The 115,343-nt window shown below is 66.5% G+C and carries 100 protein-coding genes and 1 pseudogene (1 of these 101 cut by a window edge); 44 read left to right on the forward strand and 57 right to left on the reverse strand.

Annotated features, from left to right (window positions below):
* Positions 1–63 precede the first annotated feature (63 nt).
* Entirely contained in the window at positions 64–786 is a 723-nt protein-coding gene (locus AC4ELS_RS18290) for a GntR family transcriptional regulator (RefSeq protein ID WP_171512261.1), read from the reverse strand.
* Positions 787–974: 188 nt separating this feature from the next.
* Here AC4ELS_RS18290 and AC4ELS_RS18295 point away from each other — a divergent pair, with 188 nt between their 5' ends.
* The 5 genes from AC4ELS_RS18295 to AC4ELS_RS18315 are packed head-to-tail and all read left to right on the forward strand — an operon-like array spanning position 975 to position 6,333.
* Positions 975–1,961, forward strand: coding sequence for a cyclase family protein (locus AC4ELS_RS18295; protein ID WP_448401069.1), 987 nt, complete (start codon positions 975–977; stop codon positions 1,959–1,961).
* Between the two features lie 46 nt (positions 1,962–2,007).
* Positions 2,008–3,831 carry a flavin-containing monooxygenase gene (locus AC4ELS_RS18300; protein ID WP_448401067.1) on the forward strand — a complete coding sequence of 608 codons (1,824 nt, stop codon included), beginning with the start codon at positions 2,008–2,010 and terminating at the stop codon, positions 3,829–3,831.
* A gap of 27 nt (positions 3,832–3,858) precedes the next feature.
* Entirely contained in the window at positions 3,859–5,061 is a 1,203-nt protein-coding gene (locus tag AC4ELS_RS18305) for a thiolase C-terminal domain-containing protein (RefSeq protein ID WP_448401065.1), read from the forward strand.
* On the forward strand, positions 5,061–5,528 hold the full coding sequence (locus tag AC4ELS_RS18310) for an OB-fold domain-containing protein (protein ID WP_171512264.1): 468 nt from the start codon (positions 5,061–5,063) through the stop codon (positions 5,526–5,528). Before AC4ELS_RS18305 ends, AC4ELS_RS18310 begins: the two co-directional genes overlap by 1 nt.
* Positions 5,515–6,333, forward strand: coding sequence for a mycofactocin-coupled SDR family oxidoreductase (locus AC4ELS_RS18315; protein ID WP_171512265.1), 819 nt, complete (start codon positions 5,515–5,517; stop codon positions 6,331–6,333). The genes AC4ELS_RS18310 and AC4ELS_RS18315 overlap by 14 nt, the downstream gene beginning before the upstream one ends.
* Before the next feature lie 26 nt (positions 6,334–6,359).
* Here AC4ELS_RS18315 and AC4ELS_RS18320 read toward each other — a convergent pair whose 3' ends face one another.
* From AC4ELS_RS18320 to AC4ELS_RS18330, 3 genes are all read right to left on the reverse strand, one after another.
* Positions 6,360–7,106 carry a GntR family transcriptional regulator gene (locus AC4ELS_RS18320; protein ID WP_418009094.1) on the reverse strand — a complete coding sequence of 249 codons (747 nt, stop codon included), beginning with the start codon at positions 7,104–7,106 and terminating at the stop codon, positions 6,360–6,362.
* Between the two features lie 66 nt (positions 7,107–7,172).
* On the reverse strand, positions 7,173–8,378 hold the full coding sequence (locus tag AC4ELS_RS18325; protein WP_418009095.1) for a CaiB/BaiF CoA transferase family protein: 1,206 nt from the start codon (positions 8,376–8,378) through the stop codon (positions 7,173–7,175).
* A 46-nt stretch (positions 8,379–8,424) separates the two neighbouring features.
* A complete protein-coding gene (locus AC4ELS_RS18330) occupies positions 8,425–9,897 on the reverse strand; it encodes an aldehyde dehydrogenase family protein (protein WP_418009096.1) in 1,473 nt (490 codons plus the stop codon).
* 295 nt (positions 9,898–10,192) lie between these two features.
* On the opposite strand from AC4ELS_RS18330, the gene AC4ELS_RS18335 reads away from it, so the two are divergent.
* Genes AC4ELS_RS18335 through AC4ELS_RS18345 form a run of 3 tightly spaced genes read left to right on the forward strand, consistent with a single transcriptional unit; the run spans position 10,193 to position 13,509 of the window.
* The gene (locus tag AC4ELS_RS18335; RefSeq protein WP_448448075.1) at positions 10,193–11,335 is read left to right on the forward strand and encodes an acyl-CoA dehydrogenase family protein; all 1,143 of its coding nucleotides are present in this window, start codon (positions 10,193–10,195) and stop codon (positions 11,333–11,335) included.
* 2 nt (positions 11,336–11,337) lie between these two features.
* A complete protein-coding gene (locus tag AC4ELS_RS18340) occupies positions 11,338–12,330 on the forward strand; it encodes an acyl-CoA dehydrogenase family protein (protein WP_418025741.1) in 993 nt (330 codons plus the stop codon).
* Between the two features lie 33 nt (positions 12,331–12,363).
* Complete coding sequence (locus AC4ELS_RS18345) at positions 12,364–13,509, forward strand: acyl-CoA dehydrogenase family protein (RefSeq protein ID WP_448448073.1); 1,146 nt, start codon at positions 12,364–12,366, stop codon at positions 13,507–13,509.
* Between the two features lie 31 nt (positions 13,510–13,540).
* Here AC4ELS_RS18345 and AC4ELS_RS18350 read toward each other — a convergent pair whose 3' ends face one another.
* From AC4ELS_RS18350 to fadD4, 10 genes are all read right to left on the reverse strand, one after another.
* Positions 13,541–15,055 (reverse strand): class I adenylate-forming enzyme family protein, encoded by a 1,515-nt coding sequence (locus tag AC4ELS_RS18350; RefSeq protein WP_418009100.1) that lies wholly within the window; start codon positions 15,053–15,055, stop codon positions 13,541–13,543.
* Positions 15,056–15,059: 4 nt separating this feature from the next.
* Entirely contained in the window at positions 15,060–15,368 is a 309-nt protein-coding gene (locus AC4ELS_RS18355) for a hypothetical protein (protein WP_418009101.1), read from the reverse strand.
* 60 nt (positions 15,369–15,428) lie between these two features.
* Entirely contained in the window at positions 15,429–16,301 is an 873-nt protein-coding gene (locus AC4ELS_RS18360) for an enoyl-CoA hydratase (protein WP_418009102.1), read from the reverse strand.
* A 306-nt stretch (positions 16,302–16,607) separates the two neighbouring features.
* Complete coding sequence (locus tag AC4ELS_RS18365; RefSeq protein WP_499048536.1) at positions 16,608–18,071, reverse strand: aminotransferase class I/II-fold pyridoxal phosphate-dependent enzyme; 1,464 nt, start codon at positions 18,069–18,071, stop codon at positions 16,608–16,610.
* On the reverse strand, positions 18,037–19,203 hold the full coding sequence (locus AC4ELS_RS18370) for an MFS transporter (RefSeq protein ID WP_499048539.1): 1,167 nt from the start codon (positions 19,201–19,203) through the stop codon (positions 18,037–18,039). The genes AC4ELS_RS18365 and AC4ELS_RS18370 overlap by 35 nt, the downstream gene beginning before the upstream one ends.
* Positions 19,200–20,477, reverse strand: coding sequence for an amidohydrolase family protein (locus AC4ELS_RS18375; RefSeq protein ID WP_499048542.1), 1,278 nt, complete (start codon positions 20,475–20,477; stop codon positions 19,200–19,202). The genes AC4ELS_RS18370 and AC4ELS_RS18375 overlap by 4 nt, the downstream gene beginning before the upstream one ends.
* A complete protein-coding gene (locus AC4ELS_RS18380) occupies positions 20,471–21,583 on the reverse strand; it encodes a CoA transferase (RefSeq protein WP_499048543.1) in 1,113 nt (370 codons plus the stop codon). The genes AC4ELS_RS18375 and AC4ELS_RS18380 overlap by 7 nt, the downstream gene beginning before the upstream one ends.
* The gene (locus tag AC4ELS_RS18385; protein WP_499048852.1) at positions 21,583–22,485 is read right to left on the reverse strand and encodes a hotdog family protein; all 903 of its coding nucleotides are present in this window, start codon (positions 22,483–22,485) and stop codon (positions 21,583–21,585) included. Before AC4ELS_RS18385 ends, AC4ELS_RS18380 begins: the two co-directional genes overlap by 1 nt.
* A 136-nt stretch (positions 22,486–22,621) precedes the next feature.
* Positions 22,622–23,521, reverse strand: coding sequence for an enoyl-CoA hydratase/isomerase family protein (locus tag AC4ELS_RS18390; protein WP_498885023.1), 900 nt, complete (start codon positions 23,519–23,521; stop codon positions 22,622–22,624).
* Complete coding sequence (fadD4, locus tag AC4ELS_RS18395) at positions 23,521–25,071, reverse strand: fatty-acid--CoA ligase FadD4 (RefSeq protein ID WP_499048546.1); 1,551 nt, start codon at positions 25,069–25,071, stop codon at positions 23,521–23,523. Before fadD4 ends, AC4ELS_RS18390 begins: the two co-directional genes overlap by 1 nt.
* Before the next feature lie 225 nt (positions 25,072–25,296).
* Between fadD4 and AC4ELS_RS18400 the strand changes: the two genes are divergently transcribed.
* The gene (locus AC4ELS_RS18400) at positions 25,297–27,948 is read left to right on the forward strand and encodes an ATP-binding protein (protein ID WP_498884536.1); all 2,652 of its coding nucleotides are present in this window, start codon (positions 25,297–25,299) and stop codon (positions 27,946–27,948) included.
* A 46-nt stretch (positions 27,949–27,994) separates the two neighbouring features.
* Here the strand turns inward: AC4ELS_RS18400 and AC4ELS_RS18405 are convergent, their stop codons facing one another.
* The gene (locus AC4ELS_RS18405; RefSeq protein WP_448448056.1) at positions 27,995–28,564 is read right to left on the reverse strand and encodes a TetR/AcrR family transcriptional regulator; all 570 of its coding nucleotides are present in this window, start codon (positions 28,562–28,564) and stop codon (positions 27,995–27,997) included.
* Positions 28,565–28,640: 76 nt separating this feature from the next.
* Between AC4ELS_RS18405 and AC4ELS_RS18410 the strand changes: the two genes are divergently transcribed.
* Positions 28,641–31,673: an MMPL/RND family transporter gene (locus AC4ELS_RS18410; RefSeq protein ID WP_499048549.1), complete on the forward strand. Its 3,033-nt coding sequence runs from the start codon at positions 28,641–28,643 to the stop codon at positions 31,671–31,673.
* Positions 31,674–31,759: 86 nt separating this feature from the next.
* Here the strand turns inward: AC4ELS_RS18410 and AC4ELS_RS18415 are convergent, their stop codons facing one another.
* From AC4ELS_RS18415 to AC4ELS_RS18425, 3 genes are all read right to left on the reverse strand, one after another.
* The gene (locus tag AC4ELS_RS18415) at positions 31,760–33,589 is read right to left on the reverse strand and encodes a phosphoenolpyruvate carboxykinase (GTP) (RefSeq protein WP_064879804.1); all 1,830 of its coding nucleotides are present in this window, start codon (positions 33,587–33,589) and stop codon (positions 31,760–31,762) included.
* Positions 33,590–33,745: 156 nt separating this feature from the next.
* A complete protein-coding gene (locus AC4ELS_RS18420; protein ID WP_498884540.1) occupies positions 33,746–35,275 on the reverse strand; it encodes a hypothetical protein in 1,530 nt (509 codons plus the stop codon).
* On the reverse strand, positions 35,272–36,168 hold the full coding sequence (locus tag AC4ELS_RS18425) for a P-loop NTPase family protein (protein WP_498884542.1): 897 nt from the start codon (positions 36,166–36,168) through the stop codon (positions 35,272–35,274). The genes AC4ELS_RS18420 and AC4ELS_RS18425 overlap by 4 nt, the downstream gene beginning before the upstream one ends.
* Before the next feature lie 230 nt (positions 36,169–36,398).
* Between AC4ELS_RS18425 and trmB the strand changes: the two genes are divergently transcribed.
* The 3 genes from trmB to mmpL3 all read left to right on the forward strand — a co-directional run bounded on the left by trmB (position 36,399) and on the right by mmpL3 (position 41,011).
* On the forward strand, positions 36,399–37,196 hold the full coding sequence (trmB, locus tag AC4ELS_RS18430; protein ID WP_498885025.1) for a tRNA (guanosine(46)-N7)-methyltransferase TrmB: 798 nt from the start codon (positions 36,399–36,401) through the stop codon (positions 37,194–37,196).
* Positions 37,193–37,909 (forward strand): NYN domain-containing protein, encoded by a 717-nt coding sequence (locus AC4ELS_RS18435; RefSeq protein WP_064879806.1) that lies wholly within the window; start codon positions 37,193–37,195, stop codon positions 37,907–37,909. The genes trmB and AC4ELS_RS18435 overlap by 4 nt, the downstream gene beginning before the upstream one ends.
* Before the next feature lie 78 nt (positions 37,910–37,987).
* A complete protein-coding gene (mmpL3, locus tag AC4ELS_RS18440) occupies positions 37,988–41,011 on the forward strand; it encodes a trehalose monomycolate exporter MmpL3 (protein ID WP_448448047.1) in 3,024 nt (1,007 codons plus the stop codon).
* Between the two features lie 72 nt (positions 41,012–41,083).
* On the opposite strand, the gene AC4ELS_RS18445 is transcribed toward mmpL3, so the two are convergent.
* The gene (locus AC4ELS_RS18445) at positions 41,084–42,220 is read right to left on the reverse strand and encodes an AI-2E family transporter (protein ID WP_064881115.1); all 1,137 of its coding nucleotides are present in this window, start codon (positions 42,218–42,220) and stop codon (positions 41,084–41,086) included.
* A gap of 72 nt (positions 42,221–42,292) precedes the next feature.
* On the opposite strand from AC4ELS_RS18445, the gene AC4ELS_RS18450 reads away from it, so the two are divergent.
* From AC4ELS_RS18450 to AC4ELS_RS18460, 3 genes are read left to right on the forward strand one after another with little or no spacing between them, the layout of a single operon-like run.
* A complete protein-coding gene (locus tag AC4ELS_RS18450) occupies positions 42,293–43,480 on the forward strand; it encodes a lysylphosphatidylglycerol synthase transmembrane domain-containing protein (RefSeq protein ID WP_499048552.1) in 1,188 nt (395 codons plus the stop codon).
* A gap of 8 nt (positions 43,481–43,488) precedes the next feature.
* On the forward strand, positions 43,489–44,688 hold the full coding sequence (locus tag AC4ELS_RS18455) for a M23 family metallopeptidase (protein WP_064881119.1): 1,200 nt from the start codon (positions 43,489–43,491) through the stop codon (positions 44,686–44,688).
* On the forward strand, positions 44,675–45,040 hold the full coding sequence (locus AC4ELS_RS18460) for a DUF3054 domain-containing protein (protein ID WP_448448042.1): 366 nt from the start codon (positions 44,675–44,677) through the stop codon (positions 45,038–45,040). Before AC4ELS_RS18455 ends, AC4ELS_RS18460 begins: the two co-directional genes overlap by 14 nt.
* Here AC4ELS_RS18460 and AC4ELS_RS18465 read toward each other — a convergent pair.
* The 4 genes from AC4ELS_RS18465 to AC4ELS_RS18480 form a co-directional block, all read right to left on the reverse strand.
* A complete protein-coding gene (locus AC4ELS_RS18465) occupies positions 45,028–46,374 on the reverse strand; it encodes a HAMP domain-containing sensor histidine kinase (RefSeq protein WP_463791531.1) in 1,347 nt (448 codons plus the stop codon). The two genes, AC4ELS_RS18460 and AC4ELS_RS18465, sit on opposite strands and share 13 nt — an antisense overlap.
* Before the next feature lie 55 nt (positions 46,375–46,429).
* A complete protein-coding gene (locus AC4ELS_RS18470; protein WP_167769574.1) occupies positions 46,430–47,098 on the reverse strand; it encodes a response regulator transcription factor in 669 nt (222 codons plus the stop codon).
* Between the two features lie 76 nt (positions 47,099–47,174).
* A complete protein-coding gene (locus tag AC4ELS_RS18475; RefSeq protein WP_019346133.1) occupies positions 47,175–47,558 on the reverse strand; it encodes a heme-binding protein in 384 nt (127 codons plus the stop codon).
* A gap of 168 nt (positions 47,559–47,726) precedes the next feature.
* Positions 47,727–48,284, reverse strand: coding sequence for a hemophore (locus AC4ELS_RS18480; protein WP_064881125.1), 558 nt, complete (start codon positions 48,282–48,284; stop codon positions 47,727–47,729).
* Between the two features lie 269 nt (positions 48,285–48,553).
* On the opposite strand from AC4ELS_RS18480, the gene AC4ELS_RS18485 reads away from it, so the two are divergent.
* Together AC4ELS_RS18485 and AC4ELS_RS18490 are read left to right on the forward strand one after the other, a co-directional pair.
* On the forward strand, positions 48,554–51,412 hold the full coding sequence (locus tag AC4ELS_RS18485; protein ID WP_499048556.1) for an MMPL family transporter: 2,859 nt from the start codon (positions 48,554–48,556) through the stop codon (positions 51,410–51,412).
* Between the two features lie 461 nt (positions 51,413–51,873).
* Positions 51,874–52,320 (forward strand): annotated as a pseudogene (locus tag AC4ELS_RS18490) (hypothetical protein); the annotation flags it as partial.
* 42 nt (positions 52,321–52,362) lie between these two features.
* On the opposite strand, the gene AC4ELS_RS18495 reads toward AC4ELS_RS18490, so the two are convergent.
* Entirely contained in the window at positions 52,363–53,052 is a 690-nt protein-coding gene (locus tag AC4ELS_RS18495) for a hypothetical protein (protein ID WP_499048559.1), read from the reverse strand.
* Positions 53,049–53,666 carry a hypothetical protein gene (locus AC4ELS_RS18500; protein WP_055121009.1) on the reverse strand — a complete coding sequence of 206 codons (618 nt, stop codon included), beginning with the start codon at positions 53,664–53,666 and terminating at the stop codon, positions 53,049–53,051. The genes AC4ELS_RS18495 and AC4ELS_RS18500 overlap by 4 nt, the downstream gene beginning before the upstream one ends.
* A 65-nt stretch (positions 53,667–53,731) precedes the next feature.
* Between AC4ELS_RS18500 and AC4ELS_RS18505 the strand changes: the two genes are divergently transcribed.
* Complete coding sequence (locus AC4ELS_RS18505; protein WP_499048563.1) at positions 53,732–55,720, forward strand: M13 family metallopeptidase; 1,989 nt, start codon at positions 53,732–53,734, stop codon at positions 55,718–55,720.
* Positions 55,721–55,803: 83 nt separating this feature from the next.
* Here the strand turns inward: AC4ELS_RS18505 and AC4ELS_RS18510 are convergent, their stop codons facing one another.
* The gene (locus tag AC4ELS_RS18510) at positions 55,804–56,823 is read right to left on the reverse strand and encodes a L,D-transpeptidase (RefSeq protein WP_064960786.1); all 1,020 of its coding nucleotides are present in this window, start codon (positions 56,821–56,823) and stop codon (positions 55,804–55,806) included.
* Positions 56,824–56,965: 142 nt separating this feature from the next.
* The gene (locus AC4ELS_RS18515; protein ID WP_064881137.1) at positions 56,966–58,213 is read right to left on the reverse strand and encodes an MFS transporter; all 1,248 of its coding nucleotides are present in this window, start codon (positions 58,211–58,213) and stop codon (positions 56,966–56,968) included.
* 64 nt (positions 58,214–58,277) lie between these two features.
* On the opposite strand from AC4ELS_RS18515, the gene AC4ELS_RS18520 reads away from it, so the two are divergent.
* Both AC4ELS_RS18520 and AC4ELS_RS18525 read left to right on the forward strand, forming a co-directional pair.
* On the forward strand, positions 58,278–58,667 hold the full coding sequence (locus AC4ELS_RS18520) for a PPOX class F420-dependent oxidoreductase (protein ID WP_064960788.1): 390 nt from the start codon (positions 58,278–58,280) through the stop codon (positions 58,665–58,667).
* A 43-nt stretch (positions 58,668–58,710) separates the two neighbouring features.
* Positions 58,711–59,010, forward strand: coding sequence for an MTH1187 family thiamine-binding protein (locus AC4ELS_RS18525; protein ID WP_055119508.1), 300 nt, complete (start codon positions 58,711–58,713; stop codon positions 59,008–59,010).
* On the opposite strand, the gene AC4ELS_RS18530 is transcribed toward AC4ELS_RS18525, so the two are convergent.
* Together AC4ELS_RS18530 and ricR are read right to left on the reverse strand one after the other, a co-directional pair.
* A complete protein-coding gene (locus AC4ELS_RS18530) occupies positions 59,007–59,234 on the reverse strand; it encodes a hypothetical protein (RefSeq protein ID WP_064881142.1) in 228 nt (75 codons plus the stop codon). The two genes, AC4ELS_RS18525 and AC4ELS_RS18530, sit on opposite strands and share 4 nt — an antisense overlap.
* 2 nt (positions 59,235–59,236) lie before the next feature.
* Positions 59,237–59,542, reverse strand: a complete 306-nt coding sequence (ricR, locus tag AC4ELS_RS18535) for a copper-sensing transcriptional repressor RicR (RefSeq protein WP_064881149.1) — start codon at positions 59,540–59,542, stop codon at positions 59,237–59,239.
* A gap of 99 nt (positions 59,543–59,641) precedes the next feature.
* Between ricR and AC4ELS_RS18540 the strand changes: the two genes are divergently transcribed.
* The 3 genes from AC4ELS_RS18540 to AC4ELS_RS18550 all read left to right on the forward strand — a co-directional run bounded on the left by AC4ELS_RS18540 (position 59,642) and on the right by AC4ELS_RS18550 (position 63,258).
* Positions 59,642–60,106: a hypothetical protein gene (locus AC4ELS_RS18540; protein WP_463807010.1), complete on the forward strand. Its 465-nt coding sequence runs from the start codon at positions 59,642–59,644 to the stop codon at positions 60,104–60,106.
* A gap of 65 nt (positions 60,107–60,171) precedes the next feature.
* Complete coding sequence (ilvD, locus tag AC4ELS_RS18545; RefSeq protein WP_064881144.1) at positions 60,172–61,875, forward strand: dihydroxy-acid dehydratase; 1,704 nt, start codon at positions 60,172–60,174, stop codon at positions 61,873–61,875.
* A 216-nt stretch (positions 61,876–62,091) separates the two neighbouring features.
* The gene (locus AC4ELS_RS18550; protein ID WP_448448024.1) at positions 62,092–63,258 is read left to right on the forward strand and encodes an ankyrin repeat domain-containing protein; all 1,167 of its coding nucleotides are present in this window, start codon (positions 62,092–62,094) and stop codon (positions 63,256–63,258) included.
* Here AC4ELS_RS18550 and AC4ELS_RS18555 read toward each other — a convergent pair.
* The gene (locus tag AC4ELS_RS18555) at positions 63,230–65,836 is read right to left on the reverse strand and encodes a LuxR C-terminal-related transcriptional regulator (protein ID WP_448448022.1); all 2,607 of its coding nucleotides are present in this window, start codon (positions 65,834–65,836) and stop codon (positions 63,230–63,232) included. The genes AC4ELS_RS18550 and AC4ELS_RS18555 overlap by 29 nt on opposite strands.
* 177 nt (positions 65,837–66,013) lie before the next feature.
* Positions 66,014–66,454, reverse strand: a complete 441-nt coding sequence (locus AC4ELS_RS18560; RefSeq protein ID WP_064880480.1) for an SPW repeat protein — start codon at positions 66,452–66,454, stop codon at positions 66,014–66,016.
* A 146-nt stretch (positions 66,455–66,600) separates the two neighbouring features.
* Here AC4ELS_RS18560 and AC4ELS_RS18565 point away from each other — a divergent pair, with 146 nt between their 5' ends.
* Both AC4ELS_RS18565 and AC4ELS_RS18570 read left to right on the forward strand, forming a co-directional pair.
* Positions 66,601–68,055, forward strand: a complete 1,455-nt coding sequence (locus tag AC4ELS_RS18565; protein WP_448448020.1) for a hypothetical protein — start codon at positions 66,601–66,603, stop codon at positions 68,053–68,055.
* Between the two features lie 99 nt (positions 68,056–68,154).
* The gene (locus tag AC4ELS_RS18570) at positions 68,155–69,135 is read left to right on the forward strand and encodes an NAD(P)H-dependent flavin oxidoreductase (RefSeq protein ID WP_448448018.1); all 981 of its coding nucleotides are present in this window, start codon (positions 68,155–68,157) and stop codon (positions 69,133–69,135) included.
* Positions 69,136–69,225: 90 nt separating this feature from the next.
* Here the strand turns inward: AC4ELS_RS18570 and AC4ELS_RS18575 are convergent, their stop codons facing one another.
* Entirely contained in the window at positions 69,226–69,942 is a 717-nt protein-coding gene (locus AC4ELS_RS18575) for a TetR/AcrR family transcriptional regulator (protein ID WP_110917047.1), read from the reverse strand.
* A 90-nt stretch (positions 69,943–70,032) separates the two neighbouring features.
* Between AC4ELS_RS18575 and AC4ELS_RS18580 the strand changes: the two genes are divergently transcribed.
* Together AC4ELS_RS18580 and AC4ELS_RS18585 are read left to right on the forward strand one after the other, a co-directional pair.
* Entirely contained in the window at positions 70,033–71,118 is a 1,086-nt protein-coding gene (locus AC4ELS_RS18580) for an oxygenase MpaB family protein (RefSeq protein ID WP_499048567.1), read from the forward strand.
* 1 nt (position 71,119) lies between these two features.
* Positions 71,120–72,811 (forward strand): aldehyde dehydrogenase family protein, encoded by a 1,692-nt coding sequence (locus tag AC4ELS_RS18585; RefSeq protein WP_448449185.1) that lies wholly within the window; start codon positions 71,120–71,122, stop codon positions 72,809–72,811.
* An 8-nt stretch (positions 72,812–72,819) separates the two neighbouring features.
* Here the strand turns inward: AC4ELS_RS18585 and AC4ELS_RS18590 are convergent, their stop codons facing one another.
* The gene (locus tag AC4ELS_RS18590) at positions 72,820–73,407 is read right to left on the reverse strand and encodes a TetR/AcrR family transcriptional regulator (RefSeq protein ID WP_064880471.1); all 588 of its coding nucleotides are present in this window, start codon (positions 73,405–73,407) and stop codon (positions 72,820–72,822) included.
* Between the two features lie 140 nt (positions 73,408–73,547).
* On the opposite strand from AC4ELS_RS18590, the gene AC4ELS_RS18595 reads away from it, so the two are divergent.
* Genes AC4ELS_RS18595 through AC4ELS_RS18605 form a run of 3 tightly spaced genes read left to right on the forward strand, consistent with a single transcriptional unit; the run spans position 73,548 to position 77,465 of the window.
* The gene (locus AC4ELS_RS18595) at positions 73,548–74,270 is read left to right on the forward strand and encodes an SAM-dependent methyltransferase (RefSeq protein ID WP_499048570.1); all 723 of its coding nucleotides are present in this window, start codon (positions 73,548–73,550) and stop codon (positions 74,268–74,270) included.
* A complete protein-coding gene (locus AC4ELS_RS18600; protein ID WP_254358843.1) occupies positions 74,182–74,562 on the forward strand; it encodes an MmpS family transport accessory protein in 381 nt (126 codons plus the stop codon). The genes AC4ELS_RS18595 and AC4ELS_RS18600 overlap by 89 nt, the downstream gene beginning before the upstream one ends.
* Entirely contained in the window at positions 74,559–77,465 is a 2,907-nt protein-coding gene (locus AC4ELS_RS18605) for an MMPL/RND family transporter (protein WP_463791549.1), read from the forward strand. Before AC4ELS_RS18600 ends, AC4ELS_RS18605 begins: the two co-directional genes overlap by 4 nt.
* A gap of 74 nt (positions 77,466–77,539) precedes the next feature.
* Here AC4ELS_RS18605 and AC4ELS_RS18610 read toward each other — a convergent pair whose 3' ends face one another.
* The 7 genes from AC4ELS_RS18610 to AC4ELS_RS18640 all read right to left on the reverse strand — a co-directional run bounded on the left by AC4ELS_RS18610 (position 77,540) and on the right by AC4ELS_RS18640 (position 85,707).
* Positions 77,540–78,196, reverse strand: coding sequence for an O-methyltransferase (locus tag AC4ELS_RS18610; RefSeq protein ID WP_448444200.1), 657 nt, complete (start codon positions 78,194–78,196; stop codon positions 77,540–77,542).
* A gap of 16 nt (positions 78,197–78,212) precedes the next feature.
* Positions 78,213–79,448 carry a glycosyltransferase gene (locus AC4ELS_RS18615; RefSeq protein ID WP_448444203.1) on the reverse strand — a complete coding sequence of 412 codons (1,236 nt, stop codon included), beginning with the start codon at positions 79,446–79,448 and terminating at the stop codon, positions 78,213–78,215.
* A gap of 2 nt (positions 79,449–79,450) precedes the next feature.
* Positions 79,451–82,528, reverse strand: coding sequence for an ATP-binding protein (locus AC4ELS_RS18620; RefSeq protein WP_499048573.1), 3,078 nt, complete (start codon positions 82,526–82,528; stop codon positions 79,451–79,453).
* A 130-nt stretch (positions 82,529–82,658) separates the two neighbouring features.
* Positions 82,659–83,129: a TIGR04338 family metallohydrolase gene (locus AC4ELS_RS18625; protein WP_064957625.1), complete on the reverse strand. Its 471-nt coding sequence runs from the start codon at positions 83,127–83,129 to the stop codon at positions 82,659–82,661.
* Positions 83,126–83,869 (reverse strand): DUF2786 domain-containing protein, encoded by a 744-nt coding sequence (locus AC4ELS_RS18630; RefSeq protein ID WP_064881328.1) that lies wholly within the window; start codon positions 83,867–83,869, stop codon positions 83,126–83,128. Before AC4ELS_RS18630 ends, AC4ELS_RS18625 begins: the two co-directional genes overlap by 4 nt.
* A 9-nt stretch (positions 83,870–83,878) precedes the next feature.
* Positions 83,879–84,871 (reverse strand): hypothetical protein, encoded by a 993-nt coding sequence (locus AC4ELS_RS18635; protein ID WP_499048576.1) that lies wholly within the window; start codon positions 84,869–84,871, stop codon positions 83,879–83,881.
* Positions 84,868–85,707: an alpha/beta hydrolase gene (locus AC4ELS_RS18640; RefSeq protein WP_064957622.1), complete on the reverse strand. Its 840-nt coding sequence runs from the start codon at positions 85,705–85,707 to the stop codon at positions 84,868–84,870. The genes AC4ELS_RS18635 and AC4ELS_RS18640 overlap by 4 nt, the downstream gene beginning before the upstream one ends.
* 44 nt (positions 85,708–85,751) lie before the next feature.
* Between AC4ELS_RS18640 and AC4ELS_RS18645 the strand changes: the two genes are divergently transcribed.
* Entirely contained in the window at positions 85,752–86,777 is a 1,026-nt protein-coding gene (locus AC4ELS_RS18645) for a sigma-70 family RNA polymerase sigma factor (RefSeq protein ID WP_448444211.1), read from the forward strand.
* Positions 86,778–86,792: 15 nt separating this feature from the next.
* Here the strand turns inward: AC4ELS_RS18645 and AC4ELS_RS18650 are convergent, their stop codons facing one another.
* Both AC4ELS_RS18650 and AC4ELS_RS18655 read right to left on the reverse strand, forming a co-directional pair.
* Entirely contained in the window at positions 86,793–87,701 is a 909-nt protein-coding gene (locus AC4ELS_RS18650; protein WP_448444213.1) for a type IV toxin-antitoxin system AbiEi family antitoxin, read from the reverse strand.
* Between the two features lie 165 nt (positions 87,702–87,866).
* Positions 87,867–88,358 (reverse strand): VOC family protein, encoded by a 492-nt coding sequence (locus AC4ELS_RS18655; RefSeq protein WP_463791560.1) that lies wholly within the window; start codon positions 88,356–88,358, stop codon positions 87,867–87,869.
* A 174-nt stretch (positions 88,359–88,532) separates the two neighbouring features.
* On the opposite strand from AC4ELS_RS18655, the gene AC4ELS_RS18660 reads away from it, so the two are divergent.
* Positions 88,533–89,657, forward strand: coding sequence for an NDMA-dependent alcohol dehydrogenase (locus tag AC4ELS_RS18660; protein ID WP_499048581.1), 1,125 nt, complete (start codon positions 88,533–88,535; stop codon positions 89,655–89,657).
* Positions 89,658–89,796: 139 nt separating this feature from the next.
* Here the strand turns inward: AC4ELS_RS18660 and AC4ELS_RS18665 are convergent, their stop codons facing one another.
* The 3 genes from AC4ELS_RS18665 to AC4ELS_RS18675 all read right to left on the reverse strand — a co-directional run bounded on the left by AC4ELS_RS18665 (position 89,797) and on the right by AC4ELS_RS18675 (position 93,079).
* The gene (locus AC4ELS_RS18665; RefSeq protein WP_448444216.1) at positions 89,797–91,644 is read right to left on the reverse strand and encodes a PQQ-binding-like beta-propeller repeat protein; all 1,848 of its coding nucleotides are present in this window, start codon (positions 91,642–91,644) and stop codon (positions 89,797–89,799) included.
* Between the two features lie 166 nt (positions 91,645–91,810).
* Positions 91,811–92,224 (reverse strand): YkvA family protein, encoded by a 414-nt coding sequence (locus AC4ELS_RS18670; RefSeq protein WP_499048584.1) that lies wholly within the window; start codon positions 92,222–92,224, stop codon positions 91,811–91,813.
* Positions 92,225–92,302: 78 nt separating this feature from the next.
* Complete coding sequence (locus tag AC4ELS_RS18675) at positions 92,303–93,079, reverse strand: SDR family NAD(P)-dependent oxidoreductase (protein WP_055119465.1); 777 nt, start codon at positions 93,077–93,079, stop codon at positions 92,303–92,305.
* A 72-nt stretch (positions 93,080–93,151) separates the two neighbouring features.
* Here AC4ELS_RS18675 and AC4ELS_RS18680 point away from each other — a divergent pair, with 72 nt between their 5' ends.
* From AC4ELS_RS18680 to AC4ELS_RS18710, 7 genes are all read left to right on the forward strand, one after another.
* Positions 93,152–93,862: a pirin family protein gene (locus AC4ELS_RS18680; protein ID WP_448444221.1), complete on the forward strand. Its 711-nt coding sequence runs from the start codon at positions 93,152–93,154 to the stop codon at positions 93,860–93,862.
* Positions 93,840–95,096: a PQQ-dependent sugar dehydrogenase gene (locus AC4ELS_RS18685; protein ID WP_499048587.1), complete on the forward strand. Its 1,257-nt coding sequence runs from the start codon at positions 93,840–93,842 to the stop codon at positions 95,094–95,096. Before AC4ELS_RS18680 ends, AC4ELS_RS18685 begins: the two co-directional genes overlap by 23 nt.
* 27 nt (positions 95,097–95,123) lie before the next feature.
* Positions 95,124–95,558 carry a helix-turn-helix transcriptional regulator gene (locus tag AC4ELS_RS18690; protein WP_064881309.1) on the forward strand — a complete coding sequence of 145 codons (435 nt, stop codon included), beginning with the start codon at positions 95,124–95,126 and terminating at the stop codon, positions 95,556–95,558.
* A 5-nt stretch (positions 95,559–95,563) separates the two neighbouring features.
* Positions 95,564–95,974, forward strand: coding sequence for a VOC family protein (locus AC4ELS_RS18695; protein WP_448444225.1), 411 nt, complete (start codon positions 95,564–95,566; stop codon positions 95,972–95,974).
* 3 nt (positions 95,975–95,977) lie between these two features.
* Positions 95,978–98,353, forward strand: a complete 2,376-nt coding sequence (locus AC4ELS_RS18700) for an ATP-binding cassette domain-containing protein (RefSeq protein WP_448444227.1) — start codon at positions 95,978–95,980, stop codon at positions 98,351–98,353.
* A gap of 305 nt (positions 98,354–98,658) precedes the next feature.
* On the forward strand, positions 98,659–99,390 hold the full coding sequence (locus AC4ELS_RS18705) for a TMEM165/GDT1 family protein (protein WP_448444229.1): 732 nt from the start codon (positions 98,659–98,661) through the stop codon (positions 99,388–99,390).
* 63 nt (positions 99,391–99,453) lie between these two features.
* Positions 99,454–100,533 carry a phosphodiester glycosidase family protein gene (locus AC4ELS_RS18710; protein ID WP_064881303.1) on the forward strand — a complete coding sequence of 360 codons (1,080 nt, stop codon included), beginning with the start codon at positions 99,454–99,456 and terminating at the stop codon, positions 100,531–100,533.
* 4 nt (positions 100,534–100,537) lie between these two features.
* Here the strand turns inward: AC4ELS_RS18710 and AC4ELS_RS18715 are convergent, their stop codons facing one another.
* The 3 genes from AC4ELS_RS18715 to AC4ELS_RS18725 all read right to left on the reverse strand — a co-directional run bounded on the left by AC4ELS_RS18715 (position 100,538) and on the right by AC4ELS_RS18725 (position 101,982).
* Entirely contained in the window at positions 100,538–101,062 is a 525-nt protein-coding gene (locus AC4ELS_RS18715; RefSeq protein WP_448444769.1) for a LuxR family transcriptional regulator, read from the reverse strand.
* 216 nt (positions 101,063–101,278) lie between these two features.
* A complete protein-coding gene (locus AC4ELS_RS18720; protein WP_448444232.1) occupies positions 101,279–101,557 on the reverse strand; it encodes a barstar family protein in 279 nt (92 codons plus the stop codon).
* On the reverse strand, positions 101,554–101,982 hold the full coding sequence (locus tag AC4ELS_RS18725) for a guanyl-specific ribonuclease (RefSeq protein WP_448444234.1): 429 nt from the start codon (positions 101,980–101,982) through the stop codon (positions 101,554–101,556). The genes AC4ELS_RS18720 and AC4ELS_RS18725 overlap by 4 nt, the downstream gene beginning before the upstream one ends.
* Before the next feature lie 83 nt (positions 101,983–102,065).
* On the opposite strand from AC4ELS_RS18725, the gene AC4ELS_RS18730 reads away from it, so the two are divergent.
* The gene (locus tag AC4ELS_RS18730) at positions 102,066–104,216 is read left to right on the forward strand and encodes an acyltransferase family protein (protein WP_498884573.1); all 2,151 of its coding nucleotides are present in this window, start codon (positions 102,066–102,068) and stop codon (positions 104,214–104,216) included.
* Positions 104,217–104,219: 3 nt separating this feature from the next.
* Here AC4ELS_RS18730 and AC4ELS_RS18735 read toward each other — a convergent pair whose 3' ends face one another.
* Genes AC4ELS_RS18735 through AC4ELS_RS18745 form a run of 3 tightly spaced genes read right to left on the reverse strand, consistent with a single transcriptional unit; the run spans position 104,220 to position 106,884 of the window.
* Positions 104,220–105,767, reverse strand: a complete 1,548-nt coding sequence (locus AC4ELS_RS18735; protein WP_498884575.1) for a carotenoid oxygenase family protein — start codon at positions 105,765–105,767, stop codon at positions 104,220–104,222.
* A 17-nt stretch (positions 105,768–105,784) separates the two neighbouring features.
* Positions 105,785–106,432: a TetR/AcrR family transcriptional regulator gene (locus AC4ELS_RS18740; protein WP_448444238.1), complete on the reverse strand. Its 648-nt coding sequence runs from the start codon at positions 106,430–106,432 to the stop codon at positions 105,785–105,787.
* Positions 106,429–106,884 carry a MarR family winged helix-turn-helix transcriptional regulator gene (locus AC4ELS_RS18745; protein ID WP_064881290.1) on the reverse strand — a complete coding sequence of 152 codons (456 nt, stop codon included), beginning with the start codon at positions 106,882–106,884 and terminating at the stop codon, positions 106,429–106,431. Before AC4ELS_RS18745 ends, AC4ELS_RS18740 begins: the two co-directional genes overlap by 4 nt.
* Positions 106,885–106,945: 61 nt before the next feature.
* Here AC4ELS_RS18745 and AC4ELS_RS18750 point away from each other — a divergent pair, with 61 nt between their 5' ends.
* A complete protein-coding gene (locus AC4ELS_RS18750; RefSeq protein ID WP_448444241.1) occupies positions 106,946–107,272 on the forward strand; it encodes an antibiotic biosynthesis monooxygenase family protein in 327 nt (108 codons plus the stop codon).
* 3 nt (positions 107,273–107,275) lie between these two features.
* On the opposite strand, the gene AC4ELS_RS18755 is transcribed toward AC4ELS_RS18750, so the two are convergent.
* Positions 107,276–109,423: an AAA family ATPase gene (locus AC4ELS_RS18755; protein ID WP_498884577.1), complete on the reverse strand. Its 2,148-nt coding sequence runs from the start codon at positions 109,421–109,423 to the stop codon at positions 107,276–107,278.
* Positions 109,424–109,771: 348 nt separating this feature from the next.
* Positions 109,772–110,578 (reverse strand): fructosamine kinase family protein, encoded by an 807-nt coding sequence (locus tag AC4ELS_RS18760; RefSeq protein WP_498884579.1) that lies wholly within the window; start codon positions 110,576–110,578, stop codon positions 109,772–109,774.
* A 150-nt stretch (positions 110,579–110,728) separates the two neighbouring features.
* Here AC4ELS_RS18760 and AC4ELS_RS18765 point away from each other — a divergent pair, with 150 nt between their 5' ends.
* A complete protein-coding gene (locus AC4ELS_RS18765) occupies positions 110,729–111,781 on the forward strand; it encodes a PQQ-binding-like beta-propeller repeat protein (RefSeq protein WP_498884581.1) in 1,053 nt (350 codons plus the stop codon).
* Positions 111,782–111,829: 48 nt separating this feature from the next.
* A complete protein-coding gene (locus AC4ELS_RS18770) occupies positions 111,830–112,567 on the forward strand; it encodes a hypothetical protein (protein WP_110777075.1) in 738 nt (245 codons plus the stop codon).
* Here the strand turns inward: AC4ELS_RS18770 and AC4ELS_RS18775 are convergent.
* The 4 genes in view from AC4ELS_RS18775 to AC4ELS_RS18790 are tightly spaced (at most 16 nt apart) and all read right to left on the reverse strand, a layout consistent with a single transcriptional unit that may run on beyond the window.
* Positions 112,530–113,216 (reverse strand): YoaK family protein, encoded by a 687-nt coding sequence (locus AC4ELS_RS18775; protein WP_064881280.1) that lies wholly within the window; start codon positions 113,214–113,216, stop codon positions 112,530–112,532. The genes AC4ELS_RS18770 and AC4ELS_RS18775 overlap by 38 nt on opposite strands.
* Before the next feature lie 16 nt (positions 113,217–113,232).
* The gene (locus AC4ELS_RS18780) at positions 113,233–114,129 is read right to left on the reverse strand and encodes a mammalian cell entry protein (protein WP_498884583.1); all 897 of its coding nucleotides are present in this window, start codon (positions 114,127–114,129) and stop codon (positions 113,233–113,235) included.
* Complete coding sequence (locus AC4ELS_RS18785; RefSeq protein WP_064881336.1) at positions 114,096–114,656, reverse strand: Rv1363c family protein; 561 nt, start codon at positions 114,654–114,656, stop codon at positions 114,096–114,098. Before AC4ELS_RS18785 ends, AC4ELS_RS18780 begins: the two co-directional genes overlap by 34 nt.
* A protein-coding gene (locus AC4ELS_RS18790) for an RDD family protein (RefSeq protein WP_448444253.1) crosses the window boundary here: on the reverse strand, positions 114,653–115,343 show its 3' portion. Its footprint extends 287 nt past the window's final position; only the last 691 of its 978 coding nucleotides appear in the window; its start codon lies off the right edge, out of view — the gene reads right to left on this strand; its stop codon occupies positions 114,653–114,655. Before AC4ELS_RS18790 ends, AC4ELS_RS18785 begins: the two co-directional genes overlap by 4 nt.

A 115,343-nucleotide genomic window follows, 5' to 3' on the forward strand; every position in this document is an offset into this window, starting at 1 on the left:
GAAATGCCGAGGCTACCGGACCCGATGAACCGCCGTCAACGATTCCGGCGCGAAACGAGCCGGTCAGCCGAAATAGCGGGTGAAGCGCAGCGTGCGCTGAATGTGCCGGCGGGCTTCCTCTTCGGCGACAGCAGGCTTGCGCTCCACCACGGCCTCGAAGATGTCGCGATGCTGCGCCTGCGCATCGTCGAGGAACTTCTTGTACGTCTTGTCCGGATTCGCGGCCGCCAGGTTCTTGGCGGCGACATCCCGCACCAGCGGCAGGTACAGCATGGCCGAACTCGTCCGGATCAGTGACGCGAAGGACTGCACCTTGGCGTTACCCGACGCCAAGGCGAACAACTCGTGGAACTCGGCGTGCGCACGGTTGCGACGCACCGGGTCGTAAGGATCGGATGAGCCGGCCATTTCGTCGAGCAGGTGCCGGGCCCGCTGTTCATCCTGCGCCGTCAAACCCTTGCGGGCGGCCAATCTGGCCGCAAGACCATCGATGACCTCGCGCAACTCATACATCTCGCGCAGGTCGTCCGGACCGATCTCGACCACCTCTACCGTGCGGTTGCCATCCGAACTGTGGACCAGGCCTTCGCTGTCCAGCACCCGCAACGCCTCGCGCAGCGGTGTGCGGCTCACGCCCAGCTGCGCCGCCAGGGCGACCTGGGGAAGTGGCGTGCCGGCCGGCAACGTGCCGTCGACGATGCTCTCCCGGAGACGATTGACCACTTCGTCGACCAGCCGTGGCGTCCTTCTGAGCAATTCCATGCGAGTTGATGGATCGGCGGTCATCATTCCTCCTGACGGGCGCCGGTCCCGCGGTCGGCGAGAGCGTTGGCGCTGGTGACACCAGTGTAAAACAGCGAATCAGCACATAGCCTTGTTGTTTGGGATCCTGGATGCAATACTGCCGTAAGCCACCGGCACGGATCGCCATCGAGCGATCGCCGTCCCTTCACGATCGAGAAGATTGAGTCACAGTGGACAGTTTGAGCGAGTTTCATCGAGTCGCCGCCGAGGTACGGAACTGGGGTCGCTGGGGTAACGCCGACGAGCTCGGCACCCTCAACTTCATCGACGATGACAAGGTGCAGCAGGCTGCGACGCTGGTGAAGAAGGGCAAGGTCTTTCCGCTCGGTATCGAGTTCGGTACCTCGAGTCCGCAGGGCAGCCTGGATTTCCGCAGCAAGCCGATGCATCTGATGACCGTTGACGGCGGCGACGAGACCGAGTGGGCCAAATACGGCAGCCGGTGGCCCGCCAACGGGACAGCGCAACAGATCAGCGGGTTTTTCGAAGCCAGCCCGTTCCGGTTCAACGACGACATGATCATCATGCCGCTGCAGGCCTCGACGCAGTGGGATGCGTTGTCGCACGTGTATTACGACGGCCGGCTCTACAACGGCTTCCCGGCCTCCTCGGTCACCAGCGCCGGTGCCTTCCACTGCTCGATCGACAAGGTCGACGTGAAGGGGATAACGACGCGCGGTGTGTTGATCGACATGGTCAAGCACCGCGGGGTCGACTTTCTCGAACCCGGAAACGACATCACCCCCGAAGAACTCGACGCCGCCGCCGCCGCACAGGGCATGACCGTGCAGCGCGGGGACGTCGTCGCGGTCCGCACCGGCTGGATCGCCAAGTTTCGACAGACCGGTAACCCGTTGGAGCCGTCCTCCGGGCTCTCCTGGACGGTCGCGTCCTGGCTGCACGATCACGACATCGCCGCCGTGGCCGCCGACAACGTCCAGGTCGAAAGCTTGGAGTCCGGCGTGGAGGGCATGTTCAACCCGCTGCACCTGCTGACGCTGCGGGATATGGGCATGATGCTCGGCGAGTTCTGGTTCCTCGACGATCTGGCGGCCGACTGCGCCGCCGACGGCGTTTACGAGTTCCAATTGGTCGCGCCGCCACTACGAGTGACCGGCGCAGTCGGCTCACCCGTCAATCCCATCGCCCTCAAGTAGCGGCGATTCTGACCCCCGTAACGAATTCGCAGGAGGCAATCCCGTAATGGCTGATGCCGAGCAGTTGGCACGAAAGTACGCCGAGGAACGCAACAAACGGATCCGGGCCCGCGGCTCGCGGCAGTACGTCCCCATCGATATCGGCTCCGACATCGAGGCAGACCCCTTCGCGAAAACCCTGCCGAGAGAGCCGATCAAGAAGGAAACCGAGGTTGCGATCATCGGCGGCGGCTTCGCCGGCCTGCTGACGGCAGTTCACCTGATGAAAGCCGGTGTCGAGGACGTCACGGTCATCGACAAGGCGGCAGACTACGGCGGCACCTGGTATTGGAACCGGTATCCGGGCATCGCCTGCGACACCGACTCGTACCTCTACCTGCCGCTGCTCGAAGAAACCGGCTATGTGCCGACCATGCGGTACTCCCCCGGCGACGAGATCTTCGACTACGCCAAGGCAATCGCCAAGCAGTACGACCTCTACCAGAGTGCGGTATTCCAGGCCCGCGTCACCGGCGCAGCCTGGGACGACACCGCGTTGCGCTGGACGGTGACCACCGACCGTGGCGACGAGATCCGCTCTCGCTATGTCGTTCTGGCGACCGGCGGCATCCTGCACCGGCCGAAACTTCCGGGCATTCCAGGACTCGAAACATTCCGGGGTGACTGGTTCCACTCGAGTCGATGGGATTTCGATGTCACCGGCGGTGACTCACGTGGCAACCTGGACAAGCTCAAGGACAAGCGGGTTGCGATCATCGGCACCGGACCGACCGCACTGCAAGCCTTTCCGCACGTGGCCAGGAGCGCCAAAGAAACCTACATGGTGCAGCGCACGCCGACGATCGTGTTGCCGCGCAACAACGCCCCCACCGACGAGGAGTGGTTGACCAGCCAGGAACCGGGTTGGCAGGAGAAGCGTTGGGCCAATTTCGAAGCCCAGATGCTGGGCGTACCGGTTGAAGAGAAGATCGTCGACGACGAATGGACCAAAGTCTGGGGTATACCGGCGCTGCAGCTCCCAGAGGACGGCTCCGAACCCGACATGGACGCCTATCTGCGCACGGTCGAGGAGTATGACATCGAGCAGATGGAGCGGGCCCGGGCCCGGGTCGACGAGGTGGTGCAGGACCGTGCCCTGGCCGAAGCGTTGAAGCCTTGGTACGCAACGCATTGCAAGCGACCGGGTTTCAATGACGAGTACCTGCAGTCTTTCAACCGACCGAACGTCCATCTCCTGGACACCGATGGCAGAGGACCCGACGCGATCACCGAGAAGGGGATCGTCATCGACGGCATCGAGCACGAAGTCGACGTGATCATCTATGCCACTGGTTTCGAAGCCGCGGTGACGCCGGACCGATCGGGCGGCTTCGATGTGGTTGGGTGCAGCGGTCGGACCTTGGCCGAAGCCTGGCAGGACCGGGTCCGGACGGTACACGGCATCCAAACCCACGGATTCCCGAACATGTTCGTGGTCGGCGGACTCCGTCAGACCGCGGTCACGGTGAACAACACCTATGCGTTTACCTATCAGGCCCGACACATCGCCGACAGCATCGCGCAGCTGCGCTCCGACGGTGTGGTGAAATTCGACATCTCTGAGGCCGCGGTCCAGCAATGGTGCGACGCCATGGACGAGAAGGTGGGTCTGGTTTTCAACGCGGAGGCGGTCCAGGCTTGTACGCCCGGCTACTTCAACAATGAGGGCGACTTCGATGCCACCACCAATAATTTCGTGAACGGCCGGCCGATCTGGGTGGATGCCTATGGCGGCGGCACCTTCGAGTACCAGCAGCTTCTCACCAGGTGGCGGGAATCCAAGGAGTACGAGGGCAATGCCACCATCGTGCGTGCCGATGAATTGGACTGAAGCCAGGCAGGTTCGAGCGAGCCCTTGGTGAACAACATCGACTACAGCCACCGGGACCGGTGCGCGATCACCGGCATCGGCGCCACCGAGTTCTCGGCGCGGTCGGGCCGCAGCGTGGCCGCGCTGGCCGCCGAAGCCAGTCTTGCCGCGATAGCTGACGCCGGCCTGACTCCGGCAGATATCGATGGCGTCGTCCGTTCGGACTACGACACGGTGCACCACAGCGATATCGGCCACTGGCTGGGGTTGAGCCGGCTGACGTTCTGGGGTGTGACCGGTACCGGTGGCGCGTCCCCGTGCGGCATGGTGGGGCAGGCGGTGGCCGCGATCATGTCTGGTCAGGCGCACAATGTGCTGGTCTACCGCGCACTGAATGGCCGTTCCGGCCTACGTTTCGGCAAGGGCACTGCGATGCAACAGGCCGAGGGTGCCCGTCGGGTCGGTGGCGGTGGCACGCTCGATGAGTTCTTCCTGCCGTATGGCCTGATGGCACCGGGGCAGCTCTATGCCCTATATGCGCGTCGTCACATGCTCGAATACGGATCGACCACCGACGACCTCGCCGATATCGCAATGACGGTGCGGCGCCGCGCGAACGCGAACCCACGCGCGATGATGGCCGGCCGCACCATGTCTGTTGCCGACTACTACCAGTCGCGGATGATCGCCGACCCGCTCCGGTTGTTCGACTTCTGTCTGGAATCCGACGGCGCATGCGCGGTGGTGCTCACCGCGGCCGAGCGGGCCGCCGATTCGCCCCAACCCACAGTACTGGTGCGTGCGGTATCCCAGGGAACGGTGCCGGACATGCAGGGCGGCAAGGTGTTTCCCGCACTGATGCGCCCCGACCTGCTGACCAACCCGTCGCGGTCGGTGGGCCAGGAGCTCTACCGGCGCGCCGGGCTAGGCCCGGCCGATATCGATGTCGCCCAACTCTACGACTGCTTCACCATCACGGTGCTGCTACAGCTCGAGGACTACGGCTTCTGCGCGACGGGCGAAGGCGGTGCGTTTGCGTCCAGCGGTGCCATCGATCTGGCCGGCAGCCTTCCGATCAACACCGCGGGTGGGAATCTGTCGGAGGCCTACATCCACGGCATGAACCACATCCTGGAAGGAGTGCGGCAGATGCGCGGTCAGTCGACATCGCAGGTGCCAGATGCGCAGACCTGTCTGGTCAGCTCGGGGGCACCGACGATGACCAGCGCGATGATCCTGAGGGCCGGTTGATGTCCACCTCTGCCTCGCGTCCGCTTCCCGTCGTCGACGACGAGGAGACCGCGGGATTCTGGCAGGCGGCCACCGAACATCGGCTTGTGGTCCGCACCTGCAACACCTGCGGCGTCAAGATTCACCTGCCGAAGTCCTACTGCCATGAGTGCGGGTCCTGGGATGTCGGCTGGCGCGAGGTGCGGCCGACAGGATCGGTCTATTCCTGGACCGTCCTTCAGCACACGATCCATGAGGCATTCCCCGCACCGAGCACGATCGTGCTGGTCGCCCTGGACGAGGATCCTTCGGTCCGATTCATCGGCCAGATACCCGGTGCCGCAGAGCTATCCGAAGGCATGCCGATGCGCGTGCGGTTCGAGGACATCGAACCGGGCGTGACTCTCCCCCAGTGGGAGCCTGATCCGGATCTGACGCGAACATCGCCATCACCACACGAAAGCGAGGAAGTTGATGGGCAAGCTTGAGGGCAAGGTCGCCCTGATCACCGGGGCCGCGCGCGGACAGGGTCGCGCACACGCAGTTCGGCTGGCCGAGGAGGGCGCCGACATCATCGGTGTCGACGTCTGCGGGCAGATTCCTACCGTGACCTACCCGATGGCCACGGCTGCAGATCTCGCCGAGACGGTCGACCTGGTGAAGCAGCTCGGGCGAAGGATGGAGTCGTTCGTGGTCGATGTCCGCGATGCAGCCGCGCTGAAGTCCGCAGTGGCCGAAGGGGTTAGCATGCTCGGTCGGCTGGACATCGTGCTGGCCAATGCGGGCATCATGTTCCAGGGGCTGGGCGAGGGCCGCGACGACGAGGCGTTCCGCGATGCCATCGACGTCATGCTGGTCGGCGTGTGGAACACGATCCAGGCCGCATTGCCGACTCTTCAGCGCCAAGGCGACGGCGGGTCGATCGTCATCACCAGTTCGGTGAACGGGCTCAAAGGTATGGTCGCGGGAACCAATGGCGGCAACTTCGGGTACGCGGCCGCCAAGCACGGCGTCGTCGGGCTGATGCGGATGTACGCCAACTACCTCGCACCGCAACGCATCCGGGTCAACACCGTGCACCCCACGGGGGTCGACACCCCGATGCTGGCCGGTTTCCACGAGTCCGCCGCGGCGGCCGACCCCGCGCTTTCGGCCGGTCTGGGCAATCCGATGCCGGTCCCATTGATCGAAGCGCGCGACGTCAGCAACGCGATTGCCTGGCTGGTCTCCGATGACGCCCGCTACGTCACCGGCATCACCCTGCCGGTGGACGCGGGGATGGTCAACAAGTAATCCAAACCCTTGCTGTGCAAGGTTTTTCACGCACCGCCACGACCGGCCGCCGCCTCGATCAGGTCGGAGTGCAGTACGGTGCGGATGTGCTGGCAGGCCGCCATCTCGGCGAGGTCGCCGTTGCCGCTGCGTACCGCGTCGAGGATCGCCCGGTGCTGCTTGCCCGCCGTGGTCAGGGCGTCGACCAGCCGGGCGTCCGTTGGCGACAGCTCGCCGAGGTAGGCGTGCAATGAGACGCTGGTCATCTTGATGACGTCCAACTGCTGACGGAGCCGGCTGTTGCCGCATGATTCGGCGATGCGGACGTGGAAGGCCATATGAGCCGAGAACCACCGCCCCGAGTCGAATGGCTGCATGGCCGCGTCCATTTCGTCCAAGAGGGCTTCAAGCTCCCCGGCGGTTTCGTCGGCCAGACCGTGGGTGGCCAGCAATCGGGCGGCCAGGCCGTCGAGAACCTCGCGGACCTCGTAGAGCCCGCGTAGCTCGTCGGCCCGGCTGGTGAATTGGGCGACTTCGATGGTGCGGTTGCCATTCGAAACCCGGACCAGCCCCTCCTGCTCGAGAATCCGAAAGGCCTCGCGAAGGGGAGTGCGACTGACCTGAAGCCGCTCCGACCACTCGGTCTGCAGCAAGACCGTCCCCGGCGCGATCGAGTGGTCGAGGATCATCTCGCGCAGCGTTGCGGTGATTCCGTCCACCAGTCGGCCGCCGGTGGCGCGGGATTTCGGCATCGGTTTGCTACTGCGAGCTTTGGGGCGCACGTCGGACGGCACGTATCCAGGATACGTGCCGTCCCGAAATACCGTCAACCTGGAGTCGACGCGCCGTCGGGTTCCAATTTACAGAACCGTGCCCGCCACTTTGTGCGCGATGATCTCGTCCTGCCCGAGTCCCAACTCGAGCAGGATGTCGTCGGTATCGGCGCCGTGTTCCGGTGCGGGCCGCAGCGGGTAACGCGTTTCACCGAACTGCCAGGGCGAGGCGGCGACCATCATCTCGCGGCCGTCGATGTCGAGACCGGCCAGATACCGATTCGCCAGCACTTGCGGATCGCGGCTCACCTCGTAGACGGTTTGCACAATCGACCATGGGCCGCCCAGGTCAGCCAGCCGCTCGGCAACTTCCACGAGGTCGAATTGGGCGAAGGCTTCGTCGAGCTCGGCGATGCATTCCCGGTTGTGGACCGCCCGCGATGCCGCGTCGGCGAACCGTGGGTCGGCCACCAGGCCGGGCACGCCTAGACACTCGCAGAGCTGTCCGAAATATCGATCCGACTGGAACAGCGAGAGCTTGACGAATCGGCCATCTCGGGTGCGATAGGCCAGCGATGCCGGGTTGACGTTCTCCTCGCGCAGCGTCTTGCGAATCGGGCGGCCGTGTTGGGCAGAGGCGATGATCGCCGGCGAGTTGCCCCACACTGCTACCCCGAGCAGCGATACGTCGACCACGGGCGGCTCACCGCTGCGCTCTCGATGGAACAGCCCCGCCGCGATGGCTCCGGCCACGGCCGTCGAACCGGGTAGGTCACCCATCGCCGGCGGCGGGGGGGTCGGCTCCGCTGCTCCCGCCGGGGTCAGGTTGTCCGCCGCGCCACCGCGCGCCCAGAACGTCGTCCCGTCGAAGCCCGGCATATTCCGATCCGCACCGGCCGGGCCGTAACCACTCCCTCGGACATAGACGACGTTCGGATTCATCGCCCGGACATCGTCAACCTCAAGCCCGAGCCGACGACGGCTGTCCGGCAGCAGGTTGGTCAGGAAGACATCGGCGGTGGCGATGAGCCGGCCGAGCAAGTGATATCCCTCGGCGGTGCTCACATCGATGCCGAGGCTTCGCTTGCCGCGGTTGGTCTGCTGCATGAGCGGCTCGAACGGGGTATTGCCCACGCTCATGCCGGCGATGACGAAGTTGCGCTGCGGGTCCGGCCGCTCGGGATGCTCGATCTTGACCACGTCCGCACCCCAGTCGGCCAGAATTGCTCCGGCCGCCGGCACGAACAGATAGGAGGCCAGTTCGACCACGCGAACACCCTCGAACACCTTCATGTATTGGTCTGTCTCTCTGTGCGGTTCGTTGACCCGGCCGGCGGCGTCATGACTTCGGCGTCGGGTAGCCGATGATCCGGGTGTCGAGGAACTCCTCGAAACCGGCCATGCCCCACTCCCGGCCCAGACCGCTCTGCTTCATCCCGCCGAACGGGGTGTCACGTGCGAACCAGGTCGCTCCATTGACATCCATGGTCCCGGTGCGAACACGCTTCGCTACCGAAAGGGCGCGCTCATCGGTCGCCGAATAGACCGCGCCAGACAGCCCGAACAACGAATTGTTGGCGATCGCCACGGCCTCTTCCTCGGTGTCGTAGGGGATCACCGCGAGTACCGGTCCGAACGTTTCCTCTTGGGCGATCGTGGAATCCGGGTCCACATCGGCGATCACCGTCGCCTCGACGAAGTACCCGGTCTCGGCCGACTCAGGCACACCACCGCCGGCCACGATGCGGCCGCCTTCGGCACGGGCCTTCTCGATGTGCTGCAGCACCCGTTGCTGGTTCGCCCGGCTGATCTGCGGGCCCATGTGCGTGTCGGGGTTACGGGGATCGCCCCAAATGACCTGCGCGGCAACCTCCGCCGCGAGTTCGAGGGCCGGCTCGTACTTCGCGCGGGGCAGCAGCAGGCGGGTCAGATTCGTGCAGCCCTGCCCCGAATGCCGGGCCATCCGGGGCACATTAAACCGGACCACCGTTTCGATGTCGGCATCGTCGAGCGCGATGGTGGCCGATTTACCGCCGAGTTCCAGGGCGACCTTCTTCACCCGCTCGGCGGCGGTGGCCATGATTCGCTTCCCGACCGCCGTCGAGCCGGTGAAACTGATCATCTCGACGCACGGATGCGCGACGAGCGCCTCGCTCACGTCGGCTTCCGAGCTGGTGATGACGTTGACGACACCGGGCGGAATGTCGGTTTCCTCGACCACCAGCTTGCCGACGAAGTTGGCGGTCCACGGGGTCAACGGGGACGGCTTGATGATCGCGGTGTTGCCCGCAGCCAGGGCCGGCCCAAGTTTGTAGATGAGCTGCTGAATCGGATAGTTGTACGGCGTGATCAGCGCCGTAACCCCCCAGGGTTCCTTGATCAGCAACCGCTCGTTCGGTGACAGCATCGCCGGATGCGGCGGCAGGTTGCGTTCGAACGCATAGCTTTCGGCCAGCTCCATCCAGTCGGTGATCTCATCCACCGGATCGTTCAGCTGGAAGTAATCGGTCATGAAGATCGGGCAGCCAACCTCGGCGACGAGGATCTCACGCAGTTCTTCGAGGTGGCGCTGCATCGCTTCACGAAGTTGCCCCAAACACCGCGATCGGAAAGCATGATCCTTGGACCACGTGGTGTCTTCGAAGGCACACTGGGCCGCGCCGGCCGCGGCGTCCACATCCTCGATACCGGCGTCCGGGGTCTGCCCGATCTCAGTTTCGTTGTAGGGGTCTACGTTCGCGAAAGTCTTACCCGACCGCGCGCCCACGAGGCGCCCGTCGATCAGGAGCTGAGGAACGAACTCTTCCGCCATGCATGCCTCCTACGTGACGGCCTTCGCGGGCCGCATCTATGTTTGTATCCAGGATTCTCAAACCATATCGGGCGTCGCGGGCCCAAGTCAACGGCGGGCGATCCCACACTCTCCGCCCCACCTCAGAGCCGCGCCGACAAGGATGGGCTACCACGTCGGCCGCGAAGCAGTTGACATCTCGAGTATTTTAGGAATCCTGGATACACACCTGATCCACCCCTTCCGGGGCAATTGCGCATCGGGTTCACAGGCGCTGTCCGCCTGACCGCCTTCAGGCGAACTACGGAGGGATGGAATGGATCTGACACCGATGCCGGCCGTCGAGGCGTTTCGCGCCGAGGTGCGCGCCTGGCTGTCCGACAACAAACCGGCGCTGCCGCTGCCCTCCGGTGACTCAAGCGCCGGGATGCCTGCCCATGTGGCCTGGGAGAAGAAGCTGTTCGACGCCGGTCTGGCTGTCGTCGGCTGGCCGCAGCGATTTGGCGGCCGCGATCTCGACCTGTGGCACTGGCTGGCCTTCGAGGAGGAGTACTACCGGGCCGGCCTGCCACAGCGGGTCGGGCAGAACGGCATCTTCCTGCTGGGGCCGTCCGTCCTGGAGTTCGGTACCCACGATCAGCAGGAGCGGATCCTGCGACGGATGGCAGCCGTTGAGGACATCTGGTGCCAGGGTTGGTCCGAGCCCGAGTCCGGCAGTGACCTCGCATCGCTGCGCGCGAGGGCTGTGCGGGACGAAAAGTCGGGTGGATGGCGGCTTTCCGGGCAAAAATGCTGGACGACGCGGGCGGCGTTCAGCACACACATGTTCGGCATCTTCCGTACCGGCGAGCCCGGCGAGCGTCACCGAGGCCTCACCTACTTCCTGATCGATCTGGACCAACCCGGGGTGTTGGTCCAGCCGGTGGCCAAGTTTGACGGCGAGAACGGATTCGCCGACGTCTACTTCGACGGCGCTTTCGTCCACGATTCCGATGTGCTCGGCGGCGTGGGTAACGGATGGAACGTCGCAATGGCGACCACCGGGTCCGAGCGCAGTCTGTCGCTGCGCAGCCCGGGGCGATTCCTGGCGACTGCAGACCGTTTGGTCGACAGCCTCTGTGCCGCACCGGACCTGCGCGACGACGCCCGATACCGCAGTGCGGTGACGGAGGCGTGGATGGGTGCTCAGGCCTACAAGCTGGCCACTGACTGGACGGTCACCCGGATACTCGACGGCGACCCGATCGGGGCCGAAGCCAGCCTCAGCAAGGTGTTCTGGTCGGAGCTCGACATCGAGTTGCACCAGGTGGCGCGCACTTTGCGAGGCGCCGATGCCGACCTCGAGGACGAGTGGATGAGCGGCTTCGAGTTCGCCCTGTCGGGTCCGATCTACGCGGGGACCAACCAGATTCAGCGCAACATCATCGCTGAACGACTGCTCGGACTGCCGAGGAAATAGCCATGCACTTTGCGTTCACCGCCGATCAGATCGAGCTACGTGACGGCCTTCGTGACCTTCTGGTCCAGGTATGCCCGCCTGCAGTGGTCCGCGCGGCCTGGTCCCCCAGCCCCGAACCCATCCGGCTGTTGTGGAAGCAACTCGGAGCAGTTGGGCTGCTCGGATTGCTCGCACCCGAAACGGCCGGCGGCATGGGAGCTTCGGAGATCGAACTGGTATTGCTGCTCGAAGAATGCGGACGGTTCGCCGTTCCGGGCCCGGTCGGCGAACACATCGCCGCGGCCGTGCCCGCATTGGCAATCGCCGGAGCGCCCGAAGCGGCCCGGGCCATCACCGGCGAAGCCATCACCACCGTCCGGGAAGCCGCCTCCGATCGGGTGCGCTGGATCAGCACCGCGGATCTGCTCGTTCATCCGGACCGGGGCGGCCTCCGGTTGACTGCGCGCACAGACCTGGATGTCGAGCGTCAGCTGTCCTCGGTCGATCGGTCGGTCCCGTCGGCCCGTGTGATACCGCGTCGGACCCGGGATCTCCCCGGGGCCGACGCCGGGCTTTTCCGGCGCCGCGCCACCTTGGCCGCGGCCGCGCAGCTTATCGGCCTGGCCGACCGGATGATCGCGATGGCCAGCGACTACGTCAAGGTAAGAACCCAGTTCGGGGTTCCGGTGGGCTCCCAACAGTCGGTGAAGCATCTGCTGGCCACCGCACTGGTCAGCCTCGAGCATGCCCGGCCGGTGGTCTACCGCGCCGGCTGGGTGCTCGCCGCCGGCGGTGCCGACCCCGGCCCGGCGATCAGCTTCGCCAAGCTCTATGCCACTCGGGCAGCAGATCTCGCGGCCCGAACCGCCCTGCAGTGCCACGGGGCGATCGGTTACACGTGGGAACACGACCTGCACATGTGGATCAAGCGGGTATGGACCTTAGGCACCGCATGGGGAACCCCGGCCGCACACGAGGACATCGTCGCCTCGGCAGTACTCGACGCTCGCTACTGAACACTTCGCCCCACCACAGATTGGGTCATTCCTATGCGAAACACGCTCTACGGTCCCGACCACGCACAGCTGCGAACCGCCGTCCGCGCCTTCCTGCAGCGCGAGGCCATCCCGAATGTAGCCAAGTGGGAGCAGCAACACCGGGTGGACACCGAGTTCTACCGTAAGGCAGGCGAACTCGGACTCCTTGGCCTGCAGATCCCCGAGTCCTACGGCGGTGGCGGCCAGACCAGCTTCACCTACAACCTCGTGGTGGCCGAAGAATTGATCGGCGCCCACCTGTCGCTGTCGCCGGTACGGGTGCACATCGACGTCGTCGTCCCCTACTTCCTCAGCTACGCCACCACCGCCCAAAAGGATCGCTGGCTACGCAGACTGGGAACCGGTGAGAGCATGGCGTCCATCGCGATGTCGGAACCGGAAACAGGTTCGGACATCGGTGGCATCAAGACGACCGCTCGGCGCGACGGTGACAACTTCGTCATCAACGGCGCGAAAACCTTCATCACCGGTGGGATCAACGCCGATCTGGTCATCGTCGTTGCGCGGACGTCGCGTCCGGATGATCGCCGGGGCGGCCTGTCGCTCTTCGTGGTGCAGGACGGTACCGCCGGCTTTGTCAAGACCCGCAACCTCGACAAGCTCGGGATGCAATACGCCGACACCGCGGAGCTGAGTTTCACCGACGTCGTCGTCGGGGCCGACGACATGTTGGGCGAGGAAGGACGCGCATTCGAATACCTGACCAGCAACCTGGCTCAGGAGCGGATCAGCGTGGCCGCGGGTTCGGTGGCGATGGCAAAAACCGCATTGGCCGACACCATCGAGTATGTCCGCCAACGGCAGGTATTCGGTCGCCAACTGTCGCAGTTCCAGAACACCAAGTTTGTGCTGGCCGGCGTGTCCGCCGAGATCGAGGCCGCCGACTCGATGCTGCAGCGCGCGGTGGCAGAACTGGACGCCGCGCAACTGTCCGGCGCGGATGCCGCCCGGGTGAAGCTGTTCAGTTCGGAGATGCAGGCCCGGGCGGTGGACAGCTGCCTGCAGTTGTTCGGCGGTTACGGTTATATGCTCGAATACCCGATTGCGAAGATGTACGCCGATGCGCGGGTGAGCCGAATCTACGGCGGCTCAAGTGAAATCATGAAGACCATCATCGCCAAGTCATTGGAACTCTGAGGACACGCGGTTCACTTCCCACAGTGCCAACTCATAGGTCGGTTCGAGCGGAGAGGTGTTCGCGCAAGGTCCGGCGCATGAGCTTGCCATTGTCGTTGTACGGCAATGCCTCGACGACATCCACCGTCGATGGTGCCTTGCTGGAGCGCAGCCGGGACCGCACCCAATCCTGCAGGGCGGCCAGATCGGGTGTGCGGCCCGGTGCGGCGACCACGGCCGCGGCGATCTGCTCACCCCAGTCGTCATCGGGCAGTCCGACCACCCCGGCGTCGAGGACGTCGGGGTGGCTGATCAGCGCATCCTCCACTTCACCGGGCGAGATGTTCTCTCCACCGCGCACGATCACATCGTCGAGGCGGCCTTCGATGAACACATAGCCGTCATCATCGATACGCGCGGCGTCCTTGGTTCGGAACCACCCCTCGTCGTTCGGCCCCGCGTCGACTCCGGCGTACCGGCCCGAAACCTGTTCACCACGAACCCACAGCTCGCCCAGCTCCCCGGCGCCGACGATCTGCCCGGCCTCGTCGCGGACCGACAGTTCGACGGTCGGCAGAGCACGTCCGACCGAACCCAGCCGGGCCCGCACCTGCGGATCTTCCGACGAGGACGCGGCGCGATGATCGTCTGGACCGAGAACGGTGATAGTTGAGCTGGTTTCGGTGAGTCCATAGCCATTGACAAACCCGACATCCGGCAGACGCCGCATCGCATCTTCGAGAACCGGTAACGGCATGCGGCCGCCGCCGTAGGACAGATGCCGCAGGCTGGAGAAGCCGCCGGCCGGGTCGTCAGCCAGCACGGTGAGGATCCGGGCGAGCATAGTGGGCACCACGGAAGCGTGGGTAACGCCATGCTGGCGAACCGCTCTGATCCACCCAGCCGGATCGAACGCGTCCAGCTGCACCATCCGCCGCCCGCTGTACAACGTGCTCAGCAGGTTCGCAATACCACCCACGTGGTACGGCGGGAGGCTGACCAGCTGGGTGTCGCCCGGCTCGGCGGCCATCAGTTCGACCGTGCCGAAGATATAGGCGGACAGGTTCATATGTTCCAGCACAGCAACTTTCGGAGCACCCGAGGTGCCGCTGGTGAACAACTGGACGGCGGGCCGCTGCGGCACTGCACCGGTGATGGCGACCGGTTCATTCGCCTCGACGCTCTCCAGAAACTTCTCCCGGCCAACGATCGTCACGCCGGTCTCACCGGCCAGCGGGGACAACCGCGCAAGCATGGTGTCATCGGCGATAACCACCGCCGAACCGAGTCGGCGCACGGCGGTTACCAGTTGATCGTCGGTCCAGCGGTAGTTGAGCGGCGCGAAGGGCTTGTCGGCGAGTGCGGCGCCGAAAAGCGCGATCGGGAAGAGTCGGGAATTCACCCCGATCATCACGACATTGTCCTGGCGATGACGGTTCAGCTGCTCAGCGGCGCGGCGGGACCGATCCCACAGCTGGTCATAGGTGAGGGCGCCATAGGTGTCGCTGAGCGCGATCCGGTCGCCGCCGGCTTCTGCCGCCATCTCGGCGATCATGGCAATGTTCATGGCACTAGTCCGATGCGGGCAGAGCCTTGGCGGCCTTGATGGACAGCGGGATGTCGCCGAGGAACAGGGCGGCCCCGCCGCCCTTGGTGCACAGCAGCTCAAGACTCGAATCTGCATCGACGTATCGCTTGCCCAGCACGGTCCCGCCGTCATGGCCGGCCGTCACGGCCGGCCCGGATTCCACCTCGGCATCGATCGGCAGCAGCGGATGCCCACCACAGGTGAGGTCGACCGGATCCGCCGGTGCCCGAACAACGATCACCTGCGTCTCGTCAACTGCGCTACGCAGCCGCGCGCCGACTGTCAGTTGCACTGCATCCACCTCCGAAATGCTGAAAGTTGTAAGGGACAAGTGTGATTGAGAGGTCGTCCGCTAACGGCCCGTGACCACATCGCGCATGCTGCGGGCATCATGGCCGGCAAGCGACCCCAGACCGAGTTCGGCATTGTGCGCGTGTGCCAGGTGATGGAGGCCAAACACCGCATCCATCCCGTCGCGGACACCCATCAGGTCCTCGCACTGATTGACCGCCCGCTTGGTCAACGCGAGGCCCATAGCGGGCATCTTCGCGATCCGTTTCGCCATGTCCAGGACCGTCGGTTCCAGATCAGCGCGGGGCACCACGCGATTCACCATGCCCAGACGTTGGGCCTCTGATGCATCGATGCGTTCCCCGAGAAACAGGAACTCCTTGGCGAACCGGGGACCCAATTGCCAAGGATGCGCAAAGTATTCGACTCCGGGTATCCCCATGCGGACGGTCGGATCGGCGAAGAAGGCGTCGTCGGCGGCCACGATGAGGTCGCACGACCACGCTAGCATCAGGGCACCGGCGACACAGGCACCCTGGACCATCGCGATCGTCGGCTTGGGAATCTCCCGCCAGCGCCGGCACATGCCGAGATACACCTCGGACTCACGGGCGTACCGGCTCGCCGCGCCGGCCTTGTCCGTGTGGTCCCACCACAGCGACGCCCGCCGCTGGTAAGACTGGTCGATGTCGCGATCAGGCGTACCGATGTCGTGCCCGGCGGAGAAGTGTTTTCCGTTGCCGGCCAACACGATCACCTTGATTGCATCGTCATCGGCAGCACGGTAGAAGGCGTCATCGAGCGCGTATGTCATCGCACTGTGCTGGGCATTGCGATACTCGGGCCGGTTCATCCGGACCACCGCAACGGATTGCTCGACAACCTCGTACTGCACCACGCTCGCCGGCGAGGCGGAAGTGTTCGATTCGTTCATCGGCCGGCCGGGGTGAGATGGCCGCAGAGCGCACTGGTCGCCCCGTCCCTCTTGCTTTGCCAAGAACGCAAGTCTCGCTCCCTTTCGGTCGTGACCATTAATGTATCCAGGATACTATCCTACTCGGGGCCCCCGCCGCGGGGGTGCGTAGTGATTGGTTCGGCCAGCCGCCGAACTCGCATGACATGAGGATCACCTTGCGACCGGCATCGTGACGCCGGCGCTGAGCATTTGGGTCCCAGCCATCGGAAGCCGTCGTGCTCCTGGGTGTGCGTTCTTCGGACTGGTCGCCGACCTTCGGATCGCCTACGCGACGACGCGAACCCTGCGCAGCGAAGGATCGGCGGGGTCCGGCACGTTCATCCCTGCCGCCAAACCGGTACGCAGGTAATCCAGCACTGCCTCGTTGATCCGTTCACCGGGAACCACTGCCGGAATGCCCGGCGGGTACGGGGTGATCTGTTCGGCGGAGATCCGGCCGGCCGCCTGCTCCACCGGAACATCCTCGACCCGGCCGAAGAACGCATCGCGGGGCGACGCCACGGTCTCCAGCTCCAACTCCGTCGGCGACGGCAGATCGACCCGCGGCGGCGGGTCGAAATCGTAAGCGGCCTTGCGCCACAGCTTCAACGCCTCGACCAACCGGCCCGCGGCATCCGGGCCGTCGGCCAACGACATGGTGGCCAGGACCCTGCGATGGTCGGTCATCCCCAGGTCGAGTTCACAGCGCTCGCGCAACCAGTCTGCCGCCTGGTAGCCCGACGTACCGGTCCCCGCCACATCGATCAGCACCTGCAACCGGTCCAGATCGTGTGAGGCCTGCTTGCCCAGCAGCTCCTTGTCGAGCACCTCGACGTCGTCGATCTCCTCGATCTCGCGCCGGGTCCGTTCAGCCAGTTCCAGTGCGGCGCCCATCAACTCGTGGCCGTGCTCGACCATCTGCCGACGCCAGCCGTCAATCGCGCTGTACACCAGTACGTTCGGACTCGTCGTCATGAGGAGATCCGCACATGCCGATAACCGGTTCTGGTCCACGAGGTCGCCCTGCAGATGAAACACCGAGCCCTGCTCGAAACCGGCGCCCATCTTGTGCACGCTGACCACGCACACGTCCGCACCCGCGTTCATCGCCCACGTCGGCAGATCCTCGTGGAAGGGCAGATGCGCGCCCCACGCCTCATCGACGATCAGCGGCTTGCCCCGGCGGTGACAAACCTGTGCGATGCCCTCGATGTCGGCGCAGGTGCCGTACGGGCTGGGGCTGACGATCAACGCGGCGGCCGCATCCGGGTGCCGCTGCCAGGCCTCCTCGACCTGTTGCGGTGACGGCGGATGAGACAGGTGGCGTTCTGCGTCCCATTGCGGGGTGATCCAGCGGGGCACCAGACCCGAGAAGATCAGGCCGGCCACCACCGACTTATGGCTGTCCCGGCTGAGCAGGAGACTGCCGTCGCACCCCGCCACCGCCATCATCGCGGCCTTGACCGACAGCGAACTGCCGCACGTCGAGAACCAGGCCGCCCGCGCTCCCACCGCCTCGGCCATCAGTTCCTCCGCCCGCTTCAGATAGCCATTGCTCATCCGTCGGTCATCGAGACCGCCGCTGGCCAACACATCGCTGAAGAACGGCTCTCGACCCAGTACCCGCAGCACCCGCCGATCGACACCGCGCCCCTGACGATGCCCCGGCGGCGAGAACCCGTACCGGTTGGAAATGTGGTACTCGTGCAGCGCGTCAAGCAGCGGCGCCGCGGCCTGATTGCCCATCATGGCGGGTGAGTACCCACATCAGCCCAACCACCACACACGCAGCCGTCATCACCGCGAATGCCGTCGGGAACGAGAACGAGGTGGCCAGCGCACCGACAGCCAGAGACCCGAGACCCGTACCGGTGTCGAATCCGACATTCCAGGCCACGCTGACCGCACCGCGCGCGTGCTCACCGGTCGCGGCGAACGCCTGCACCAGAGTGAGGTTCTGCAGCGCCCCGTAAGCGATCCCGAGCAGCACACAGCCGACGATCACCCCGACCGCGCCGCCGATCGAGCCGACCCCGATGCCGATCGCGATCACGGCAAGGCCGATCGCGCCGATTCCCAGCATCGGGGCGATGAATCGTGCCGGGCCATGACGATCGGCGACACCCCCGATCCACCACCGGGCCAGCGCGGCCGTTCCGGTCATCCCGAGCAGCGCCGCGAATGCGGTGGTGGCGCCACCCAGTTGCGGGGCGAAGGTCAGGATTCCCCCGCCGGCCGCGGTGATCACCACGAGTGCGGCAATCGGCCCGACGAGCCCGCCGACACCGTGCAGCCGATCGGAGTGCGCCTCGTGGGACAGGATCGGTGCCGGGCGGGCGAAAGCCAGCGGCAGCCCCAGCAGCGGGGCGGCGGCCAGCACGAACACCAGCTGATAGCTCATATGCTCGGCCAGCCACGGCGCCAGCGGAATCAGCACGAACTGCGGTGCCGCGATGGCCAACCCGTACGCGCCGATCGCCCGGCCGCGGCGCTCCTGCGGGATCAGCGCCGCGATACCGCTGACACCACAGACCGTCAGGACACCGAAACCCAGTCCACGCAACGCCGCCAGCACCAACACCTGCCACAGGGAAGTGGCCAGCGGATGCAGCAGTGCCGGCGCTCCCAGCAGTACCAGCCCGAGCGACAGCGTGAGCGCCCATCCCGCGCGCCGCAACAACCGCCCGACCAACAACTGTGCGATGACGGTGCACAGCATGAGCAGGCCATTGACCACACCGGCCCCGAGGTTGTCCGCGCCGATCCGGACCGCCCACATCGGGGCCACCGGCAGCAGCAGGGAGAAGCCGGCGAATCCCATTGCGGCACAGGCCAACAATGCGGGCATGCCTGGTACCCGCCACACACTGTCGCGGGTCACCGGCGGAACACCACCGCACCGGCGATGATGGTGGCGGCCACCAGATCGCCGTCGAGCGTGTCCACCACCCGCTGCGGCGAGGCCGCCAGCAGGCACAGGTCGCCAGGCTCGCCTGGGGCGATGCTGCGCGGCCGGGCCGGATTCCCGGCGCCGCCCAGGAACAGCGTCAACGCGCGACGCCCCGAGATCCGTTCGACCGGGTTCAGCACCACACCGTGCGGGGTGCGGCGGTGCACCGCGGCACGCATGGCCGCCCACGGGTCCGGGGCGCCGAACGGCGCATCGGTGGACAGCGCCACCGACACCCCGGCGGCCAGCAGGGTCGCCAGCCGCCACAGTTGACCATGTTCGGCGCCAGGCACATCCGCGTAATACTGGTCGCCCCGCTCGGCGACGAAATTGGGTTGGGTCACCACCGTGAGCCCGAGGGAGACGAGGTCGTCGATACAGTCCTCGGGCACCATCGCGGCATGCTCGATCCGGTCGGCCGGGTGACTGCCCGCGGCGCGTAGCGCGGCGATGGTGACGACGAGTTGGGCCGCCGTCACGCAATGCACCGCCACCGGTTGACCGCCACGGTGCCGCTCGGAAATCCAGGCCGTCAGCTCGTCGAGGTCGAGTCCGTCATCGTGCAGGATTCGCTTGCCCGGTGCCAGGTAGTGCACGCGCTGACGCATCCCGATGGGGCGGTCTGCCGGCTGAAGGTCCGGGGTCGCATCGGTGACGCCGGTGACGCCATAACCGGCCAGGCGGGCGCTGAACTCCGCGATCTGGGTGGGACGCCGTTGCAATGCATCCGCCCAGGTCGGGTCCGCGCTGCGCAGCCGCCCATCGGGATGATCGCCCAATCCCAGGGCCGCGAGGCCGGGCGAATTCACCGTCCACATCACCCCGCTGCGATGCTGCACCCGTACCGGTGTGCCCGGCATCAACCGGTCCAGCACGTGTCGGTCCAACGGGCCGGCCACCGCCTCGTGATAGCCGACGGCCCGGATCCAGCCGTCGCTGCCCACCACTGCGGCCGTCAACGCCTGCGCCAGTGCGGCCTCGTCGACCACCTCGGCTGGGCCGACCCGGATCGAATCCTGTTCGGCTGCAGCAGAATGCACGTGCAGATGGTGATCGTGCAGCCCTGGGATCACGGCACCCGATGCCGCGTCGAGTACCTCTTCACCGGGCTCGGGCGACAGCGACTCCGCGACCTGCTCGATGGTCTCGCCGACCCGGATGTCGACCACTGCTCCGTCCAGCAGCGTTGCGTGACGAATCAGCATGGGGCCACCGTCCGTTCCGCCACCAACCGGCGCACCGCCTCGTTGTCGACTCCGAGTTCGGGGCCTGCCGCACCTGGAGTGGGACGGACCGCCTGCACCCGGGTGGCGTCATCGTCCGAAGAACGGTATCCGGCAGCCACCGCCGCCATCGAGAACTCGATCAGCTCACCGCCACCGCGTGCCCGCGACTGAACCACCGTAGCAGCGGCGTGCAGTCCGGTGAGAGGGTCGGCGATGGCGTCACCGCTGAACATCGGTGCACCGTCTCGATATTCGACCAGACCACCGGATACCGCAGCATCATCGCCGAACGCCACCCAGTCGGCCCTGTCCTCATCGGTACCGTGACCGGTGATACGCAGCCAGATACGTCCCGGCCTGTCCGAGACCACGTCGGGCCCCAGGCCGCGACGGGCCAGCGCGGCCGGTCGCGAGGCCTCGATCACCACATCGGCCGCGTCGATCAGTGCGGCCAGCTCACTGGGATCGTCGAAATCAGTGGCGTACGAAAGTTTTCCACCGTTCATCCAGTCGAAGAATTCCGGCTCCCCCGCGCGGGTGCCGTCCGGCCGGCTCCAGCTTTCGACCTTGACCACGGTGGCCCCGGCCCGGACGAGCAGCTGACCGCACAGCGGCCCGGCCCACATCGACGACAGATCGGCCACCAGCACCCCGGCCAGCGACGCGGGCCCGGCCGAGCCGAGCGGGCGCACCACCGGGGGCGCCGGCCGGGCTTCACCCAGTACGCCGACCGGCAATCCGAGCAGGCGAGCGCGTTCGGCGACCGTCGCGGCGCTGGTTTCCGCCACCCATCTCCGGATCGCCGGCCAGGCATCGGTGGCTACCGAATCAGCCTGCAGCAGTGCGGGGATCATGGCGATGTCGTCGGGGCGCGAGAGGGTCAGGGCGCACCATCCGTCGCGAGCAGCCAACAGGCGCGTCGCCCCACCCGCCGAGATCTGTCCCCGGGGCGCGATGTCCAACAGTGCGGCGCGTCCGGTCAGCAGCTCGGTGGCATCGAGCGTGACACCGGTGTGTGCCGTGAAACCGTCGGCGACCTCCTGGGCCTGCCTCAGCAGGGCCCTCGGAATCGCCAACTCCGCCATCAGAACTGCAACGCGCTGAACCGCCAGTCCAGCACCTGGCGATCGGGGTCGTCGGGTCCGCCGGCCGCGTACACCAGCGAGCGCAACCGCAGCACCCCGGCATCGGCCAACTCCACGTGCAGCTCACTGAACAGGGTGTCGCCCTCGTGCACCGGACCGGTGTGGTCACAGGACTCCCAGCCCAGCACGGTCACCAGGTTGGGCAACAACCGGTTGGCCTGGGCCAGCGCGAGCCCGATGGTGTGTCCGCCGTACACCAGGCGCTGACCGCCCGCCCGCCAGTCGTGATGGGTGGCAGCAATATTCAAGGTCAGCCGGGCCAGTTCCGGCGCGCTACTGACCACATCTGCGGTGCTGTGCAGCACCGCGCCGGACAGGCCCGGATCGAAATGCGGCCCGGGTACCCGGGCGCGGAATGCCTCGGCATCCCAGCCTGCCGTGGGGTTCGGCGCGGTGGTAGCGGCCCCGATCGCCGATAGATCGTCGGCGTGTCCGGTATCGACGTCATCGCCGGACAGCGGCAACATCGCACAGCGGTAGAAGTCGAGAACCTTGCGGTCCAACTGGTCGACGGTCGTCATCCGCAGGGCGGCCAGGCCGGTGGCCGCACGACCCGGCTTCATCGAATTCTGTTTGAGACCAACCACTTCGGTGCGGGTGTACAGGCTGTCACCGATCACCGGGCAGCGGTGGAACGCCAGGCCGCGGTAGAACAGGTTCGCCTTGACCCGCTGCGTCACCAGCGTGCTCTGGCCGATCGCCACATCGCAGACCAACCCGGGGTGCGCCAGCGGCCCCGGTTCGCCGGTCACCGCGGTGGCGAGGTCGGCATCGAGCGCCAGCCGCAAGCGGTCGCCGAGGATCGCCTGGTGCGTCGCTGCCGCACCGGCGGTCAGCGTCATCGACGGTGCGGTGTCGAATACCTGGCCAACCACCAGGTCATCGAAGTACGGACCACCCTGTTTCACATCTGGCACTATGCCATTCACCGACGGTGATCCTGCGTCTAGGGCGCGGAAGTGCGAGAAGGGACCGCCCTCACCGCGGAGTCACCGTTTCGGGCCGCACCTCATCGACCAAGCCCCACGTCTGGGCCGTCGCGGCATCGATGGTGTGCCCGGAGAGCACCAGATATGCGGTGCGCCACCGGCCGATGCGCCGCGTAATGCTCACCGTGCCGCCCGCGCCCGGAATCAGCCCCAGAGCCAGTTCCGGCAGGCCTATCACGGCGTCCGGGTGGCAGCGGACCCACCCGCAGAAAGAAGCCATCTCCAGACCGCTGCCCAGCACCTGACCGTGCACCTCGGCGCGGCAGCGCCGCCTCAGCCTTTCGGTGAGTTCATCGAGCACCAGGGCCGGGCTGTGCCGGGTACGGGCCAGGTGGGCGCTCGCCGGGTCGTCGAACGAGCCGAACTCGGCCAGATCGCCTCCGCTGCAGAAGGATCGGCCATTTCCCCCGAGGACCACCTCGTCGACCGACGGATCCAGCCGGGCCACCTCGAGGGCCTCCAGCAGGGCGCCCCGGGCGTCAGTGGAGAACGCGTTGTGCCGCTGGGGCCGGTTGAAGCGGACGTGCAGGGTGTTCCCGTCGCGGTGGGCCTGCACCGGGTCGGGCAGTAGCGGCGCGGTGGCCGGTCCACGATCGGCCAGCCACCGGGCGAACTCTCCTCCGGACTGCAGCGTTGAGTAGGCCAGCGATTCGGTGATCACCCCGGCTCGGGTCTGCCCGCCCGGATCGAACGAACGCAGCACGTCGTCACACACCGCGGCGGCCTGCGGCCACGTCCGGCAGCGCTCAGTGAGTTCGTCCAGAGCCCGTTGAACCGACTCCACGGTGACCGCTCGCCGGTCAGTGCTGGGGCGTTCGGTCAACGTGAACGTCACGGCATCGGTCGGGGTGTCGACCCCGACCCGGATTCCCGCGGGCAGCTCGTGGATCACGAGTACTTGTTTATCAGCCCCTGCTTGTACAGCTTGCCGGTATCGGTGCGGGGCAGCTCGGCCTCGAACGAGATGGTCCGCGGGCACTTGTAATGCGTCAGCTTGTCACGCAACCAGGCGAGCAACTCCTCGGCGAATTCCGGGGTGGCATCGGCCGGGTCCACGGTCTGCACCACGCCCTTGACGCTCTGCCCCATCTCGTCGTCCGGGATGCCGAAGACCGCGGCATCCATCACCTTGGGGTGGACGACGAGCATGTTCTCGGCTTCCTGCGGGTAGATGTTCACCCCACCCGAGATGAGCATGTGGTGGCGCCGGTCCGTCAGGTACAGGTAGCCGTCCTCATCGACATATCCGATGTCGCCCACGGTCTTCCAGCCATGAGAATCCCGCGAGGACGCGGTCTTCTCGGCGTCGTTGAGGTACTCGAAATCGGCACCGCCCTCGAAGAAGATCTCACCGGCCTGACCGGGTGGCAGCTCCTTGCCGTCCTCGTCGAGGATGTGCACCAGACCGTTCATCGGCTTACCGACCGAACCCGGGTGCGTCAGCCAGTCCTCGGCGAAGATCACCGTCGCACCGATGGCCTCGGACGAGGCGTAGTACTCGTCGACGATCGGACCCCACCAGTCGATCATCTGCTTCTTGATCTCGACCGGACACGGCGCGGCGGCGTGCATCACGCGCCTCAGACTCGACAGGTCGTACGAATTACGCACATCCTCAGGCAGTTTCAGCATGCGGGTGAACATCACCGGCACAAACTGTCCCTGGGTGACCTTGTGCTTCTGGATCGCCTCCAGGCAACCTTCGGCGTCGAACTTCTCGAGCACCACCGTGGTGATGCCGGCGGCCTGGGTCTGCATCGACCACACCGACGGCGCCGTGTGGTACAGCGGCGCGGGACTGAGATAGACCGAGTCCGGCTGCATCCAGAATCCGACGAGCGCCGACATCATGCCCGGGGTTTCCGACGGCGGCACATGCGGCAGGTCGCGCTTGATGCCCTTGGGCCGGCCCGTCGTGCCCGACGAGTACTGCAGCAGATCGCCGTCCAACTCGTCGTCGATCGGGGTGGCGGGCAGATCGGCGACGGCCTCGGGGTAGCGCTTCCAACCGTCGAGCTCGCCGGAGGCGCTGGTCGCCGACGATTCGGCTCCGTCGGCGATCAGCAGGGTGCCCGGCAAGCCGTTGGGCAGCTCCTTCTCCAGACCGCTCAGGACGTCCTTGAGGACAGCGGAGCCGACGATGGCCTTGGCTCCACTGTTGTCGATGATGTAGGCCGCCTCGGCGGCGGTCAGATGCGTGTTGATCGGCACGTAGTACAGCCCGCTGCGGCGCGCCGCCCACATCACCGCGTGCATGTGCTCGTTGTTCTCCATGAGAATCGCGACCACATCGCCCTCTTGCAGACCCTGCTGCCGGAAGTAGTGGGCCAGCCGATTCGCGCGGGCTTCGAGCTCACCGAAGGTGACGACGGTTCCCGTCGGGTGGAGGATGATCGCCGGCTTTTCGGGGTTGGCCTCGGCATGCTCGCGGATCTGCATGATGGCACTGTAACGGGCGCCACTTGACAGGTGTCAATTAGGGCGGGGTTACACCCACCGCGCAGGCCGTGAGCAGGTCTTTGACTGCAGAAGCACTCAGTCCGCCCGCACCGCTAATCACGGCCCTGGTCGGGTGCGGCGGACCTACGATGTCAGAACGCCCAGCGGATCGAGCGTGGGGAGCGCCGATGCGATTCACCGAATGGCGCTGAGGACGGCCCAGACATGGCGTCGGGAGTCCTCACGTTTCTGTTCACCGATATCGAGGGATCCACTCGACGGTGGGAGGCCGACCGTGACGCCATGCGGGCGGCGCTCGAGGTCCACGATGAGGTGCTGCATCGGACGATAACCGAGCATGAAGGACAGGCGTTCAAACACACCGGCGACGGGGTGTGTGCTGTCTTCACCTCACCAGCGGGCGCCGTCGAGGCCGCGGTGGCCGCGCAGCGGGAGTTGGGATTGCCGGTCCGAATGGGTATCGCCACCGGAGAAGCTCAATTGCGCGGCGACGACTACTTCGGCCCGGTGCTCAACCGAGCGGCCCGCATCATGGCCGCCGGCCACGGCGGACAGATCCTGCTCGACGGAGTGACATCCGGCATGTTGAGCGACGTAAACCTCATCTCGGTTGGCACCCGCACGCTGCGCGACATCACCAAACCTGTTGAGCTGTTCCAGGTTCGGGCAGATGGCCTACGCACCGAGTTCCCACCGTTGAATGCGATCGATGCCCAGCCGGGCAATCTGCGGACGCCGAGCACGAGCCTCATCGGCCGTGCGGCCGAACTCGACGAGTTGGACACGACCCTGAAAGCACACCGCGTGGTGACGTTGACCGGTGTCGGCGGTGTCGGCAAGACCCGACTCGCACTGGAATTGGCTTCACGATCCGCAGACAGGTACCCGGATGGGGTGTTCGTCATCGAACTTGCCGCAGTCGGTGATCCGGCGGCCGTCCCTGATGAGGTCGCAGCCGTGCTCGGCATCACCCAACAGGCAGGATTGAGCGTCTCCGACAGTGTCGCTGTGGCGTTGGAAGGCCGATCCCGGCTGCTGGTGCTCGACAACTGCGAACACGTCCTGGATGCCACAGCGGATCTGGTCGAACGGATCTTCGCCCATTCCGACACCGTCGGAATCCTGGCCACCAGCCGGGAAGGGCTACGACTCAACGACGAACAGCTCTGGCCGGTACCGTCGTTGGATATCCGGGCGGGCAGCAATTCGGCCGCCGCCGCATTGTTCATCGATCGGGCGCAGGCGGTATCGCCGTACGCCACGTTCACCGCACCGGCGGAGGCCGCCGCAGTAGTCGAGATCTGCCGCAAGCTCGACGGGATTCCGTTGGCGATCGAGCTTGCAGCGTCCCGCACCGGGTCGATGACAGCTGCCGAGGTGCGGGACCGCCTCGATGATCGCTTCCGATTGCTCATCGGAGCACGCCGCGGGTTGGAGCGCCACCAGACGCTGCGCCACGCTGTGCAATGGTCCTATGACCTCCTGCAAAGCGATGAAAAGGCCCTACTGGCAAGGTGTTCAGTGTTCGCCGGCGGATTCGATCTGGCGGGAGCGTGCGCGGTATCGGGTTCCGGCGACGAACTCATCACCTTGGATCTCCTCGATGCCTTGGTCCGCAAGTCGCTGCTGGTGGCCGACCGGGCATCCGCGCGAACCCGCTATTCGATGCTGGAGACGATCCGCCAGTTCGCCGAGGAACAACTCGTCGGCTCAGGCGACGGCGAAACTGTCCGCGCCGCGCACGCGCGCTACTTCGCAAACCTGGAGCCCGAAGTGCTTGCCTTGTGGGACAGCCCGCGTCAGCGGGAGTCCTACGCATGGTTCTCCGGCGAACTACCGAACCTGCGTGCAGCATTCCGATGGGTGGCCGATCACGGCGACCTCGATACCGCCGCCACGATCGCGGTGACGTCGATCTTCCTCGGGTACTTCCTCGAGCAGTGGGAGCCCATCGCCTGGGCCGAGGAGATGATCCCACTCGCAAGAGCCGCACGACATCCGCGGCTGGCGCAGTTGTACGTGGGGGCTGCGAACTGTGCGGCATTGGGCCGACTCAACGACTTCGACGAATACGCCGACGCAGCCCGGGCGGCGATCGACAGCGGAGAGTTCGACGACGTGGGTGACGCGTTCTCGTGTGTGGTAGCCGCCGGGTACAGCACGACGGGTCGGCCCGAGCGGGCAGTTGAGTGGTGCCGGACCAGCATTGCGCGGCGTCCGGACGGCCACACCGCCAGCGAGGCGGTGATGGTGGTGTCGCTGGCCGTCTGCGGCGCCGCGGCCGAAGCAATGGCGGTGTCGGAGAACCTGCTCGCGGCCGCCGCGGCCGCCGACAATCCCAGCCTGGCGGGCGCGGCGCTGCTCGGATACGGCTGGGCCCGGCGGGAGTCCGATCCCACTGCGGCGTACGAAGCCCTTCGCCGGGCACTGGTGATCGCCGACGAAAGCGGTGACCGGCAGCAGACTTCCATCATCGCGGGACTTCTGGCGGGGCTCGCAGCCGACCGCGGCGAGCTTGCCGAGGCGTTTGGTTACATCGCCCAAACCGTGCGGCACTACTACGATTCCGGAACCACGGAGCTCATGCGAGTCACGCTTGGGTTGCTCGCGGCGCTGCTTGTTCGACTGGGCATTCACGAGCCGGCGACTACCATCATGGGGTTCACCACGGCTGCAATCGGATACCCGAGTTTTCCCGAGATCAGCGGCGCGATCGCCCATCTGCGCGACGTGCTCGGCGAGGAGCGCTACCAATCGCTGGCGATGACCGGTGCCACCATGACCACCACCGAGATCGCCGATTATGCATTCGAACAGATTGACCTGGCCCGAACGACCCTCGCCGACCAGACATGAAAGCCCCGGAATCAGCCCGTTTTGGGCACCTGCGCGTCTGCTCGCGCTAGAGAATCCGGCGCAACAACAGCGTCAGGCTGGTGTTCGCGTCGTCGAGGGGTTGCAGCGACCTGGCGCTGCGGCACTGGATGATGGCACCTTCGAGGGAGCTGACGATGAAGCTGCCGAGTGAGACGGCGGTCGCAGCGTCCACGCCCTTGGACTCGATCGAAGCAGCGATCACTCTGGCCCAGTCAGCAAACACCGTTGCCGAAGCTTCGCGCACCGCCAGGGCGTCCGGCCCTGCCTGGGCGGCCGCCACGATCGGACATCCGCCGGTGAAATCACTGTCGATCAGGTTGTGCTTCCAGCCTTCGATGAAGGCGCCGATCACGTCCTCAGCGGGCAGGGCCTGCGTCAACTCCTCGATCCTGGCGGTGATGATCCGCCCGGCCTCCAGCGTCGCCTGTTCCATCAGTTCCGTTTTTCCCGCTGGAAAGTGCTGGTAGATCGAGCCTCGGGCGGTATTACTGCGCTCCAGGAGATCGCTGAGGCCCGTCCCGTGAACGCCGTACTCACGCATCAACTCGATCGCGCTCAGAATGAGACGTTCCCGCGGGCCTGCCACCGCCGCCACCCCTCTCCATCACCGAATAGACCAGTCGGTCCATCCTAGTTGACCCCGCGTAGACCGATTGGTCTACGATGCCGAAATGCACAATCTGGCGATCTTCGGCAAACTCGCCCGAGTCTGCGCGAAGTATGCATGGGTGGTCCTCGGGGCGTGGCTGGCCCTGGCCGGCGTGCTCAATCTGGCCATCCCCCAGCTCGAGCGCACGGTGGCCGAGCACTCTGCGCCGTTCACCCCTGAGAGTCCGACCACCGAAACCCTCCGGCAGATGTCGCGCGACTTCGACGTCCCCGACACCACTGCCGTCGGCAGCATCGTGGTGTCCAGCGACCGGGTCCTCGGCACCGCCGACACCGACTACTACCGCGACCTGGTATCGCGACTGGTGGCCGACAAGGACGACGTCGCCTACGTGCTCGACACCTACGGCACCCGCGGACTGGAGGACCTCGGCCTGAGCCCCGACGGGAAGGCCATCCACCTGATCGTGGCAACCACCGGGGACGTCGGCTCGACCCGCGCGCACCGTTCCACCGAGAACGTCCGTGCCGTGGTCGAAGAACTTCCTCGCCCGGCCGGGCTCGACGTACATTTCACGGGCGCCGCACCGACGCTGTCGGATCTGTTCTCCGCCATCGACACCTCGCTGGCCATCATCACCGTGGTATCGGTCGTGCTGATCACGCTGCTACTGCTCGCCGTCTACCGGTCGCTCCTGACCGCGCTGATTCCCCTTCTCACCGTGGGCATTTCGCTGGCCGTGGCGCGGCCGGCCATATCGTGGCTGGGCGGACACGAACTGATGACGGTTTCGAACTTCACCATCGCGCTGGTCACCGCGATGGTGCTGGGCGCGGCCACGGACTACGGCATCTTCCTGCTGGCCAACTACCACGAGGGCCGACGACGAGGGCTGGGTGTCGACGACGCGGTGGCCCGCTCCGGTGCGCATACCGCAGGTATCGTCATTGCCTCCGCCCTGACCATTGCCGGGGCCGGAATGGCCATGATTTTCACCAAGATCGGGATGTTCCGCACCGCCGGGCCGCCCATCGCGCTCGCGATCGCGATAGCGGCGGCGGTCAGTCTGACGCTGACCCCCGCGGTCATGGCACTGTGGGGCCGGCGCGGTTATGCCGAACCCCGACCCCTCGATGAACGACGCTGGCGCAAGCGCGGTGCGGCCATCATCCGCCGGGCCCCGGCCCTCGTCGCCGCATCGTTGGCGTTCCTGCTCGCCACCAGTTCAGTGCTGTTCACGTTCGAACCGAACATCGACGAGAACGCCATGCAGTTGCGCGCCACCGACAGCAAGCGAGGCTACGAGGCCGTCTACCGCCATTGGGGCGTCAACGAGGCAGCCCCGGAATTCGTCACCGTCCGGGCTGACCACGACATGCGCAACACCAATGACCTGGCCGCGCTGGACCTGATCGCCATGTCCATCGGCAACCTTCCCCAGGTCGCCTACGTCCGCTCGATCACCCGGCCCGAGGGAAAACCCTTGCCCGAGACGGCCATCGGGTCTCAAACCGCGCAAGTCGGCGCCGGTCTGGCGGACGCCCACAATCGCGTCGAACAGGCCATACCGCAGCTGAAACGCCTGGCCTCAGGGGTCACCCAGCTGCACGACGGCTCCGCCGGCGCCGCCGAAAGGCTGCCCGAACTCGCCAAGGGCGCCCACGATCTCGTCACGCTCACCCGGAACCTGCTCGGCACCCTGGAATCCGCGAACCGGGTGGTAGACACCGTCTCTGACGGATCGCTCGATGTGTCCGCGGTCGTGCGCACCATGTCCGGCGCCACCGACGCACTGGAAGGTGCGGTGAACGAGATCGATGCCACCCGTGACAAATTGACCGTTCCCACGGCAGCCGTACACGCGGTGTTCGACCCACTCACGGCAGCCGACCCCGGCCCCGACTGCGCAGCGGACTGCATGCGCGCACGGCAGGCATTCGCCGACCTCAATGCGGCCACCGGCGGGAAGGCGCAGCTCGCGATCACCGGATTGACGCTCGCCGCCCCGCTGGTCCCCGAGCGCCCGGTGAGCACCGCGCTGGAAACGCTGCCCGACCTTCGCGCGGGTATCAAAGGCCTGCGGACCATGCTCGACCAGCTGGGCACCCGCACGCCCGAGCAGACGCGGGGCGATCTCAACCGGCTGATGTCCGGAATCAACGAACTGTCAACCGGTCTGGGCCAACTCACCACCGGGCTGGGCCAGGTCAAGTCCGGCACTGACACCATGATGGCGCTGACCACCGAACTCAGTGCGGGGCTCAACCGCGCGTCGGACTTCCTTCATCGGATGTCCGCCGACACGAGCACCGGCGCGGGCCGGGGTTTCTACCTGCCCGAGGAGGGCCGCGCGGACCGACGGTTCACCGCAGGTGAACGAATGCTCATCTCCCCCGACGGCCGCAGCGCCCGCATGATGGTGGTCTGGTCGGTCAACCCGTACGGCGCCGAGGCCATGGGCGCGGTGCCGGATGTCATCGCAGCGGCGAACAATGCCGCAACGGGAACCGTGCTGGAGCACGCCCAGATCAATTCGACCGGCCTGGCTTCGCTGTCCCAACGCCACCTCGACCAAACCTGGCGTGATTTCGCACTTTTCGGTGTCGTCGCAGTGGCAGCCGTGCTGTTGGTACTGATCGTGATGCTGCGCAGCCTGGTGGCGCCCGTGTTGATGATCGCCGCGGTCGTGCTGTCCTTCGGCGCTGCGGCGGGGATGTCGACCCTGATCTGGCAACACCTGATCGGCATCAGCCTGGACTGGTCGGTGTTCCCGGTGGCGTTCATGGCCCTGGTCGCCGTCGGCGCCGACTACAGCATGTTGTTCGCCGCCCGGATCCGCGAGGAATCCCACAGCGGAGTGACCAGCGGCATCATCCGAGGATTCGGCAGCACCGGCAGCGTGATCACCACCGCCGGAGTGGTTTTCGCGATCACGATGTTCGCCCTGACCAGCGGGACGGTGCTCAACCTGGTGCAGATCGGATCCACCATCGGCATCGGCCTGCTACTCGACATCACCGTGGTGCGGACCTACCTGGTTCCGGCCGCGATGAGCCTGCTGGGAGAGCGCATGTGGTGGCCGGCCCGCGCGTGACCCCCGCCTAGACAGCCGAAAGGCCAGTTATCGCACGCTTTTTCGCAACTTGCGTGCAATAACTGGCCAGTCGGTTCTGGAAAGGGTTAGGCCTCTTCGCTCAGGCGGTGCTTGAGAGCGTCGAACTCGTCCTTGATGCCGGTGGGCAGCTTCTCGCCGACGAACTCGAACCACTCTTCGATCAGCGGGAGCTCGGCCTTCCACTCCTCGGCGTTGACGGCCAGGGCCTCGTCCACGTCGGCGGGATCCACGTCGAGCCCGGACAGGTCCAGGTCCGCCGCGGTCGGCACGATGCCGATCGGCGTGCTCTTGCCGTCGGCCTTGTGCTCGATGCGCTCGACGGCCCACTTCAGCACGCGGCTGTTCTCACCGAAGCCCGGCCACAAGAAGCGGCCGTCGTCGCCACGGCGGAACCAGTTCACGAAGAAGACCGCGGGCATCTTGGACTCGTCGGCGTTCTTGCCGATGTTGATCCAGTGCTGGAAGTAGTCACCGACGTTGTAGCCCAGGAACGGCAGCATGGCCATCGGGTCGCGGCGCACGGTACCGACCTTGCCCTCTGCGGCGGCGGTCTGCTCGGAACCCAGAGTGGCTCCGATGAACACGCCGTGCTGCCAGTCGCGGGCCTGGGTCACCAGCGGGACCGTGGTCTTGCGACGCCCACCGAACAGGATGGCCGAGATCGGCACACCCTGCGGGTCGTCCCACTCCGGCGCCAGCGTCGGGCACTGGGAGATCGGGGTGCAGTAGCGCGAGTTCGGGTGCGCCGCTTTGGTTTCCGCCTCGCGCAGGTTCCAGTCCTGGCCCTTCCAGTCGATCAGGTGGTCGGGCTCGCCCTCCAGGCCTTCCCACCACACGTCGTTGTCGTCGGTCTTGGCGACGTTGGTGAAGACGGTGTTGCCCGCGGCAATCGTCTTCATCGCGTTCGGGTTCGAATCCCAGTTGGTGCCGGGCGCGACGCCGAAGAAACCGAACTCCGGGTTGACGGCGTAGAGGCGGCCGTCCTTGCCGAACCGCATCCAGGCGATGTCATCACCGACGGTCTCGGCACGCCAGCCGGGAATGGTGGGCTGCAGCATCGCGAGGTTGGTCTTGCCACAAGCCGACGGGAACGCCGCGGCGATGAAGTAGGCCTTGTTCTCCGGGGAGATCAGCTTGACGATCAGCATGTGCTCGGCGAGCCAGCCCTCGTCATGCGCCATGGCCGAGGCGATGCGCAGCGAGTAGCACTTCTTGCCCAGCAGCGCGTTACCGCCGTAACCCGAGCCGAAGCTCATGATCTCGCGGGTCTCCGGGAAGTGGGTGATGTACTTCGTGTCGTTGCACGGCCACGGCACATCCTTCTGACCGGGCTCCAGCGGTGCACCGATCGAATGCAGCGCCTTGACGAAGAAGCCGTCGTCACCGATCTTGTCGAGCGCGGCCTGGCCCATGCGGGTCATGGTGCGCATCGAGACCACGACGTACTCGGAGTCGGTGATCTCCACGCCGAGCTTGGGATCCTCGGCGTCGAGCGGACCCATGCAGAACGGCACCACATACATGGTGCGGCCGCGCATCGAACCGCGGTAGAGGTCGGCCAGGATCCCGCGCATCTCGGTGGGATCCATCCAGTTGTTGGTGGGGCCGGCATCGATCTCGCGCTCGGAGCAGATGAAGGTGCGTGATTCGACGCGGGCGACGTCGGACGGATCGGAGAGCGCCAGGTACGAGTTCGGCTGCTTCTCTTCGTTCAGCTTCTGGAAAGTGCCCGCCTCGACCAGGTGGGCCGCCAGACGGTCGTACTCCTCGGCGGACCCGTCGGCGAAAACCACCCGGTCAGGCTGAGTCAACTCTGCGACCTCCTGAACCCAGGCCAGCAGTCCCTGATGTTTCGTCGGTGCGGTGTCCAGACCCGGAATGGTCGCTGAGGTCATCAAATTCTCCTGCGTAGGTTTGTGTAACCCAACCCGCGTCACGACGCGATCACGGCTACCCCTTGGGTAGAGGTTAACGCGGGTGACATACCCACGGTGAACCAGTGGTATGTCCGATCACTCACAGGAACGATTCAGATCAACGTTATCAGCTGGTTACTCGTCAGTAGCATCGCTGTTGCCGTACAAATCGGCCCGGACCGCGTCCAGCGCGCGCTGTAGTGGCGGGATCCGCCGGTCCCGCTGAGCCGCCGCCCGCGCGGTGGCGATGGCATGTTCCCGCAGTTCGGCGTCCATCGCGGCGGTCTTCTCCGCCGCCGCGGCGCTGTCGGCTTCCTCCCGGGCCGCCTGCTCGGTGGTAAGTGCGGATTCCGCAGCGAGCACCCGCGTGGCGACGAGTTGTTCCACCGCCGAACGCAGCGTCGTGGTGATCTCGCCGACCCAACGATCCAGCACCGCCCGGTCGTGCAACAGCGCGCGGGTGCCGACCACCCAGACCGCCAGGAGCAGCCCCACCACCGCGCCGACCACGAGTCCGGCCACTGCCAGCCGCGGCGCCGCACCGACCAGCAGCCGACTGACCGCCACCGCGACGCCCAGTCCGAACCCCGCCCCCAGAACCAGCATCAGCCGGGTCTCGGGTGTGCGGGATTTCAGCGGTGGCGGCGGCAGGTGGGGCACCGCCGGCTGAGCCGGCAATCCAGTCACCGCCGGCTGAGCCGGCAATCCAGTCACCCCCGGCCGAGCCGGCAGCTCGGGCAGGGCCAGCTCCAGTTCTGTCGCGACGCCGCGTAGGTGTGCGGTGATGCCCTCGTCAACCTCGCCGACAACCTCGCCGGCGCGCTGACGGGCGTACTCCTCGAACGTCGCGATCCGGCGACGGCTGATGCCTGCGACATCCTCCTGCAGTTCGGTGCGAACCGAATTGCAGCGATTACGGGCGAAGTAGCCGAGTTGAACCCGGGCCTGCTGCATCTGACTGCGCAGCGCGATGCTGCGTTCGGTGCGGGTCAGCCTCCGGGCCCGGGCCACCTCTGCGCGACGCTCCCGCAGCACATCCACCCGCGCCTGGCGGTCCGCCCCCGACCCGTCGGCCTCGTAGCGGCCGATCACTGCTTCCAGACGAGTTTCCCAGGCGCGCAACCTGTTCCGGCGAGCCATATCGGGATCGACCAACCGGCCGGACAGCAGGTCGACGAGTTCGTCGAGTTGCGGTTCGCCGAGATCGGGTGCCGCCGAAACCCCCACCCAGGGCATGCGCTCGTAGCGCTCGTCGCGTCCACTCAGGATCGCCGCGTCGGCGTCGCGTACGTCGCGCCAGTCGCGGTAGGCATCGATCTTGGACACCACGCCGACCACCAGGTCGGTGTAGCGCGACGCCAAATCAACCAGGGCACAGTCGGATTCGGTGATCGGAGCGGCCGCCGAAACCACGAAGACCACGGCCGCCGGCGCCTCACCGGCGACCAGTTCGGTGGATTCCACGAAAGTGGTCTGCGGCATCCGCTCCCGCAACGCCGCCATCACGCTGGTCGATCCGGCCAACCACGGACCGGCCACCAGCACCGCGTCGCGGGTCTCCACCCCCGGCGAGTTCAGGCCGGGATCGATCGCCGCCACCACGGCGTCAGCCGCCGCCACCGCATCCGCCACGGCCTCGTCCCGGGCCGTACCCACGTCGGTCATCGTTCCTTACCCGCCGCACCCAACAGTCTCAGTGACCCTCGCACAATGTCGTCGCCACAACTACGGTGCAGGGCATTCACCGGACCGTCACGGTAGCGCCGCCAGTGCCGGGCCCGGCACAGGTGGGCGTCACGGTCGGCGCCGGGATCCACCGTCAGCCCATCGGCCTGCACCACGTCCACGGCTGCGGCCATCAGCGCGATCACCGTCTCGTCGGCGGCCAGGAAGCGGCCCACGGCCGGACCGCCGACCGCGCGCAGCTCAGCCAGCGCCCACCGCACCCGTTGGTACCGGACCGAGGCGGCTGCAGTATCGATGTCCGCGACCACCCGGTCGACCTCACTGAGCCGCCGCAACAACTCCGGCAAGCTCTCGGCGGTTGCGCCGCGCCTCAGCGCCAGCGTGGTGTGCGCGATCCCGAACCGGTCGAGACGGTTCAGCAGCTCGGCGCGCACCGGCCCGTCCACCCGGTGCGGAACAGAGACGAAGGCGTCCACCGACGTCAGGTCCGCGGGTTCGGCAGCCAGCAGTCGGAGTGCGTCTACCAGCGGCTCCGGTAGGACCGACCGGCTCAGCAGCGCGATCATCGGCGTCACCGACACTCCGGCCAACTCCTGCAGACGTCTGGACCGGTGACGGGCGGTCGCGATCGGACCGCCGGGTCCGGACCCGGCCAGGTCGGCCTTGTTGAGGACGACGAGCGTCGGGCGTCCCGCCCGGTTCAACGCTGCGAGCAGGGCCTCATCCTCGGGTTTGAGCACCTCCGCGATGACGACGACCGTGACGTCGCCGCTTTCGGCGATCTCCAGACCTGCGCCGGCAAGCGCGTCCTCCACTGTGCTCACGCCGACGCCTCGACGTCCCCGCACACCCACCGTCAGGGGAGCCGTCACCCGCGCAACGATCTCCGCCAACCGCGCATCGCCGTCACGGTCGGCAAAGCGTGTGAGCTCGTCTGCGAAAATCTGGCGGCCTTCCCTACGCGGTGACGGGCGCAACCCCGGTGCCTCACGAAAAATCGTGACATGACCCGGACGGACTCGCGAACGGATGTTTGAGCCCTGGCAGCTGGAGGCAACTGTTGGGTATCAATCTCTACCACGATGCGGGCACACCGCCCCCGATAAGAGACCATGGACGGATGCACCCGTCCAGGTCCGACGTCGGTGGGCCGGCGTCGGCAGATGAGGCGGCCGACGTGCCGCCTGCCCAGCCGCACCGTTTTCCCCGGGTGACCAGCTTCCGCACCCGGCGGTCGACGCTGTCGCCCGCCCAGCAACAAACCTGGGAGCGGCTGTGGCCTGAGCTCGGCATCCAGGCCCGTGACGAGGACTCGCAACCGGTCGTCGACCTCGACACCAGGGCCTGGTTCGGCCGCTCGGCCCCGCTGATCCTGGAGATCGGCTCCGGCACCGGTACCTCCACTCTGGCCATGGCCCAGGCCGAGCCCGATTTCGATGTCGTCGCGGTCGAGGTCTACCGCAAGGGCCTGGCCCAACTGCTGAGCGCTATCGACCGCACCAACCAGACGTCGGCCCCCGTCACCAATATCCGCCTGGTCCGGGGGGACGGCGTCGACGTGCTCGAGCACATGTTCACCAGCGGGACCCTGACCGCGGTCCGGGTGTACTTCCCGGATCCCTGGCCCAAGGCCCGCCACCACAAGCGCCGCCTGCTGCAGCCGGCCACGGTGGCGCTGATCGCCGACCGGTTGCGTCCCGGCGGAATCCTTCATGCGGCCACCGATCACGCGGGATATGCCGAGCACATCGCCGAGGTCGGCGACGCCGAGCCCCGGTTGCGCCGGGTCGAGGCGGGCGCGGCCCTGCCCGTCTCGGTCGAGCGTCCGGTCACCAAGTACGAGCGCAAGGCATTGGCCGGTCCCGACGTCACCGAGCTGGTGTGGGAGAAACTGCCATGAGTGTGACCGAAGACATGCACGACGACACCGCGCAGGTAGAGGCCCGATCGAGCGCAGGCTCCGACACGCCGGACGGCACGCCCGCACGCCGCGTGTTGCTGGTGTGGGATGCGCCGAATCTCGACATGGGGCTGGGCGCGATTCTGGGTGGCCGCCCGACGGCCGCGCATCGTCCCCGCTTCGACGCGTTGGGGCGCTGGTTGCTCGCGTACGCCTCTGATCTGGTCGCCGAAAGCGGCGATGACGGAGATGTCTCGCTGGAACCCGAAGCCACTGTCTTCACCAACATCGCGCCAGGTAGCGCCGATGTGGTGCGCCCATGGGTGGAAGCGTTGCGTAACGTGGGTTTCGCCGTCTTCGCAAAACCGAAGATCGACGACGACAGCGACGTCGACAGCGACATGCTCGACCACATCGCCCTGCGTCGCAGCGAGGGATTGGCAGCAGTTCTGGTTGCCTCGGCTGACGGACAGGCGTTCCGGCATCCACTCGAAGAAATAGCCCGTGAGGGCACCCCGGTGCAGGTGCTCGGATTTCGCGAACATGCGAGCTGGGCGTTAGCGTCGGATACCTTGGAGTTTGTCGACCTGGAGGACATTCCTGGTGTGTTCCGGGAACCGTTGCCACGGATCGGCCTGGACTCGCTGCCCGAGCAGGGAGCATGGCTGCAGCCGTTCCGGCCGCTGTCCTCGCTACTGACCGCACGGGTATGACAACTGAAGACCTTCGTCGAAGCCATGCGCGGGTCACCACAAGTTTTGAAGCGAAATGTTAAAGCGTTAGGAGCCTAAGTGTTCGCCTGGTGGGGTCGAACGGTGTACCAGTTCAGGTACATCGTCATCGGTGTCATGGTGGCGCTGTGCCTAGGTGGCGGCGTCTACGGCGCCAGTCTCGGAGAGCACGTCACCCAGAGTGGTTTCTACGACGAGGGCAGCCAGTCGGTCCAGGCGTCGCTGTTGGGCGACGAGGTCTACGGCCGCGATCGAACCAGCCACGTTGTCGCGATCCTGACGCCGCCGGATGACAAAAAGGTCACCGACAAGGCGTGGCAGAAGACGGTCACGGAAGAACTCGACAAAGTCGTCGCCGACCACCCGGACCAGGTCCAGGGTTGGGTCGGCTGGCTGAAGGCGCCTGACGTCGCCTCGCTCGCCGCGATGAAGACCGAGGACGGACGTCACACCTTCATCAGCGTCCCCCTCAAGGGCGACGACGACGACGCGATCCTGAAGAACTACCAGGCCGTCGAACCCGATCTGCAACAGGTCAACGGCGGCGACATCAAACTCGCCGGCCTCAACCCGCTGGCCAGCGAACTGACCGGCACCATCGGCACCGACCAGAAACGGGCCGAGCTCGCGATCGTGCCCTTGGTGGCAGTCGTGCTGTTCTTCGTCTTCGGCGGTGCGGTTGCCGCCGCCCTCCCCGCGATCATCGGTGGCCTGACCATCGGCGGTGCGCTGGGCATTCTGCGGTTCACCGCCGAATTCGGACCGGTGCACTTCTTCGCCCAGCCCGTCGTGACGATGATGGGCTTCGGTATCGCCATCGACTACGGCCTGTTCATCGTGAGCCGGTTCCGAGAGGAACTCGCCGAGGGTTATGACACCGAGGCCGCAGTACGCAGATCGGTGATGACCTCCGGCCGAACCGTGGCGTTCTCCGCGGTGATCATCGTGGCATCCTCGCTGCCACTGCTGCTGATCCCGCTCGGATTCCTGAAGTCGATCACGTACGCGATCATCGCCTCGGTCATGTTGGCGGCATTCCTGTCGATCACGGTGCTGCCGGCCGTCCTGGCCATCCTCGGACCCCGCGTCGACGCCCTGGGTGTCACCACGCTGCTGAAGATCCCGTTCCTGGCCAACTGGCCGTTCTCCCGCCGGATCATCGACTGGTTCGCCGAGAAGACCCAGAAGACCAAGACCCGCGAAGAAGTCGAACAAGGGTTCTGGGGCCGACTGGTCAACATCGTGATGAAACGGCCCATCGCCTTCGCCACCCCGATCTTGGTCGTGATGACCCTGCTGGTCCTTCCGATCGGCTCGCTCACGCTCGCGGGTATCAGCGAGAAGTACCTGCCGCCGGACAACGCGGTGCGCCAGTCGCAGGAGCAGTTCGACAAGCTCTTCCCCGGGTTCCGCACCGAACAGATCACCCTGGTGATGCAGCGCCAGGACGGTGAGCCGATCACCGACGCCCAGATCGCCGACATGCGGGCCAAGGCGATGACCGTCTCGGGCTTCACCGATCCGGACAACAATCCGGACGCGATGTGGAAGGAACGCGCGGCCACCGACAGCGGTTCGAAGGACAAGTCGGTCCGGGTGATCCAGAACGGCCTGGTCAACCGTGGCGACGCGGCGACGAACATTTCGGACCTGCGGGCCCTGCAGCCCCCACACGGCATCGACGTGTTCGTCGGTGGCACCCCCGCCCTGGAACAGGACTCGATCCACAGTCTGTTCTCCAGATTGCCGCTGATGGTGACGATCCTGGTCATCACCACCACGGTGCTGATGTTCCTGGCGTTCGGATCGATCGTGCTACCGGTCAAGGCCGCGTTGATGAGTGCCCTGACGCTCGGTTCGACGATGGGCATCCTGACCTGGATGTTCGTCGACGGCCACGGGTCAGGGATATTGAACTACACGCCACAGCCACTGATGGCACCGATGATCGGTCTGATCATCGCGGTGATCTGGGGTCTGTCCACCGACTACGAGGTGTTCCTGGTCTCCCGCATGGTGGAGGCCCGAGAACGCGGCATGTCGACCGCCGAGGCCATCCGCATCGGTACCGCGACCACCGGTCGCCTCATCACCGGTGCCGCCCTGGTGCTGGCGGTGGTGGCCGGTGCGTTCGCCTTCTCCGACCTGGTGATGATGAAGTACCTGGCGTTCGGTCTGCTCATCGCACTTCTGTTGGACGCCACGGTCATCCGTATGTTCCTGGTGCCGGCCATCATGAAGCTGCTCGGCGACGATTGCTGGTGGGCTCCGCACTGGATGAAACGCATCCAGGAGAAGCTCGGCCTCGGTGAGACCGAACTGCCCGACGAGCGCAAGCGCCCGATGGCGCAGGACTCCGGCGAGGACCCCCGCGCACTGGCCGGTGCCGGTGCCCTGCCGGCACCACCGCGGCCCCACGATCCGACGCACCCGGCGGCCGAACCGATGCGCCCGCTGATGCCTCGGACCAACGCCCCCTCGGCTGCGGGCACCGCCCGTATCACCCCGCCGCAGCGGCAACCCGAGCAGCAGCCACCGCAGCCCAGCCAGGAGCCGTCCACCACCCGGTTCGCCATGGCCCGTAACGCCGTGCGCAACGCGGTGAACACGGCCGTCAACACGGTCAACACCGCGACCGGCAACACCAACGCCAACACAGAGCGCACCCCGCAGCCTCCGGCGGGACGGCCTGCCGGAGGTCCGGCGGGACCTCCGCAGCGCGAAGATCGCGAGATCGAGTCGTGGCTGGGTGCATTGCGTGGCGGCCCGGCCAAGGGTGGTCCGTCCAACGGCACCCCGCCGCCTCCCCCACCACCGGCGCCAGGGCCGCCACCGCGACCGTCGGCTGATGCCACCCGCGCGATGCCGCAACAGCAGCACCGTCCGCCTGCCGGTGGTGAGGCTGCGCCGACGACGGCGTTCAACGCGCAGCGTCCGGGACCGGCTCCCGGCCCGAATCCGGCGCCGCGCCAACGTGATCAGGATCCGTCGACCCAGAAGTTCAACCCACACGACGACGAACCTCCGCGTCGCGGCGGCGGGATGAGTGCGCAGGATCTGTTGCGCCGTGAAGGCCGCCTGTAAGAGCTCGCTGATCGAACGTCGGCCTGTGTTCGTCGATTCACCCGAATCTCGACCACAGGCCGACGTTCGGCGCTAATCCCCCGGGTCGTCCGGCGGCGGCACCGCAACCACCGTCCCTTCGGCTTCCTCCTGCCTGGCCTGCTCGGCGTCGGGGTCGTCGGCCAGCAGCACCCGCGTCGCGCTGTTGATGAACGCCACCGTGGGCACCGCGAGCAGGGCACCGACAATGCCGGCCAGGACACCGCCGCCCGCGATGGCCAACACCACCGCCAGCGGGTGGATCGACACCGCACGGCCCATCACCAGCGGTTGCAGCACATGTCCCTCCAGCTGCTGCACCGCGATGATCAGCCCGAGCGTGATCAGGGCGTAGACAAACCCCTTGGCCAGCAGTGCCACCACCACCGCCAGGAATCCGGCGACCACCGCACCGACCAGCGGGATGAACGCGCCCATGAAAACCAGCGAGGCCAGGGGCAGCGCCAATGGGATACCCATGATCGCCAGGCCGGTGCCGATGCCGACCGCATCGACGAGGGCCACCAGGAACGTGGCTCGCATGTAGCCGCCCAGCGAGTGAAAACCGGCCCGCCCGGCGTCCTGAACCCGTTCACGCACATGGCCCGGGAACACCTTGGTGACGAACGCGAAGATGCTGCGCCCGCCCTGCAGCAGGAAAATCAGCGTGAACAACACCAACAGCGCGCCGGTGAGCAGCTCGGTGAGAGTGCCCGCGGTGGACAACGCCCCGGTGGTGAGTTTCTCCTGGTTGCGTTGCAGCGCCTCGATCGCGGTGTTGCCGGCCTGGTCGATCTGCTCCTTGCTCAGCTGCAGCGGACCGTTGATCAGCCAGTTGCGCAGCCCGTCGATGCTTCGGGTCACCTGTTCGACGAGTTGCGGTGCGCCCTCGATGAATTGGGAGATGACGAAGCTCAGGATGCCGCCCACCACCGCGAAACTCGCGAGCAACACCAGGGCGACGGCAGCACCGCGCGGGGCTCCCCGGCGGTCCATGAAGTCGACCGCGGGCAGCAGCAACGCCGCGACCATGGTGGCCAGTGCCACCGGCACCACGATCACCTCTAGGTGTTTGATCAGCCACAGCAGCGCCACGACGGCCGCCAGGATGACCAACAGACGCCATGACCACGCCGCGACCTTCCGGACGAACGGCGTAACGGCCTCATCAGCAACAGGGTCCAGTGCCATGTCGGTAGCGTAATGCGGCGCGCCGCCGTAACCGGTGAGGTCGTCGCGACCAGCGCGGTTACCCTGTAGGGCGTGTCACAGGACGCGCCGGCCGACACAGCCCGGGACCGGGCCGGCTCCACGCGCGGCAAGTACTGGTGGGTGCGCTGGGTGGTCATCGCACTCGCGGTGACGGTGCTCGCCGTCGAAGTGACCCTGGTCTGGGACCAACTGGCGAAGGCCTGGCGCAGCCTGCTCACCGCAAACGGGTGGTGGGTGCTGGCGGCAGTGGGCGCCGCGATGGCCTCGATGCACAGCTTCGCCCAGATCCAGCGGACGTTGCTGCGCTCGGCCGGGGTGCCCGTCAGGCAATGGCGCTCGGAGGCCGCGTTCTACGCCGGCAACGCGCTGTCCACCACCATGCCCGGCGGCCCGGTGCTCTCCGCGACGTTCGTCTATCGCCAACAACGCATCTGGGGCGCCTCACCGCTGGTGGCCTCGTGGCAGCTGGTGATGTCGGGGGTGCTGCAGATCGTCGGTCTGGCGCTGCTGGGCCTCGGTGGGGCGCTCATGCTGGGTGCCAGCAAAAACCCCCTGTCACTGATCTTTTCACTCGGCGCGTTTCTGGCGATCATCCTGCTGGCCCAGGCGGTGGCGACCAGACCGGAATTGATCGACGGCATCGGCGCCAAGGTGTTGTCGTGGGTGAACTCGTTGCGCGGCAAGCCGGCCAACACCGGGCTGGCCAAGTGGCGCGAAATCCTGCAGCAACTCGAGTCGGTCAGTCTGGGCCGGCGGGATCTCGCGGTGGCGTTCAGTTGGTCGATGTTCAACTGGGTCGCCGACGTGGCCTGCCTGGCTTTCGCGTGCTACGCCGCAGGCGGTCATCCGTCGCTGGCCGGGGTCACCGTCGCCTACGCCGCGGCCCGGGCCGTGGGGTCCATCCCGTTGATGCCGGGCGGCCTGCTGGTGGTGGAGGCCGTTCTGGTGCCGGGTCTGGTCTCCTCCGGAATGACGCTGGCCTCGGCCATCTCGGCGATGCTCATCTACCGCCTGGTCAGCTGGATCTTCATCTCCACGATCGGCTGGGTGGTGTTCTTCTTCATGTTCCGCACGGAGAAGGACATCGATCCGGACGCCGGCGGGCCGGCAATGCGGCCAAGCGCCGGCGGGCCGGCAATGCGGCCAAGCGCCGGCGGGCCGGCAATCCAGTCAGACGCCGGCGGGCCACCGATACAGCCACAGGATCCCGACTGCCCAAAACCCGAATCCGAGCGCTAGGAGACGTCATGCGAATCCGGTATCCGATCGCGGTGCTCGTGCTGACCCTCGCCGGGTGCTCGTCGGCGGAGACTCCGCAGTCGGAGTCGCCCACGACCACCACTCCGCCGCCGGTGGTCACCCCGGTGGTGGGATCGGTTCTGGCCGAACCGGTCCCGGTGGCGGCCACCGATGGCCGTACCCACCTGGCCTACGAGTTGATGCTGACCAACACCTCGCCGGGCGTCGTCACCCTCAATTCACTGAGCACCGCGACCGGCGACCGCAAGCTGCTGACCCTGTCCGGCGACAGCCTCAAGTACTGGACCAGGGCCGTGGGTAACTCCGCTGTCGGAACCAATGTGCTCGGCCCCGGGCAGAGTGCCTACGTGTGGCTGGACGTGATCGCCGACGATCCGACGCAGGTGCCCACCGAGCTCACCCACGAACTCGGGATCACCGTGGCCAAACCGATGCCGCCACTTGTCCCGCCCACCCTGACCGAATCCGTGGCGCCCGTGTCGGTGCAGACCCGCAAGCCGGTGTCCATCTCCCCGCCGCTGACCGGCGACAACTGGGTCGACGCCAACAGTTGCTGCGATATGACACCGCACCGCATGGCGCTCAACCCGATCAACGGAAAAGTCTGGGCGGCTGAGCGATTCGCGATCGACTACGTGCAACTCGGCGCCGACGGCCGGATCTTCGCCGGGGATCGGGCGAAGGTGGCGAGCTACCCGTATTTCGGCTCGGAGATCCACGCGGTCGCCGACGGGCCGGTGGTGGCGGTGCTCGACGGCCTCAACGAGCAGGTTCCCGGTGTCACGCCGAAGGGTCTGACCCTGCAGCAGTACGGCGGCAACCACATCGTGCAGGACATCGGTGACGGCAACTACGCCTTCTACGCGCATCTGCAGCCGAACAGCCTCAAGGTCAAGCCCGGTGACAAACTCAGCACCGGGCAGGTCATCGGCGCCCTGGGCAACTCCGGCAACTCCGATGCGCCGCATCTGCACTTCCATGTGATGGACGGGCCGGATCCGTTGGCGTCCAATGGCTTACCATTTACCTTCAAATCGTTCCGGCTGGATTCCCGGCTCACCTCGCTGAGCGCCGCCGACGCACTCTTCGACGGGAAGCCCGCCGCACGGCAACCGGGCTTCGCCGAGCGCGACCAAACCGACGTCAGCCCACTGGTACTGGATGTGATGACCTATGCGACGAGCTAGCGGCACGGCCTTCCTGGTCGACCTCATCTGTGTGGTGGTGTTCTGCACCATCGGCCGGCGTAGCCACGCCGAGGGCCTCACGGTGGCCGGTGTGGCCGAGACCGCGTGGCCGTTTCTGACCGGCACCGTGGTGGGTTGGTTGCTCTCCCGCGGCTGGCAGCGGCCGACGTCGTTGGCGCCCACCGGGATCGTGGTGTGGATCAGCACGGTGGTGGTCGGCATGGTGCTGCGCAAACTGACCTCCGCCGGCGTGGCCGTCAGCTTCATCATCGTCGCGTCCCTGACGACCGCGCTGCTGCTGTTGGGCTGGCGCGCGGTGGCGGCCGGGCTGCGGCGCCGTCAATCCGCCTGAGCCGCGTTCCCAGTCGATGAGCCCGACATGGCCACGGTCAACCTGGCCCGCAGACCACCGAGAGGTCCGTCGGACAACGTGATCTCGCCGCCGTGCAACTGAGCCTGCTGGGCCACCAGCGCCAGTCCCAGCCCGGAGCCGCCTGCCATCGCGGTGCTGCCCCGCCGGAACCTGCCCAGCACGGTCTGGTGCTCCTCGACCGGTAGCCCGCGCCCGTTGTCGTCGACCGTGATGACCAGGAACTCGCTGTCGCGGTGCGCGGTCAGCACGATCCGGGTGGCCTCGCCGTGGACAACCGCATTGCGCACCAGGTTGTCCACCGCGATGCGCAGCCCGCCGGGCCAGCCCATCACCAGGCCGATGTCGTCGGCGACGTGGACGTCGATCCGGACATGCTCGCTGCCCCGGGCGTTCTCCCTGACCACCCGGTCGAGCAGATCGGCGATGTCGATCAGTTCGCGGTCCTCGGCCTGGGCCAGTTGGCCCGAGGCGAGCTGACCCAGTGCGGTGATGATCGCCTCGACCCGGCGTTGTGCCCTGGAAAGATCGGCGACCACCTCGTCACGCTCGGACTCTGGCAGGTTGTGGATTCGCAGGGTGTCGAGGTCTGCACGCATCGCGGTCAGGGGGGTGCGTAGCTCGTGTGCGGCGTTGGCGGCGAAATCCTGCGCAGCCTGAAGCGAATTGGTGGTGGCGCGCTGCGCGGCAGCGAGCCGGGTGAGCATGCCCGCCATGGCCTCCGACAGGTCCTCGGCCTCCCGTACGCCGCGCACCTTCGGCATCGTGTCGGTGCCGCTGTCCAGTTTCGAGGTGTGCTCGGTGAGCTTGCGCAGCGGTCGGATGGCCGGACCCGCCAACAGCCAGCCCAACCCACCTGCCACCAGGACCGTGGCCACACCGAACGCGCTGTACAGCGGAATCCTGTTGGGGCTCAACAAGATACTGTCGGCACGGATACCGATGGACATCAACACTCCGCCGTGCTGGTCCACGTGGACGGTGCGCACCCGGTAATCGACGCCGTTGACCTCGACGGTCTCGGTTCCCGGCGGCAGCTCGGGCAACTGGAAGCCCCGCTGGAACACCACCTGCCCCGTTGAACGCGACCGGCCGGTGGTCAACACGCCACGCGTCGGATCCTGGAGGTGCTCGGGGTTGATGCTGGCGTCGACGATCGAATCGAGCCTGCGGTCCAACTGCGCAGAGTCATTGTTGGCCAACACCACTGACGTCAGGATGGTGAACACCGCGACGACCGCCGCGGCGGCCAGCGCCGAGGCCACCGCGACCCTGGTGCGCAGCGACGCGGAACGGATGAAGCCGAAGATCCGCACCTACTGCTGGTTCCTCACGGCATCTGGTTCCCCCACCGAATCGATCACCTGGCCCTCAGGCATCTTCCCGCAGCACGTACCCGATCCCCCGGACGGTATGGATCACCCGGGGCACATCGGGGCGCTCGAGCTTGCGCCGCAGATACGAGATGAACACGTCGGCCACGTTGGTATCCACGTCGAAGTCGTATCCCCAGACCAGCTCGAGGAGTCGCTGCCGGGACAGGACCACGCCGGTGTTCTCCGCCAACACGGCCAGCAGATCGAACTCCCGCTTGGTCAGGTCGACACGATCGCCGCCGACGAACACCAACCGCCGCGCGGTGTCGATGGTCAACGCCCCGACGGTCATGGTGTCCGACGGACGGTCGGTGTGGCTCGCCCGACGCAACAACGCGTTGAGACGTGCCACGAGTTCACCGAGGTCGAACGGTTTCGTCAGGTAGTCGTCCGCACCGGCTTCCAGTCCCGCGATGCGGTCGTTGACCGTGTCACGCGCCGACAACACGCAGATGGGGATCTCGTTACCCAGTGCCCGCAGGGCGGTGACCACGGCGACGCCGTCGAGTTCCGGCATCTGGACGTCGAGAACGAGCGCGTCGTGCGACTCGTTCGACAACAGGCGCAGTGCCTCCTTGCCGGACGCCGCGACCCGGACGTCGAACCCCGAATGCCGCAATCCGCGGGCAACCGAAGTGCGCACATCCGGGTCGTCGTCGACCATCAGCACCGTGCGGTTCACGCTCTCGGGTGTCACGTGTCCTTCGCCGCTGGCGGGGGTAGCTTCCACCCGCACTCGGTTACGGGATGGAGGGAGCCGGAGCTTCGCCGCAGCGGTTCTTCAGGTCTACCAGCGGCTGGCGGATACCGGTCAGCTCGGCCTTGGTCTGCGGGTTTGCTTCGAGGTAGTCGTGCACCTTGGTCTTGACCTCCTCGCGCGGCAGGCCTTCCAGGCTGGTGAAGAAGTTGTTCACATCGGGATGGGTGAACAGGTAGGCCGAAGTCGATGCCGATACGCCCGAAGCCACGCCTGCCAGATCGGCTGCGCTGCAGTTGGGAGGGTTGTTCGCCGGGTCGTCGGCAAGCGCCGACGGGATGGCGCCGAACAGCATCGCACCGGCTACAGCGCCGGCGCCGGCCACGCCAGCTACCACGCGCCGCGCATTTCGGGCCGAGAGCAACATGGTCAAGCTCCTTCATCGGATGGGGAAGGCCGTAACCCCAAACGGTTATCGGCTCAAGAAAGCTAAGCAGAATCCGTGACGACTTTCCTGCCTTGTGCGCAAACCGTCACGCCGGGCCGCGAACCCGCAGCTCAACGGTGTCGCCGCCGCGACGCGACGACGGAGGAGCTAGCGCGTCGAGGCCGTCGCGGGTCCCGGAAGCGGACCGGAGCCCGGTCGGACGGCCGAGGCCGCCGGGGATTGCGCAGGCATCGCGACGCCGGGCACTCCGACGTTCTGCGCCGAGGGCAGCGCCCCCGGCAAACCACTTGTGGCCGCCCCGGTCTGTGATTGGGTGGCCTGCACCAGCCCCATCAGCTGCGGCAGCGTGACCGGCAACTTGCAACGCGCTCCCAGGACGGTCAGGGGCTGCTGCAACTGCTGGATGTCCTTGGCAGCCTGCGGGTTGGCATCGAAGTAGGTCTTGAGCGCCGCGATCGACTGCGCTCCGCCCTGCTGCTGACTGATGGTGGTCAGAGCCTGGTTGGTCTGCGGATGGGTATCGAGGTAGTTGCCGATGTTGGTGGCCACCCCGCCCGCGGTTCGGGCGACCTCACTAGCCGCGCACGGATCGCTCGCAGCCGTGGCCGACGGGACCATGAGCGCGGCCGCCGTCGCACCGCCTGCCGCGATCGCCGCGAACGCGACGGCCAGCGAGCGGCGCAATCCACCGTTGGTCGGTTGCACTGGAGAACTCCTTCAGCGTGGGCCCCGGCGCACACGTCAGCCGGGGTCGTCTTTGGCTATGTCGCCGGACAGCGCTGTTCTGTTAGCGACGGTGACGTAACGCTATCGGGGCCAGCTGTGGATATTGCTGTGAGAAGTCTCAGGGCGATCTCAGAACCCGCAGAGAGCGGGCCACATTACACCTCTAGAGGTACGCTCTGGCTGACACAAGCCAGGACACGCCCAGCCACGTCGGGGGGAGAAAGCGGGGACCTCGCATCCAGCAGTTCATGATGCGCTTGAGCAGCTATCTGCGCAGATTCCGCTGGGCGGTTTTCGCGACATGGTTGTTGCTTCTGGTGCCCTCGATCTACCTCGCGATCAACCAGTCGTCCAATCTGACCGGCGGCGGTTTCGACGTCGAGGGTTCACAGTCGCTCCACGTCCAGCGGCAGCTCGAGGAACATTTCCCGGATCAGGGCGCGTCCCCGCTTGCCCTGATCGCCTCTCCCCGCGCGGACGCCTCGTTCCAGGACATGAACGCCGCGGTGGCCACGCTGGAGAAGATCGCGGGCCAGGTGCCCAGCGTCAAGATCGTCCCGAATCCGCAACAGCCCGCCCCGCAGCCAGATCGGCCCTACGTCATCACCCTGCAGCTGGACTTCAACAACACCGGTGCGGTGGACGTGGCCAAACAGCTGCGCCAGAAGGTCGGGGTACACGGCGAAGACCCCGGTGAGAGCGTGAACGGCAAGGTCAAGTTCTACGTCATCGGGCAGGGTGCCCTCGGCGCGGCCGCCACCCAGGCAACCAAGCACGACATCGCCGCCGCCGAGAAGTGGAACCTGCCGATCGTGTTGATCGTGCTGTTGGCGGTGTTCGGCTCGCTGGCCGCCGCGGCGCTGCCGCTGGTGCTCGGTATCTGCACGGTCGTGGTCACCATGGGCCTGGTCTATCTGCTGTCGATGTACACGCAGATGAGCGTGTTCGTCACCTCGACGGTGTCGATGTTCGGCATCGCCCTGGCCATCGACTACTCGCTGTTCATCCTGATGCGGTACCGCGAGGAATTGCGCGCCGGCCGCGACCCGGCCGATGCGGTCGACGCCGCGATGGCCACCTCCGGTCTGGCGGTGGCCCTGTCGGGCCTCACCGTGATCGCCTCGGTCACCGGCATCTACATCATCAACACCCCGGTGCTGGTGTCGATGGCGACCGGCGCGATCCTGGCCGTCTCGGTCGCGGTCCTGACCTCCACCACACTGACCCCGGCGGTGCTGGCGACCTTCGGCCAGGCGGCGGCCAAGCGCTCGTCGTACCTGCACTGGTCGCGTCGCGCCGAGGCCACCCAGTCGCGGTTCTGGACCCGCTGGACCGGCGCGGTGATGCGGCGCCCGTGGGCCTCGGCCGTCGGGGCGACGATCCTGCTGCTGATCCTGGCGGCGCCGGCGTTCGGCATGGTGCTGGGCAACAGCATGCAACGCCAGTTCGAGCCCACCCACGAGATCCGCGGCGGGGTCAACGCAGCCGCCGACGCTCTGGGTCCCGGCGCGCTGGGCCCGGTGCGCGTGCTGGTGACATTCCCCGAGGGAACCGCCGACGGACCCAAGGGCACCGCCGCGCTCGACGCCGTTCGCCAGGAGATGACCAAGGCGCCCAACGTGGTCAACGTGCAGCCCCCCGTGTTCGCCGACAACAACACCAGCGCTCTGCTGTCTGCTGTGCTGGCGGTCGATCCGGAAGACCTGGCCGCGCGCGAGGCCGTCGACTGGATGCGGGACAACCTGCCGGCGGCGGCCGGGTCGAACGCACGGATCGACGTCGGCGGTCCCACCGCGCTGATCAAGGACTTCGACGACCGGGTGTCGAGCACCCAGCCGCTGGTCTTCCTGTTCGTCGCGCTCATCGCCTTCGTGATGTTGTTGGTGTCGATCCGGTCGGTGTTCCTGGCGCTCAAGGGTGTGCTGATGACGGTGCTGTCGGTGGCCGCGGCCTACGGCAGCCTGGTGGTCGTCTTCCAGTGGGGCTGGTTCGAGGAGTTGGGCTTCGAGAAGATCAGCTCACTCGACAGCACCGTTCCGCCATTGGTGCTGGCGATGACCTTCGGCCTGTCGATGGACTACGAGATCTTTTTGCTCACCCGGATTCGGGAGCGGTTCCTCCAGACCAACAGCACCCGTGACGCGGTCGCCTACGGGGTCAGCACCAGCGCGCGCACCATCACCAGTGCCGCGTTGATCATGATCGCGGTGTTCATCGGGTTCGCTTTTGCCGGCATGCCGCTGGTGGCCCAGCTGGGCGTCGCCTGCGCGGTGGCCATCGCGGTCGACGCGACCGTGGTCAGGCTGATCCTCGTGCCCGCCCTGATGGCCATGTTCGACGAGTGGAACTGGTGGCTGCCGCACTGGCTGGACAAGCTGTTGCCCGAGGTGGACTTCGAGAAACCGTTGCCCAAGGTTGAGGTCACGGATCTGGTGATCATCCCCGACGACATTTCCGCGCTGGGCCCGAGCGGATCAGACCTGCGCATGATGGTCCGAACTGCCGCCCGGATGAAACATCTTGCCCCACAGACGATCATCGTCACCGATCCGCTGGCCTTCAGCGGCTGCGGCAAACCGTCTGCGCGGCTGGCGGCGCGGCGGCCGGGCGGACCGAAGCGCTGCCCCGGTGTGCATCCGGTGACGATGTGGCGGGGCAGGCTGTCGGTAGCCGTGGACGCGCTCGAGGCCGAGGCGGACGCGCAGCGGGCACCGATGGAACGCCTCGGCCCCGTCGAGACCACCAATGTGCAACTGCCGACGGGGGATCGGCTGCAGATCCCGACCGGCGCCGAAACGCTGCGGCTGAAAAGTTATCTGGTGATGTGTCGTAACAGCACCAAGGACTTCGAAGAGTTTGCTGATCTTGTCGAGTCGATGGAAACCGAGACCGCAGCTCTGGTGTTGTCGGGCATGGACCGGTATTACTGTGGGCAGAACCCGAAGAGCAGATGGGTGGCCACGCAGCTGGTGCGGCGGCTGGCCGACCCGCAACCGTCCGATGAACATGAGTTCGCGATGTCGGACCCGGATGCAGCTGCCGAATGGGAGAAGGTCAGGCAGCGCTGCCTGTCAGTTGCGGTAGCGATGCTGGAGGAGGCGAAGTGACGTTGGCCCCCGACGTCCGGGAACCGAGGGATGCGCGGATTGCGCGTCGCGACGAGATTCAGCCGGTTCAATCGTCCGCTCGGCGCCCCCAGGGACCGCAGGCCCAACGCACCGCCGGGCCGCGCGCCTCGGCCCAACGCACCACCACGCAACGTGCCAACGCCCAGCGACCGGCGTCGACTCAACGACCCGCGGCCGCTCAACGCGACGCTTCGGCTCCGCGCACGACATCACAGCGCGATACCGCGTCACGCACTTCCGGGCAACGCAGTTCGGCACAACGCTCCCAGAATGCGTCCACCCAGGTACAACGGAAACAGGAGCAACGCACTCCTGGGCACGACACCAAGGGACAACGCACACAGGGACAAGGAACGCAGACGTCACGCACACCGGTACAGCGCTCACAGCAGCCGGCACAGCCACGACCACCGCGTCAGGGCCAGGCCGCGCCGCAGCAGCGTCAGCCCGCCTTCGACGACCGGCCGGTCGAGTACTGGCCGACCGCGGCGATCCGTGCCGCCCTGGAGACCGACGACATGGCGGTCTGGCAGCGCATCGTCGCTGCGATCAAGCGTGACCCCTACGGCCGCACTGCCCGTCAGGTCGAGGAAGTGCTGCAGACCGCCCGCCCCTACGGGGTGTCCAAGGCGCTGTCGGAGGTCCTGGTGCGCACCCGTGAGCACCTGGAAGCCACCGAGCGCGCCGAGGTGGCCCACCAGATCCAGGCCATGCTTCGCCGGTCCGAACTGCAGGCACCCGAGTTCGCCTCGCGCATCGGGATATCGAACGAGTCCTTCGCCGACTATCTGGAGGGCACCACCAGTCCGCCGGCCTCGCTGCTGCTGCGCATGCAGCGCCTCTCGGACCGGTTCGCCAAGCTCTCCGCGCAGCGTCAGGCGAAGTAGCCCGGGTCGGTTGGGCCACTTCGCCTGACGGTTCGCTGAGGCTCAGCGGGAGTGCAGCGGGGTGACATTCTCGACGAGCCAACGCCCGTCGCTCTTGCTCAAGGCCACCCGCAGCGCCATGACCGCATTGTCGGTGGGTTTGCCCGGAGCACTCTGGGTTCCGCGCAGCACCACGGCCACACTGGCCACCTGCGGGCCGAGCGCCTCCACCCCGGCTGAAACGGTGGCCGCTGTGGCGGACACGTTCTTGCTCGCCAATTCTTTTGCGACATTGGCGAATTCGTTCTTGAACTGCTGAGCCTCATCCGGCGACATCATCGCCGTCGCGCGGTCGATCGAGGAGGTCGGGCTCTGCGGGCTGAACGTGGCGGTGGCCTCCGAGACGCTGCTGGCGATGCGCACCACCTCGTCACGGTCGTTGTTGAAGGTGCGGTCGGGCACCGTCCAGCGCAGGTATCCCACCGTCACCGCGGCCACCACGGCGGCGGCTGCCACGCCCACGACTGCGAGACGCAGCCCGGGGGCATCGTCATCGGTGCCCAGTGTCACGCCGTCGCGCCGGGCCAGCACGACGTTGACGATGACGCCCTGCACGATCAGCAGGCACAGCACCGAGCACAGCGACACCCACCACAGCGGCCAGGACAGCGCCAGCCCGATGTAGAGCACCGCCGCGATGGCGGCCAGCGGGGCGGCGATATCGAACGCCAGGACACGCAATCGGTTCCTCATCGGATCGGCTCCAACCGCGAGACCATCAGGTTGCCGTCGACGTCGGAGACGTCCAGCCGCAGGTTCCAGCGCACGGTCTGTGGCTTGTCGCTGCCGGCGTTCTCACTGACCGAGGTGGCCACCACGAGCACGGTGTCGGTGCGCGACACCATCCCTGCGAGCTCCGGCTTGGGTGCGGGCACCGGCCGACCGTCCGGGCCCGGCGGCGGGTGGTACAGCGATTCGATGGCCACCGAGTCGATCTGGCCGGTGGTGCGGGCCTGCAGCCGCTGCACCAGATCGCGGTAGGGCTGCACGGCCGCATCGAAGTCAGCGTTGAGCTGACCGACCGTGCCCTCGCGCAGCTTCTGCATACCGGCCTCGACGGAGTCCTTGTTGATGTTGATCAGGATGTTGGTCCAGTCGGCGGCCGCCCGAAGCACCCGGGTCTGGTACGCGCGTTCGTCGGCTTCACTGCGATGGCCGGTCCACACCATCGCGGCCAGGACCACCGCGGCGACGGCGATCAGGCCCGCGACCGCCGAGGCGAAGCCGAAGCCGGTGAAGACACCGCCGGAATGATCGCCGGTACTGTCCTTGCTGACCTTGCTGTCCTTGCTCGGCGCCTCGGGCATGGCCGTGAGGGTACCGGCAGCCGAACCGTCCCAGCGCACCCGCAGCCGTCTGGAAGAATGTCGGGGTGACGGTAGAAGCGATCAAGTCGGGTATCGACCTGAGCCATGTCGACCCGCAGGCACGCCCGCAAGACGATCTGTTCGGCCACGTCAACGGCCGTTGGCTGACCGACTACGAGATACCTGCCGACCGCGCCACCGATGGCGCCTTCCGGCTCCTGCACGACCGCGCCGAGGAACAGATCCGCGATCTGATCACCCAGGCAGCAGCGTCCGGCGCCGAGCCCGGCACCGACGAGCAGCGGATCGGCGATCTGTACGCCAGCTTCATGGACGAGCAGACCATCGCCACGCGCGGCCTGGCACCGCTGCTGGCCGAGCTCGCCCTGATCGACGGCGCGGCCGACAGCAATGCGCTGGCCTCGGTGCTGGGCGGCCTGGAGCGCACCGGGGTTTCCGGTGGAGCCGGCGTATATGTGGACACCGATTCCAAGGACTCGACGCGCTACCTGCTGCACATGAGCCAGTCCGGCATCGGGCTGCCCGACGAGTCCTACTACCGCGACGAGCAACACGCCGAGATCCTGGCGGCCTACCCCGGCCACATCGCCCGGATGTTCACGCTGGTCTACGGCGCAGACACCGCGGAGGCACAGACCGAGACCGCGGCCCGGATCGTCGCGCTCGAATCCAAACTGGCCGCGGCCCACTGGGATGTGGTCAAGCGCCGCGACGCCGACCTCACCTACAACCTGCGCACCTTCGCCGACCTGTCCGGCGACGCCCCCGGCTTCGACTGGACCGGCTGGCTCGGCGCCCTCGGCACCACCCCCGAGAAGGTCTCCGAGTTGGTGCTGCGTCAGCCCGACTACGTGACGGCGTTCGCCGCGCTGTGGGCGAGCGAGGATCTTGAGGACTGGAAGGCCTGGACCCGCTGGCGCGTCATCCATTCGCGCGCCGGCCTGCTGACCGACGACCTGGTGGCCGAGAACTTCGATTTCTACGGCCGCACCCTCAGCGGCACCGAGCAGAACCGCGACCGGTGGAAGCGCGGCGTCTCTCTGGTGGAGGGCCTGATGGGCGATGCGCTGGGCAAGCTCTACGTCCAGCAGTACTTCCCGCCGGAGGCCAAGGCCCGGATGGACGAGCTGGTGGCCAACCTGCGCGAGGCCTACCGGGTCAGCATCAACGAGTTGGACTGGATGACGCCGGAGACCAGGGCCAAGGCGCTGGTGAAGCTCGACAAGTTCACCCCCAAGATCGGGTATCCGGCCCGCTGGCGCGACTACTCGGCGCTGGTGGTCGAGCGCGACGACCTGTACGGCAACTACCGCCGGGGCCACGTGGTGAACTCCGACCGCGAACTGGCCAAGCTGGGTGGGCCGGTGGACCGCGACGAGTGGTTCATGACGCCGCAGACGGTCAACGCCTACTACAACCCGGGAATGAACGAAATCGTCTTTCCCGCAGCCATTCTGCAGCCGCCGTTCTTCGACGCCGAGGCCGACGACGCCGCCAACTACGGCGGGATCGGCGCGGTCATCGGGCACGAGATCGGCCACGGTTTCGACGACCAGGGCGCCAAGTACGACGGTGACGGCAACCTGGTGGACTGGTGGACCGATGCCGATCGCGCCGAATTCGGGGTCCGCACAAAGGCTTTGATCGACCAGTACGAGCAGTTCACGCCGCGCGGACTCGATGGCTCGCACCATGTGAACGGCGCGTTCACCGTCGGGGAGAACATCGGCGACCTCGGCGGGCTGTCCATCGCGCTGCTGGCCTACCAGCTGTCACTGAAGGGCCAGGAGGCCCCGGTGATCGACGGACTCACCGGCGTGCAGCGCGTCTACTTCGGCTGGGCACAGGTGTGGCGGACCAAATCTCGTGACGCCGAGGCGATCCGGCGCCTGGCCGTGGATCCTCACTCACCGCCGGAGTTCCGCTGCAACGGCGTCATTCGCAACATCGACTCCTTCTACGAGGAATTCGACGTGGCCGACTCCGACGAGCTGTACCTCGAGCCGGACCAGCGGGTCCGGATCTGGAACTGACGTACCCGCGAGCAGACGCAAAACTGCCCCTTTTCAATTTCAATTGAAAAGGGGCAGTTTTGTGTCTGCTCGGCAGGCAGGTGTTAGAACATCTGCCAGTCGGAGGCACCGTCAGGCGTGTTGTACCAGCCGCCACCGGTGTTCTTGATCACGACCGGGTCGCCGCTGCCGAAGTTGTCGTAGAACCACTTGGCGTTCTCGGCGCTGAGGTTGATGCAACCGTGGCTGACGTTGCTCCGGCCCTGCTGGGCGACCGACCACGGCGCGCTGTGCACGAAGACGCCGCTGTTGTCGATGCGGACAGCGTCCTTCACCTTGAGCTTGTAGCCCTCCTTGGAGTCCACCGGCACACCGTAGGTGGATGAGTCCATGACGATGTCAGGGAACTTCTCCAGCACGTAGTAGGTGCCGTTCTTGGTCTCATGCTTGCCGTCGGGCTTGCCCATCGACACCGGGAAGGTCTTCTCCAGCTTCCCGTTGCGCATGATCTCCATCTGGTGGGCCTTGTCGTCGACCGTCGCCACCAGGTAGTCGCCGACCCGGAAGCTCGACTTGGTGCCGGCCGCGTCGATGTTCACCACGGTGTTGGACGGCCAGAAGTCCTGCGGGCGCCAACGCAGCTGGGTGTCGGTGACCCAGTAGAAGCGGCCTGCCACCGGCGGGTTCGAGGTGATCCGAATGGCGTCCTGGGCCATCTGCCGGTTGGCGATCGGCCGTTGGAAGTTGATGTAGATGGGCTTGGCGACGCCGACCATCGACCCGTTGACCGGGTTGAACGACGGCGGCAGGAACGGTGCTTCGCCGGTGAACGGCTCGGAGCTCTGCCCGGGCGCGTTGCCCTCGGTGAACGGGACGGTCGGGGAGCCGTAGTTGACGATCGGCGCGGGCGTCGACGGAGCGCCCGGAGCGACGGCGGCCGGGTCGGCCGGGTCGGCAGGCAGCGGCGGGATGTACGCGCCGGGCGGGGGGCCCGGAACAGCAGGGTCGACGGGCGCCGGCGGCGCCTCGGGGTCTGCGTATGCGGACGGGCTGAGCACCAGCCCACCGAACAGCCCCGCAGCCATGAAAGCAGTGATCAGTCGACGTTTTGCCGATTTCGGCATGAGTAACCTCCAGACAGCACAACTCGCTCCAGTCTCTCACAGCACCATGACCAGCTACCGCCGCGAGAAGGTGCCATCCCCCGACAGCGACCGGCTGCACGGCGCTGAACTGCGGTGTTTATCGAGTGTGAGCGTGCTCGCGTTACTTCTCCGTGGTGGGGCAGGAAACTACGAATACGCCGCGGGACGACGCGACGCCACACATCGAAACGATGATCAGGGCCGCAGCCGCGGCCACTGTCGGCGCCGCTCCGCCGTGGTCATAGATCCCGCCGCCGATCAGCGCACCGCCCATGATGCCGATCTGGAAGGCGGCGACATACAGGCCGGAGGCTCGGTCGGGGTCCTCCGGAGAGGTCCGCATCGCCGAGGCCTGCAGCATCGGCGGCAACGCTGTGGAGGCGGCGCCCCAGGCCACGATGGCCAGCGCGCCGAGCACCAGAGCCACCCGACCGGGGTCGTGCTCGACGGCCAGTACCGACAGCGTCAGCAGCGCGGCGGCCAGCACCGTGAGGCACCCCAGCACCGACGCCTTCGGCCACAGGTCCAACGGCCGGGCCATTGCGGCCATCCCGGCCAGACCCGCGACCCCGAACGCCGCGAGCAGCCAGGCCAGATGTGGGCCGTGGATCCCGACCACGTCGCGGATGATCACCACGATGAAGGTGAAGGCGATGAAGTGCCCGGTGACACCGATCATCGTCACGGTGGACAGGATGAGCAGACGCCGGTTTCGTCGACGTCCCTGCCCCGCCCCACCGACCGCGGTCGAGCCGGCCCCGGGCGCGAGCGGTGGCAGCGTCGTCCATGCGGCCAGCGCCACCACCGCCGCAGCCACGGCGATCACCACCACGGCAAGCCGCCAGCCCCACATTTCGCTCATCGCCGCGGCGAGTGGGTTGCCCACGACCAGGGCCAGACCGGTGCCGACATAGACCGCCGCGGTGGCCCGGCCGGCGTGACTGGCCGGGACCAACCGGGCGCCGATCGGCGCGATCACCGACCACATCAGTCCATGGGCCAGCGCGCACAGCACCCGCCCACCGGCCAGCACCGCGAAGTTCGGGGCGAGCGCCGAGATCACCTGCGAGACGGTCAGGCACACCAGGGTGGCGACCAAGGTCCGGCGTCGCGGCCAGCGTGCCGTCAGCCGGACCAGCGCGACCGTGGTGAGTGCGGCGACCAGGGCGTAACTGGCCATCAGTGTGGCGACCAGGCCCTCACTGACCCGGAGGTCGGTGGCGATCGCCGGCAGGGCACCGACCGGGAGCATCTCGGCGGTGACGTAGATGAACGCCGCCGCTGCGAGAACGGCGAGTTGCGTGGCAACACGCGGTGTCCACGGGCTGGTGTGGGCGGAAAGCGATTCGCCGGTGACGCTGAAGGTCATTCTGGGATGCCACGGTAGTGCCATAACGTTGCCGTGCGTGGTTGCCGACCCGAGAGGATCCACAGTGGTTGCAGTGCCCGATGGATATGAAGACCTGTTGACGAGGCCGTTGTTCGGCCATCTGGCCACCACCAGGCCCGATGGCACCGTGCAGGTCAATCCGATGTGGTTCGAGTGGGATGGCACGCACCTGCGCTTCACCCACACCACCAAGCGCCAGAAGTACCGCAACGTGACGGCGCATCCCGAGGTGGCCATGTCGATCCACGATCCGGACAACCCGTACCGCTACCTGGAGGTGCGCGGCGTGGTGGACGAGATCGTGCCCGACCCGACGGCGGCGTTCTTCCTGGCCCTCAACGACCGCTACAGCGGATCACTGAACGAGGTGCCACCCGACGCCGCGGACCGGGTGATCCTGGCGGTCCGCCCGACGCTGTTCAGCAAGCACTGATCAGAGTTCGACCGGTGTCGTGAGTCCGCGCACAATCGACACTGTGATTGTCGCGTTCAGCATCAGCCCCGCCGGCGGGGACGAGTCCGGAAGTGTCAGCGCCGCGGTGGCCGAGGCCGTGCGGGTGGTGCGGGCCTCAGGCCTGCCCAACGAGACCAACGCCATGTTCACGAACGTCGAAGGTGAATGGGACGAGGTGATGGCCGTGGTGAAACAGGCCGTGGAGGTCGTCGCGGCGGTGTCCCCGCGGGTCAGCCTGGTGTTGAAGGCCGACATCCGGCCCGGATACACCGGGCAGCTCACTGCGAAGGTCGAGCGGATCGAGCAGGCGCTGGGCGGCTAGCGCGGTTCCCGGTTGCCGTCGAACGGCTCCTCGGCCACGATCTGGACGTTGTCCTCGATCGGCGGGGTCCAGTTACCTGCCATCGGCGCTCCGTATCGCGCCGCGTACGCCTCGCTCAGGTCGACCAGGTCCGGATCCTTGCGCCACCGCCGGATGCCCGTGACGACGATGAACACCACTGCCGCCACGATGAAGGCGACGAGTGCGAGCTTGAGGATCAGCACGGTCAGGAGCGCACCAGGCGAGCGATGGCAGCCGATGCCTCGGCCAGCTTGGCCTCTGCCTGGTCACCGCCCTCAGAGACCGCCTGCGTCACACAATGCCCGAGGTGCTCGTCGAGCAGACCCAGGGCCACGGATTGCAGAGCGCTGTTGACGGCGCTGATCTGGGTGAGCACGTCGATGCAGTACTTGTCCTCGTCGATCATCTTGGCGATGCCCCGGACCTGGCCTTCGATCCGGCGCAGCCGCTTGGCGTAGTTCTCCTTCTGCGCCGAGTAGCCATGTGCGCCCGAGCCGTCAGCCACGTCCATGAACCCCATCATACCGGTACCCCACCGGGGTATGCACGTCCGTTTGGCCGGGAGAAATGCCGCAAAACAACCCGGCGCTCGGCCGATACGCTGACTCCGATGACGATGCCACCCTGGCCTGGGCCCCACGGCCAGCCGCCGGTGTATCCCGCACCGGGGTACCCGCCCGTCCAGCCGGCCCCATATCCCGTGGCCCCGGCTGCCCGCCGGAAATCTGCGGTCGGCACCACGGTCACCGTGGTCAGCGTGGTTCTCGCCGTGGCGCTGTGGATCGTCGCGGTGCTCGGTGCGGCCGCCGCCGCATGGCTGTCGTTGTTCTTCGCGATGTCGACCGATACCTGCCACGCCACCTGCGGCCCGACCCCGTATGACGATCAGGTCTATCCGACGATCTTCGGCTGGATCGGCGGCGGCCTGCTCGCCGGATTCGCCGGCAGCATCGTCATGGTCTTCTTCACCCGCCGCTGGCTGTGGGTGTGGCCGTTGGTGTCGATCGTGTGCACCGTGATCGGGTTCCTCATGGGGCTCGACCTGACCGTCAAGGCCACCGAGTGGACCGGCTGACCTGCGCCGCTCGGGCACGCTAAAGAATTTGGGCGGCTAACTAACCCGGGGGCATACTTACCTGCATGTCTTCCTCCGACCAGCCCGACATCAAGCCCCGCAGCCGCGACGTCACCGACGGCCTGGAGAAGGCCGCAGCCCGCGGAATGCTCCGCGCGGTAGGGATGGGCGACGACGACTGGGTCAAGCCGCAGATCGGCGTCGGCTCGTCGTGGAACGAGATCACCCCGTGCAACATGTCGCTGCAGCGGCTCGCTCAGGACGTCAAGGCCGGTGTGCACGAGGCCGGCGGCTACCCGCTGGAGTTCGGCACCATCTCGGTGTCCGACGGCATCTCGATGGGCCACGAGGGGATGCACTTCTCGCTGGTCTCCCGTGAGGTGATCGCCGACAGCGTCGAGACCGTGATGCAGGCCGAGCGCCTTGACGGTTCCGTGCTGCTCGCCGGCTGCGACAAGTCGATCCCGGGCATGCTGATGGCCGCGGCCCGCCTGGATCTGGCCTCGGTGTTCTTCTACAACGGCTCGATCATGCCGGGTGTCGCCAAGCTCACCGACGGCACCGAGAAGGAAGTCACCATCATCGACGCCTTCGAGGCCGTCGGGGCGTGCGTGCGCGGGCTGATGTCGCGGGAGGACGTCGACATCATCGAGCGCGCCATCTGCCCGGGCGAGGGCGCCTGTGGCGGCATGTACACCGCGAACACCATGGCGTCGGCAGCCGAGGCGCTCGGAATGTCGTTGCCGGGCAGCGCATCTCCGGTGGCCGTGGACAAGCGGCGCGGCGAGTTCGCCCGTAAGTCGGGTGAGGCCGTAGTCGAGATGCTGCGCCGCGGCATCACCGCGCGCGACATCCTGACCAAGGAAGCCTTCGAGAACGCCATCGCGGTCGTGATGGCGTTCGGCGGGTCCACCAACGCGGTGCTGCACCTGCTGGCGATCGCACGTGAGGCCGAGGTGGAGCTGACCCTGGCCGACTTCACCCGCATCGGCAACAAGGTGCCGCACCTGGCCGACGTGAAACCCTTTGGCCGCCACGTGATGAAGGACGTCGACGAGATCGGCGGCGTCCCGGTGGTCATGCGCGCACTGCTGGATGCCGGTCTGCTGCACGGCGACTGCCTGACCGTGACGGGTAAGACCATGGCCGAGAACCTGGCCCACATCGCGCCGCCGGACCCCGACGGCAAGGTGTTGCGCGCGATGAACAACCCGATCCACCCGACCGGCGGCATCACGATCCTGCACGGATCGCTCGCCCCAGAGGGTGCCGTCGTGAAGTCCGCAGGGTTTGAATCCGACGTTTTCGAGGGCACCGCAAGGGTTTTCGAGCGCGAGCGGGCTGCGCTGGACGCGCTCGAGGACGGCACCATCACTCACGGCGACGTCGTGGTCATCCGCTACGAGGGCCCCAAGGGCGGCCCGGGTATGCGCGAGATGCTGGCCATCACCGGCGCGATCAAGGGCGCCGGGCTGGGCAAGGACGTGCTGCTGATGACCGATGGCCGGTTCTCCGGCGGGACGACCGGCCTGTGTGTCGGGCACATCGCTCCGGAGGCCGTCGACGGTGGGCCGATCGCGTTCGTTCGCGACGGTGACCGGATCCGGCTCGACGTCGCCAACGGCACACTCGACATCCTGGTCGACGAGGCCGAACTCGCCGGCCGCAAGGACGGCTGGCAGCCGCTTCCCCCGACCTACACCACCGGCGTCCTGGCGAAGTACACCAAGTTGGTCCAGTCCGCCGCCGTCGGCGCCGTCTGCACCTAGGGGCCCTTTGCACCGCGAGCGTGCGTGTCTGCCGGTCGACACACCGTCGAACACCGGCATTCCACGCACGCTCGCCGGCCGGTAGAGTGACGTCGGGCGTGCAGGAACGCCCGACGTCCGCTCGAAGAGGCCAAGCCTCCCTGCTCGTTGAGTTGCTCTGTGACCGACCTCTTCTCAGCCCGATTCGCGGACGCGGGCGTCTGAGAGGAGGCCGTCATGGCCAGCCGTCTGCCGAGCAACCCCTCGATCGAGCACCTCCGCGATGAAGCCCGCAGGCTGCAGCGCGCGAATCGCGTCCCGCTGCACCAGGCGCAGCTGACCGTCGCCCGCGCCTACGGTTTCAGCAGCTGGCCCAGACTCGTGCACTATCTTCGTGACGCGGCCGAGCTCAGCATCGACCCAGGCGCGCTCGACGAGGACAACCTCGACACCGCCGATCGCTTCTGTTCGTGGGCATCATTGCGCTACAACGAAACCGATGCTCCGCCCCAGTGGCAGGCCGCCGCGAAGCTGCTCGGCTCCGAGCGGAATCTGGTCGACGAACACATCTGGGCTGCCGCTTCGGCTGCGGATCCGGCCGCGCTGGCACAGCATCTGACGAACCGCCCGGCGCTCGCGAACACCAGCGGCGGACCGTTCGGCTGGGTTCCGTTGATGTACCTGTGCTATTCGCGGGTTCCGTTGGGCCGCAGCGCCGATGACGTCATCACCAGCGCGACACTGCTGCTCGACGCCGGCGCCGATCCGAATGCCGGGTACCTCTGGTGCGGGATGTCGACGCCCTTCACGGTGCTCACGGGTGTGTTCGGCGAGGGGGAACAGGGTCCGCGTCGTCAACCCCGGCATCGCTTCGCACCCGAGCTGGCCACGCTTCTGCTCGATCGCGGCGCACATCCGGCCGACCAACAGACGCTGTACAACCGGATGTTCCGCGCCGACGATTCCCATCTGGAACTGTTGTTCGCCCGCGGCCTGGCCGAGGCCGGACCGAGCCCGTGGGAGCTGAGGCTCGGTGAGGCCATGGAAACGCGTGCCGAGATGTGGAGCCGCCAGATCGGCTGGGCCGCCGAGCATGGCTTCACCGGCCGGCTCGACCTGCTGGCCCGGCACGGTATCGACGTATCCGGGGTGCGCGTCGTCGTCCCGGTGTTCCCCCACGATCCGAACATTTTCGACGACGACGGCGCGACGCCCCTGCACCAGGCCGCCTGGTCCGGTGATCTCGAACTGATCCGACGACTCCTCGACGCCGGCGCCGACGCGACCATCACCGACCGCAGATTCGGCTCCACACCACTGGATTGGGCCGAGCATGCCTACCAGACCGAAGCGGCAGATCTACTCAGAGGCGTCGTCACAGCCCCTTCGGACCCCGCCGGATGATCGCGGCGAGTTCCTCGCGTGAACTGACGCCCACCCGCTGACAGGCCCGGTACAGATGGCCTTCGACGCTGCGCACCGACATGACCAGCCGTCCGGCGATCTGCTTGTTGCTCAGCCCTGCGACGACGAGTTCGACGATCTCGCGCTGCCTTCCGGTCAGCGGCTGTCCGGCCGGGTTGCGCAGCGCCGGGGTGCACAGCCCGCCGCATTCGTCGGCGCCCTCCTGGGCCAACGCGGCGGCGTAGGCACTGCGCTTGCCCTGCCCGTGGCGGCCGAACGCGACCGCGGCCTGCGCCATCGCGTCGGCGGCGGTGGCCCGGTCACCGAGAGCCCGGTATTCCTTTGCGGCGGTGAGCAATCCGGTACCGTCATCGGCTGCCAGTGCCTCGATATGACCGGCCACCGTTTGGGCGAGCGGCAGTTTCAACATGTCAGCCAGCTCGCGTGCGCGCGCCGCACCGGTGGTGTCGCCCCACTGGGCGGCCGTCTGCAGACACAGCAGTTCATGGGTCGGCTGCTCGCGTTGCCCGGCATCGCGTCCCGCTGCGCGGACCACATCGATGGCATCGGTCAGCGCACCGCCGGCCGCCAACGTCCACCCGGTGGCCACCGACATCGCGGTGTTCATGAAGACGTAGTCGTCGGGCACCCGCCGCTCGGCGCAGGCCAGCGCCTCCTCGGCCGCGGCGGTCTGGCCGAGCTTGGCGTGCGCCTCGGCCAGCGAGAAACAGCTGGCAACCCGCAAACCCGTGGTGATCTCGTGTGTCTCGGCACCGGCGTAAGCCTCGTGCAGATGTTTGACGGCGGCACCGAGATCGGCGCGCACCAGTTCGGCGTGGCCCAGCAGGTGGGCGAGGTTGGCGTACACCAAGCCGGGCATGTCACGCGCCGATTCGTCGAGCCGGGCCGCCATCGCCGTGATGCTGTCGATACCGCCGGTCAACCGGCAGGCACGGGCGTGGACTGCGCCGAGCCAGAACCGCATGGGCGACGATTCGAACGACGAGGTGGCCCGTTCGATGGCCTGCTCCGCGACGTCGTTGATCTCTTCGACATGTCCGAGCGCGCCGAACGCCATCATCAAGGCAATCGAGGCCATCATCGCGTGTAGATCGGGAAGTCCGTCCGATTCCAGGGCGGTCCTGGCATTCTTCTCCGCGCTCACACAGTGGCCGAGCACGGCATCGACACAGGCCTGCATGGCCAGCCGTTCCATCCGTTGCTCATCGGATTCTACTGTGCCGGAAAGCTTTTCCAATATGTCACCGGCATCGCGCGGTCTGCTGAGTAGCCACGCCAGGTTGGCCGCCCGCACCGTCGCCCAGTGGTGGCTGTCCGGACGGCCGTCGGCGCTGATGTCCCGCAGTACGGCCTCGGCCTCCTCACCCCGGCTCAGCAGGATCAGCGTCATGGCCCGCATGGGCGCCGCCTCCGGTGCACCGCATTCGGCTGCGGCAGCGGCGAATCGGTCGGCGGCATCAGGGTCGAGCAGGACGGCAGCGCAGCGGGCGGCCGTGAGGTAGAGCTCCGGATCCGGCGGCAGGTCGGAGTGCAGGGCCAGCAACGCGCGGCGGACCGTCGCCCGCATATCTCCGTCGGCCTCCGACTCCAGCCGCCGCGCGAGTTTCCCCCGGATCCTCGACAGGTGCATCTCCCCGGCTGTCGCCCTGCGCAATTCGCCGTACAACGGATGCGCGAGGGTCGCCACCAGTCCGCGCCCGGAGCGGTCGACCCTGACCAGATGCATCTGTTCTGCGGCTTCCAGGTCGGCGGGCTCCACGAGATCGCCCAGAACGTCGACGCTCAGTGGCTCGCACTGTGACAGCGTGTCGAGCACCAACGCCATGCCGGGCTCGAGTCCACCGAGGCGACGCCCGACCATGTCGGTGATGCTCTGGGAGACGGCCACATCGCCGTCCCACATCCACACCCCGGCGGACTTGCGCATCCGCCCGGCGGCGATCTGGTCCTTCACCAGCTGCAGCAGGTACAGCGCGTTGCCTCCGGTCAGTTTCCAGAACCGGCGCGTGCTGCGGCTGTCCACCGGGCCGGCGACCGCCGACTCGATCAGCGTGGCTGCCGCCGCGGCGGACAGCGGTTCGAGGTCGATCCGGTCGAGCAGGCTGTCCTTCCACAGGGCGGTCACCGCGTCGGGTTCCGGGCCACCGGAACGCGCGGTGACGACGAGCCGTACTCCCTGGGTCTGCGCCAGTTGATGGACGACGTGCGCGGACAACGGATCGAGCAGGTGCGCATCGTCGACGCCGATGACCACCTTGCCCATGCGCTGGTGAGCGACGAAGGAATCGATCACGCGCCGCACGTCGGGCAACGGATCGCACATGCTCTGGCTGATCGATCCGGTGAACGCACCGAGCGGGATGGCACGTGCGGATTCGGTCCCGACGAACCAACTGGTCCGGTGTCCGGACGCCGCCGCGTGGCTGAGGGCCTCCCGGGCCAACCGGGTCTTGCCGACCCCGGCACTGCCGACGATCACCACACCGTGATGGGTTCCCGGCCCACCAAGGGAGCGACGGATCGTCGCCAGTTCTTCTTCCCGCCCCGCCAGCTTCATCTCAGCAGTTCGTACCCGCTATCGCCGTAATCGGAAGTCCCGCGATTGCCCACGATATGGCGTCAAACCCGCCCGCGGGTAGCAAATTGACGCATCTTCGGATACCGGGGCGTGGCCCGGGCGCACAGAGTCCCCACCAGCCGGGGCCCGGCTGGTCACTCTTGGTGCGCCTACTGGTTAGGCGTGCCGCGCTTCGGAATTGCGCACCTGCATCCCGAAATACATCGCGGTGAACCCCAGCATCATCACCAGCGCGCCGCTGATCACGTGCGACCAGATCATGCCGGCGCTCGGTCCACTGACAAACACCCACGGCGAGATGATCAGCCACACCCCGAATATCGGCAGTGTCCAGGTCATGCCGTGCGCGCGATCCAGCGCGAAGCTGAAACACATTGACAGGAACGCGATCGCCCCTCCGACGATCAGGTCGTTGACCGTCAGCCGGTTGAAGGCGTCGTAGCCGACGATCCACGGGGACAGCGCGACGTACATCGCTGTCAGCAACGTCAGGCCGAAGGTGACCTGCGCGGCCATCGACTCTGCGACCCGGTCATAGCCGGCGCGAAGGGCCAGAATGTCCGGATGTAGGTCGATTGATGAATGGACTGTACTCATTTCTTGTCCTTTCCGTTACACGGCAAGGTGTTTGGGCCCTACCGCCCCCATCCATCGCTTTCCAGGTTACGCCGCGACGGGCAAGATCGCGGCGCGTTCCGGAGGCTCGCAAGAGCCGCAGGCCCGCGCCAAGTAAGGTGTTCTCAATGCGTTGGCGCAGCAACGCCCGAACGGGTCAACCCACCGGCCCTCGTCAGCAACTCGGCTGGTTCGCAACGCTCTTCGCGATGGCCTTGGTCTTCCACTACTCCGACAGTCAGCCGCTGGCGGTGGTTCCGGCATTGCTGGCCGCCCTGCCCGCCCTGATATTTCCCGGCTCGGTGGCCGCCGCCGGTCTGGCCGTCGCCGCCGGCGCAACGGTGGCCGTGCGGAGCCTGCCTGCGGCGTCGAACCATCTGGTGCTGAGCCTGCTGGTCGCCGTGGCACTCGGCACCGCGGCCGTGTGGGCATGTGCGGTCCGGAACCGGGCCGGTGAACCGGACAGTTTCGTCGAACGCTGGCTGGATGCCGCGCGGAGCCCGGTTGGCCTCGTGTTGCTCGTGGTCTACCTGTTCACGGTCTTCGACAAGTTGAACAGCGCGTACTTCACCCCGGCGACCTCGTGTGGCAGCGAGCTGTTCGGCCAGCTCATCTGGATGAACGGTTTCGACGATGTGACACCGAGCCAGGGTGTCGGTGAGGTCGTCGGCATCGCCGCGGTGGTTACCGAGGCCGCGATTCTCGGGTTGCTGGCGGTGCCGCGGCTGCGTTTCTGGGGCGTGCTGCTTGGGGTGAGCTTCCACTCGATACTGGCGATGACGTCGTTCTACGACTTCGCCACGGTCGTGTTCGCGGTGTACGTACTGCTGGTTCCGACCGAGGTGTTCGCGACCCTGGCCGTCCGCGCTTCCGCGCTGCGGGGCGTGGCGCTCACCGGTTTTGCGGTTCACGTGCTGCTGAGTGTGGTGTCGAGTTCGGCCGACTCGCCGACGAGCCCGGTCGGACTGCCCTGGCACACCCTGCTGGTGCTCACCTGGTTCGTCGCGGTGGTGCCGTTCATGGTCGCGCTGCTGCGCGCGTACCACTCCGCGCAGGCGGCAGGTGTCCGTCCACCGAACTGGAGCTTTCGCCCCGTGGTGCTGCTCCTCGCCCCACTGCTGGCTCTCGCCAATGGGTTGACGTCGTATGTGGGGCTCAAGACCGTGTCGAACTACTCGATGTTTTCCAACCTGCGCACCGAGGAAGGCGTCACCAATCATCTGGTGCCTGGCGTCACCGCACTCCAGCTGGCCGACTATCAGCGCGACACCGTCACCGTGGTCGGGATGGATATTCCGCAGCAGTCGGAGGACCTGACATACCTTCGCCGACAGCTGCGTTGGATGTCGGAAGATCCCCCGGTCCGCATTCCCTGGCTCGAGCTGCGGCGCAGTGTGATGCTGTGGCAGGAGGCGGGCATCAGTGGCATCCGAATCGCCTATCTTCGCGACGGACCACTGCGCGTCGTGGACGACGCCACGAAAGATCCTGTCCTCGCGGCACCACTGCCGTGGTGGCAACGGCATCTGCTTGCTTTCCGCCCCGTCGACTCGGGTTGGGGCGCCGACGTCTGCCGCTGGTAGCTCTGGCACCGCGACCGTGCGTGTCTGTCGGCCGCCACGCCGTAAAACGACGGCAGTTTGCGCACGCTCACGCAGACCCACATGGCGCAGAATCGCGGAATGGATATCGCGGATCGGCTGAAACTCGATGCGCCCGTGGTCCAGGCCGGCATGGGCGGCGGCATTGCCGGTGCTCCGCTGGCCGCCGCGGTATCAGCGGCCGGCGGACTGGGAACCTTGGGGCTCCTGCCGCCCAGGCAGCTCAGGGCGGAGATCGCAACGGTCCGCGACCAGGCGCCCGGCCGTGCGGTCGCCGTCAATCTCTTGATGCCGTTCACCCGCCGTCCCCATGTCGAGGTCTGCCTCGAAACGAAGATCGACGTCGCGGTCATGGCGTTTGCGATCGACCGTGCCTTGATCGAACGACTAATCGACGCAGGCATTTTCGTCATCGTGATGGTCGGCACCGAACGGCAGGCCGCGGAGGCGCTGGCCTACGGCGCCGACGGATTGATCGCGCAGGGCCGCGAGGCGGGTGGGCATCTGGTCGGCACGGTGGCGCAGGCCGATTTTCTGCCAAAGGCATTGGCACTGGCCGGTTCCCGCCCGGTGTTCGCCGCGGGTGGCATCGCCACGGCGAGCGACACGCAAGCGGCCCTCGCCGCAGGCGCTACAGGTGTGGTAGCCGGCACGCGGTTCCTGCTCACCCACGAGTCCGGCGCGCATCCGGTCTACCGGCAGCGGGTCATCGATGCGGACAGGACGCTTGAGACGACGGCGTTCGGGCTCGCCTGGCCGGAACGTCATCGGGTGATCCCGAATGCGACCACGGATCGGTGGTGCCACCCGGACGGCACGGCCCGCCGGTTGCCGGCGGCCATCAACAAGTTCAGCGCGCCGCTGTCCCGAGTCCCCGACCGTGGTGACGGCGCATTGCTCGGCCTGCAACGCCCCGCCCTGCCGTTCCTCACCCCGATCACGCTCACCGCCGACATGCCGGCGAGGTGGGCGGACCGCGCGGCTCTGTACGCCGGCGAGACCGCGCTGCGATTGGACCGGGTCACGTCGGCCGCGCAGGCCGTTGCGGATCTCACACCGTAGCCACGCTCGGCATGCCACGAGCGTGCGCAGAATGCCGGCGAAATGCGGCGTGGCGGGCGGCAGACACGCACGCTCGCGGTGCGAAGAGGCTCAGACGCGGGCGCGCTCCGGATCGCGGTAGCTCTCGACCTGCGCGGCGATCACGTCGGGCGTCGGCAGCGGCTCGGCGCTGTCGAGGTACACGCCGCCGGCGCGCAGTGTGTCCTCGACCAACAGCCAGATCCACCGCACGAGATCGGCCACCAACCGGTCCTGTGCGGTTGAGCCGGGTTGGTCGAGCCACCGCCCGGTTGTCGATTCCACCAACCCGACGATGGCGAACGCCAGTGGTTGAGGGTCGGTGTCCACGCCAAAGGCGTTGAGATACACCGTGAACAACGCATTCAGCTGAGTTCCGATGGTCTGCCGGATGTCGGCTATGGCATCGGGCGCCGAGCCGTCGTCGCCCAGGGAGCACCGTGCCAGGTAGCGGTAGAGGTTCCGGTGTTCGACGAGGAACCGGACGTGGGCACCGACGCCGGCCTCGATGATCTGGGCCATCGATCCGTGGGGCGTCCACAGAGGGGCAAGTTCGGTGTTGAGCATCTCGGCTGCGCGCTGCGCGATCGCGCTCTGCAGATCTGCCGCGCCGGCGAAGTGTCGGTAGAGCTTGGTGCGGGTCACCCCGACATGCGCGGCGATCTGCTCGGTCGAGGCCTGCGGACCGTGTTCGGCGATCGCCGACAGTGCGGCGTCGACGAACTCTGCCCGCCGCCGCTCCCGCTGGCCGGCCCATCGACTCACGGAACCGCTGCCCTCAGTTGCCACAGACACACCCTAGCCGATCAAGTGGTACATGACGTACCATACCGTAACTGGTACATAACGTACCACTAGATTTCGAAGGGAACGACGCAGATGGACGCGGTAATCGCGCTTCGCAAAGCGGCAGGTCTGCCGGCAGTTGCCGAACCCCTGGCACCGGCGGAGGACTACGGTTTCTTCGGCCCGGGGTCGGTCACCTGGAAGGTGTGGAGCTACCCAACCTCGCTACTGATCGGCTTCTCCCGCGCCGTCACCATCGAGCACCTCGATCCGTTCCTGGCGGCCGCCGTCGACGCCACCGGGCAGGTCTATGCCCGCACCCGCCTGCGCTACGACCGGACCATGCAGTACTTCGCCCTGGTGGCCTTCGGCGACGCCAAATCCGTCCTCGACGCATCCGAGATCCTGGTCAAGATCCACTCCAAGGCCGTCGGCACCGAGCCCATCACCAAGCGCCCGTTCGACGCCAACGATCCGCACTCACAGTTGTGGATCCACCTGACCGCATGGCACTCGATCCTCAAAAGCTACGAGATGTTCGGCCCCGGCAAGCTGTCGGCGGACGAAGAGAGCCGGTATTGGGAGGAATGCGCGCGGGCCGCCAAGTTCCAGACGATCAATCCCGACGACGTGCCCCGCACCCGCGAGGGCATCCGCGCGTACTTCGAGAGCTTCCGCCCGGACCTGGTCGGCTCCGAGGTGGCTCAGCGCATGATGGATTACCTGGTCGATCTGGGCTACCACATCCTGCCCGAGCGGATGCCGCGCTGGATGCGCAAGGCGTTCAACATCCCGATGCGCGCCGCCATCATCGCGACCATGCCGCAGTGGATGCGACTGCTGGGCGGCATCCCCCAGCGTCGAATCGCCGATGTCGCGGCACGCGCCGTGGTGCGACCATTCCTGCGGATCATCGCCGCCAAGCCGCGACTCGAACTGGCAGTCCTGGATCTCACCACGCCGAACACCACGCCGATCGTCGGCCCAACCCTGGTCGACATCCCGGCCAGGAACACCATCACCTACACGCCTGCCGAGGCCCGGGCGAAGTGGGGCAGACAGACTCCGTTCGAGCAGTACAGTCAGATCATGGCCAAGCGGGAGATCGGGCAGGGTCCGGCTCCCTACGCCCACAACCACCACGACGCACTGATGCAATTCGACAAGAGCGTGAGCTGATATGAACGAATCGCAGATCGACCAGGCCCTCGAGGATCTCGTCGAAGGCGAAAAGACCTGGGCCTCACTGTCATTGGCGGCCCGCCGCGGACTACTCGACGAGGTGCGCGACCTGACCGTGCGCCATGCCACCGAGTGGGTCGACGCTGCCGTCGGGATCAAGCAACTCGACCCGGCCTCGCCCCTGGTCGGCGAGGAATGGATGTCCGGCCCGTACTCACTGGTCGCCGGGCTGGCCGCACTGTCGGAGAGCCTGAACAAGCTGGAAGCGGGCCGCAGCCCGCTCGACGGCGCCGAGTTCGGCTACGCTCCCGGCGGTCGGACCACGGTAAAAGCTCTGCCGCTCAACACCTTCGATCAACTTTTGCTGTCCGGATTCAGTGCCGAGGTGTGGTTGCAGCCCGGAATCGAGAAGGCCGAGGCCATCCGGTCGGCCGGCCTGGCTCAACGCGACCCCAGCCGCACCCACGGCGTGGGCGCGGTGCTGGGCGCGGGCAACATCTTCTCGATCGCGCCGCTGGACACCATCTACGAGTTGTACGCCAACAACCGGGTGGTGGCCCTCAAGCTCAACCCGATCACCGATCCGTTACAGCCCGTGCTGACCAAGGTGCTGGCACCGTTCATCGCCGTCGGTGCGGTCCGCATCCTGACCGGCGGAGCCGAGGTCGGCACATATCTGGTGCGGCACAAGCTCGTTGACCACGTGCACATGACCGGTAGCGCCCTGACGTACGACGCCATCGTGTTCGGCACCGGCGAGGAGGGTGCCCGGCGCAAGGCAGCTGACGAACCCGTGCTCGACAAGGAGATGACCGCCGAACTCGGCGGGGTTTCCCCGACGATCGTGCTGCCCGGCTCCTGGAGCGCGGCCGACATCGAGTTCCAGGCCAATCACGTTGTCACGCAACGCTTGCACAACAACGGCTACAACTGCGTGGCTGCGCAGGTGGTGGTCTTGTCCAAGCACTGGGCCCAGCGTGACGAGTTCATCGCCGCCATCCGCAAGGCCTTCAACGATGCGCCTGCCCGCCCGGCCTACTACCCGGGTTCAGACGTCAGGGTCGCCGGCGCGGACACGTCGTATCCGGACGCACAGCACCTGGGCTCGAGGGGTGCCCGGGTGCTGGTGGTCGATCCCGCCGACCGCGAAGCGTTGTTGTGCACCGAGTATTTCGGTCCGGTTCTCGGCGTGATCGAGCTCGACGTGCCCGACGATCAGTTCGCCGAGGAAGCGGTACGCGTCGCCAACGACGAGTTCGTCGGCACGCTCGGGGTGAACATCATCGCCCACCCGGACACCATCAAGGCCATGGGCGCCAAGTTCGACCACCTCGTCGAGCAGTTGCGCTACGGCACCATCGCGATCAACGCGTGGACCGGCGTCGGCTATCTGACCGCAACGGCCACCTGGGGAGCATTCCCCGGCCACAAGCGCAATGACATCCAGAGTGGAGTCGGCGTGGTGCACAACGCTTTTCTGCTCGATCGCCCGGAGCGGACGGTGGTCCACGGCCCATTCCGTCCGGCGCCGCGTTCGGTGTTTCGCGGCGAGTGGTCGTTGTCCCCCAAGCCGCCGTGGTTCGTCAACAACCGCACCGCGGCGACGACGGGCCGATTGTTGGTGGACTTCGCCGGGGCGCCCGGATGGAGCAAGCTGCCCGCGATCTTCGCGTCGGCGCTCCGGGGTTAGGTACGGGGCTAGCCGGAGGCGACGGGCGTGGCCGGCGCCACTGCGGGCAGTAACCGCTGCGCGCAGTCCAGCAGCACCCGGTGCAGCTCCTCGTCGGTGACGTCGTTGAGGGCAGGATCGGTGGCACTGCCATAGACACCTGCGGCGAGGACCGACATGCAGATCCGGCCCGTGGCGTCGGGTTCGGGGCCCAACAGGATCAGGGTGAGCCGTTCGATCGTGTCCTGGAGTTCCGCCCGATCGTGCACCAGAGCGTCGATCACCGGGTCACCGTGGAACACCGCGGTAACCCGCCGGTGCCGCACGGCCATCTCGACCATGCCGCTGACGGCGGCCTCCCGCCGCGCCTCCGGAGTGGACATCGCCTCGGCGATACGGACCAGCCGCACCATGTCGTCGAAGACGGGTTGGATGACCGCCAGCGCGATCTCGTCCTTGGAATGGAACTGGTAGTAGACGGCCGCCTTGCTGACGCCGAGGCGGTCGGCGATCATCTGCAGCGACGTACCTTTGACGCCGTGCTCTGCGAACAGGCTCAGCGCCGCCTCCAGCACCCGCTCGCGGGCAAAGCCACGCGGCGCAACAGCCTTCGCCACACCCGTCCCTTCGTCGCGCTGAGCGTACCGAACGCGTTCTAGATCACAGCGTCAATAGCCAAACTAACTTGATTGAAGTTAGCCGACTGTATAGGTTTCACTTTACATCCGGCAAGGAATCCTGCGGGGGAGGAGTGATGATGCCCATTACGTGCGCGTCATATCCGGCAGAAGTCCTCGACACCTTTCTGCTCGCCGCTGCCGAAACCGGCATCGAACAGGTGGTGTTCGTGTCCTCCGATCTGGACCCGCGTCCTTATCAACTGCCCTGGCCCGCAGGCACCCAGGTGTACGTCGTCGACCATCCCGCGATCCTCGACGTCAAGACCGCCGCCATGGCCGGCACCACGTCGACCACAGTGGTGCGGCCAGTCCCCGCCGATGTCAGCGGCGACTGGCCTGCCGCACTGGTCCGAGCGGGATTCGACGCCGACCGGAGCGCCCTGTGGAGCGTCGAAGGCGTACTACCCTTCATTCCATCGGATGAACAGCGTCGACTCGTCGCCGACATCACTGCTCTGAGCGCGCCGGGCAGCCGGCTGATCTCAGAGGTGTCGGTCAGTCCGTTCCGGGACGATTCCGGCGGGGACGTCACCCCGGACGTCGACGTAGAAAGATGTTGGCGGGAATCCGCCGACACCGAAATGATCACGAAGTGGCAATGGAGCTTCGCCGCTAGCCGGTACGTCACCGCGTACCTGACCTCCGAAAGGCCGACCAGCGAATATGAAGCTGTTGAGACGGTTCTGGATTCCGTTGATCATCATCGTGGTGGTGTTGGTAGGCGGATTCACGGTCATGCGGGTGCGCACGTTCTTCGGCGCAGGCGCCGGCTCCGGCATCGCCAGCGCGAAGGTCGATGACACCAAGCCGTTCGACCCCAAGGTCGTGGTCTACGAGATCTACGGCGTGCCCGGTGCGACGGCGGACGTGAACTACCTCGATCTCGACGCCCAGCCTCAGCGCGTGGACGGGGTGACCCTGCCGTGGACGCTGCGTCTGGAGTCCACCGCTCCGTCGGTGTTCCCCAACATCGTCGCGCAGGGCGACGGCAACACGATCAGCTGCCGCATCACCGTCGATGACGAACTCAAGGACGAGAGAACCTCCAACGGCGTGAACGCCCAGACCTTCTGCTTGGTGAAATCTGCATGAGCAATTACGACACTCCTACCGACTCGATCCCGGTCAGCGGCCCACAGCACGCACAGCCCGCCGGGCACGGCGGGATCGCCAAGTGGATCCGGCGCCTGGCCATCCCGATCATCCTCGGCTGGATCGCCGTCATCGGTGTCCTCAATGTGATCGTTCCCCAGCTCGAAGAGGTGGGGAAGATGCGCTCGGTGTCGATGACGCCGGACGACGCACCGTCGATGATCGCCATGAAGCGGGTCGGCGAGGTGTTCCAGGAGTTCAAGTCCAACAGCTCGGTGATGGTCGTCCTGGAGGGCGACAAGCCGCTGGGCGACGACGCACACAAGTACTACGACGAGATCGTCGCCAAGCTCGAAGCCGACAAGAAGCACATCGAGCACGTCCAGGATTTCTGGGGCGATCCGCTGACCGCGTCGGGCGCGCAGAGCTCCGACGGCTTGGCGGCCTACGTGCAGGTCTACACCGCCGGTAACCAGGGCGAGGCGCTGGCCAACGAATCGGTGGAGGCCACCGAGAAGATCGTCCAGAGCGTCCAGGCACCCGAGGGCGTCAAGGCGTACGTGACCGGCCCGGCCGCGATGTCGGCCGATCAGGAGATCGCCGGTAACCGCAGCCTCGAGATGATCACCGCCCTGACTTTCGTGGTCATCATCATCATGCTGCTGTCGGTCTACCGCTCCATCGTGACCGTGCTCCTCACCCTGGTCATGGTGGTGCTGTCGCTGTCGGCCGCCCGCGGTCTGGTGGCTTTCCTGGGCTACTACAACATCATCGGGCTCTCGACCTTCGCCACCAACCTGTTGGTGATGCTCGCCATCGCCGCCTCCACCGACTACGCCATCTTCCTGATAGGCCGATATCAAGAGGCCCGAAGTGTCGGCGAGGACCGGGAACAGGCCTACTACACCATGTTCCACGGCACCGCCCACGTCATCCTGGGTTCGGGCCTGACCATCGCCGGCGCCACGTTCTGCCTGCATTTCACGCGACTGCCCTACTTCCAGTCACTGGGTATCCCCCTGGCGATCGGCATGGTGATGGTGGTGCTCGTCGCACTGTCGCTGGGCTCGGCCATCATCACGGTGGCCACCAGGTTCGGTAAGACGCTGGAACCCAAGCGGGCCATGCGCACCCGCGGGTGGCGCAAGATCGGCGCCGCGGTGGTGCGTTGGCCGGGACCGATCCTGATCGCCACCATCGCCATCTCACTGATCGGCCTGCTCGCACTGCCGGGCTACAAGACCAACTACAACGACCGCAAGTACCTCCCGGCGGATCTACCCGCCAACACCGGCTACGCCGCGGCCGACCGGCACTTCTCGCAGGCCCGGATGAACCCCGAGCTGCTGCTGATCGAAAGCGATCACGATCTGCGCAACTCCGCGGACTTCCTGGTGATCGAGCGGATCGCCAAACGCATCGTCGGCGTACCCGGTGTCTCCCGGGTCCAGGCCATCACGCGCCCGCAGGGAACGCCGATCGAGCACACCTCGATCCCGTTCAACATCAGCATGCAGGGCACGACGCAGACGATGAATCAGAAGTACATGCAGGACCGGATGGCCGACATGCTCAAACAGGCCGACGAAATGCAGGTCACCGTCGACACGATGACCAAGATGATCGCGCTCATGGAACAGATGCGCGGCGTCATGAACAGCATGGTCGGCAAGATGCACGGCATGGTCGACGACATCAAGGAATTGCGCGACCACATCTCGGATTTCGACGACTTCTTCCGTCCGATCCGCAACTACCTGTACTGGGAACCGCACTGCTTCGACATCCCGATGTGCTGGTCGATCAGGTCGGTCTTCGACACCCTTGACGGAATCGACACCATGACAGCCGATTTCGAGCAGATCGTCCCTGACATGGACAAGATGAACGCGCTGATCCCGGTGATGATCGCGAACATGCAGCCGATGATCACCACGATGAAGACCATGAAGACCATGATGCTGACCATGCAGGCCACCCAGGGCGGCATGCAGGATCAGATGGCGGCCATGCAGGACAACTCCACCGCCATGGGTCAGGCCTTCGACGCCGCCAAGAACGACGACTCGTTCTACCTGCCACCGGAGACCTTCGACAACCCCGACTTCAAGCGCGGCATGAAGATGTTCCTGTCCCCGGACGGGCATGCGGTGCGGTTCATCATCAGCCACGAGGGCGACCCGATGAGCCCCGAAGGCGTCGCGCACGTCGAACCGATCAAGCTGGCGGCCAAGGAGGCCATCAAGGGCACTCCGCTGGAGGGCTCGAAGATCTACCTGGGCGGCACCGCAGCCATGTTCAAGGACATGCAGGAGGGCGCCAACTACGACCTGCTGATCGCCGGAATCGCCTCGCTCTGCCTGATCTTCATCATCATGCTGATCCTGACCCGAAGCATGGTGGCCGCCGCGGTGATCGTCGGCACCGTGGTGCTGTCCCTGGGCGCCTCGTTCGGCCTGTCGGTGCTCATCTGGCAGCACCTGATCGGCCTGGAACTTCACTGGATGGTGTTGGCCATGTCGGTGATCATCCTGTTGGCGGTGGGCGCGGACTACAACCTGCTACTGGTCTCCCGATTCAAAGAGGAGATCCACGCAGGCTTGAACACCGGCATCATCCGCGCCATGGGCGGCACCGGGTCGGTGGTCACCTCGGCAGGCCTGGTGTTCGCGTTCACCATGATGTCGATGGCAGTCAGCGAACTCGCCGTGATCGGCCAGGTGGGCACCACCATCGGTCTGGGCCTGTTGTTCGACACCCTGGTCATCCGTTCCTTCATGACCCCGTCGATCGCAGCACTGATGGGCAAGTGGTTCTGGTGGCCGCAGATGGTGCGCCAGCGGCCCAAGCCCGAGCCGTGGCCGAAGCCGATCCAGCGCGAGCCGCAGGACTCGCTGGCTTAGCCCCAACCTGAAACTCCGCGAGCGTGCGTGTCTGCTGATTGGACAGGCACGCTCGCGGCGTTTCGAGAGGACGTTTACCGCACGAGCGCCACGGCGAAACCGTCCCAGCCCTTGGTGCCCACGGTTTGAATGGCCGCGGTGTCCAACCGCGGATCGGCACCCATCATCTCCAGCATGTCGCGCACGGCCTGCGCCTGTGCGTCGTCGGGCGCCGGTGCGAGCACCCGACCGAAGCGGGTCACGTTGTCCACCACGATGATCGAGCCCGGCCGACCCAGTCGGATCGCCCACTCGACGTAGCGGACGTTGTTCTCCTTGTCCGCATCGATGAAGACCAGATCGAAGACGTCACCACGTTCGGCCAGCCGCGGCAACGTGTCGAGTGCGGCGCCGACGATCACCTCGACCCGGCCCGCCAGGCCGGCCCGCGCCAGATTGGCCCGTGCCACCTCGGCATGACGCGGCTCGTATTCGAGCGTGACGACGCTGCCGTCGGGTCCCACACCACGGGCCAGGTTGATGGTGCTGTACCCGGCGAGCGTGCCGATCTCAAGCGCCCGACGCGCCCCGGAAATCGTCGCGAGCAGCGACAGCAGCTTGCCGTGCTGAGCCGACACCTCGATGGCCGGCATGTCGGCGGCGTGTGCGGACTGACGCGCCGCGATCAGCGCCTCGTCCTCGGTGCGCAGCACCTCGTTGAACATGGCATCGACGTCAGCAGCCTCGGTCATGTGCGCCAGAGTAGCGTCAGGACGCCAGACCGAGTATCCGCTGCTCGAAGAGGTCGGCGCCGTACTCCACCCCGCCCGTCTCCGCGAATCCGGCAGCCACCCGACGCGCTCCCGCTGCCATCCCCACCGCTTCTCGCACCTTCTCACGCAACCGATCCGGCGTCAGCCGCCGAGCCGGTAACCGGGTGCCACACCCCGCCACGTCCACCCTGCGGGCCACCTCGAGCTGGTCCCGCCCGTAGGGCACGACGCACACCGGGACGCCGCGGGCGAGCGCCTTCTGCGTCGCCCCCATCCCACCGTGGGTGACGGCGCAGATCGCGCGATCCAGAACCAGGCCGTGCGGAACGAACTGACACACAGTCACATTCGCAGCCGATTTCAGGTCAGGTGGCACCCCGGACGGCATCGTCACCACCACGTGTACCGGCTCGCCTGCCAGCGCCCGGACGGCAACGGCCGCGAGTTCGGCGTCGGCCTGTTTCTCCGAAGAGGTGGTCACCAGGATGATCGGTCGGTCAACCTCGGCCAACCAGTCCGGTACGCCACCACCATCCGTTTCCATCACACAGGGCCCGATCATCTGGACGGCGTCGCCCCACTCGGTGGCCGGATACTGGAACGGCTTACCGCTGGTCAGCAGGATCAGGGGTGCGCACCGGAGGAACTCGTCCATCGAATCAGCCTGCGGCAGCTGAACTTCGGCACGAACCCGGTTGATGGGCGGCAGCATGATCTTCTCAAGCGGCCTGACCACCAGGGCCCGCACCGCGGCGTCACGCAGCCGGCCGGCCACCCCAGTCCAAGGTGGTAGGCCCAACCCAAACGGCGGCACGCCGGCCGCACTCAGAGGCAGTGTGTACGGAGCGAAACTCGCCCACGGGACCGATCCCGCCTGTGCCGCCGATTGGGCACCCCAGCAGTTGACGTCGACAAGCAGCGCGTCGGGCCTGACCTGATGCACAGCGTCCGCGACGTCGGCGGTCTCGTAGCCGGCCCGTTGACCGAAGGAGGAAACCCCCAACTTCAACGCATCTCGTGGGTTGGCAGCCTTCCAGTCGTCGATCTCAATTGCTTCGATCCGTGGGTCGATGCGTTCGGCGGCGAAGCCGAGCTGCCGAGCGATATCCAGCCCGGCGGACAAGGTCCGCACATGCACGGTGTGGCCCCGACCCGACAGTTCGGCCAGCAACGCACACATCGGAAGCAGGTGACCGAGCGCCGGCGAGGTGTAGGCGAGGATCGTCGCCACGGCTACGTCATTCTCCGGGCGGTATCGAGCCTGCCTCGGGCCTCCAGCTTTTCGCACAGCGCCAGGTACTGCGCGGACAGTTCGCTGTAGTCTGCCGAGTCCCCGTCGGCCTGCGCCAACACGGCCCGTGACCGCAACCACCACAGGTCGAGTGCCGCGATTCCCGGTCGTAGCCCTCGCCACTGTTCGACCACTTCGCGTGCCTCGGCTCGCTCCTCTTCGGAGCCGGACTCGATGAGGAGTTCGACGAGCGTCTCCCCGAGGCGTCCGAGGAAGAATTTGGAGCCGCCGGCGGCGTATCTCGCGAAGCCGGATCGCAGCTCGGCGAGGGCCTGCTCGCGGTCTCCGTTGTAGGCCGCGTCGACGGCGAGGTCGGCGATGATGGTGGGCTTGATGAATGTCATCGAGCTGTGCGCGTCGATGAACGAAAGTGCTTGCCGCAGGCCATTGACCGCTTCGGTGTCGGGCCGGGGCAGCGCACGCAGTACGGCGGTGCCGCGCGCCCACCGTGTGCAGACGACGCCGCTGCTGTCCCCGATCGTGTCGGCGGCCAGCACTGCCTGGTCGAGGGAGTCGATGAACTCATCGGTGTGGCACAAACCCAGCGCCACCGCCGCTCCCGCGTACAGCACGGTGTGGGTGAACGTCATCGGCCGGTCGGCTTGCGCCAGTTCGATGCCTTCGTGCAGGTGGCGGCGTCCCTGCTCGGACCGGCCCAGACACAACTCCAGAAGACCCCGAAGCGCCTGAGCAGGAGCAAGTTCAGTGGGCGGGGTCCGGTCGACGTCGAGTATGTCGATGGCCTGCAGCCCCGATTCGAGCTCGCAATTGGCCAGCTTCGCGAAGGCGACCGCATTCACCACGATGCCGGTGGCCTCGGCGTCCCAGCGGGCGTCCTCGGCCATCCGATGTAACTCCGAGGCGAGCGCCGCGGCCTCCCTCAGGTTCTCCTCGTTGACGGTGAGGGACCACAGCTGACCGGCGGTGCCGATGGCGAGCGATCTCATGTCGTCGGTCTGCGTTGCCATATCCCGGAATTCACGGTAGCGCTGCGCGGTGGCGTCGTCGTTGCCGACATACAGCGAGGTCGACACCAGCAGTGCACGGGGTGCCACCTGTAGGTCGGCTACCTCGGGCTGGTCCGGTGACAGCCCGTCGGCAATGCGTTGGGCATGCTCCCACTGCTCACGCGCTGCGGGGATGTCACGCACTCGAATCCATTGTCCTGCACGCATATACCAGTGATATGCCGCGACGAGATCGCCGGCCGACTCGAGGTGGGCAGCGATCAACGCGGCATTCTCGTCAGCGGCCCCGGGATCCCGCCGCTCGATGGCGGCGGCCAGACGACCGTGGGCGCGTGCCCGGTCACGGTTCAGCTGTGACTCGTAGGCCACCGTCCGGACCAGTGGATGATGGAAGCAATACCGTTGTCGAGGAACGAATTCGGTCTGGTCGATCAGTTCCGCAGAGACCAGCTCGGGCAGCCCGTCGGGTTCAGCCTCCGGTTGCAGCATGCGCAGTGTGTCGGTGTCGAAATCCGTGCCGATCACCGAAGCCGCGTTGAGTGCCCGCTTGGCGTGCGCCGACAGCCGGTCGATACGTGCCGCCAGGACGGCCTGAACCGTCGCGGGGACCGAGATGCGATCGAGATTACTTGTCATCCGGTAATTCCCGCGACTGCCCGCCAGTACACCCCGGCCGGCGAGATCGCGGACGATCTCCTCGACGAAGTACGGATTGCCTACCGCCACGCCGGCGATGCGGGCAGCCAGCCCGGTCAGCGACGGGTCCTCGCCCAGGTGGTGGCCGACCAGGCGGGCCGCGACCGGCGCCGGTAGCGGGTGCAACCTGATGGTCGACGACCGGTCGCGGCGCAGCGCTCCGTGATACTCCGGCCGATAGGTGGAGACAACGGTGGCTGTCGCCACATCGCCGATCTCGGCAACGAAATCGGCGAGCACCTCGTCACTCGGGGCGTCGATCCAGTGCACGTCTTCGAGAACGAAGACCGTCGGGGCGTCAGCGACCCGAACCGCGGTGGCCATGAGTTCCACCAGTCTTCGCCGCCGGCTCTCCAGAGCGATGCTCGCATCGAGCGAGGCGGCGTCACCGATTCCCATGGCCTCGAACAGCACTCCGGCGTCCGGGGACTGCACCGGCAGGTGCCCATGGAACTGTTCAATGGTGTGCTTGCGCGCCGCATCCGGACTCAGCCCATCCACGCCGAACATCCCGCGGAGCACCAGCGAGAGCATGCGGAAAGCCAACACGGAGGCGTGTGCCTCACCACGGGCCACCACAATCCGGGCACCCCGACGTTCCGTCGCCGCCGCGAAATCACTGACCAGACGGCTCTTCCCCAAACCCGGCTCGCCGATCACTCCGACGAACTCACCCGCTTCGGAATCGAAGGCCTCTTGCAGGTGATCCAGTTCCGCGGCCCGACCCAGCAGCACACCGGCAGTTCGACCCAGCACGGCGCCGCCGGTTTCGACCGAGTGCAGCTGCCGTGCCGCCACGGGCTCCTCGAACCCCTTGACCGTGACGTACCTCGTAGGTCCGAGCCGCGCTCCGTCGTCGACCAGTCGGGCGGTGGACAGGGAGCACATCACCCCGCCCGCGGGGGCGACCGATTCCATGCGCTGGGCCAGACCGACTGGATGGCCGACAGCGGTGTAGCCGCCCGAACCGATCTCCCCGGCAACGACCTCACCGGAGTTCAGCCCGACCCGCAGACTCAGCGCGACGCCGTCACGGCGGGCCACCTCGGCGGCCAGCTCGGTGGCCACTGTCTGTATCTCCAGCGCCGCGATGCACGCGAGCAGGGCGTGATCCTCCAGCGCGGCCGGCGCACCGAACAGCGCCATCAGTCCGTCACCGGTGAACTTGTCCACCGTTCCGCGGTAGCGCTGCACCACCACCGCGGCCCGGTTGAACAACTCGTTCATGATTTCGCGAAGTCGCTCGGTATCGACCGCGGCGGCGAGTTTCATCGAGCCGACGACGTCAGCGAAGAGCACGGTGACCTGCTTGCGTTCGCTGGTTGTCGTCCGCTCACCGACCGCGCTCCCGCACATGTCGCAGAAGCGTGCCCGCGGCCGCAGGTCGCTACCGCACGACTGGCACCGGCGCGCCGTCTCAGCGACCCGGCCGGCCATTCGCCAATCCAACTAGTGCGTCAATACGGCAATGATCGCGTACTCGGGGTCAGACCACACCTTCTTTGGCGTAGACCATCCGCAGCACCAGCCCGACCTCCGGACCCATGACCGTGTCACACAACTCGCAGTAGGCGACGACGAAGGCTGGTCCGTGGGGCGGGTCGGCCTGGCTCACGTGGTGGGCCAGTTCGTGCAGTACCACCAACTCTCGCAGTGCCCAGGTATCACGCTCGGGGACGGCGATGACGGCCTTGCCGTCGACCAGTTCGTAGTGCGCTGCGGTGGCACCCCGACGGGAACGCACTGCGACCGGGCCGGCTCCGACCCGGGCGACGACGTCGTCGACGTAGCGCTGCACTGAATCGACGGACCCGAATTTGGCCTCCGGCGGCAACGTCAGTGAGGTACCGAAGAAGTCGATGACGCGTGAACTGTGTTGGGCCGCACGGTCGAACATGGTGCGGACGAACTGTTCGGCGGCGTACACCCTGGCACGCTGGGTGTCCCTGACGCTCACTGCTCCAGGGCGCCGCGCGCGCCGGAGATCTCCTGGGTGGCCCCGAGCCGCGCGTGGCGACCGGCGCGATCCCCCGCCCGGCGGGCGGCCGACGAATACCCGGCCGAGGCGTTCGTGGCACGCCAGGTCCCACGGGCCTGCGAGGCCTCCCGGTAGAAGCTACGCAGCTCGATGTCTTTGTCCCGCAGGGCGATAGCGGTGCCCGGCCGGTCGGCCTCATCGGCCTCGCGTTGCGCTTCCTCGCGAGCCTGGGTCAGGCGCTGGCCGATCCGGGCACCGAAGGCCAGCTGGAAGTTGAGCCGGGCGGTGATGGTCGGAGTCGGCCGGTGGGCGCCCGAGCCGATATAGCTCTCCGACGCTTTGACCATCTGCACCAGGAGGCTGGTGTACAGGGCGTGGGTGGCGTCGATGTCCTCGGCGAACCCGTAGGCGTAGACGAAGGTCGAGTTGGACGCCACATCGCATTTCACGTCGTTGGCCATCCCGATCACCACGAACAGCTGCACATAGGTACGCAATCCGCGTCTTCCGGCTTCGCCGATGGTGATGGTGCGTTGCACCGGCATCTGCGCCTTGGTGCGCTCCGCGGAATGCGCGCGGGCCAGGGCCAGGTCGATGGAGGTGGCGGTGGCCAGCCGCTGGGCGGCGGCCATGAACGCCTCGGCCTCGTGGAGGTTGTCGGTGCCCTCCGCCTGACGCAGCAGTGCGGCGATGCGCGCCAACATCTTGTCGTCGCTCACGCGACAAACCTAGCCACCGGTACCGACAAACTTGCCGATCGCCTCCACCACCTGCGGTGACAACGGTCCGGGCTTGCCGTAGTTGGCGATGCTGTCGGCAGGATCGTCGCGCAGCACATGGTTGACGCCCTTGAGCTCGACGACCGTGAGCGCGGTGTGCTTGAGCGCCCCGATCAGCGGACGTTCGGTCTCACAGCTGGCCTGGGCGTCAGAGTCCGAGCAGGTGAGCAGCACCGGCATCCCGTCGGGCAGCCGCGCGGCCAGCTGCAGGGGATCGATCTTGTCGGCCTCGACGATGGCGTTGAGGTTGTCCTTGTTGACGATGGCACCGAGGCCTTCGGGCAGGTTGGCGGGCACCGTCCCCTTGGTGCGGATCTCGTCGACGGCGGCCAGCCAGGCCGTCAGGACCTCGGGACTGGCCCCGGCGCGCACCCGGTTGGTGATGATGTCCAGGTAGCGGCCGGACAACGGTTGAAACAGGGCCAGCGAGTGGACCTTCGGATCGGCGGCGCCGGCCAGGGTCATGGCGTGGATGGCGCCCTCGCCGACCGCGTAGATCGACAGCTCGGCCTCGTCGGTGTCGGGCTGTGCGGCCAGGAAACGCAGGGCGGCGGCCGCGCCGATGGTGTAGACGGCGCTGACCACGTCGGTGGGCTTCGCCGCGTAGGGGCCGAGCTTGGTGGCGCCGGTTCCGATCTTGTCGTAGCGCAGGGTCGCGACTCCCTTGTCCGACAGTGTTTCCGCGAGCTGACGCATGTTGCCGACCGGGCCGACGACCTTGTTGTCGCCGTTGCGGTCGGTGGGCCCGCTCTCGGAGATCAGCAGTGCCGCCGGGGTCGTCGCGCCCGAATGCCGGTAGGTCCCGTGGATGGTGAGTCCGTCGGCGTCGAAGGTGACGTCGGTGTCGGTCCAGTTCGGCTGCTGGTCCTGCGTCGATGCCTCCTCCGCGCCGCAGCCGGCGACCAGGAGCACCGAAAGCAGTGCCACCACAAGCTTTCTCACAGGTGGGTCTCGATCCAGGACGTCACGTCGTCGAGAACCAGCCCCTTCTCGGGCTCGTTGAACACCTCGTGGAACAGGCCCGGGTACACCTTGAGGTGCACATCCTCGGAGGCCACACATTCGACAAGGCGGTGGCTGCCTTCGACGGCCACCAGCCGGTCCTTCTCGCCGTGCACCACCAGCAGTGGCGCGGTCAGGGCCGAGGCCCGCTGCGGCATGGTCTCCCCCACGATGATCAGCGCCCGGGCGATACCCGCGGGGACCTTGCCGTGCCACACCAGGGGATCGGCCTTGTAGGCCGCCACCACCTCGGGATCGCGGGAAACCGCATCGGCGTCGAGATTCTCCACCGGCAACCCGGGGGCGATCTTGCCGAGCACCTTGGCCACCGCCGCCAGCACCGGCGACACCGCGGCCTGCGCGGCCACCGCCGGTCCCGACAGCACCATCGCGGTGTACTCGTCGGGATATTCGACGCCGTAGCTGAACACGATGCCGCCGCCCATGCTGTGTCCCAGCACAAGGCGCGGGAGGGCGGGATACTCGGCCGTCGCGATGCCGACCAGCGTGTGGAAGTCGCCGACGTATTCGGACATGTCGCGCAGGTACACCCGCTTGCCGCCCGAGCGGCCGTGTCCCCGGTGGTCGAGGGCATAGACGACCAGGCCGGCCTCCCCGAACCGTTGCGCGACGTGGTGGTACCGCCCGGCGTGTTCGCCCAGGCCGTGGGAGAGAACGACGACGCCCCGCGGTGCGGTGTCGGGCGTCCATACGTCGTAGACGATGCGGACCCCTCCGACGCCGTCAAAGGTCTGTTCACTGCGGGTGCTGGTCACCCTGGCGAGCGTAGCCGCACCTGTCGGAGATTTTTCGGTCGTGGTTGTCGGGGGCGCTGCGTAAGCTCGCGAATGTGACGGTCCTCGCCCACCGCCTGGATGACGACAGCTCGGCCGATGCGTTCCTGGCCGATGCACAGCGCTACCGCCGTGAGCTGCTCGCCCACTGCTACCGGATGACCGGCTCGCTGCATGACGCCGAGGATCTGGTGCAGGAGACCTACCTGCGCGCCTGGAAGGCGTACGGGGGTTTCGAGGGCAAGTCCTCGGTGCGGACCTGGTTGTATCGCATCGCCACCAATACCTGTCTGACGGCTCTGGAGGGCAGACAACGCCGCCCGCTGCCGTCGGGCCTGGGCAATCCGAGTTCGTCGCCCACCGACGAGATCGCCGAACACCACGAGATCCCGTGGCTGCAGCCGCTGCCTGACTCCACCGACGACCCGGCGGATCCGAGCACGATCGTGGGGACCCGCGATTCGGTGCGGCTCGCGTTCGTCGCGGCACTGCAGCATCTGTCCGCCCGTCAGCGCGCGGTGCTGGTGATGCGGGAGGTGCTGCAGTGGAAGGCGGCCGAGGTCGGCGAGGCCATCGGGGCGTCGACGGCCGCGGTCAACAGCCTGCTGCAGCGCGCCCGGGCCCAGCTCGACGCGGTCGGACCCAGCCAGGACGATGCGATGGACCCGCCGGATTCCCCGCACGCCCAGAACCTCCTGCGCAACTACATGGCTGCCTTCGAGGCCTACGACATCGACAAGCTCGTCGAGTTGTTCACCGCAGAGGCCATCTGGGAGATGCCGCCCTTCGACAGCTGGTATCAGGGGCCGCAGGCCATCGGCGACCTGTCCCGTTACAAGTGCCCGGCCGAGAAGCCCGGGGACATGCGGTTCATCGCCACGAGCGCCAACGGCCAGCCGGCCGCGGCGATGTACATGCTCAACGCCGAGACGGGCCGGCACGAGGCCTTTCAGCTGCATGTTCTCGACGTAGGCCCCGAGGGCATCTCCCACGTGGTGGCTTTCATGGAACTGTCGCTGTTCGAGAAGTTCGGGCTGCCGGCATCTCTCTAGGCGTCGAGTGGCCAATTACGCCACACGATCTGCTGAAACCCGTGCAACAACTGGCCACTGAGCTCCTCGGGCCCGCAGGGCCGCACAAACCCGAGCCACGATCACCTGCGGTCGGTGATTCAGCAAGTCCGCTCCGACCCTGACGATCAACCACCCCAGCGCGGCGAGTTCGGCATAGCGGTCGATGTCGTTGGCTCGCACGCGAGGATCGGTCCAGTGCTGTGCGCCCTCGTATTCGACCCCGACCTTGAATTCGGCATAGCCCATGTCGATGCGCGCAGACCGCCTGGCGCCGAAGTTCCCGTGCACCAAGATCTGTGCCTGCGGCTTCGGTAGTCCGGCGTCGATCAGCACCAGACGGGTGCGGGTTTCCGGCGGCGATTCGGCGCCGCCGTCCATCAGGTCGAGGACCTCGCGCAATTGCACCAGACCGCGAACACCCGGATGCCGGTCGAGAAGCGGTGCCATGTCGGGCGCGCACAAGCGAGTCGCCTGCGAGAGGGCGTCCACCTGGATGACGGCCTCGTCCCGACCCGGCCGCCGGCCCAGGTCGAAAGCGGTACGTGCGGGCGTCGTCACCGGAAGACCGGCGAACCGGCGGGTCTCGTCGGCATACAACTCGTCGCGGTGAATGAGGATCCCGGTGGTCGGTTTTCCATTGCGGCGGTAGAGCTCGGCAGGCGCTGTGGGGTCGATCCACTGCGTGCCGTACACCGCCGACGCCGAGAGGCCCGTCAACGTCGCCTGACGCCCGGACCACAACCACGCGGCCAGAGCGCGCTTCGCCGCTGTCATCTCGGTGCCCTTGGCGAGGTAGACATCGCGGTAGACGGCCTCATGACGACTCGAGAGTTTCCGTCTCGTCACCGTCCCCTCCGCCAACGCCTCTGTGCCGAGAAAGGGTCCGAGAAAGGGAGAGTCCATGCCCGTACAGTCGCCGGGCCGTGAGACACATCCCCCGGGCTCCCGGCGCGGTGGCACGCCTGCTGTGGATCAAAGTCGCTCTGGGGATCCAACATTCGAATGGCCAGTTATGACACGCCAAACCGGTCTCAATGTGCGGCAACTGGCCACTCGGCGGTCAGGAACCTACGAACCTTTGTAGGCCGCCTCTAGTTCAGCGATGTCGAACTTGCCGACGGTCTTCAGCACGGCCGCCATCAACCGGCCATCGGCGGCGTCGTCGCCGTTGTCCAGCAGGTCGTAGTACTCGGTCGGGGTGATCTGCCAGGCAAGCCCGTATTTGTCCTTGAGCCAGCCGCAGGGCAGTTCCTCGCCGCCCTCGACCAGTGCCGCCCAGATCTGATCGAGCTGCTCCTGTCCGGTGACGCGCACCTCCAGGGAGACGGCCTCGGTGAAGTGGAAGTGCGGGCCTCCGTTGATGCCGACGAAGCGCTGACCCGCCAATTCGAACTCGACCACCACCGGCACGTCCTGGGGAGAGGGCGAATCGGGATGGGAGGCGATGGTCTTGACGATGCGGCCATTGCCGCCGAACGCGTCGATGTAGTGCTGCGCGGCCTGTTCGGCCTCGCGGTCGAACCAGAGGTTGGGGACGATGCTTGCGTTGATCTCGGTCATGCGGGATAGACCCCCGTCGGCCGCGCTACTCATCGCCGAGTGGCCACCTGATGCACACAGATCCACCTGACGCGTGTCACAACCGGCCACTCGACGACGAAATCAAGCAGACAAACTGCCTGTTCAGGGGCCAGTTACTCGACAGTATTGCAACCTGTTCTATTATCGCCTCCCATGAAGACCAAAGGCGCCCTGCTGTGGGAACTCAACTCGCCATTCAAGGTCGACGAGATCGACCTCGGCGACCCCGTCGCCGACGAAGTACAGATCCAGATGCATGCCGCGGGCATGTGCCACTCGGACTACCACCTGACCACCGGTGCCACCCCGATGGCGCTGCCGGCGCTCGGCGGCCATGAGGGCGCCGGCGTCGTCACCAAGGTCGGCAAGAACGTCACCGGCATCGAGGAGGGCGACCACGTCATCCTCGCCTTCATCCCGGCCTGTGGTGAATGCCCGCCGTGCCTGAAGGGCTTCCGCTCACTGTGCGACCGCGGTGCCGTCCTGCTCGGTGGCAAGGCCATCGCCGACGGCACCAGCCGCATCACCGCAGGCGGCCGTGAGGTGTCGCCGATGAACCTGCTGGGCACCTTCGCGCCGTACATGACGGTGCACAAGGATTCGGTCGTCAAGATCGACAAGGACATCCCGTTCGAGACCGCGGCCATCATGGGCTGCGCGGTGCCGACCGGCTTCGGTTCGGCCACCAACGTCGCCGACGTCAAGCCCGGCGAGACTGTCGTCGTCGTCGGTGTCGGCGGCATCGGCATGAGCGCGCTGCAGGGCGCGGTGATCTCGGGCGCCAAGCACGTCATCGCGATCGACCCGAACGAGTGGAAGCGTGAGCAGGCCATCAAGTTCGGCGCCACCCACGTCTACGCGTCGATGGCCGAGGCCATCGCGCCGATGATCGAGTTCACCTGGGGTCTGATGGCCGACAAGGTCATCATCGCCGTGGGTGCGATGAAGGGTGAGTACATCGAAGAGGCGATGATCCTCACCGCCAAGACCGGCACCTGTGTGGTGACGGGCATGGGTTCGATGATGGACGCCGACGTCAAGCTCAACCTGTTCCTGTTCACCATGTTGCAGAAGACGTTGAAGGGCAACATCTTCGGCGGCGGCAACTCGCACGTCGAGACGCCCCGCCTGACGGCGCTGTACAAGTCGGGCCTGCTCAACATCGACGACATGATCACGCGGACCTACAAGCTCGAGGACATCAACCAGGGCTACCAGGATATGTTGGACGGCAACAACATTCGCGGTGTCATCAAGTTCGACGAGTCGGACTGGTAAACCCCCACAGACACGGAATCCCCCTTTTCAGCGTCGAAAAGGGGGATTCTGCGTCTACTGGCGGAATTATCGTCACATGCCTGTGCGCTACTGTCGCCCAGAACCGGATTGCCTTCTGTCAGTGGGTAATTACAATGGGTCAGGGTGCGTAGCCGACGATGTCAACCTGCGAGTCGGCATAGGATTGAACAAACAGTGTGGCGCCCCTGCTCGCGGTGACGTAGCGCATTTTCGTTTCCTTGGCCACCTTGAACGGCCACTGCACCGTGTCCTCGACCTGGCACGTGTCACGGTTGAGCGCCAACACCTCATCGGGTTTGCCTCGGAACACGAATTGATCAGCGAGCCAGACGGGCGCGGGGCCCGGCGAGTCGTAGCTGATGAATTGGCACCGCAGCGATCCGTCGGCATTCATCAGGTCGGTGGTCCGGCCCCTCCCACCCCACGTCGTGGATCTATCGGCGGCTGCAGCGAAAACGTAGTCGCCTCGACCGTCACTGCTGGGATACACCCAGCCCGACGGCTTCTCGACCGACTGGCCGGTCAGGTAGTTCACAAGCATGTGCCTGCTCTCGCCGGGAGTGACGCATCGCCCAACGGGATCACGTTCGGCGCACGCCTTCTGCAAGCCCACAGACACGCGGTCACCGGCGCCGCTACGGACATCCAGGTTCTCCCATGTGTCCCGAGGCAGATGATCGGCCCCCGGGATCGGCCAGTCACCGAGTTGCTCACCGGTAGCCGCGTCGTGAGCCACCACCCGCAGGTTGATCGTGCCGGCCGTGGAGCAATCGTTCACCGTCACCAGCCGGTCCCCAACGTCGGCGACCCGCACCGTGTACGGCTCACCCGCGCTGCTCAACGTGGACAGTGACCCGCCACCACAGGCCACCGGGTTCGAAATCTCCCACAACTGCTCGCCCGTGCGAGCATTGAATCCCGTCCAGGATTCCTTGCCGCGCACCATGAACGACGTGGGCGAACCACCGTCGTTGATGTCTAGCGCGTTCCACATCGCAGGGTCGTTCGATACCCACAACTGCTCACCGGTGACGGCATCCAAACCCACCACCTCTGCGGGCCGGCCACGCTCATCGTCACCGGCGAAGCCGACCACCACGATGCGGTCATCGTCGTAGACACGCACCCGCCCAACCTTTTGGTCCGGCCCCCGACCGTAATGCCATCGCTGCACCCCTGCATTGTCGAAAGCGAGCAGGGCAGGCGCGTCACTATCCTGGGCCCAGTACTCCGACCACACGATGAACCCCGCACCAGCAGCATCGATGTTCGCCCTGAAGTACGGCACCGTCAGCCGAAACTGCTCCTGCCCTAGCGTTTCAGGCGTCGCAGGAATGTCCACCGCGGCTGCGGTCGTGGCAACCACCGTGCTGCGCGCCCCAGGAACAGCGACCACGGCCACCAATATCACCGCGGCACAAGCCCCCGCGGTGGCCCACCCAACTCGCCTGCCCTGCGCTGACCACCACGACACACCAACGAGCACACAACCCACGATCGTCGAACCGACCACCACACGAAGCAGCCAAATCCGCGGCCCGGCAGCCGCGAACTCGCTCGAAGCCAACCCGACCCCGATTACGCCGATCACCAGCCCCACAGCACACACGGCCGCAATCACCCGCACCCGCGACGACAAACGCCGCACCGCCCCGGCGCGTATCAACTGCCAGACCGCCGGCACCCCGATCACCGCGGCCACCGCCACCGCCGACCATCCCAGCGCCTCCGCCCTGCCGGCGGCCTCATCACACAGCGCGGTCGAACAGTACAGCGACGGTGTCCGCAAGGCGCTGTAACCGGCGACGCCCAAGGCGCCGACCAGCAAGCCCACACCCACACCGGCCACAATCCACGCGAACACCCCGCGCCGGCCGCCGCCGACCGGAGCACCCCAGGCCGGGGGCGTCCCACCGCCATTCGGATACGCAGAACCAAAAGGACCCGGCGGCGGAGGCAAACTCACGCTCCGATCGTAAAGCCGCCGCACCTGGTGTGGATGCAGACGATGGCAAGCAGGTCGTTGAACGAGTCAGCGAGACCCAGTTCTTCTCATCGACCGGAACTACCAACATCCTTCTGCCCCAACAGGTATCGACCATCTGACGACCAGCGCCCTGCGGACGCGAGACTCAGCGGGAGAGTCCCGTCAGGCGCACCAGGGCGTCGAACCCGTCGTCGGTACCCGGCCAGTGCGCCCGGACCGCCGACAACCCTGCGTGGCGCACGACGCCGCGCAGCACCAAGGTGACGATGATGGCGTCGTCGGCATAGCCGACCACGGGGATGAAGTCGGGGATCAGATCGATCGGCAGCGCCAGGTACACGACCAACAGCGCCAACCGGACGCGCACACCCCGGGGCAGCGATCTGTCCCTGGCCAGGCGAGGGATCAACCGCAACAGGTCCGGAAGTATGCGCAGCGCCTCGGTGAGCAGATTTCCGCGCGGCCGCACGATGAGCAGCGCGACGACGAGAACGAGCCAGCTCAGCAGCAGGGCGGCGCCGAGGCCGATCAACGTGTCGCCCCACCAGGTGTCGGTCACCTGATGATTTTGCCCAGCAGACGCAAAATCGCCCTTTTCGGCATGGAAAAGGGCGATTTTGTGTCTGCTCGCGGAGGGCTACTTCGGTGGCATCCGGATGCCGCCGTCGACGCGGACGACCTCGGCGTTCATGTACGAGTTGGTCAGCAGCTCGACAACCATCGAGGCCAGCTCGTCGGGCTTGCCGAGGCGGTGCGGGAACAGCACCGACTCGCCGAGCTTGGCCTTGAACGCCTCGGAGGCCTCGCCCTCGCCGTAGATCGGGGTGTCGATGAGGCCGGGGGCCACGGTGTTGACGCGGATGCCGACAGCGGACAGATCGCGGGCCACCGGCAGGGTCAGGCCGACCACGCCGCCCTTGGACGACGAGTAGGCCGCCTGGCCGATCTGGCCGTCGAACGCCGCGACGCTGGTCATGTTGACGATGGCTCCGCGCTCGCCGGTTTCGCTGAGCTCGTTCTTGCTCATCTGGGTGGCGGCGATGCGGATGCAGTCGAAGGTGCCGACCAGGTTGATGTCGAGCACCTTCTTGTACAGGCCGAGGTCGTGAGCCGAGGAGAACTCGCCGTCCTTGCCGATGGTGCGCTGGGCCCAGCCGACGCCGGCCGAGTTCACCAGGGCGCGCAGCGGGCCGAGGTCCGCCGCGGTCTTGACCGCATCGATGATCTGGTCGGTGTTGGTGACGTCGACGGTGACGAAGATGCCGCCGATCTCCTTGGCGAGGGCCTCGCCCTTGTCCGCCTGCAGGTCAGCCACGACAACGCGGGCTCCCTTGGCAGCCAACTGGCGGGCAGTCGCCGCGCCGATACCTGATGCGCCACCTGTGACGATGGCGCTTGCTCCGTTGAGTTCCACGCCCAACACACTAGGCCCCGGCCCTCCCCGATCCACCGGTTGGTCAGCTACGGCCCTCGGTAGGCTGGCACCATGCCTGCCACGGTCGACATCCGCCGCGCCGGGGACCGCGGCGCCAGCACAACCGACTGGCTGAATTCACGGCACTCCTTCTCGTTCGCCGACTACTACGACCCGGCCAACACCCACCACGGCCTGTTGCTGGTGAACAACGACGACATCGTCGCGCCGGCTGCCGGCTTTGACACCCACCCGCACCGGGACATGGAGATCGTCACCTGGGTGCTGTCGGGCCAGTTGGCGCATGAGGATTCGATGGGCAACTCCGGGGTGATCTATCCGGGTCTGGCCCAGCGGATGTCGGCGGGCACCGGCGTGCAGCATTCGGAGAAGAACGGATCTGCCGATGAGCCGGTGCATTTCGTGCAGATGTGGGTTTTGCCCGATACGGCCGGAGTGACACCGAGCTATCAGCAGCAGGAGATCGAGTTGGCCGCCACGCTGACCCCGATCGCCTCCGGTGCCCGCGATGCGGCCGTCACCCTGCACAACCGCAACGCCACGCTGTACGGCGCGCGGCTGCGGCCCGGCGATTCGGTCGAACTGCCGCAGGCCCGCTACGTCCACCTGTTCGTTGCACGCGGCGCGGTGACGCTGGCGGGGTCCGGTCCACTCGCCGAGGGCGACGCCGCGCGCCTCACCGATTCGGGCGGACGGGTCACAGCTGACACCGAAGCCGAGATCCTGGTCTGGGAGATGAATGCGGGTTTGGGCGGCGCGTAGCGCGATCGCACTGGTCAGCGCGGTCACCCTGACCGCGTGTGGGACGAATCCCGGAACCGGATCACCGCCGACCCCCTCGGCGTCGACCTCGGAGCCTCCACCTGCCGGCCTCGCATCGGTACTCGTTCAGGTGCCCGAGCGATTCGCCCAGGCCCCGCTCGACGAACCTCGCCGCGCCCAGATACCCGCCGGCTGGACCATCGAGGTGATCGCCCGCGTGCCCAAGGCCAGGATGGCCGCGTTCGCGCCGGACGACGCCTTGCTGGTGTCGGTACCGGCCACCGGTCAGGTGCTGACGGTGCGCCCGGACCAGCGCACGCTGCTCGACGGGCTGGAGCAGCCACACGGCCTGTTCTTCGCCGGCCCGACGTTGTACGTGGCCGAGAGCAACCGGATCGACGCCTACGACTACGTCGACGGCCGGGCCGTCAACCGCCGCACCATCGCCGACGATCTGCCCGACGCCAAGAGTCCCGACCTGCACGGTGCCTACGCCCACGCACTCAAGAGCGTCGCCGTGGGACCCGATGGCGCCGTGTACTTTTCAATCGGCTCGACGGGCAACATCTCGGCCGAGGACCGTACCGCCACGCCGCCGCGGGCCACCATCATGCGGGTGCCGCCCGGCGGCGGGTCTGCCACCCCGTTCGCCACCGGGGTCCGCAACGGAACGGGCCTGGCGCCGGCCCCCGACGGCTCACTGTGGACGGCGGTCAACAACCGCGACGACGTCGCCGATCCGCAGGGCCGGGTGCGCCAGGACTATGTCGACGACCATCCGCCGGAGTCGGTGGCCAAGCTGACGCCCGGACGCGAATTGGGTTGGCCGTACTGCAATCCCGACGGCCCGCCACCGGCCGGGTTCATCCGCGACATGCAGACCAACCCCGACGGCAGCAAGCTGGACTGTGCGGCACTTCCACCGGTCGAACAGACTCTCGGTGCCCATTCCGCCCCGCTGGGCATGAGCTTCGCCGAACTGCCGCCGCCCTACGGACCCGGTGCCCTCGTCGGGGTCCACGGCTCCTGGAACCGGCGGTCACCGCAGGCCCCCGAGGTGTCGTTCTTCGGTTGGCACGACGGCACATTGGGCCCGCAGCAGACCCTGGTCGGCGGCTTCCAGGCCGACGACGGCTCCCGCTGGGGACGTCCGGTGGCCGCGGTCGCGGGCCCCGACGGCGCCATCTACATCACCGACGACTACGCCGGCGCGGTGTATCGGCTGTCGCCGTGACCTTGCCCGAGCCGTACCATCGCCGATGTGGCCGACCAACAGCTGGGTGATCTCAAGCTGCTGCGCCGGGTCCGGGACCGCATCGACCGCGAGTACGCGCAGCCGCTGAACGTCGAAGCGCTTGCCCGCGGGGTCAACATGTCGGCCGGGCACCTCAGCAGACAGTTCAAGATCGCTTACGGCGAGTCGCCGTATTCCTATCTGATGACCCGTCGCATCGAGCGCGCCATGGCGCTGCTGCGCCGCGGCGACCTGTCGGTCACCGAGGTGTGCTTCGCCGTCGGCTGCTCCTCGCTCGGCACGTTCAGCACCCGGTTCACCGAACTCGTCGGCATCCCGCCGAGTGCGTATCGGCAACAGACCGCCGGAGTGACGAATGGCATGCCGTCCTGCGTCGAGAAGCAGGTCACCAAACCGATCAGGAATCGAGAAGCGCCGGCCACCCGCCTGCACCTAGCGTGAAACCCATGGAACTCACCATTCACTCAAGCATGCTCCCGCTCGACGATCCGGAAGAATCCCTCGCGTTCTATCGCGACGTCCTCGGCTTCGAGGTCCGCCTCGACGTCGGCAAGGACAAGATGCGGTGGATCACCGTCGGCCCACCGAACCAGCCCGACACCTCCATCGTCCTGTACCCGCCGACCGCCACCCCCGGCCTCACCGACGACGAGCGCCGCACCATCGCCGAGATGATGGCCAAGGGCACCTTCGGGACGCTCCTGCTCGCCACCAAGGATCTCGACAGCACATTCGAAAAAGTGCAGGCCGGCGACGTCGAAGTAGTCCAGGAACCCACCGAGCAACCATATGGCGTGCGGGACTGCGCCCTTCGCGATCCCGCCGGCAACATGGTCCGTATCCAGGAGTCGCGCTAACCGATGCATCCCGCCGACAGTCACGATCTGATCCGGGTCACCGGTGCCCGCGAGAACAACCTCAAGGACGTAGACATCGAGTTGCCCAAGCGCCGCTTGACGGTGTTCACCGGCGTCTCGGGATCGGGCAAGAGCTCGCTGGTGTTCGACACGATCGCCGCTGAATCCCAGCGGTTGATCAACGAGACCTACAGCGCGTTCGTGCAGGGCTTCATGCCGAACCTGGCCCGGCCCGAGGTCGACGTCCTCGAGGGGTTGACCACCGCGATCATCGTGGACCAGCAGCGGATGAGCGCCGACCCACGCTCGACCGTCGGCACCGCCACCGATACCGGGGCGATGCTGCGCATCCTGTTCAGCCGGCTGGGTAGCCCGCATATCGGTTCGCCACAGGCGTTTTCGTTCAATGTGGCCTCGATCAGCGGGGCGGGAGCGGTGACGCTGGAGAAGGGTGGCCGCACGGTCAAGGAGCGGCGTGACTTCAAGATCGTCGGCGGGATGTGTCCGCGGTGCGAGGGCCGTGGCGCGGTCAACGACATCGACCTGACCGCGCTGTACGACGACACGAAATCGCTGAACGAGGGCGCGCTGAGCATCCCGGGTTTCAGCATGGACGGCTGGTACGGCCGAATCTTCCGGGGATGCGGATTCTTCGATCCGGACAAGCCGATCAACAAGTTCACCAAGAAGGAACTCGACGCGCTACTGCACAAGGAGGCGACCAAGCTCAAGGTCGACGGGGTCAACCTGACCTATCTGGGGCTGATCCCGCAGATCCAGAAGTCGTTCCTGTCCAAGGACGTCGAGGCCATGCAACCGCACATCCGCGCGTTCGTGGAGCGCGCGGTCACGTTCACCACCTGCCCGGAATGCGACGGCACCCGACTGTCCGACACTGCGCGGTCGTCGAAGATCAAGGGTGTCAACATCGCCGAGGCGTGCGCGATGCAGATCACCGACCTGGCCGGGTGGCTCGAAACGGTCAAGGACACCTCCAAGGCGAAAACAGTGGCCCCGCTCCTAACTGCTCTGCAGCACACGCTGGACTCCTTCGTCGAGATCGGGTTGGGCTATCTGTCGCTGGATCGCCCCGCGGGCACGCTGTCCGGTGGAGAAGCTCAGCGCGTCAAGATGATCCGTCATCTCGGTTCCTCCCTGACCGATGTCACCTACGTCTTCGACGAGCCGACCATCGGCCTACACCCCCACGACATCGCCCGGATGAACAATCTGCTGCTGGCCCTGCGGGACAAGGGCAACACCGTGCTGGTGGTCGAGCACAAGCCGGAGACGATCTCGATCGCCGACCATGTCGTCGATCTGGGACCGGGCGCCGGATCGGCCGGAGGCGAGGTGGTCTTCGAGGGCGACGTGGCGGGTCTGCGGGCCAGCGACACCGTGACCGGGCGCCACCTGGGATACCGCGCGGCCCTGAAAAGCAGGGTGCGAGAACCCAATGGAGCGTTGGAGATCCGCGGTGCCGATACCCACAACCTGTGCGACGTGGACGTCGACCTCCCCTTGGGTGCACTGGTGGTCATCACCGGTGTCGCGGGCTCGGGAAAGAGTTCGTTGATCGACGGCTCGGTGGCCGGCCGCGAGGGCGTGATGGTGGTCGATCAGAGCCCGATCCGCGGTTCGCGCCGCAGCAACCCGGCCACCTACACCGGGCTGCTCGACCCGATCCGGAAGGCCTTCGCCAAGGCCAACGGCGTCAAACCGGCGCTGTTCAGCTCGAATTCCGAAGGTGCCTGCCCGACCTGCAACGGCGCGGGGGTGATCTACACCGACCTCGGGGTGATGGCCACCGTCGAGACCACCTGCGAGGAATGCGAGGGCAAGCGGTTCGGCGCCTCGGTGCTGCAGTACACACTCGGCGGACGCGACATCGCCGAGGTGCTGGCCATGCCGGTCAGCGAGGCTGAGCAGTACTTCTCCGACGGCGAGGCCAAAGTGCCTGCGGCCCAGAAGATCCTGTCCCGGATGGCCGATGTGGGCCTGGGCTATCTCACCCTCGGGCAGCCGCTGACCACCCTGTCCGGTGGCGAGCGGCAACGGCTCAAGCTCGCCGCTCGGCTCGGAGATACCGGAGCCGAGAAGGCCGATACGTTGATCCTGGACGAGCCCACCACCGGCCTGCACCTGGCCGACGTCGAACAGCTACTCGGGCTCCTGGACCGGTTGGTGGATTCGGGAAAGTCGGTGATCGTGATCGAGCATCACCAGGCCGTGATGGCGCATGCCGACTGGATCATCGACCTGGGTCCCGGCGCCGGGCACGACGGCGGCCGCGTCATCTTCGAGGGGGCCCCGGCAGATCTCGTCGCGGGCCGTGCCACGCTCACAGGTAAGCACCTCGCTGAATATGTGGGTGCCTGAACCAGCATTGTCAGGGCACCCGAACTTTCCCGTGTCGATCCCCAAACTTATTGTCGAATAAGCACTTTCGTGCGCCACGGTTTGCACCGACCCCGCGGGCGTGCGTATGGTGGACAACAGCGAAGGGGAGTAGCCCCCAATCGGATATTCGACATACTGGCCGCGCAGCAGCGACGCATGAGCGGCCCGGTTATCCGAACCGGTCACGACCGGTGGGCGAGACCTTCGGCCGTAGACCAATGGTTTGCCGGCCGGAGGCATCTGTTCAGCCCCCAACGGCAGCCAACGACCGAGGAGTTTGTCGAGTGCTGGCTGCACTGCTCTTGAGTTTCGCTGTCATCTTCGTCGCCGAACTCGGCGACAAGTCCCAGTTGATGGCCATGACATTTGCGCTGCGCTACCGCTGGTGGGTGGTGCTCATCGGCATCACAGCGGCCACCACCGCAGTTCACCTGATCTCGGTCGCGGTGGGGCACTACCTCGGTGCGGCGCTGCCAACGCACCTGCTCGGCATCCTCGCCGGTGTCGCGTTCGTGTTCTTCGGGCTGTGGACTCTGCGCGGCGACAAGCTGTCCGACGATGAGGCGACCAAGGCCCAGCGCTCGACGGCCCCGGCGTTCTTCACGGTCACCTCGGCCTTCCTCCTGGCCGAACTCGGCGACAAGACGATGCTCGCAACCATCACGTTGGCCGCCGACAACGACTGGGTCGGCGTGTGGATCGGTTCGACCATCGGCATGGTGGCGGCCGACGCGCTGGCCATCGTGGTCGGGGCGATCGCGGGCAAGCACCTGCCCGAACGGGTGATCCAGTTGGGCGCGGCCGCCTTGTTCGTCATCTTCGGTGTCGCGATGCTGCTGGAGGGCGCATTCCCGGCCGCCCCGGCACTGCTGACCACCGCGGGCGCCATTGCGGTGACGGGGCTGGGTGCGGCAGGCCTGCGCATGCTGCCCGCACATTTGCGGCCGGCGGTGCTACGTAAGCCCGAGACGGCCGATCCAGCTAACACCGATCAATCAGGTGCGATCGCCCCTTGATCCAACCGTGACCAGGCTGTTACGCATGTTGACAGAGTTTCCTGTGTGGTTATTGTGTAGTTCGTGCCAGGCCTGGCAAAACTCTTCCAACGTGCGGTCGCCACTGCGGCCGCCGTTGCCGTCTGCGCGGCCCTGGCCACCACCGGCTCGCCCGTCGCACGCGCCGAGGACGCCCGGACGCTGCTACTCGGAGCGATCGCCAACACCAAGGGCGCCTACCTCGTCTACAACTTCGGCGGCCAGTTCGCCGCGCCCTTCCTGTCTGCCGACGGCCGCGCCTACACGCTGAACAACGGCGGCCACCTGATGACGATGAAGAACGCCTCCGGACGACTCAACCCGCGCCTGCTGGTCGACAGCCATCAGGGCTATCAGTCCCGCTGCGAGCGCACCCCCGGCGCCCGGACGAGCGAAGGACTCTGGCAGGCATCGGAAACCTACGCGCCCCTCGCCGCCTGGCAGGTCCTGGGCCAGCCGACCATCGCGGTGAACGCCAACTTCTTCGACGTACGCGGGCAGAAGGGCGGCTCGTGGCGCGACACCAAGTGCTCGTCCCCGCTGGGCGCCTACGTCGACAACACCCGCGGGCAGGGCCGGGCCAACGCCGCGGTCACGGGAACGCTGGCCTACGCGGGCAAGCAGGGCCTGTCCGGCGGTGACGAGCGTTGGGCCGCACTGGCCACCATGATCCTTCCCATGGGCGGCACCCCGTACGTGGTGATGCCCAGGAGTAATGACGACTACGACTCGGCCACCCCGGTGATCCAGCGGCTGCTGGACCAGAACGCCCGGTTCGTCGCGGTCGCCGGCATCGGGCTGCTCGCTCCCGGCGACACCGGCCAGCTCAACGACAACGGCCCGAGTGCGGCGCGCACCGCCATCGGCTACAACCGGGCCACCGATCAGCTCTACGTCTTCCAGGGCGGCAGCTACACCCCGGACAACATCCAGGACCTGTTCCGCGGCCTCGGCGCCGACAACGCGCTGCTGCTCGACGGCGGCGGTTCGTCGGCGATCGTATTGCGCCGCGACACCGGAGGCATGTGGAGTGGCGCCGGATCACCCCGCGGCAACTGCGATACCCGTCAGGTGCTGTGCGATTCGCGCGAGCGCGCCCTGCCCAGCTGGCTGGCCTTCAACTGAGGCGTCAGTTGACCAGGACTTCGGCGAGAACCGCATTCGGCATGCGCAAGGGCCGCAGGTACTTGTGCAGTCCCGGATGGCACAGCTGCAGGAGGCGCTCCTGGGGCTCGCCGCCGTCCATGCGTTGATCGCCAAGGTATTTCAGCGTCGTGCCGGACGGAAGGTCACCCTCGACCAACGAGGCCGCCGTGCCCGATATCAATGTCTGCCCACCATGGGCGATGTCGCGCAGCCGCTCGGTACCGGCGGCAGTGCTGTGTACACCGATGCACAGCTCGAACGGATCCAACGGCGTCAGTTGCAGATACAGCGCGCAGGACACCGCGTCGCTCGCGCGGTCGAAGGCAGCCGTGAAGCCGTCGCAGGCCGGTCGCTTCGCCGACAACGCGCCGCCGTGGAGCGCGACAACGTGAGTCATCGTCGCTCGAAAGTACGGGAGCGCGGCGGCCATACCCCTTGGGTCGGTTTGCCACAGGTGTGCGGACCCCTCGGTGCGGGCCATCAGCCACGTCGTCGCAGTCGCCGGCATTTCGGTCACGCGCGCGCCACTCCCGCCTGTTGTCCGCCAGTGATCCCCGCACCTGACGGCGCGCAGAACGCCAGCGTAACCAGTTTTCGCAGGCTGTGCCTCAGGCGTCAACGCCGTTGCCGCAGAACCTCGTTGCCAACCCGAGGCCGCAGCGCTGTTGCCCACGTCGGACGCGCGTAAGCAGTCTCGAGCCCTATTTGCTGGACAGGGTGAGCGTCAGTTCTCCAGCCAGAGGTCGACACCCTCGGTGGTGAAGATCAACAGCACGGTGCTCCAAGTGTCCTCGCCGAGCGCGTCTTTGATGTTGCGATAGTCGGTCATGACGAACCGGAACTTACGATCCTCCGGCGTACCGAAACCACCGCGCAGGCAGTCGGCCAGCGCGTCCAGGTTAGAGCCGAAGTAGCCGCCGTCGCCGTTGACCGCGCGGCCGATCTCGGTGAAGAAGTCCGCTCTGGAACTCACCTTGGTCCCGTCGATCCGATACGTCTTCACATGCCTCCGATCAGGCAGAACGATTCGTAGTGGTCGCCGGTGTAGTAGTACTCGGGCGGGTCGTTCTGCGGTGATCCCCCGGTGACGATGCGCCGCTTGCCACGGTGCTTGTTGCCGGGCGTCGGCACCGTGTACTCGTGGTAGTAGCCGCGCTCGTGTTTGGGCAATCGGCCCTCGTAGTTTCCGAAGACGACGCCGTCGTTGCGCGGGTAGGGAAACGGCCCGCCGGACTGGATCAGCTCGACGGTCTTGTCCGCTTCCGGCGGGAGTCCGCTCAGAGCGCAGCTGCCGTCGGCCGCCGCAGACTTCGCCGGTGATGCCGATCCCGATGTCGACGCCGGAGATGACGTGGTTTCGGTCGGAGCGCAACACCCCGAAAGCAGGCCGCACAGCACTGCCAGCGCCGCAATGCGTGATCGTCCCATCGGCACGAGGCTAGCAACAGGCGTACAACAGGCCCGGCAAATCCAGGGTCAACGCGGGTTGCCGTGCGACGATCGTTACTCGAGTGAACAGAGTGATTACCCCAGCGAGGCCGACTGCCCGCCGCGGCAGCGCCGCGAGCGGGCGAAAACCCCTGTCAAACAAACAATTTCGTCCCGACATCGAAGGTCTACGAGCAGTCGCGGTGCTCGCCGTGGTGCTGTTTCATGCGGAGGTCCCCGGCTTCGGTGGCGGGTTCGTCGGCGTCGACGTCTTCTTCGTCGTGTCGGGATTCCTGATCACCGGGCTGCTGTGGCGCGAGGCGTCGGACACCGGGACGGTCCGCATGGCCCAGTTCTATGCCGGCCGGGCCAGGCGACTGCTCCCGGCCGCTGCACTCGTTCTCGTGGCGACATCGATGGCGGCAACTCTCCTGCTACCGCCACTGCGGGCCCGCTCGGTGCTGGCCGATGCGATCGCCAGCGCCTTGTACGCCGGGAACTACCGCTTAGCGGCGCAGGGCACCGACTATCTGGCGGCCGAGACGGCGGCATCGCCGCTACAGCACTACTGGTCACTCGGTGTGGAGGAACAGTTCTATCTGCTGTGGCCCGCCCTGATCCTCGGCACAGCGTGGCTGCTGGCCCGCAACGGCCGGGGCACCCGTTCAGCAGTCCCTTATGCGTGCGTCCTGGCCGTGGTGGCCGGTGCGTCGCTCGCGGTGTCACTGTCGTGGACCCAGACCATGCCGCCTTGGGCGTTCTTCTCCCTGCCGACGCGCGCCTGGGAGTTGGCCGCCGGCGGCCTGATCGCGTTGACCGCGGCGCACTGGCGCACCCTTCCGCCGGTGTGTGCGGCGTTGGTCGGCTGGGGTGGCCTGGCGCTGATCCTGGCCACCTGCACTCAACTCGGCACGGCCACGCCCTATCCGGGTACGGCGGCAATGCTGCCGGTGATGGGGACCGCACTGGTGATCGGGGCCGGGTGTGCGATACCCGACCTGGGTGTGGGACGGCTGCTGTCGAAACCGGCGATGCGCGGTATCGGCCGGTTGTCGTACTCGTGGTACCTCTGGCACTGGCCGGTCCTGCTGTTGGCGCCCGCATTGTTCGGCCAGGGTCTGGGGCTGGCGGGCCGGCTGGCGATGGTGGTGATATCGCTGGGCCTGGCGGTCCTGACGTTGCATCTGGTCGAGAACCCGGCCCGGTTCGCCGCGGCGTTGCGTGCGTCCTCGTGGCGCAGTTTGGCCGTCGGCGCGACGGCGACGGGCATGGCCGTCTGCGCGGGTCTGGTGCTGTTGGCGGTACGTCCGGTGCCGACGGGGTCCGGACCGGCGGCGGTTCCGGTCGCCCTGATCGGACCGCCCCCGGCTGCCGCTCCGACGCGGGCTCTGACGCCCGAACAACAGATACAGGCAGCCGTCGCCACCTCGGCCGGCCTGCGCGCGGTGCCGTCGAATCTGTCACCGCCACTGGACAACATCACCAAACCCGAGGCGTTCGTCAACGGTTGCGTCCTGTCGTGGCAGGACGTCTCCGTGCCGGACTGCGCGTCCGGCCTGACCACATCGGCCACCAAGGTCGCGCTGATCGGCGATTCTCACGCGGGGATGTGGCAACCGGCGCTGGAAACCGCCGCACAACAGCAGCATTGGCGGCTGGAGACCTACGCAAAGGTCACCTGCCCGCCCATGAAGCTCCCGATCCTCAGCCCCTACCTCGACCGCGAGTTCACCGAATGCAAGCAGTGGCGGGCCGATGTACTGACCAGGATCGCCAACGAACGCCCGGCGCTGATCGTGCTGGACATGGTGCGTCGCTACGGGGCCGACTTCGGGTTCGTCAGCTACGACCCGACCTGGCTGGACGGATTGACGCGACTCGTGTCGCAGTTGCGCGGCACCGGCGCGCGGGTCCTGGTGCTCGGCCCGGTGCCCGACCCGCACACGACGGTGCCGACCTGCCTGTCGGCACACATGGACGACGCGTCGGCCTGCGCCCCCGACCGCTCGATCGCGATGAACGACAGCGGTATTGCCGCGGAGGCTGCAGCGGTGCGGGCCGGCGGCGGCCAGTACGCGCGGCTGGACCAGTACTTCTGCACCGACCAACGCTGCCCGGTGATCGTCGGCAACACCTTGGTGTTCCGCGACGACAACCACATCACTGCCGAGTACGCCCAGTTGTTGTCGCCGGTGATCGCACGTCTGACCGAAAGTGCCCTGGCGCCCAACTAGTTTCTACAACCTGGCCACCCGATCAGTGAAGGCACCGTGATAGCTCATCGGCAGGTGGAAGGGCAGCCAGGCCTCGGCGATCGGTCCGGTGTCGATGTGCGGCGCGTCGAACACCATCAGTCGGCTACGGTGCTGGGCCTCGTCATACCCCACGGTCAGCACCCATCCGTCGCCTTCTTCGGTGCTGCCCGGGCGCGGCACGAAGATCGGCTCGACGAGTTTGTGGCCCGGCGGGCAGTAGGTCTGCACACTGCCGTCGGCGTGGTTGAAACGGCCGATCCCCTCCCCGCTGCCCTCCCCGCCGCCGGGCACGGTCACGTAGGTCACCGTGTGCGGTTGGGTTGAGCGACGCTGATCGATCTGCGGGAATTCGCAACCCAATTGGGCAAGTGGTTCGGCCAGCACCCGGTCGTCGGGCGTGATACGGAAACGGGTCAGGCGCACGGTGTCCGGTAGGTCTTCGGCTGCGACATCTCGGTACAACCGCGCCGTGTCGCTACGGCTGTCCGCACCCCAGGCCTGCATCCCGCCGAAGGTCTCCGGGGCGAAGCGGGGCAGCTCGACCACCACGTCGGCGCCCTCCTCGTAGGCGTTGGCGTAATGCCACATGTAGAACGGGTCGGTCTCGATCGTCCGGACCTTCCCGCCGTCACGCGGGGCCAGGACGAAGTAGGACGGCTCGTTCTGCTTGAACCGCATGGCGTCCCAATAGGTTTGCCGACCCAACGCGGCCCAGGGGTTGATCCGCAAGGGAGACAGCATGAAGATGGCGTAGCGCGGGGTCAGTGCCATGTCGTGAATGAGTCCCATGCCGGGTAGCGGCACCGCACGGAGGTACCTGGTGACGCCGTTGCGGTCGGTCTCATACAGTCGTAGCCGCATACGCGGGATCGCTTCGCCTGCGAGTTCCCGCAGCCGCCTGATCTTCTCGTCCCGGCTCGGCGCACTACGGACGTGCCGCAGATCGAGGCGAGGAAAGTAGGGTTCGAACCCGAAGTTGACCCTGGAGTCCGTCGTCGCGTCGTAGGTGTAGTGCGCCGAATACGCACCGATGGGACCCTTCAGCACGCCGTCGAGACTGCACATCCCGATCGTGTTGAGCGTGTCGAGATCCATTCCGTGCGGCCGACCACCCTCCCACAGGGCGAGTAGTTGGTCTGCCCCGATCATCACGTTGGTGTTGGCGGTGTTGGCGGGTAGCCGAAACGCGTTGGCCCGCAATCCCCCTGGACGTTGGTATGCGAAGCCGCGCTTCACCATTCGGCCGGCGGCAGTGGTGGCGAGGTAGTGCTCGGTGCGGACGAACCGGTTCTTGAACCGGACGCCGTTGGCGTCGATCGCGAACGCGACCACCATGCCGTCGGCGTCGAACAGGCTGTCCACCCTTGACGTACCGATGTTCCAGCGACCCGACCCGTTGCGGTAGAGCGTTCCGGTCAACCCCGGCGGGAGCGTGCCGGTGATCTCAGTAAGGGTCAGGTCATGTTCGCCAGAGACGTCCTCCCAGTACCGCGAGGGACCGTCGACCTGAGGCGAGGTGGGCGCAGCCATAAAAGACATAGTGTCTTTTATGGCTGTCCGCTGTCAATAGCCGAAACGTCGAAGGGGCTGAACGGCAGTGCCGAGCCGCCGTCCCAGCACAGCTTCGTCAGATGCTCGACGAGTTCGGCGCGAGGCATCGACGAATCGCGGATCCACCACTGGGCACTGACCATCGCCGAGCCGACGATGGCCCGGGCCCACGGCGCGGCCGCCGCGGTGTCGGCACCACCGGCGGCCATGGACACCGTCAGCATGGCTTCGACGGCGGTGGCGAGTTCGTCGAATATCCCCGGCATCTCGTGTCCCCCGGCGGCATGCACGCTCAACGCCCGGTACAGGTTCGGGTCGTCCTGCATCCAGCCACAGAGGACATCGAAGAACAACGACATGCGTTGACGCAGGTCGGTCGACCCGGCGGCGCGGCGGGTGATCTCCGTAAGCAACCGATGAGCCTGACGCTCTCCGAGCGCAGACAGGATGGCTGCCCGATTCGGGAAGACCGCATAAACGGCCGAGCGTACGAAGCCGGCTTCTTTGGCCACCTCGGCGATTCCCACATCGGGTCCGTGGGCACGGATCGCGCGTTCGGCGGCGTCGAGCAGATCCGTGCGCCGCTGCTCGACGTCGACACCAGGCCCCGCGGGCCTGCCGCGCCCACGCTTCGCCGAAGTCACAGGCCAACCGTGGTTATCGGCACGACCGCCTCGAGGTTCTCCGCGCAACGCAACAGCATCGTTGCGAGTTCTTTCTGATCCTTGCCGGACAAACCGTTGAGCATGCCCTGCTCGACGTGGATGACCGCAGAGTGGGCGTGGCCCAGTCGACGCTTCCCCGCCGCAGTCAGCTGCAACGCGCGGGCACGACCCCGCTGGGGACCGGGCGATTCCTCGACCAGGCCTTCGGTGCGCAGGCCCGTCAAAACGTCCTGCAGCGACTGGCGCGTGACGAAACACAACCGGGCCAGCTCCGCGGCCGAGGCTTGCGGATGGTCGGCCAGCGCACGAAGGGCCGTGTACTGCGCCATCGACAACCCGGTGGAGCGCAGTGCCGCATCGCAATTGCGACGCAGGCTCTGCTGGACCCGCTTGACGAGGTAGCCGGCCCCACTTTCCACGTTCGGAGGCATGACAGGAACCTTACATCAGTGCTACCGTCGAATATGTAAGGAACCTGACATAGGAGGAATCGTGACGACCATCCAGCAGCACAGCCCCCACGCCACCCTCATCAACGTGTTCACGGTGGAGCCACAGCGAGCAGCCGAACTCGCCGCGTTACTGGGCCAGGCGACCGAGGACGTGATGCGTCACGTCCCCGGATTCATCTCCGCCAACATCCATCTGAGTACGGACGGCACTCGCGTCATCAACTACGCACAGTGGCGCAGTGCCGAGGACTTCCAAGCCATGCTCGCCGACCCCACTGCGCGGGAACACATGGCCCGGTGCGCCGACCTCGCCACCAGCTTCGAGCCGCACCTGTACACCGTGGAATCGGTGCACGAGGCGGGCTAGGCGTCAGGCGGCGTCTTTCTTGGTGTCCTTCTTCTCGGCTTTCTTCTCGGGCTTCTTGGCACCCTTCACGTCGTTGATCGCCTTGTCCGCGCCCTTCTGGACACCCTCGGCAGCCGACTGGATCTGCTTGCGGCCATCTTCGGCGAGCTTGTTCACGCGCTCCTGGGCGTCCTTGACTGCCTTGGCGGTGCGCTCACGCGCCCTCTCGGCCGAAGCCTTCGTACGCTCACCGGCCTCCGCGACCGATTTCGCGACCTCTCGGCGGGCCCCGTCAGCTGCGCTGCTGAGCTTCTTGACGCTGTCGCCCTCAACAGATTTCAGCTTGACGGTGTCCGTGCCGACCGTGGTCTGAGTGACGGCTTGCGGCTCGAAACTCGTCGTCTTCGTAAGGCTCTGTGTCCCAACATTGTCCCCAGCGTTACCGAGCGCCTCCGGAGTGAGGCTGTTCAGCGAGTCGGTCAGTGCCGAGAGATCCAGCCCGGACAGGTTCGACGAGCCACCGACGCCGAGCAGGCCCAGCAGGGTCTTGATGGGATTGGAGACCGGGGTCTGGCTCACCAGGCCGTCGCTGATCGCTTTCTCGATGCCGGTGACGAGGTTGTTGATCAGATGCCCGGGCACCTGTTCCCAATCGACGTCCGCCGGAAGGGTGCCGAAAGCGGTTGGGACGTCGGCTTCGTCAAGCGAGCGCTCATAGATGCCCGTCGTCGGGTTGTAGGACACATCGGTGTAGCCGAGGTTGACCAGGCTGGTGAGGACAGGGCTCAGCGCCGTGCCGATCGGATTGTTGAGGTTCGCCCCGGTCAGCAGGTTGATGACGTCATACGCCAGATACGTCGGCTCCAGCAGCGGCAGGCTGTTGGCCGGGATCGTGATGTAGATGTTGAGCTTGGGGCCCAGCTGAGGGTTGTCCCCGGGATCCTGCAGATAGTCGGTGACGTCGGCGCCGAGCTGCGAAACAACTTGGTCGATCAGCACCGTGCTGAGGGTGTCGAGCGACTGGTTCCGCAAGATGTAGGTCGGGAACAGGCCTGCCGCAACATTGTTCGCCATCGTGAACGGGTTGGGCCAGGCGGCGAAGTCCGAGAGCGGCAGGTACTCGGCGGTGGCGTCGATCTTGATCGGAATGAGATTCGCGCCGCCCGGAGTGAGCCCGAACAACGGGATGTCACCGACCACGGGGATGCCCGAGACGATGCTGGTCCCGCTGCTCTGCACCTGGGTATCGGGTGTCACGGTGTCGATCCCGAGCAGTCCGAAAAGCGGATACGCCCGCGCCAGAATGCCGCCGTTGGCCCGGCCGGGGTTGTCGATCAGGATCATCGGCAGGATGGTGAAACTGCCGAGCAGGGGGTTGGTTCCGGTGTAGTTGGCACCACCGGGTTGGTTCGGCAGATCATCGACCACCTGTTGGTAGGCCGCGCCGGCCGCGAACGCACCGAAGCCCCAGCCGGCCACGACCGGGATGCGCACATCGGCGGCATTCGTACTCAGCGGTGGCAGCGTGATGCCGAGCAACGCGAGCGCAGCTTTGAGGCTGTCAAACTTGAGGCCACTCGTCGGCAGACCGAGCGCCTTGAAGATCGAGTCGAGGCTGACATCGAGGTATGGCGTGTTGTTGATCTCGTCGGCCACCGAGTTCGGGAACGACGGCACCCACCCGAGGTCCACCCCAAGCAGACGGATGAGCGTGAAAAGGCCGCCGGTGGTGATCACGTTGACCCCGGCCGAGGACAACGGATCGCTGAGGTCGATTCCCAAAAGGGCTTCCACGTCGACCGGCAGTGCGCCCAGTGCCCCACCCAAGACGCCGTTGAGCGCGTCCTTGGTGGGGGTGGTCGGATCGATCCCCGCGGCCTGTAGGAGGGCCAGCAGATTGAAGTTGTCGACGAATGCCGTTTCCACCTGCGCGCCGACGGTCTGGAACTGGTTGTACACCTGAGTTCCGAAGCCACCCGTGAGGTCCGGGATCTGGTCGGGCGGCGGGAAGATCTGCACCCCGGATTGCAGCCGAAGGTCACGCTGGACCGCAGCGGCCTGGGCGGGTGGCGGTGCAACGCCCACCGTAAGCGCGGTTACCGTTGCGGTTGCCGCCCCGAGGGTCGCCACCCTCGTGACGCGCCGCCGCTGCCTACGGTGCTTAACTGCCATCTGACCAGTCCTTTCGGCCACCTTCTCAGGTTTATCTCAGGCAACTTAACACTAATGTGACCTTTGTCACTGAATTGCTGGAGAAATTTCACTGTTCTCCTTCGCAATTTGTCGCAAACTTGTCGCAATCGACCCGACCGGCCTTGCGCTGGGCAGAGATATATTGACGCCAACGACAAGCAATCCTCGCATCCGCGGTGAATCACCCTCGCCAACGTTGCTGGACATCGATGGATGTGCGCCTTGCCGTGCGAAACACCCGTCGATATGTCAACTGGTTCCGATCGGCGCCGAACCCGCCTCGACCTGCGTCGGTCGACGCGGACAAGCGGCGCTCAGCGGTTCGAACTACTCGATCCGAAGTTTGCCGGCGAGGATTCGCCGAGCGGCCGCATCGGCCTGGCCCGCATAGCCGCCGCCGAACAGCACGACGTGGGCCAGCAGCGGATAGAGCTGATGCAGGTCGATCCGGTCACGCCACCCGTCGCGCAACGGCCGGACAGACCGATACGCCGCCAGCACGTCATCCAGGAACGGGAAACCGAACAGCGCCAACATCGCCAGATCCGTCTCGCGATGCCCACCGTGTGCGGCGGGATCGATGAGCACCGCACCGTCGGCGGTCCACATCACGTTGCCGCTCCAGAGGTCGCCGTGCAGCCGGGCCGGCCCGTCATCGTCATCGTCATCGAACGTGCCGGCGCGGCAGAAGTCCGCGACCGCCGCGATGGCGTCCTGCGCCCCTGCGTTGAGCCGGCCTGCCGCCAAGTGCGCCATCGGAAGCAGGCGCTCATCGGCGTAGAAAGTGCCCCAGGAATCGTGGCGGACCAACGACATCGGCAACGGCTGCGACATCGGTCCGAAGAACCCGACTCCCCCGGAACCGTCCGGCCCGGCCCCGTAGGCCTGTGCACCCGCATCGTGGGTATGGGCCAGCTGCACGCCGAAGTCTCGCGCAGCCCGCGCCGTAGGGGGCACCGAGTGCAGGCGCCGCAGCGTCAATGATGTTGCGTCGTAGCCGATTACCGGGACGCTCGGGACACCACCTGCCACCGCCAACCAGTTCAGTCCGGCGGCCTCTGCGGCGAAGAATCCCGCCGGCGCCGACACATTGCGTTTGACGAAGACGCCGGCCCGATCCGCGGCATTGGGCATACCGGGCAGGTTACCGGCGTGAACTGGCAGAATTTTCACCCGTGTCGTGGGGGAGATCGTTGATGCGTCTCATTTCGGCAGCGAGCCTGGGACTGGCGTTCGCCCTGCTGATATCCGCGTTGGGACTCGCCCTCACGAGTTGGCTCACGGGTGAGCCGTCCCCGGCTCTCGGCGCATGGGAGGAGTTCCTGCCGCCTGAAGCAAGCATCGCTGGGTGCCCAGACTCCCCGAACCATCGCGGTCGCCCTGTGCTGGCTGGTCGGGCTGCTGCTGGCGTCCGCCGCCATTGCCTGGTTCGTGGGCACCGTAGGCGGTGACGCGTCCGTTGCCGTAGGTGACGAAGCCGCCGGCGATAGGTTCGGTATCGACGCGCCCACTGGCCGCCAGATGTGGTGGTCCTCAGACCGGACTCTGGTCGACACCTACCGCCATGCCAGTGATCACCGCCGCCCACCGGGTCAGGCGTACCTGGTGGATGAGGATCCCGATGCCTTGACCTGGACACGGTTCGACGCACGAACGGGGACCGCGTTGTGGACCGCACCTATCCCCGTCACAGGTTGCCGGTTCCGGAGCGACAGTGACGCACGCCTACTCCAAGTCGTCGACCGGTGCCCCGGCGGCCAGGGCATGGATGTCCAGTTCGCCTTTGCCGATCCGAACGATGGCACCACTGCCTGGCAGGCGACGGTGCTACGCGGACTTCCTTACCCACAGCAGGATTTCAAAGCCCACCGCGTGATGCTGTACACCATGGAAGCAGGTGACGGGGCAACCATCATCACCATCGCCCCCAAAGGCGGGCCCGATCGCTCCGTCTTCGTCAACGCCAGACTGCAGACTTTTTCCCACCACGACGATCCTGCCTATCCGATCCTCACCACCGACGGCTCCGACCAGTTCCTGACCCATGACAACGACCGGGCCACCCTGCGCAACCCGAACGGACATGAACAGTGCTCGTTCAACGCCCGTCCCGCGAATGCCACCGGGCGCATGTCCCCGGACGGCATGGCGGTGATCCTGGACAGGGAGGTGGTGTTCGGCACCGACGACGCACTCGTGAGCTTCGACCGAAACACGTGCGCGCAGACCGGGAGTATCCCGATCTCGTCGCGCCCGGCCGCACTCATGGCGGCACCCGGTGTCACCCTCGTCGTCCGCACCGATGACACCGGCACATGGGTGGACGGCTATGCCTGATCGACGACGTTTCCTCGACAATCGCCGCCATCCGGCAAGATGGCTGCCGTGGGGATAAACCTGTTGCCTTCTGCCCATCTCTCGGACGCCGACGTCGCGGGGGCGCTCGAGAATGCCGTGGCCGTGATCAACCCGGTACTCGACATCTTCACCCGATTCGACCCCTTCGGGCTGCGGCGACGCACCCATCGCGAGGAGCCGGCCGAGGGCGCCGTCGGGAAGACCCTCGATGTCGCGGCCGCTGTGCTGAACTTCGCCGAACTGCCGGGCACCAAGGCCTGGGCCGAGATGGATCAGGACGGGCATGTGAAGTGGTGGGTGCATCGCGCCGGCGCGGTGACCACCATCCCTGTGGCATTCCCCGGTGCATTCGGGGTCATCGCCAACCGACTTCCGCTCCAGGACATCCTCGGGTTCTCCAACCAGGCCATCGTGTTGTGTGCGGTGGCCCGCGAGGACGGCGTCACCGACCTCGACGAGCAGGTGCGGTTACTCGGCGCGGTCCTGTGCGATCGTGGCCTCACCAACAGCCCCGCCGACGCCCCGGAACGGCCACCGCAATCACTGCCGGAAAAACTCTGGGACTTCGCCGGCAGCGTGCGGGCCGCCGGCGAGGAGATCGCGAAAAGACCGCACCCGCAAAAGGTTTACCGTTACCTCGGGATGCTGCCCGGTGTCGGCGCGGTGGCCGCCTACTTCGGGGAGGTCAATGCCCTGCGACACGCAGCGCACGAGGGGGAGGGCTGGATCAGCGCGCGTTCTCCGCAGGAGCCGGCCCGAACTTGAAGATCAACGCGCTGATGGCCACCACCACGGCCGCCGCAGCGATCACCGGCGCAACCGTGAACTGCGACACCGTCCCCCCGAGCACCGCACCGACACACATCGTCAGCACCACGCCGTAACGGAGCTTCTCGCGGTCCCCGGTACCCCCGGCCAATCTGCTGTCGAAGCCGAGGCCGACGATCGTCTGCGTCAGCACCGTGGTGCTCAGCTCCTGAATACCGAACTGTCGCGCGGTCGCGTTCTGGATCCCGAAAGTCATCGCAAGAACGATCAAGATGAGTTTCCGGTTGTCGTCGTAAGCCAGCACTCCCGTTCCGCAAAGGATCGAAAGCACGGTCAGCAGAACGACTTCCACACCCAACGCAGTTGTCAGCCAGTTCCGGACGTGGCTGTCGAGATGGCGCCGCAGCCGCCCACCCACCACCGTGCCCAGCACGAACCCCATGAACGCGACCAGCGCGCCCGTCACATCCACGCCGGAGTGCGGCACGAACCAGAACCCGAGGAAGATCACGTTTCCGGTCATGTTCGCGACGAACACGTGACCCAGCACCAACACACTGATGGCGTCCACGACCCCGGTCGCGAACGTCAACAACAGCAGGGCCACGACGGTTGACCGCTGTGTCACCGGTGAGGCGATGGCCATGCCTACATCCTCGCCGCTACAGCTGCGGAGACAAGTCCAATTGGGTCAACGTGGGCATCTGGGTGATGCGCCAATCACCATCGGTGCGCTGCAACATCAGCCGGAACGACAAATACCGCAGCGACGGAACGTTTTTGGTGACCGGACTGGTCGACACCGTGTTGGTGTAGACGATCGCGGTGGCCTCATTGCGGCCGATCGTCTCCACCGCGGTGCCCATCACCTCGGTGTTGTTGGTGACCTGCGCCTGCTTGTTGGTGGGCACGAGGGTATCGATGAACTGCCGGTACTGGGCGGCGAAGTCGTTGGACAGGTACCGCTCGGCCCGATCGGGAAGAGTCTCGATGTTGTCCGGGTTGTAGGTCCACAACGTCGTGATGGCATCGGCCGACGTCCGCGCCACCTGAAGCTTGGTGGCCACCAGCGCCCGATCGGCCAGGTATGGCTGCAGCATCGCACCGCCGAAAGCCCCGGCCGCCACGAATACCGCCGCAGCGCCTGCGGCGACGTACGTCAGCCGCTTGCCGGCCTCGCGGTGCGGAACCAGTACCTCGTCCTCGACCGGCTCAGCGTCGGCAGCGTCGATGCCGGCTTCGGTATCCGACTCCTCCGTCGGCTCAGGTACAACGTCGACTTCGGGTTCTGGCTCGGCCTCGGCATCACCTTCGGCCTCGGTCACGGCCTTGCGGCGCGACTTACCCGTCGGGGTCCGACGTTCCGGAGCCGGCTCGGCCGTGGCTGTATCGTCCGCATCGTCGGTGTCGTCGGCGTCCTCGGATTCAGTCACGGGCTCTGAGACCGATTCCTCGACCACCGCTTCGGCACGGCGACGCCGACCGAAACGCATTCTGCGGCGCGGCTTGTCAGGCTCGCCGGTGGTCAGATCACCTGAATCAGCTGGCTGATCTTCCACTGCTGTCCTTCCCAAATCGTCGTCGCAATCCAGCGGCTACCGCTTTCGACCACGGACTTGCCGTCCGGAGATCGTGTGCTGATCTTGGTCGCGACCAGCACGTCGGCGCTGCCGTTGTCGTTCCATCTCTGAATGCCGGCATCGAGCACAGCACCCTCTGTCGGCTCCGCGCGTGCCACCTGAACGACGATCTCGTTCTGCTTCTCCTGGAACATCTTTCGGAAATCACCGGTCGCCTGCTCTTTGATGCGATCGGCGTAGTCGTTGGCGTGGAACGGATCCAGCGTCGTATAGACCGTCATGAACTCACGCACGTAATCGAGCGCACCGGCACTCTTGATCTCGGCACGGCGGTCGGATTCGTGACGCACCAGGATCAGGCTGCTGCCCACGATGGCGGCCGCGATGAGCAGGGCAGAGAGCATCCCGACGATCGGCAGACCCCAACGGATGGGTTCCTTGGGCTCCTTCGGTTCGACGGCGAAGTAGTCAGGCTGACCCGGCTCGATCCGGCGACGCGGGCTCACTGTCCCCCTCCGCTCAGTACCGGCCGCTTGAGCACCGTCAGGTTGTCGACCAGCCAATGATCGCCGGACTTCTTGAACTCCACCCGCACCGTCGCGGTGATGAACTTCAACTCCTGCGGATTGGTGCCGCGTTGACCCTGCAGCGCCACCAGCATGGTCGCCGCATTCTTCGTCACGCCGGGTAGCACCGCACTGCTCACGGCCCAGTAGTCGTTGGTCGTCGGTCCGGCTTTACGCACCGCGTCCTGCTGGGCAACCAGCTGCTGGCGGTAGTTGTCGGTGGTCAGCGCCTGTGCCTTGCTGAAATCCGCATCGACGGAATCCACCCCGTAGCTGAGTAGTTCCTCGACGATGCGCGGCCCCTGCTCGGCGATCTGCGCGCGGGACTGATCCACGGCCCGGTCCTGCCGGTACACCAGCAGATAGCCCAGCCCCACAGCGATTCCGCTGAGCAGCGCAAGCGTCAGCAACATCGCTCCGACGCGGCGGCGGACGTCGGACTCAGGCCGGTCGACGCGACGCACCTCGGTGCGGGTCAGCAGATCGGCGAACGTCCGGTGCCGCGAATCCCACAGCGGCCACAGCCAGCCCACGAACACGGCCGCGGTATCCAGCAGATGCGCGAGATCGCGCAGCAGCAGCCGCCCTAGACCGGCATCGCCGGCCGAGGACACCACCCGGATGCCG

The organism is Mycobacterium shunyiense (assembly GCF_058270035.1).

Excerpts from the sequence above, each read along its gene's own strand:
- AC4ELS_RS18290 (WP_171512261.1), bottom strand. The coding sequence starts at position 786 with ATGACCGCCGATCCATCAACTCGCATGGAATTGCTCAGAAGGACGCCA.
- AC4ELS_RS18300 (WP_448401067.1), top strand. The coding sequence starts at position 2,008 with ATGGCTGATGCCGAGCAGTTGGCACGAAAGTACGCCGAGGAACGCAAC.
- AC4ELS_RS18310 (WP_171512264.1), top strand. The coding sequence starts at position 5,061 with ATGTCCACCTCTGCCTCGCGTCCGCTTCCCGTCGTCGACGACGAGGAG.
- AC4ELS_RS18315 (WP_171512265.1), top strand. The coding sequence starts at position 5,515 with ATGGGCAAGCTTGAGGGCAAGGTCGCCCTGATCACCGGGGCCGCGCGC.
- AC4ELS_RS18325 (WP_418009095.1), bottom strand. The coding sequence starts at position 8,378 with ATGAAGGTGTTCGAGGGTGTTCGCGTGGTCGAACTGGCCTCCTATCTG.
- AC4ELS_RS18330 (WP_418009096.1), bottom strand. The coding sequence starts at position 9,897 with ATGGCGGAAGAGTTCGTTCCTCAGCTCCTGATCGACGGGCGCCTCGTG.
- AC4ELS_RS18335 (WP_448448075.1), top strand. The coding sequence starts at position 10,193 with ATGGATCTGACACCGATGCCGGCCGTCGAGGCGTTTCGCGCCGAGGTG.
- AC4ELS_RS18340 (WP_418025741.1), top strand. The coding sequence starts at position 11,338 with ATGCACTTTGCGTTCACCGCCGATCAGATCGAGCTACGTGACGGCCTT.
- AC4ELS_RS18345 (WP_448448073.1), top strand. The coding sequence starts at position 12,364 with ATGCGAAACACGCTCTACGGTCCCGACCACGCACAGCTGCGAACCGCC.
- AC4ELS_RS18350 (WP_418009100.1), bottom strand. The coding sequence starts at position 15,055 with ATGAACATTGCCATGATCGCCGAGATGGCGGCAGAAGCCGGCGGCGAC.
- AC4ELS_RS18360 (WP_418009102.1), bottom strand. The coding sequence starts at position 16,301 with ATGAACGAATCGAACACTTCCGCCTCGCCGGCGAGCGTGGTGCAGTAC.
- AC4ELS_RS18365 (WP_499048536.1), bottom strand. The coding sequence starts at position 18,071 with ATGATGGGCAATCAGGCCGCGGCGCCGCTGCTTGACGCGCTGCACGAG.
- AC4ELS_RS18375 (WP_499048542.1), bottom strand. The coding sequence starts at position 20,477 with ATGCTGATTCGTCACGCAACGCTGCTGGACGGAGCAGTGGTCGACATC.
- AC4ELS_RS18380 (WP_499048543.1), bottom strand. The coding sequence starts at position 21,583 with ATGGCGGAGTTGGCGATTCCGAGGGCCCTGCTGAGGCAGGCCCAGGAG.
- AC4ELS_RS18385 (WP_499048852.1), bottom strand. The coding sequence starts at position 22,485 with ATGACGCTGACCGCCGGTGCGGCAGCGACGCACCAGGCGATCCTCGGC.
- fadD4 (WP_499048546.1), bottom strand. The coding sequence starts at position 25,071 with ATGCAGATCCGCGAGCATGCCGAGGCCAACCCCGAAAAGCCGGCGATC.
- AC4ELS_RS18400 (WP_498884536.1), top strand. The coding sequence starts at position 25,297 with ATGGCGTCGGGAGTCCTCACGTTTCTGTTCACCGATATCGAGGGATCC.
- AC4ELS_RS18410 (WP_499048549.1), top strand. The coding sequence starts at position 28,641 with ATGCACAATCTGGCGATCTTCGGCAAACTCGCCCGAGTCTGCGCGAAG.
- AC4ELS_RS18415 (WP_064879804.1), bottom strand. The coding sequence starts at position 33,589 with ATGACCTCAGCGACCATTCCGGGTCTGGACACCGCACCGACGAAACAT.
- AC4ELS_RS18420 (WP_498884540.1), bottom strand. The coding sequence starts at position 35,275 with ATGACCGACGTGGGTACGGCCCGGGACGAGGCCGTGGCGGATGCGGTG.
- AC4ELS_RS18435 (WP_064879806.1), top strand. The coding sequence starts at position 37,193 with ATGAGTGTGACCGAAGACATGCACGACGACACCGCGCAGGTAGAGGCC.
- AC4ELS_RS18445 (WP_064881115.1), bottom strand. The coding sequence starts at position 42,220 with ATGGCACTGGACCCTGTTGCTGATGAGGCCGTTACGCCGTTCGTCCGG.
- AC4ELS_RS18455 (WP_064881119.1), top strand. The coding sequence starts at position 43,489 with ATGCGAATCCGGTATCCGATCGCGGTGCTCGTGCTGACCCTCGCCGGG.
- AC4ELS_RS18460 (WP_448448042.1), top strand. The coding sequence starts at position 44,675 with ATGCGACGAGCTAGCGGCACGGCCTTCCTGGTCGACCTCATCTGTGTG.
- AC4ELS_RS18470 (WP_167769574.1), bottom strand. The coding sequence starts at position 47,098 with ATGGTCGACGACGACCCGGATGTGCGCACTTCGGTTGCCCGCGGATTG.
- AC4ELS_RS18475 (WP_019346133.1), bottom strand. The coding sequence starts at position 47,558 with ATGTTGCTCTCGGCCCGAAATGCGCGGCGCGTGGTAGCTGGCGTGGCC.
- AC4ELS_RS18485 (WP_499048556.1), top strand. The coding sequence starts at position 48,554 with ATGATGCGCTTGAGCAGCTATCTGCGCAGATTCCGCTGGGCGGTTTTC.
- AC4ELS_RS18495 (WP_499048559.1), bottom strand. The coding sequence starts at position 53,052 with ATGAGGAACCGATTGCGTGTCCTGGCGTTCGATATCGCCGCCCCGCTG.
- AC4ELS_RS18500 (WP_055121009.1), bottom strand. The coding sequence starts at position 53,666 with ATGCCCGAGGCGCCGAGCAAGGACAGCAAGGTCAGCAAGGACAGTACC.
- AC4ELS_RS18510 (WP_064960786.1), bottom strand. The coding sequence starts at position 56,823 with ATGCCGAAATCGGCAAAACGTCGACTGATCACTGCTTTCATGGCTGCG.
- AC4ELS_RS18515 (WP_064881137.1), bottom strand. The coding sequence starts at position 58,213 with ATGACCTTCAGCGTCACCGGCGAATCGCTTTCCGCCCACACCAGCCCG.
- ricR (WP_064881149.1), bottom strand. The coding sequence starts at position 59,542 with ATGGACGTGGCTGACGGCTCGGGCGCACATGGCTACTCGGCGCAGAAG.
- AC4ELS_RS18540 (WP_463807010.1), top strand. The coding sequence starts at position 59,642 with ATGACGATGCCACCCTGGCCTGGGCCCCACGGCCAGCCGCCGGTGTAT.
- ilvD (WP_064881144.1), top strand. The coding sequence starts at position 60,172 with ATGTCTTCCTCCGACCAGCCCGACATCAAGCCCCGCAGCCGCGACGTC.
- AC4ELS_RS18550 (WP_448448024.1), top strand. The coding sequence starts at position 62,092 with ATGGCCAGCCGTCTGCCGAGCAACCCCTCGATCGAGCACCTCCGCGAT.
- AC4ELS_RS18555 (WP_448448022.1), bottom strand. The coding sequence starts at position 65,836 with ATGAAGCTGGCGGGGCGGGAAGAAGAACTGGCGACGATCCGTCGCTCC.
- AC4ELS_RS18560 (WP_064880480.1), bottom strand. The coding sequence starts at position 66,454 with ATGAGTACAGTCCATTCATCAATCGACCTACATCCGGACATTCTGGCC.
- AC4ELS_RS18565 (WP_448448020.1), top strand. The coding sequence starts at position 66,601 with ATGCGTTGGCGCAGCAACGCCCGAACGGGTCAACCCACCGGCCCTCGT.
- AC4ELS_RS18570 (WP_448448018.1), top strand. The coding sequence starts at position 68,155 with ATGGATATCGCGGATCGGCTGAAACTCGATGCGCCCGTGGTCCAGGCC.
- AC4ELS_RS18580 (WP_499048567.1), top strand. The coding sequence starts at position 70,033 with ATGGACGCGGTAATCGCGCTTCGCAAAGCGGCAGGTCTGCCGGCAGTT.
- AC4ELS_RS18585 (WP_448449185.1), top strand. The coding sequence starts at position 71,120 with ATGAACGAATCGCAGATCGACCAGGCCCTCGAGGATCTCGTCGAAGGC.
- AC4ELS_RS18595 (WP_499048570.1), top strand. The coding sequence starts at position 73,548 with ATGCCCATTACGTGCGCGTCATATCCGGCAGAAGTCCTCGACACCTTT.
- AC4ELS_RS18605 (WP_463791549.1), top strand. The coding sequence starts at position 74,559 with ATGAGCAATTACGACACTCCTACCGACTCGATCCCGGTCAGCGGCCCA.
- AC4ELS_RS18610 (WP_448444200.1), bottom strand. The coding sequence starts at position 78,196 with ATGACCGAGGCTGCTGACGTCGATGCCATGTTCAACGAGGTGCTGCGC.
- AC4ELS_RS18620 (WP_499048573.1), bottom strand. The coding sequence starts at position 82,528 with ATGTGCGGGAGCGCGGTCGGTGAGCGGACGACAACCAGCGAACGCAAG.
- AC4ELS_RS18650 (WP_448444213.1), bottom strand. The coding sequence starts at position 87,701 with ATGGACTCTCCCTTTCTCGGACCCTTTCTCGGCACAGAGGCGTTGGCG.
- AC4ELS_RS18655 (WP_463791560.1), bottom strand. The coding sequence starts at position 88,358 with ATGACCGAGATCAACGCAAGCATCGTCCCCAACCTCTGGTTCGACCGC.
- AC4ELS_RS18660 (WP_499048581.1), top strand. The coding sequence starts at position 88,533 with ATGAAGACCAAAGGCGCCCTGCTGTGGGAACTCAACTCGCCATTCAAG.
- AC4ELS_RS18680 (WP_448444221.1), top strand. The coding sequence starts at position 93,152 with ATGCCTGCCACGGTCGACATCCGCCGCGCCGGGGACCGCGGCGCCAGC.
- AC4ELS_RS18685 (WP_499048587.1), top strand. The coding sequence starts at position 93,840 with ATGCGGGTTTGGGCGGCGCGTAGCGCGATCGCACTGGTCAGCGCGGTC.
- AC4ELS_RS18695 (WP_448444225.1), top strand. The coding sequence starts at position 95,564 with ATGGAACTCACCATTCACTCAAGCATGCTCCCGCTCGACGATCCGGAA.
- AC4ELS_RS18700 (WP_448444227.1), top strand. The coding sequence starts at position 95,978 with ATGCATCCCGCCGACAGTCACGATCTGATCCGGGTCACCGGTGCCCGC.
- AC4ELS_RS18715 (WP_448444769.1), bottom strand. The coding sequence starts at position 101,062 with ATGCCGGCGACTGCGACGACGTGGCTGATGGCCCGCACCGAGGGGTCC.
- AC4ELS_RS18725 (WP_448444234.1), bottom strand. The coding sequence starts at position 101,982 with ATGGGACGATCACGCATTGCGGCGCTGGCAGTGCTGTGCGGCCTGCTT.
- AC4ELS_RS18735 (WP_498884575.1), bottom strand. The coding sequence starts at position 105,767 with ATGGCTGCGCCCACCTCGCCTCAGGTCGACGGTCCCTCGCGGTACTGG.
- AC4ELS_RS18745 (WP_064881290.1), bottom strand. The coding sequence starts at position 106,884 with ATGCCTCCGAACGTGGAAAGTGGGGCCGGCTACCTCGTCAAGCGGGTC.
- AC4ELS_RS18755 (WP_498884577.1), bottom strand. The coding sequence starts at position 109,423 with ATGGCAGTTAAGCACCGTAGGCAGCGGCGGCGCGTCACGAGGGTGGCG.
- AC4ELS_RS18760 (WP_498884579.1), bottom strand. The coding sequence starts at position 110,578 with ATGCCCAATGCCGCGGATCGGGCCGGCGTCTTCGTCAAACGCAATGTG.
- AC4ELS_RS18775 (WP_064881280.1), bottom strand. The coding sequence starts at position 113,216 with ATGGCCATCGCCTCACCGGTGACACAGCGGTCAACCGTCGTGGCCCTG.